At 44.3% G+C, this 112944-nt stretch carries 121 protein-coding genes and 4 tRNA genes (2 of these 125 cut by a window edge); 84 read left to right on the top strand and 41 right to left on the bottom strand.

Annotation, left to right across the window (positions count from 1 at the left end; genetic code table 11):
* The 4 genes from ICN28_RS02795 to ICN28_RS02780 all read left to right on the top strand — a co-directional run.
* A protein-coding gene (locus ICN28_RS02795) for a histone deacetylase family protein (protein ID WP_216286052.1) crosses the window boundary here: on the top strand, window positions 1-759 show its 3' portion. It extends 165 nt beyond the left edge of the window; only the last 759 of its 924 coding nucleotides appear in the window; the start codon falls outside the window, past its left edge; it ends in the stop codon at window positions 757-759.
* 179 nt (window positions 760-938) lie between these two features.
* A complete protein-coding gene (locus ICN28_RS02790) occupies window positions 939-1688 on the top strand; it encodes an electron transfer flavoprotein subunit beta/FixA family protein (RefSeq protein ID WP_216286051.1) in 750 nt (249 codons plus the stop codon).
* Complete coding sequence (locus tag ICN28_RS02785; protein WP_216286050.1) at window positions 1689-2624, top strand: electron transfer flavoprotein subunit alpha/FixB family protein; 936 nt, start codon at window positions 1689-1691, stop codon at window positions 2622-2624. It begins immediately after the preceding gene.
* Window positions 2625-2645: 21 nt separating this feature from the next.
* Window positions 2646-4427: an acyl-CoA dehydrogenase gene (locus ICN28_RS02780; RefSeq protein ID WP_216286049.1), complete on the top strand. Its 1782-nt coding sequence runs from the start codon at window positions 2646-2648 to the stop codon at window positions 4425-4427.
* A 76-nt stretch (window positions 4428-4503) separates the two neighbouring features.
* Here ICN28_RS02780 and ICN28_RS02775 read toward each other — a convergent pair whose 3' ends face one another.
* Both ICN28_RS02775 and ICN28_RS02770 read right to left on the bottom strand, forming a co-directional pair.
* The gene (locus tag ICN28_RS02775; protein ID WP_216286048.1) at window positions 4504-4944 is read right to left on the bottom strand and encodes a hypothetical protein; all 441 of its coding nucleotides are present in this window, start codon (window positions 4942-4944) and stop codon (window positions 4504-4506) included.
* Window positions 4945-4984: 40 nt separating this feature from the next.
* Entirely contained in the window at window positions 4985-5476 is a 492-nt protein-coding gene (locus tag ICN28_RS02770; protein WP_216286047.1) for an META domain-containing protein, read from the bottom strand.
* A 79-nt stretch (window positions 5477-5555) separates the two neighbouring features.
* Here ICN28_RS02770 and rpsP point away from each other — a divergent pair, with 79 nt between their 5' ends.
* The 6 genes from rpsP to ICN28_RS02740 all read left to right on the top strand — a co-directional run bounded on the left by rpsP (window position 5556) and on the right by ICN28_RS02740 (window position 9407).
* Window positions 5556-5801 (top strand): 30S ribosomal protein S16, encoded by a 246-nt coding sequence (rpsP, locus tag ICN28_RS02765; protein ID WP_216286046.1) that lies wholly within the window; start codon window positions 5556-5558, stop codon window positions 5799-5801.
* A gap of 70 nt (window positions 5802-5871) precedes the next feature.
* The gene (rimM, locus tag ICN28_RS02760; protein WP_255536091.1) at window positions 5872-6423 is read left to right on the top strand and encodes a ribosome maturation factor RimM; all 552 of its coding nucleotides are present in this window, start codon (window positions 5872-5874) and stop codon (window positions 6421-6423) included.
* A gap of 48 nt (window positions 6424-6471) precedes the next feature.
* Window positions 6472-7227, top strand: coding sequence for a tRNA (guanosine(37)-N1)-methyltransferase TrmD (gene trmD / locus ICN28_RS02755; RefSeq protein ID WP_216286045.1), 756 nt, complete (start codon window positions 6472-6474; stop codon window positions 7225-7227).
* 73 nt (window positions 7228-7300) lie between these two features.
* On the top strand, window positions 7301-7687 hold the full coding sequence (gene rplS, locus ICN28_RS02750) for a 50S ribosomal protein L19 (RefSeq protein ID WP_216286044.1): 387 nt from the start codon (window positions 7301-7303) through the stop codon (window positions 7685-7687).
* Between the two features lie 71 nt (window positions 7688-7758).
* Complete coding sequence (locus tag ICN28_RS02745) at window positions 7759-8466, top strand: CoA pyrophosphatase (protein WP_216286042.1); 708 nt, start codon at window positions 7759-7761, stop codon at window positions 8464-8466.
* The gene (locus ICN28_RS02740) at window positions 8463-9407 is read left to right on the top strand and encodes a CobD/CbiB family protein (protein WP_216286040.1); all 945 of its coding nucleotides are present in this window, start codon (window positions 8463-8465) and stop codon (window positions 9405-9407) included. Before ICN28_RS02745 ends, ICN28_RS02740 begins: the two co-directional genes overlap by 4 nt.
* Here the strand turns inward: ICN28_RS02740 and rsgA are convergent.
* Together rsgA and ICN28_RS02730 are read right to left on the bottom strand one after the other, a co-directional pair.
* Entirely contained in the window at window positions 9385-10344 is a 960-nt protein-coding gene (gene rsgA / locus ICN28_RS02735) for a ribosome small subunit-dependent GTPase A (protein WP_216286038.1), read from the bottom strand. The two genes, ICN28_RS02740 and rsgA, sit on opposite strands and share 23 nt — an antisense overlap.
* Before the next feature lie 19 nt (window positions 10345-10363).
* On the bottom strand, window positions 10364-11617 hold the full coding sequence (locus ICN28_RS02730; RefSeq protein ID WP_216286036.1) for a M48 family metallopeptidase: 1254 nt from the start codon (window positions 11615-11617) through the stop codon (window positions 10364-10366).
* A 15-nt stretch (window positions 11618-11632) separates the two neighbouring features.
* Between ICN28_RS02730 and orn the strand changes: the two genes are divergently transcribed.
* The 4 genes from orn to ICN28_RS09640 all read left to right on the top strand — a co-directional run bounded on the left by orn (window position 11633) and on the right by ICN28_RS09640 (window position 13710).
* On the top strand, window positions 11633-12217 hold the full coding sequence (gene orn, locus ICN28_RS02725) for an oligoribonuclease (RefSeq protein WP_216286034.1): 585 nt from the start codon (window positions 11633-11635) through the stop codon (window positions 12215-12217).
* Window positions 12218-13099, top strand: coding sequence for an AEC family transporter (locus tag ICN28_RS02720; RefSeq protein ID WP_216286032.1), 882 nt, complete (start codon window positions 12218-12220; stop codon window positions 13097-13099).
* Between the two features lie 66 nt (window positions 13100-13165).
* Complete coding sequence (locus ICN28_RS02715; RefSeq protein WP_216286030.1) at window positions 13166-13435, top strand: type II toxin-antitoxin system RelB/DinJ family antitoxin; 270 nt, start codon at window positions 13166-13168, stop codon at window positions 13433-13435.
* Window positions 13435-13710 carry a type II toxin-antitoxin system mRNA interferase toxin, RelE/StbE family gene (locus ICN28_RS09640; RefSeq protein ID WP_216286029.1) on the top strand — a complete coding sequence of 92 codons (276 nt, stop codon included), beginning with the start codon at window positions 13435-13437 and terminating at the stop codon, window positions 13708-13710. Before ICN28_RS02715 ends, ICN28_RS09640 begins: the two co-directional genes overlap by 1 nt.
* Here the strand turns inward: ICN28_RS09640 and mog are convergent.
* Entirely contained in the window at window positions 13707-14351 is a 645-nt protein-coding gene (gene mog / locus ICN28_RS02705; protein WP_216286028.1) for a molybdopterin adenylyltransferase, read from the bottom strand. The two genes, ICN28_RS09640 and mog, sit on opposite strands and share 4 nt — an antisense overlap.
* Before the next feature lie 26 nt (window positions 14352-14377).
* Between mog and pmbA the strand changes: the two genes are divergently transcribed.
* Entirely contained in the window at window positions 14378-15730 is a 1353-nt protein-coding gene (gene pmbA, locus ICN28_RS02700) for a metalloprotease PmbA (protein ID WP_216286027.1), read from the top strand.
* A gap of 46 nt (window positions 15731-15776) precedes the next feature.
* Here pmbA and ICN28_RS02695 read toward each other — a convergent pair whose 3' ends face one another.
* The 3 genes from ICN28_RS02695 to ICN28_RS02685 are packed head-to-tail and all read right to left on the bottom strand — an operon-like array spanning window position 15777 to window position 18165.
* Window positions 15777-16259: a dihydrofolate reductase gene (locus ICN28_RS02695; protein ID WP_216286865.1), complete on the bottom strand. Its 483-nt coding sequence runs from the start codon at window positions 16257-16259 to the stop codon at window positions 15777-15779.
* Between the two features lie 13 nt (window positions 16260-16272).
* Window positions 16273-17067: a thymidylate synthase gene (locus tag ICN28_RS02690; protein ID WP_216286026.1), complete on the bottom strand. Its 795-nt coding sequence runs from the start codon at window positions 17065-17067 to the stop codon at window positions 16273-16275.
* An 18-nt stretch (window positions 17068-17085) separates the two neighbouring features.
* Window positions 17086-18165: an ABC transporter ATP-binding protein gene (locus ICN28_RS02685; protein WP_216286025.1), complete on the bottom strand. Its 1080-nt coding sequence runs from the start codon at window positions 18163-18165 to the stop codon at window positions 17086-17088.
* A gap of 18 nt (window positions 18166-18183) precedes the next feature.
* Here ICN28_RS02685 and ICN28_RS02680 point away from each other — a divergent pair, with 18 nt between their 5' ends.
* Window positions 18184-19752, top strand: coding sequence for an iron ABC transporter permease (locus ICN28_RS02680; RefSeq protein ID WP_255536090.1), 1569 nt, complete (start codon window positions 18184-18186; stop codon window positions 19750-19752).
* Window positions 19753-19789: 37 nt separating this feature from the next.
* Here ICN28_RS02680 and fdxA read toward each other — a convergent pair whose 3' ends face one another.
* Window positions 19790-20113 carry a ferredoxin FdxA gene (gene fdxA / locus ICN28_RS02675; protein ID WP_216286023.1) on the bottom strand — a complete coding sequence of 108 codons (324 nt, stop codon included), beginning with the start codon at window positions 20111-20113 and terminating at the stop codon, window positions 19790-19792.
* 196 nt (window positions 20114-20309) lie between these two features.
* Here fdxA and ICN28_RS02670 point away from each other — a divergent pair, with 196 nt between their 5' ends.
* Window positions 20310-21287, top strand: coding sequence for a D-glycerate dehydrogenase (locus tag ICN28_RS02670; RefSeq protein WP_216286022.1), 978 nt, complete (start codon window positions 20310-20312; stop codon window positions 21285-21287).
* Between the two features lie 77 nt (window positions 21288-21364).
* Here the strand turns inward: ICN28_RS02670 and ICN28_RS02665 are convergent, their stop codons facing one another.
* The 4 genes from ICN28_RS02665 to ICN28_RS02650 all read right to left on the bottom strand — a co-directional run bounded on the left by ICN28_RS02665 (window position 21365) and on the right by ICN28_RS02650 (window position 26860).
* The gene (locus ICN28_RS02665; RefSeq protein ID WP_216286864.1) at window positions 21365-21682 is read right to left on the bottom strand and encodes a hypothetical protein; all 318 of its coding nucleotides are present in this window, start codon (window positions 21680-21682) and stop codon (window positions 21365-21367) included.
* A gap of 103 nt (window positions 21683-21785) precedes the next feature.
* Complete coding sequence (gene glp / locus ICN28_RS02660) at window positions 21786-23087, bottom strand: gephyrin-like molybdotransferase Glp (RefSeq protein ID WP_216286020.1); 1302 nt, start codon at window positions 23085-23087, stop codon at window positions 21786-21788.
* Window positions 23088-23141: 54 nt separating this feature from the next.
* The gene (gene moaA / locus ICN28_RS02655; RefSeq protein WP_216286018.1) at window positions 23142-24257 is read right to left on the bottom strand and encodes a GTP 3',8-cyclase MoaA; all 1116 of its coding nucleotides are present in this window, start codon (window positions 24255-24257) and stop codon (window positions 23142-23144) included.
* 23 nt (window positions 24258-24280) lie between these two features.
* Entirely contained in the window at window positions 24281-26860 is a 2580-nt protein-coding gene (locus ICN28_RS02650) for an Rne/Rng family ribonuclease (protein WP_216286016.1), read from the bottom strand.
* A 314-nt stretch (window positions 26861-27174) separates the two neighbouring features.
* Here ICN28_RS02650 and ICN28_RS02645 point away from each other — a divergent pair, with 314 nt between their 5' ends.
* The 4 genes from ICN28_RS02645 (at window position 27175) to ICN28_RS02630 (ending at window position 30810) form a co-directional block, all read left to right on the top strand.
* Window positions 27175-28110 (top strand): RluA family pseudouridine synthase, encoded by a 936-nt coding sequence (locus tag ICN28_RS02645; RefSeq protein ID WP_216286015.1) that lies wholly within the window; start codon window positions 27175-27177, stop codon window positions 28108-28110.
* Window positions 28111-28193: 83 nt separating this feature from the next.
* Complete coding sequence (locus tag ICN28_RS02640) at window positions 28194-29069, top strand: fumarylacetoacetate hydrolase family protein (RefSeq protein ID WP_216286014.1); 876 nt, start codon at window positions 28194-28196, stop codon at window positions 29067-29069.
* A gap of 52 nt (window positions 29070-29121) precedes the next feature.
* The gene (locus ICN28_RS02635; protein WP_255536089.1) at window positions 29122-29772 is read left to right on the top strand and encodes an HAD-IA family hydrolase; all 651 of its coding nucleotides are present in this window, start codon (window positions 29122-29124) and stop codon (window positions 29770-29772) included.
* A 90-nt stretch (window positions 29773-29862) separates the two neighbouring features.
* The gene (locus tag ICN28_RS02630; protein WP_216286013.1) at window positions 29863-30810 is read left to right on the top strand and encodes a S49 family peptidase; all 948 of its coding nucleotides are present in this window, start codon (window positions 29863-29865) and stop codon (window positions 30808-30810) included.
* A gap of 7 nt (window positions 30811-30817) precedes the next feature.
* Here ICN28_RS02630 and ICN28_RS02625 read toward each other — a convergent pair whose 3' ends face one another.
* Complete coding sequence (locus tag ICN28_RS02625) at window positions 30818-31585, bottom strand: SAM-dependent methyltransferase (protein ID WP_216286012.1); 768 nt, start codon at window positions 31583-31585, stop codon at window positions 30818-30820.
* Window positions 31582-32214 (bottom strand): Maf family nucleotide pyrophosphatase, encoded by a 633-nt coding sequence (locus ICN28_RS02620; RefSeq protein WP_216286011.1) that lies wholly within the window; start codon window positions 32212-32214, stop codon window positions 31582-31584. The genes ICN28_RS02625 and ICN28_RS02620 overlap by 4 nt, the downstream gene beginning before the upstream one ends.
* A gap of 13 nt (window positions 32215-32227) precedes the next feature.
* Here ICN28_RS02620 and ICN28_RS02615 point away from each other — a divergent pair, with 13 nt between their 5' ends.
* The 19 genes from ICN28_RS02615 (at window position 32228) to ICN28_RS02525 (ending at window position 48886) form a co-directional block, all read left to right on the top strand.
* Complete coding sequence (locus tag ICN28_RS02615) at window positions 32228-32827, top strand: DUF177 domain-containing protein (RefSeq protein ID WP_216286010.1); 600 nt, start codon at window positions 32228-32230, stop codon at window positions 32825-32827.
* Window positions 32828-32866: 39 nt separating this feature from the next.
* Window positions 32867-33046 carry a 50S ribosomal protein L32 gene (gene rpmF, locus ICN28_RS02610; RefSeq protein ID WP_216286009.1) on the top strand — a complete coding sequence of 60 codons (180 nt, stop codon included), beginning with the start codon at window positions 32867-32869 and terminating at the stop codon, window positions 33044-33046.
* Window positions 33047-33110: 64 nt separating this feature from the next.
* Window positions 33111-34181, top strand: a complete 1071-nt coding sequence (plsX, locus tag ICN28_RS02605) for a phosphate acyltransferase PlsX (RefSeq protein WP_216286007.1) — start codon at window positions 33111-33113, stop codon at window positions 34179-34181.
* The gene (locus ICN28_RS02600) at window positions 34178-35182 is read left to right on the top strand and encodes a beta-ketoacyl-ACP synthase III (protein WP_370626432.1); all 1005 of its coding nucleotides are present in this window, start codon (window positions 34178-34180) and stop codon (window positions 35180-35182) included. The genes plsX and ICN28_RS02600 overlap by 4 nt, the downstream gene beginning before the upstream one ends.
* Before the next feature lie 24 nt (window positions 35183-35206).
* Window positions 35207-36145 (top strand): ACP S-malonyltransferase, encoded by a 939-nt coding sequence (fabD, locus tag ICN28_RS02595; protein ID WP_216286005.1) that lies wholly within the window; start codon window positions 35207-35209, stop codon window positions 36143-36145.
* 70 nt (window positions 36146-36215) lie between these two features.
* Window positions 36216-36956, top strand: a complete 741-nt coding sequence (fabG, locus tag ICN28_RS02590) for a 3-oxoacyl-ACP reductase FabG (protein ID WP_216286003.1) — start codon at window positions 36216-36218, stop codon at window positions 36954-36956.
* A 63-nt stretch (window positions 36957-37019) separates the two neighbouring features.
* On the top strand, window positions 37020-37256 hold the full coding sequence (gene acpP / locus ICN28_RS02585; protein WP_089515466.1) for an acyl carrier protein: 237 nt from the start codon (window positions 37020-37022) through the stop codon (window positions 37254-37256).
* A 15-nt stretch (window positions 37257-37271) separates the two neighbouring features.
* Window positions 37272-38507, top strand: a complete 1236-nt coding sequence (gene fabF, locus ICN28_RS02580; RefSeq protein ID WP_216862376.1) for a beta-ketoacyl-ACP synthase II — start codon at window positions 37272-37274, stop codon at window positions 38505-38507.
* Between the two features lie 197 nt (window positions 38508-38704).
* Entirely contained in the window at window positions 38705-40174 is a 1470-nt protein-coding gene (locus ICN28_RS02575; protein ID WP_370626453.1) for a DegQ family serine endoprotease, read from the top strand.
* A gap of 138 nt (window positions 40175-40312) precedes the next feature.
* Window positions 40313-42121: a translation elongation factor 4 gene (gene lepA / locus ICN28_RS02570; protein ID WP_216285998.1), complete on the top strand. Its 1809-nt coding sequence runs from the start codon at window positions 40313-40315 to the stop codon at window positions 42119-42121.
* Window positions 42121-42927, top strand: a complete 807-nt coding sequence (gene lepB / locus ICN28_RS02565; protein WP_216286857.1) for a signal peptidase I — start codon at window positions 42121-42123, stop codon at window positions 42925-42927. The genes lepA and lepB overlap by 1 nt, the downstream gene beginning before the upstream one ends.
* Before the next feature lie 20 nt (window positions 42928-42947).
* On the top strand, window positions 42948-43751 hold the full coding sequence (gene rnc / locus ICN28_RS02560) for a ribonuclease III (protein WP_216285997.1): 804 nt from the start codon (window positions 42948-42950) through the stop codon (window positions 43749-43751).
* 58 nt (window positions 43752-43809) lie between these two features.
* Window positions 43810-44715, top strand: a complete 906-nt coding sequence (gene era / locus ICN28_RS02555; RefSeq protein ID WP_216285996.1) for a GTPase Era — start codon at window positions 43810-43812, stop codon at window positions 44713-44715.
* 11 nt (window positions 44716-44726) lie between these two features.
* A complete protein-coding gene (gene recO / locus ICN28_RS02550) occupies window positions 44727-45449 on the top strand; it encodes a DNA repair protein RecO (RefSeq protein WP_216285995.1) in 723 nt (240 codons plus the stop codon).
* Between the two features lie 12 nt (window positions 45450-45461).
* The gene (locus ICN28_RS02545; RefSeq protein WP_216285994.1) at window positions 45462-45653 is read left to right on the top strand and encodes a hypothetical protein; all 192 of its coding nucleotides are present in this window, start codon (window positions 45462-45464) and stop codon (window positions 45651-45653) included.
* Between the two features lie 34 nt (window positions 45654-45687).
* Window positions 45688-46458 carry a pyridoxine 5'-phosphate synthase gene (gene pdxJ / locus ICN28_RS02540; protein ID WP_216285993.1) on the top strand — a complete coding sequence of 257 codons (771 nt, stop codon included), beginning with the start codon at window positions 45688-45690 and terminating at the stop codon, window positions 46456-46458.
* A gap of 10 nt (window positions 46459-46468) precedes the next feature.
* The gene (gene acpS / locus ICN28_RS02535) at window positions 46469-46909 is read left to right on the top strand and encodes a holo-ACP synthase (RefSeq protein WP_216285992.1); all 441 of its coding nucleotides are present in this window, start codon (window positions 46469-46471) and stop codon (window positions 46907-46909) included.
* Between the two features lie 70 nt (window positions 46910-46979).
* On the top strand, window positions 46980-48059 hold the full coding sequence (gene nagZ / locus ICN28_RS02530) for a beta-N-acetylhexosaminidase (protein WP_216285991.1): 1080 nt from the start codon (window positions 46980-46982) through the stop codon (window positions 48057-48059).
* A gap of 113 nt (window positions 48060-48172) precedes the next feature.
* The gene (locus ICN28_RS02525; protein ID WP_216285989.1) at window positions 48173-48886 is read left to right on the top strand and encodes a transporter; all 714 of its coding nucleotides are present in this window, start codon (window positions 48173-48175) and stop codon (window positions 48884-48886) included.
* A 58-nt stretch (window positions 48887-48944) separates the two neighbouring features.
* Here ICN28_RS02525 and ICN28_RS02520 read toward each other — a convergent pair whose 3' ends face one another.
* Window positions 48945-49127 (bottom strand): hypothetical protein, encoded by a 183-nt coding sequence (locus ICN28_RS02520; RefSeq protein WP_216285987.1) that lies wholly within the window; start codon window positions 49125-49127, stop codon window positions 48945-48947.
* Window positions 49128-49336: 209 nt separating this feature from the next.
* Here ICN28_RS02520 and ICN28_RS02515 point away from each other — a divergent pair, with 209 nt between their 5' ends.
* Together ICN28_RS02515 and ICN28_RS02510 are read left to right on the top strand one after the other, a co-directional pair.
* Window positions 49337-49897 carry a YeeE/YedE thiosulfate transporter family protein gene (locus ICN28_RS02515; RefSeq protein ID WP_216285985.1) on the top strand — a complete coding sequence of 187 codons (561 nt, stop codon included), beginning with the start codon at window positions 49337-49339 and terminating at the stop codon, window positions 49895-49897.
* Window positions 49898-49899: 2 nt separating this feature from the next.
* Window positions 49900-50430 (top strand): YeeE/YedE thiosulfate transporter family protein, encoded by a 531-nt coding sequence (locus ICN28_RS02510; protein WP_216285984.1) that lies wholly within the window; start codon window positions 49900-49902, stop codon window positions 50428-50430.
* A 408-nt stretch (window positions 50431-50838) separates the two neighbouring features.
* On the opposite strand, the gene efp is transcribed toward ICN28_RS02510, so the two are convergent.
* Window positions 50839-51399, bottom strand: a complete 561-nt coding sequence (efp, locus tag ICN28_RS02505) for an elongation factor P (RefSeq protein WP_216285981.1) — start codon at window positions 51397-51399, stop codon at window positions 50839-50841.
* Entirely contained in the window at window positions 51396-52505 is a 1110-nt protein-coding gene (gene earP / locus ICN28_RS02500; RefSeq protein WP_216285979.1) for an elongation factor P maturation arginine rhamnosyltransferase EarP, read from the bottom strand. The genes efp and earP overlap by 4 nt, the downstream gene beginning before the upstream one ends.
* On the opposite strand from earP, the gene uvrC reads away from it, so the two are divergent.
* The 9 genes from uvrC (at window position 52504) to ICN28_RS02455 (ending at window position 60620) form a co-directional block, all read left to right on the top strand.
* Window positions 52504-54417, top strand: coding sequence for an excinuclease ABC subunit UvrC (gene uvrC / locus ICN28_RS02495; RefSeq protein WP_216285977.1), 1914 nt, complete (start codon window positions 52504-52506; stop codon window positions 54415-54417). The genes earP and uvrC overlap by 2 nt on opposite strands.
* Window positions 54418-54481: 64 nt before the next feature.
* Window positions 54482-55066, top strand: coding sequence for a CDP-diacylglycerol--glycerol-3-phosphate 3-phosphatidyltransferase (gene pgsA / locus ICN28_RS02490; RefSeq protein ID WP_216285975.1), 585 nt, complete (start codon window positions 54482-54484; stop codon window positions 55064-55066).
* Between the two features lie 139 nt (window positions 55067-55205).
* Window positions 55206-55281 (top strand) — tRNA-Gly (locus tag ICN28_RS02485).
* 55 nt (window positions 55282-55336) lie between these two features.
* Window positions 55337-55410, top strand: a tRNA-Cys gene (locus ICN28_RS02480).
* Between the two features lie 198 nt (window positions 55411-55608).
* Entirely contained in the window at window positions 55609-56838 is a 1230-nt protein-coding gene (locus ICN28_RS02475; protein WP_216285974.1) for a cytochrome P450, read from the top strand.
* 2 nt (window positions 56839-56840) lie between these two features.
* Window positions 56841-58241: a DUF1254 domain-containing protein gene (locus ICN28_RS02470; protein ID WP_216285973.1), complete on the top strand. Its 1401-nt coding sequence runs from the start codon at window positions 56841-56843 to the stop codon at window positions 58239-58241.
* 254 nt (window positions 58242-58495) lie between these two features.
* A complete protein-coding gene (locus ICN28_RS02465; RefSeq protein ID WP_216285972.1) occupies window positions 58496-59161 on the top strand; it encodes a TetR/AcrR family transcriptional regulator in 666 nt (221 codons plus the stop codon).
* Window positions 59162-59438: 277 nt separating this feature from the next.
* Window positions 59439-60287, top strand: coding sequence for a RimK family alpha-L-glutamate ligase (locus tag ICN28_RS02460; RefSeq protein WP_216285971.1), 849 nt, complete (start codon window positions 59439-59441; stop codon window positions 60285-60287).
* Between the two features lie 12 nt (window positions 60288-60299).
* Window positions 60300-60620, top strand: a complete 321-nt coding sequence (locus tag ICN28_RS02455) for a hypothetical protein (RefSeq protein WP_216285970.1) — start codon at window positions 60300-60302, stop codon at window positions 60618-60620.
* 22 nt (window positions 60621-60642) lie between these two features.
* Here the strand turns inward: ICN28_RS02455 and ICN28_RS02450 are convergent, their stop codons facing one another.
* Entirely contained in the window at window positions 60643-60957 is a 315-nt protein-coding gene (locus tag ICN28_RS02450) for a TfoX/Sxy family protein (RefSeq protein WP_216285969.1), read from the bottom strand.
* Between the two features lie 180 nt (window positions 60958-61137).
* On the opposite strand from ICN28_RS02450, the gene ICN28_RS02445 reads away from it, so the two are divergent.
* Window positions 61138-62064: a catechol 2,3-dioxygenase gene (locus ICN28_RS02445; RefSeq protein WP_216285968.1), complete on the top strand. Its 927-nt coding sequence runs from the start codon at window positions 61138-61140 to the stop codon at window positions 62062-62064.
* 116 nt (window positions 62065-62180) lie between these two features.
* On the opposite strand, the gene ICN28_RS02440 is transcribed toward ICN28_RS02445, so the two are convergent.
* Window positions 62181-62870, bottom strand: a complete 690-nt coding sequence (locus ICN28_RS02440; protein WP_216285966.1) for a TetR/AcrR family transcriptional regulator — start codon at window positions 62868-62870, stop codon at window positions 62181-62183.
* Window positions 62871-63173: 303 nt separating this feature from the next.
* Here ICN28_RS02440 and ICN28_RS02435 point away from each other — a divergent pair, with 303 nt between their 5' ends.
* A complete protein-coding gene (locus tag ICN28_RS02435) occupies window positions 63174-64013 on the top strand; it encodes a TauD/TfdA family dioxygenase (protein ID WP_216285964.1) in 840 nt (279 codons plus the stop codon).
* 41 nt (window positions 64014-64054) lie between these two features.
* The gene (locus tag ICN28_RS02430; RefSeq protein ID WP_216285962.1) at window positions 64055-64822 is read left to right on the top strand and encodes a class II aldolase/adducin family protein; all 768 of its coding nucleotides are present in this window, start codon (window positions 64055-64057) and stop codon (window positions 64820-64822) included.
* Between the two features lie 11 nt (window positions 64823-64833).
* On the opposite strand, the gene ICN28_RS02425 is transcribed toward ICN28_RS02430, so the two are convergent.
* Entirely contained in the window at window positions 64834-65487 is a 654-nt protein-coding gene (locus tag ICN28_RS02425; RefSeq protein ID WP_255536087.1) for a DsbA family oxidoreductase, read from the bottom strand.
* 135 nt (window positions 65488-65622) lie between these two features.
* Between ICN28_RS02425 and ICN28_RS02420 the strand changes: the two genes are divergently transcribed.
* From ICN28_RS02420 to ICN28_RS02410, 3 genes are all read left to right on the top strand, one after another.
* Window positions 65623-66225: a nitroreductase family protein gene (locus tag ICN28_RS02420; RefSeq protein ID WP_216285960.1), complete on the top strand. Its 603-nt coding sequence runs from the start codon at window positions 65623-65625 to the stop codon at window positions 66223-66225.
* 122 nt (window positions 66226-66347) lie between these two features.
* Window positions 66348-67499 (top strand): GNAT family N-acetyltransferase, encoded by a 1152-nt coding sequence (locus ICN28_RS02415; RefSeq protein ID WP_216285958.1) that lies wholly within the window; start codon window positions 66348-66350, stop codon window positions 67497-67499.
* A 98-nt stretch (window positions 67500-67597) separates the two neighbouring features.
* Window positions 67598-67939: a hypothetical protein gene (locus ICN28_RS02410; RefSeq protein WP_216285956.1), complete on the top strand. Its 342-nt coding sequence runs from the start codon at window positions 67598-67600 to the stop codon at window positions 67937-67939.
* A 25-nt stretch (window positions 67940-67964) separates the two neighbouring features.
* Here the strand turns inward: ICN28_RS02410 and ICN28_RS02405 are convergent, their stop codons facing one another.
* The gene (locus ICN28_RS02405) at window positions 67965-68351 is read right to left on the bottom strand and encodes a hypothetical protein (RefSeq protein WP_255536086.1); all 387 of its coding nucleotides are present in this window, start codon (window positions 68349-68351) and stop codon (window positions 67965-67967) included.
* Window positions 68352-68498: 147 nt separating this feature from the next.
* Between ICN28_RS02405 and ICN28_RS02400 the strand changes: the two genes are divergently transcribed.
* From ICN28_RS02400 to ICN28_RS02385, 4 genes are all read left to right on the top strand, one after another.
* Window positions 68499-69203 (top strand): pirin family protein, encoded by a 705-nt coding sequence (locus tag ICN28_RS02400; protein WP_216285955.1) that lies wholly within the window; start codon window positions 68499-68501, stop codon window positions 69201-69203.
* Between the two features lie 40 nt (window positions 69204-69243).
* Window positions 69244-69468: a DUF3820 family protein gene (locus ICN28_RS02395; RefSeq protein ID WP_216285954.1), complete on the top strand. Its 225-nt coding sequence runs from the start codon at window positions 69244-69246 to the stop codon at window positions 69466-69468.
* Between the two features lie 77 nt (window positions 69469-69545).
* Window positions 69546-69725, top strand: a complete 180-nt coding sequence (locus tag ICN28_RS02390; RefSeq protein ID WP_216285953.1) for a hypothetical protein — start codon at window positions 69546-69548, stop codon at window positions 69723-69725.
* Window positions 69726-69727: 2 nt separating this feature from the next.
* The gene (locus ICN28_RS02385; RefSeq protein WP_216285952.1) at window positions 69728-69943 is read left to right on the top strand and encodes a hypothetical protein; all 216 of its coding nucleotides are present in this window, start codon (window positions 69728-69730) and stop codon (window positions 69941-69943) included.
* A 25-nt stretch (window positions 69944-69968) separates the two neighbouring features.
* On the opposite strand, the gene ICN28_RS02380 is transcribed toward ICN28_RS02385, so the two are convergent.
* The 4 genes from ICN28_RS02380 to ICN28_RS02365 all read right to left on the bottom strand — a co-directional run bounded on the left by ICN28_RS02380 (window position 69969) and on the right by ICN28_RS02365 (window position 72502).
* The gene (locus ICN28_RS02380) at window positions 69969-70544 is read right to left on the bottom strand and encodes a hypothetical protein (RefSeq protein WP_216285951.1); all 576 of its coding nucleotides are present in this window, start codon (window positions 70542-70544) and stop codon (window positions 69969-69971) included.
* Window positions 70545-70749: 205 nt separating this feature from the next.
* A complete protein-coding gene (locus tag ICN28_RS02375) occupies window positions 70750-71229 on the bottom strand; it encodes a low molecular weight protein-tyrosine-phosphatase (protein WP_216285950.1) in 480 nt (159 codons plus the stop codon).
* On the bottom strand, window positions 71226-71879 hold the full coding sequence (locus ICN28_RS02370) for a trimeric intracellular cation channel family protein (protein WP_216285947.1): 654 nt from the start codon (window positions 71877-71879) through the stop codon (window positions 71226-71228). Before ICN28_RS02370 ends, ICN28_RS02375 begins: the two co-directional genes overlap by 4 nt.
* Before the next feature lie 11 nt (window positions 71880-71890).
* Window positions 71891-72502 (bottom strand): MOSC domain-containing protein, encoded by a 612-nt coding sequence (locus tag ICN28_RS02365; RefSeq protein ID WP_216285945.1) that lies wholly within the window; start codon window positions 72500-72502, stop codon window positions 71891-71893.
* A gap of 41 nt (window positions 72503-72543) precedes the next feature.
* Here ICN28_RS02365 and ICN28_RS02360 point away from each other — a divergent pair, with 41 nt between their 5' ends.
* Window positions 72544-73314: a hydroxypyruvate isomerase family protein gene (locus ICN28_RS02360; RefSeq protein WP_216285942.1), complete on the top strand. Its 771-nt coding sequence runs from the start codon at window positions 72544-72546 to the stop codon at window positions 73312-73314.
* A gap of 160 nt (window positions 73315-73474) precedes the next feature.
* Window positions 73475-74203 (top strand): 2OG-Fe dioxygenase family protein, encoded by a 729-nt coding sequence (locus ICN28_RS02355; RefSeq protein ID WP_370626430.1) that lies wholly within the window; start codon window positions 73475-73477, stop codon window positions 74201-74203.
* 9 nt (window positions 74204-74212) lie between these two features.
* Here the strand turns inward: ICN28_RS02355 and ICN28_RS02350 are convergent, their stop codons facing one another.
* Window positions 74213-74866: a histidine phosphatase family protein gene (locus ICN28_RS02350; protein WP_216285939.1), complete on the bottom strand. Its 654-nt coding sequence runs from the start codon at window positions 74864-74866 to the stop codon at window positions 74213-74215.
* Between the two features lie 61 nt (window positions 74867-74927).
* Entirely contained in the window at window positions 74928-77486 is a 2559-nt protein-coding gene (locus tag ICN28_RS02345; protein ID WP_216285937.1) for a penicillin acylase family protein, read from the bottom strand.
* A gap of 129 nt (window positions 77487-77615) precedes the next feature.
* Between ICN28_RS02345 and ICN28_RS02340 the strand changes: the two genes are divergently transcribed.
* From ICN28_RS02340 to ICN28_RS02325, 4 genes are all read left to right on the top strand, one after another.
* Window positions 77616-78749, top strand: coding sequence for a TRAP transporter substrate-binding protein (locus ICN28_RS02340; protein ID WP_216285935.1), 1134 nt, complete (start codon window positions 77616-77618; stop codon window positions 78747-78749).
* 85 nt (window positions 78750-78834) lie between these two features.
* Complete coding sequence (locus tag ICN28_RS02335) at window positions 78835-79422, top strand: TRAP transporter small permease subunit (RefSeq protein WP_216285932.1); 588 nt, start codon at window positions 78835-78837, stop codon at window positions 79420-79422.
* Window positions 79423-79424: 2 nt separating this feature from the next.
* Window positions 79425-81368 carry a TRAP transporter large permease subunit gene (locus ICN28_RS02330; protein WP_216285930.1) on the top strand — a complete coding sequence of 648 codons (1944 nt, stop codon included), beginning with the start codon at window positions 79425-79427 and terminating at the stop codon, window positions 81366-81368.
* 191 nt (window positions 81369-81559) lie between these two features.
* Window positions 81560-81647, top strand: a tRNA-Leu gene (locus tag ICN28_RS02325).
* 121 nt (window positions 81648-81768) lie between these two features.
* Here the strand turns inward: ICN28_RS02325 and ICN28_RS02320 are convergent.
* Complete coding sequence (locus tag ICN28_RS02320) at window positions 81769-81960, bottom strand: hypothetical protein (RefSeq protein ID WP_216285928.1); 192 nt, start codon at window positions 81958-81960, stop codon at window positions 81769-81771.
* Window positions 81961-82004: 44 nt separating this feature from the next.
* The gene (locus tag ICN28_RS02315) at window positions 82005-82358 is read right to left on the bottom strand and encodes a hypothetical protein (RefSeq protein WP_216285926.1); all 354 of its coding nucleotides are present in this window, start codon (window positions 82356-82358) and stop codon (window positions 82005-82007) included.
* 459 nt (window positions 82359-82817) lie between these two features.
* Here ICN28_RS02315 and ICN28_RS02310 point away from each other — a divergent pair, with 459 nt between their 5' ends.
* The 6 genes from ICN28_RS02310 (at window position 82818) to ICN28_RS02285 (ending at window position 88597) form a co-directional block, all read left to right on the top strand.
* The gene (locus tag ICN28_RS02310; protein WP_216285924.1) at window positions 82818-84485 is read left to right on the top strand and encodes an MFS transporter; all 1668 of its coding nucleotides are present in this window, start codon (window positions 82818-82820) and stop codon (window positions 84483-84485) included.
* A gap of 209 nt (window positions 84486-84694) precedes the next feature.
* Window positions 84695-85288, top strand: coding sequence for a phospholipase D family protein (locus tag ICN28_RS02305; protein ID WP_216285922.1), 594 nt, complete (start codon window positions 84695-84697; stop codon window positions 85286-85288).
* 105 nt (window positions 85289-85393) lie between these two features.
* Complete coding sequence (locus ICN28_RS02300) at window positions 85394-86656, top strand: putative Na+/H+ antiporter (protein ID WP_216285920.1); 1263 nt, start codon at window positions 85394-85396, stop codon at window positions 86654-86656.
* A gap of 15 nt (window positions 86657-86671) precedes the next feature.
* Window positions 86672-86818 carry a DUF2256 domain-containing protein gene (locus ICN28_RS02295; RefSeq protein ID WP_216285919.1) on the top strand — a complete coding sequence of 49 codons (147 nt, stop codon included), beginning with the start codon at window positions 86672-86674 and terminating at the stop codon, window positions 86816-86818.
* Window positions 86819-86827: 9 nt separating this feature from the next.
* Window positions 86828-87088, top strand: coding sequence for a TIGR03643 family protein (locus tag ICN28_RS02290; protein ID WP_216285917.1), 261 nt, complete (start codon window positions 86828-86830; stop codon window positions 87086-87088).
* A 93-nt stretch (window positions 87089-87181) separates the two neighbouring features.
* Entirely contained in the window at window positions 87182-88597 is a 1416-nt protein-coding gene (locus ICN28_RS02285; RefSeq protein WP_216285915.1) for a sodium:solute symporter family protein, read from the top strand.
* Between the two features lie 24 nt (window positions 88598-88621).
* Here ICN28_RS02285 and ICN28_RS02280 read toward each other — a convergent pair whose 3' ends face one another.
* From ICN28_RS02280 to ICN28_RS02260, 5 genes are read right to left on the bottom strand one after another with little or no spacing between them, the layout of a single operon-like run.
* Window positions 88622-89038: a biopolymer transporter ExbD gene (locus ICN28_RS02280; RefSeq protein ID WP_216285913.1), complete on the bottom strand. Its 417-nt coding sequence runs from the start codon at window positions 89036-89038 to the stop codon at window positions 88622-88624.
* 8 nt (window positions 89039-89046) lie between these two features.
* A complete protein-coding gene (locus tag ICN28_RS02275; protein ID WP_216285912.1) occupies window positions 89047-89745 on the bottom strand; it encodes a MotA/TolQ/ExbB proton channel family protein in 699 nt (232 codons plus the stop codon).
* A gap of 3 nt (window positions 89746-89748) precedes the next feature.
* Window positions 89749-90399, bottom strand: a complete 651-nt coding sequence (locus tag ICN28_RS02270; RefSeq protein WP_216285911.1) for an energy transducer TonB — start codon at window positions 90397-90399, stop codon at window positions 89749-89751.
* A gap of 9 nt (window positions 90400-90408) precedes the next feature.
* Window positions 90409-91212, bottom strand: coding sequence for a glutamate racemase (gene murI / locus ICN28_RS02265; protein WP_216285910.1), 804 nt, complete (start codon window positions 91210-91212; stop codon window positions 90409-90411).
* Between the two features lie 32 nt (window positions 91213-91244).
* The gene (locus ICN28_RS02260) at window positions 91245-92765 is read right to left on the bottom strand and encodes a fumarate hydratase (RefSeq protein ID WP_216285909.1); all 1521 of its coding nucleotides are present in this window, start codon (window positions 92763-92765) and stop codon (window positions 91245-91247) included.
* Between the two features lie 250 nt (window positions 92766-93015).
* On the opposite strand from ICN28_RS02260, the gene acs reads away from it, so the two are divergent.
* Together acs and ICN28_RS02250 are read left to right on the top strand one after the other, a co-directional pair.
* Window positions 93016-94998 (top strand): acetate--CoA ligase, encoded by a 1983-nt coding sequence (gene acs / locus ICN28_RS02255; RefSeq protein ID WP_216285908.1) that lies wholly within the window; start codon window positions 93016-93018, stop codon window positions 94996-94998.
* A gap of 89 nt (window positions 94999-95087) precedes the next feature.
* Window positions 95088-97145 carry a sodium:solute symporter family protein gene (locus ICN28_RS02250; protein WP_216285907.1) on the top strand — a complete coding sequence of 686 codons (2058 nt, stop codon included), beginning with the start codon at window positions 95088-95090 and terminating at the stop codon, window positions 97143-97145.
* Here ICN28_RS02250 and ICN28_RS02245 read toward each other — a convergent pair.
* Window positions 97138-97680, bottom strand: coding sequence for a DUF1415 domain-containing protein (locus ICN28_RS02245; RefSeq protein ID WP_216285906.1), 543 nt, complete (start codon window positions 97678-97680; stop codon window positions 97138-97140). The two genes, ICN28_RS02250 and ICN28_RS02245, sit on opposite strands and share 8 nt — an antisense overlap.
* 40 nt (window positions 97681-97720) lie before the next feature.
* Between ICN28_RS02245 and ICN28_RS02240 the strand changes: the two genes are divergently transcribed.
* Window positions 97721-99340, top strand: coding sequence for an NAD(P)/FAD-dependent oxidoreductase (locus tag ICN28_RS02240; RefSeq protein ID WP_216285904.1), 1620 nt, complete (start codon window positions 97721-97723; stop codon window positions 99338-99340).
* 7 nt (window positions 99341-99347) lie between these two features.
* Here ICN28_RS02240 and ICN28_RS02235 read toward each other — a convergent pair whose 3' ends face one another.
* Together ICN28_RS02235 and ICN28_RS02230 are read right to left on the bottom strand one after the other, a co-directional pair.
* On the bottom strand, window positions 99348-100565 hold the full coding sequence (locus ICN28_RS02235; protein WP_216285902.1) for an MFS transporter: 1218 nt from the start codon (window positions 100563-100565) through the stop codon (window positions 99348-99350).
* Window positions 100566-100665: 100 nt separating this feature from the next.
* Window positions 100666-100974, bottom strand: coding sequence for a c-type cytochrome (locus ICN28_RS02230; protein ID WP_216285900.1), 309 nt, complete (start codon window positions 100972-100974; stop codon window positions 100666-100668).
* Between the two features lie 347 nt (window positions 100975-101321).
* Between ICN28_RS02230 and ICN28_RS02225 the strand changes: the two genes are divergently transcribed.
* A complete protein-coding gene (locus ICN28_RS02225; RefSeq protein WP_216285898.1) occupies window positions 101322-102098 on the top strand; it encodes a ferredoxin--NADP reductase in 777 nt (258 codons plus the stop codon).
* 72 nt (window positions 102099-102170) lie between these two features.
* Here ICN28_RS02225 and ICN28_RS02220 read toward each other — a convergent pair.
* Window positions 102171-102261, bottom strand: a tRNA-Ser gene (locus tag ICN28_RS02220).
* A 46-nt stretch (window positions 102262-102307) separates the two neighbouring features.
* Window positions 102308-103096 (bottom strand): enoyl-ACP reductase FabI, encoded by a 789-nt coding sequence (fabI, locus tag ICN28_RS02215; RefSeq protein ID WP_216285897.1) that lies wholly within the window; start codon window positions 103094-103096, stop codon window positions 102308-102310.
* Between the two features lie 64 nt (window positions 103097-103160).
* On the opposite strand from fabI, the gene ICN28_RS02210 reads away from it, so the two are divergent.
* The 5 genes from ICN28_RS02210 to ICN28_RS02190 are packed head-to-tail and all read left to right on the top strand — an operon-like array spanning window position 103161 to window position 109534.
* Complete coding sequence (locus ICN28_RS02210; RefSeq protein WP_216285895.1) at window positions 103161-105035, top strand: extracellular solute-binding protein; 1875 nt, start codon at window positions 103161-103163, stop codon at window positions 105033-105035.
* On the top strand, window positions 105032-106117 hold the full coding sequence (locus ICN28_RS02205; protein WP_216285893.1) for a microcin C ABC transporter permease YejB: 1086 nt from the start codon (window positions 105032-105034) through the stop codon (window positions 106115-106117). The genes ICN28_RS02210 and ICN28_RS02205 overlap by 4 nt, the downstream gene beginning before the upstream one ends.
* Window positions 106117-107169 carry an ABC transporter permease gene (locus ICN28_RS02200; RefSeq protein ID WP_216285892.1) on the top strand — a complete coding sequence of 351 codons (1053 nt, stop codon included), beginning with the start codon at window positions 106117-106119 and terminating at the stop codon, window positions 107167-107169. The genes ICN28_RS02205 and ICN28_RS02200 overlap by 1 nt, the downstream gene beginning before the upstream one ends.
* Window positions 107166-108815: an ABC transporter ATP-binding protein gene (locus tag ICN28_RS02195; RefSeq protein WP_216285891.1), complete on the top strand. Its 1650-nt coding sequence runs from the start codon at window positions 107166-107168 to the stop codon at window positions 108813-108815. Before ICN28_RS02200 ends, ICN28_RS02195 begins: the two co-directional genes overlap by 4 nt.
* A gap of 56 nt (window positions 108816-108871) precedes the next feature.
* Window positions 108872-109534, top strand: a complete 663-nt coding sequence (locus ICN28_RS02190; protein ID WP_255536085.1) for a C40 family peptidase — start codon at window positions 108872-108874, stop codon at window positions 109532-109534.
* A gap of 97 nt (window positions 109535-109631) precedes the next feature.
* Here ICN28_RS02190 and ICN28_RS02185 read toward each other — a convergent pair whose 3' ends face one another.
* Window positions 109632-110465 (bottom strand): patatin-like phospholipase family protein, encoded by an 834-nt coding sequence (locus ICN28_RS02185; protein ID WP_216286848.1) that lies wholly within the window; start codon window positions 110463-110465, stop codon window positions 109632-109634.
* 124 nt (window positions 110466-110589) lie between these two features.
* On the opposite strand from ICN28_RS02185, the gene ICN28_RS02180 reads away from it, so the two are divergent.
* Together ICN28_RS02180 and ICN28_RS02175 are read left to right on the top strand one after the other, a co-directional pair.
* A complete protein-coding gene (locus tag ICN28_RS02180) occupies window positions 110590-111645 on the top strand; it encodes an extracellular solute-binding protein (RefSeq protein WP_370626429.1) in 1056 nt (351 codons plus the stop codon).
* Between the two features lie 27 nt (window positions 111646-111672).
* Window positions 111673-112944, top strand: the 5' portion of a protein-coding gene (locus ICN28_RS02175) for a heavy metal translocating P-type ATPase (protein ID WP_216285890.1). Its footprint extends 1209 nt past the window's final position; the window shows 1272 of its 2481 coding nt (coding positions 1-1272); the start codon lies at window positions 111673-111675; the stop codon falls past the right edge of the window.

Raw genomic sequence — 112944 nt, 5'->3', positions numbered from 1 at the left:
TTAGCATTGATTCACACGCAAGAGCACATCCATCGCATCAAGTCATTAGCTCCTCTTGAGGGGTATGCAAGCATTGATGGTGATACAACGATGAATCGCCATACTTGGCAAGCCGCTCTGCGTTCCGCTGGTGGTGCAATTGCTGCAGTTGATGCGGTGATGCAAGGTGAAGTTAAAAATGCATTTACCTGTTTAAGACCGCCGGGTCACCATGCTGAACCAAACCAAGCTATGGGATTTTGTTTTTTTAATAATGTGGCGATCGCTGCGAAGCATGCCTTGGAACACTATGGTTTAGAGCGTGTGGCGATCATCGATTTTGATGTCCACCACGGAAATGGGACGGAAGTAGCATTTCAGAAAGATCCTAGGGTATTGATGTGCAGCTACTTCCAGCATCCGTTTTACCCCTACACAGAAGCCAACTTAAATCTTCCTAATATGGTAAATGTGCCATTACCTGCTTACTCTGCAGGTGAGGCAGTCAGGGAGGTAGTCGAGTTGCAATGGTTACCTCGCTTGAGGGAATTTAAGCCACAGTTTATTTTCATCTCTGCTGGATTTGATGCTCATCGTGAGGATGATATGGGGCAAATGGGCTTGGTAGAGGCTGATTATGCTTGGATCACTCGTCAATTAATGACTATTGCTAATGAGACTGCTCAAGGTCGAATCGTTAGCTGTTTAGAGGGGGGGTACAACCTATCTGCCCTTGCTCGTAGTGTCATCGCTCACTTGAAAGAATTGGCAGACCTTTGATTTTATAAGGGCTCAACTAATTTTTCTAAAATATGTTATAAAACAGTGGGTTATATGTTTTATTAAATATTAAAAAAAATAATGGAGATGTAGGTCGTAATGTCACGTGAGTGATAGTTCATTGGCTTATGATCAAGTTACCATAGCCTGATAGACACCTCCAAGTAACTGGAAAACTTATGAAAATTTTAGTCGCTGTTAAGCGTGTGGTTGATTACAACGTCAAGATTCGCATCAAGTCTGATAACTCGGGTGTTGAGACTGCGAATGTGAAGATGAGCATGAATCCCTTTGATGAAATAGCGGTTGAAGAAGCTGTTCGTCTTAAAGAGGCTGGCATTGCTACTGAGGTCATTGCCATTACTTGTGGATCGACTCAAAGTCAAGAAACTCTTAGAACAGCGATGGCAATTGGTGCTGATCGAGGTATTTTGCTTGAAACAGATACTGAGCTTCAGCCACTATCCGTTGCTAAGATCTTAAAAGCAATTGTTGATAAAGAGCAGCCTCAGTTAATTTTCTTGGGCAAGCAAGCAATTGATGATGATAGCAATCAAACAGGACAAATGTTAGCTGCTTTGCTCAATCTGCCTCAGGCCACTTTCGCGTCTAAAGTGCTAGTGTCGGATGGAAAAGTTATTGTCACGCGTGAGGTGGACGGTGGTCTAGAGACTTTGTCTCTTTCTATGCCTGCAGTGATCACAACCGATCTTCGTTTGAATGAGCCGCGTTATGTCACGCTCCCGAATATTATGAAGGCGAAGAAAAAACCTATTGAAATCTTCAAGCCGGAGGATTTGAGTCTAGATGTTTCCCCTCGCATTAAAACTTTAAAGGTGAATGAGCCGCCAACTCGCAGTCCTGGGGTAATCGTGCCAGATGTTAAAACACTGATCGAAAAACTTAAAAATGAAGCGAAGGTGATCTAAATGACTTGTTTGGTAATTGCAGAGCACAATCATCAAGCTTTAAAAGCTGCCACGCTTAATACTATTAGTGCTGCATTAATGTGTGGTGGTGAGGTTCATGTACTGGTATCTGGTCACCAAGCTGGTGATGCTGCTGCAGCAGCAGCAAAAGTTTCAGGTGTGGTCAAGGTTATCCATGTAGATGCCCCTCATTTAGAGAACCATCTAGCTGAAAATTTAGCTGAACAAATTTTGATTCTGGCGCCTAACTATAGCCATATTTTGGCACCATCGACTGCTGTAGGTAAGAGTGTTTTGCCGCGCGTTGCTGCTAAATTAGATGTTGCTCAAATATCAGATGTTATAAAAGTAATTTCAGGTGATACGTTCGAGCGTCCCATATACGCTGGTAATGCTATTGCAACTGTTCAAACAATGGATTCTGTCAAAGTGATGACGGTTCGTGCAACTAGTTTTGATCCTGTATCTGATACCGGGGGTTGTGCAAGTATTGAAAATTTTGTAGCAGTTGTTAGCAATCATTCATCTGATTTTGTTGGTCGTGAGTTAAGTAAGTTAGATCGTCCTGAATTGTCAGCCGCTAAAATTGTGGTATCCGGTGGTAGGGCTTTAGGTTCAGGTGAGCAGTACGATGCGATCTTAGGCCCCTTGGCCGATAAACTTGGTGCGGCGCTGGGCGCTTCCCGTGCAGCTGTTGATGCAGGATATGCGCCTAATGATTATCAAGTCGGTCAAACTGGAAAAATTGTTGCCCCCGAGTTATATATTGCGATTGGTATTTCAGGGGCTATTCAACATTTAGCCGGTATGAAAGACTCTAAAGTGATTGTGGCTATCAACAAAGATCCTGAAGCACCTATTTTCAGTGTTGCGGATTATGGCTTGGTGGCAGATTTATTCACTGCAGTTCCTGAACTCATTTCAGAGTTAGGTTAGTAGATTTTTTAGAGGCATAAAATGACTTATAAAGCTCCAGTAAAAGACATGCTTTTTGTTCTTCAAAATATTTCTGGTGTCAATCAGATTGCCCAGTTACCAGGTTTTGAGGATTATGACTTGGACACTGCAGCTGCAGTTATTGAGGAGTCAGGTAAATTTTGTAGTGAAGTTTTGGCGCCATTAAATTGGGAGGGTGATCAAAACCCAAGCAACTTGGTTAATGGTGAAGTTATTACGACACCTGGATTTAAAGAAGCCTTTAAGCAGTTTGGTGAGGCTGGTTGGCAAGGTGTGATTCATCCTGTTGAATTTGGTGGTCAGGGTTTCCCTAAGGCTATTGCAACCCCTTGTGCAGAGATGCTGCACGCTGCCAATATGTCTTTTGCTCTTTGTCCTATGCTAACGGATGGTGCTATTGAGGCATTGTTAACTGCAGCGAGCCCTGAATTAAAAGAACGATATATACCCAAAATGGTTTCCGGAGAGTGGACTGGCACCATGAATCTAACTGAACCACAAGCTGGTTCAGATTTAGCCGCTGTTCGAACTCGTGCAGAGTTACAGGGGGATGGTTCTTATAAGATTTTTGGAACCAAAATTTATATCACCTATGGTGAGCACGATATGGCTGAGAATATCATCCATCTCGTACTAGCTCGTTGCCCAGGTGCTCCCGAAGGTGTTAAAGGGATATCTTTGTTTGTTGTGCCTAAACGGATGGTTGGCAAAGATGGATCCTTAGGCGAGCGAAACGATGTTCAGTGTGTTTCTATCGAGCATAAATTGGGTATCAAGGCGAGCCCGACTGCTGTTCTGCAGTTTGGCGATCACGGTGGGGCAGTTGGTTATCTCGTCGGTGAAGAGAATCGCGGCTTAGAGTACATGTTCATTATGATGAATGCAGCTCGTTTTGCAGTTGGTATGCAAGGCATTGCTATTGCTGATCGTGCTTACCAACAAGCTGTTTGGTACGCTAATGATCGTGCACAGTCAAAAGATTTAGCAGGCTCAGCTGAGCCTGTTGCGATCATCCATCATCCTGATGTAAAACGTATGTTGATGACGATGCGTGCCTACACCGAAGGTGCTCGAGCTATGGCCTATGTAGCAGCGGCTGCGAGCGATCAGGCTCATCATTCCACGGATGAAGCCGTGCGCCAAAAAAATGCAGCTTTTTATGAATACTTGGTGCCGATCGTCAAAGGATTTGCAACTGAAATGTCTGTGGATGTAGCTAGCTTGGGTATTCAGATACACGGTGGCATGGGGTATATCGAAGAGACTGGTGCAGCACAGTACTACCGTGATGCACGTATTCTTCCGATTTATGAAGGCACTACTGCAATTCAGGCCAATGATTTGATTGGTCGTAAAACCTATCGCGATGGTGGTCAGACAGCCCAATCAATTGCCAAATTGATTGAAGAGACGGAAGTGGCGCTTGCAGCAAGTGGTTCTGTTGAGGCTAAAGCAATGCTTAAGCATTTAACGGCGGCTAGAGCAGCATTTGAAGAAGTTGTTACTTATGTAGTTACAAACTTCAAATCTGACATTAAAGATGTTTTTGCTGGCGCAACTACTTACTTAAAATTAGCTGGAACTTTATTGTCTGGTTGGCAAATGGCGAGAGCCTTATTGGTTTCCGAGGAAAAGTTAGCAGAAGATCAAGATTTTTACTCTGCCAAAATTGGCACTGCTTATTTTTATGCGGAATATCTTTTAAGTCAGGTGCCTGGCATGGCTTCGGCTGTATTGAGTGGCGGCTCTGCTGTCAACCAACTTAGAACAGATCAGTTTTGATTGGATAGCAACTCTCATAAAAAAGGTGGCTATTGCCACCTTTTTTATTGCCAGAATGAATCAGTGAAACAATAGATTATTGAGAGATTTTCTTGGCTTCTTCAAATTGGCTAATGAAGTGCTGCTCAAATGCGATGGCTAAGCCACTCATTAATACTGCAGCACCCACCATCAAAGAAATAATGACGCACAACACCACCAGCCAGCCTGATTCACTTTTTTGAGGGCTATCGGAATTAAATTGGGCATCCCATTTTTCATCCGGTCTTAAGCCGTAAACAATCGTGGTGAGCCAACTGGCTTGTAGTGAAATAAAACCATAGGCAGCTAATATCCAGCCGAGAGCTGAAGACATGTCGCTAGCTCCTAGGAGCTTCCAACCCAAAATCCCAGAAAAAAGACCTATCAAATGAAGCCATGCCCAAATATTGAGAAGACCTTTGAGATAGAAAACGTTGAGACCCGTGCCAGGAGTCAATAAGCCAAGAGCGCAGAACAGTAATTTATTTTTATGCATGACAGCTATTGTAGGGAGTTAATCAACTAAGAGTTCAGCATTAATTTTTTTGAGCAAAACTTAATACTTCGCCATCGCGAGTCATGATGATGAGACGATCACCGTCTCGAACCATCGTGCGGTAGTTACTTAAATAACTTAAGAACTTAAATTCCAATTCAGCTAAGTTGGGGGAGCAGGCTTTTCGAGTGCTCGCGACCTTGTCCAGTACTAGACCCCAATCGCTGCTAATAATCTGACCTGTGAAGTTGTTGCAACCCGTTGATCCAGAGGCTGTTTGACCGTTGGTTGAAATATTTAGGGAAATGGGATCTCCCATTCCACTATGTGGAATGCTTCTTTGGCGAGTTTTGCCGTCATTAGGACTGGTGTAGTGCCAGCGGATTAATTCCCATTGTGTGCCGGCCATCTCTCTGACTGGCGGGCTATTGACGGCGTTACAGGTCGGCATTACCTGAGCGCAGCCTGCTAGGGCAAGGGATAAGCCCCATAAAAGCACCTTAAAAATAGAGCGAAACAGACTTTTAGACATACATAACCTTAATAATTTAGCTTTGCCGATGATTATGCGATAGAATATGTGGTTTATTTCAGCATTGTAAGGAACTCACATGGTCGTCATTCGACTCGCACGCGGCGGTTCTAAAAACCGTCCTTTCTTTAGCATCGTTGCTACTGACAAACGTAATCGTCGTGACTCAAATTTTATTGAGCGCATTGGTTATTACAATCCAAGCGCTGTGGAAACAGAGCAAGGTTTCCGTATTGCTCAAGACCGTTTGACATACTGGCAAGGTGTTGGTGCTCAATTGTCACCAACTGTTGCTCGTTTAATCAAAGGTGCTCCAAAGGCCTAAGTCTTGGATGATGGTGTTCTTAACACCATCAATGTAGTTATTTTTATTGAATCATTTTTCGGGGGTGCTCATGACGCAAACAATGAGTCCTCCGTCTGATTTAATTCTGGTCGGGCACATACTCGACGCCCAGGGGATTAGAGGTTTGGTGAAGATCAAGCCTTATTCAAAAGACCCTGCGGCACTATTTTCTGCGCCACAAGTTTGGTTGGTGAAGCCTCCTGAGATGGCGGCTTCTTCACGTCCACATTCTGTTAAAACTGCCAAAGAGCATAGTGGTCACGTTTTATTATCTTTTGAAGGGTGCTCAGACCGTGATCAAGCTTTAGCCCTTAAGGGCTCTGAGGTCTACGTTAGTCGTACTGATTTTCCGGATGAAGATCCTGATAGCTTTTATTGGGTGGATCTCATCGGCTTGCCTGTTCAGAACCTTCAAGGCCAAAGTTTAGGCGTGGTTGCTGAGCTAATGGACAATGGAGCACAATCTATTTTATGTGTCCGCTCACCGGATCAAAAAGAGGATCGATTGATTCCTTTTATTCAGTCGGTAATTCAAACGGTCAATAAAAACCCAGATGATCAAGACCGAAAAATCATCGTAGACTGGCAATTAGACTGGTAATTAGAATAACGAATCGGCCAACAAATTTCCGACGTAATAGGTTAATAAATGCGCTTTGATGTGGTGACCATCTTCCCTGAAATGTTCTCAGCTATCAGCGCTTGGGGGGTCACTGGTCGAGCTTTTGATCAAGGCTTGGCCTCGATCAAAACTTGGAATCCTAGAGATTTCACCAGCGATACACGCAGAACAGTCGATGATCGCGCCTATGGTGGGGGGCCTGGCATGGTGATGATGGCCAAACCTCTAGAAGATACCCTTGATGCAGTTGCCAAGGACCAAGGCACTCAAAAAGGTCCTGTTATCTTGTTATCCCCTCAGGGAGAGCGATTTAACCAGAAAATGGCCTCTGAGTTACTGGATTTAGAGGCTGTGACCCTTATTTGCGGTCGCTACGAGGCTATTGACCAGCGTTTGGTCGAGAGAAGGGTTGATAGAGAGATTAGTTTGGGTGATTTTGTTGTTTCTGGGGGGGAAATCCCAGCTATGGCGGTCATGGACGCGGTCATTCGAATCATCCCTGGGGCTCTTGGAGATGCTGAATCTGCGGCTCAGGATAGCTTTATGGACGGTCTTTTGGACTGTTATCACTACACGCGACCCGAAAATTATGAAAATTTATTGGTTCCAGACGTGCTTTTAGGCGGACATCACGCTAAAATAGCAGATTACCGTCGGAAACAATCTTTGGAGCTGACGTTAAAGCGGCGACCTGACTTAATTGATCGGGCTCGTGAGCAAGGCTTGTTGAGTTCTGCAGATGAAGCTTATTTAGTGACTTTGCAAAATAAAACAGGGTTTTAAACCGCATCCTCTACCAAGTCCGCTGGTGATCCAGTTCGGAATACAACGTTGGTAAGATGCTACAGGAGTTGTAATGAATATTATTGAATCAATTGAGCAAGAAGAGATTGCTCGTTTAACAGCTAATAAAACTATCCCAGCTTTTGCGCCGGGTGACACAGTGATTGTTAGCGTTAACGTTGTTGAAGGTACACGTAAACGTGTACAGGCTTACGAAGGTGTTGTCATTGCCAAGCGTAACCGTGGCTTGAATTCAAGCTTTATCGTTCGTAAGATTTCATCTGGCGAAGGTATTGAGCGTACATTCCAAACATACTCACCATTGATTGCTAGCATTGAAGTGAAGCGTCGCGGTGATGTACGTCGTGCTAAGTTGTATTACTTGCGCGATCGTTCTGGTAAATCAGCACGTATTAAGGAAAAACTACAAGCGCGTACGAAGGAAGTGGTTGCAAGCTAATCAGCTTTCTTTCCACGTTTGTATAACAAGGGCAGCTTCGGCTGCCTTTGTTTTTTCTATACACTAGCGTTATGACATCTAAGTCTAATCTTCCTCCATTTGATCCTCAGGCCGTTCCTATAGTTGCTAGGGATAGTCATCTGCCATCAGTTCCCAAAGAGCTAATGGGTATTTCAGGAATGCGAATGCGCTTTGCTGAAAATAAAGAATGGTCTGTTGAGGTCACTCATGAAAATCGAACGGCTCTATCAGCACGGGGAGCACAGATTGCCGGGCGAGGTGATGCGCCAACACCTGCCGCTGTCTTAATTCCTCTTATTGCATATGAGGGGGAATTTAAGATACTACTGACCCAAAGAACTGCTCACTTGCATGATCACCCTGGACAAATTAGCTTTCCTGGTGGCAGATCTGACCCTGATGACCTGTCCCCGGAGTTCACGGCTTTACGTGAGGCTGAGGAGGAAATAGGTTTACCAAAAAACAAAGTGGAGGTTTTAGGGTGTTTGCCCAATTACTTAACCATAACCGGTTATCAAGTAACCCCAGTGGTGGGCATCATCATGCCGGGACATACTTATCAAGCTGACAAATTTGAGGTCGCTGATATATTTGAAGTGCCTCTAAGCTTTTTAATGAACCCGCATCATCATGAGCATCGCTCATGGCAAGGCCCTGAAGGTGAGCGTCATTTTTATGCCATGCCTTATGAAAATAAGTTCATTTGGGGAGCAACTGCGGGTATGCTACGGAATCTTTATCATTTTTTACGAGCATGACTTTTTTATCAATTCTTTTCGCGCTCATTGCTGAGCAATACAAACCCGTAGAAAAAGGCCACTGGATTCGCCGTTTATCACAAGCTTGGTTGGATTTTGTGGTTCGCAATATTGATTCTGGTACGGAGCGCAGCGGTCGCCTGGCTTGTTTGACAGCATTTTTCCCGCCAGTCATTTTGGTGTTGGGAGTTCATATTTTATTGCTTTCCATGCAACCGCTCTTGGCGTTTGCATGGAATATCTTGATTGTTTATTTTTATTTGGGATTTAGACAATTTAGCCATTCTTTTACAGCAATTCATGAGGCATTACTGGAGCGTAATTTAGAGCTTGCTAGAACGATTTTGGCTGAGTGGCAAGGCGATGGTATCAATACAGATACGATGACAGAGTCTGAGGTAATTCGACTTGCCTTAGAGCGCGCGATTGTTGGCTCTCACCGCCATGTATTCGGGGTTATTTTTTGGTTTATGTTGCCATTGGGTCCTGCAGGTGTGGTGCTTTATCGATTAGCGGATCTAGCTTCAGAGTGTTGGCCATCCCATGCTAGTGCTAGCTTAGGGCAGGCTGCTAGAAAATTCTTTCATGCCATTGATTGGTTGCCAACGCGATTAACGGCCATTGGATTTGCGATTGTAGGTAATTTTGAAGATGCTATTTACGCTTGGCGCTTTCACCTCAGAAAGTGGGCCAACGAATTAGAAGCTGTTATTTTGGCAGCTGGTGCAGGCGCAATTGGTGTGCGTCTAGGTTCACCATTGCCAGAGCCTGATAGCGATGAAGCTTTGCGCATGGCTGAGGCAGGTGAGCCACCCGTGATTGATATTGGGGCTGAGGCATCCGTGCGTAGCATGCGTTCTGCAGTAGGATTGGTTTGGCGAGCGGTCATACTTTGGTTAGTTTTGATCGCTCTGATGACTATTTCAGTCTGGCTTGGATAGTATCTGCGTTATGCGATTCATGGCGCAGTTGACGGAATAAATCGACTCGCTGCGCTGAGATGGTCCCCGCATGAACCGCTGCACGAATCACGCAACCTGGCTCATCGCCATGGCTGCAATTATGAAATTTACACTGCCCCAGTAACGGCCTAAATTCAATAAATGCATGTTGAAGCTCACTTTCCGATAAGTGAGCCAAACCAAATTCCTGAAAACCTGGCGAGTCAATCATCGCACCTACAAACCCAGGCTGATCGCCGTTTTTCGCAGGTAAGTCGTAATAACGGCAGGCCGTCGTGGTGTGTTTACCGCTATCCAGTTTCTTGGAGTGCTCTTGAGTTTGAGCTACGGCATCCGGGATAAGTGCATTCAATAAAGTGGATTTACCCATCCCCGATTGACCCACAAGAACCGATACCTTGCCATAAAGATGCTGTGCTAACTCTTGAACAGAGGCAGGGTCATGTTTGACAGACATTTCATGAACGGGGTAGCCCATAGCAATATAGGGCTCTAGCATTTTTCTAGCTGCTGGAAGCTTATTAGGCAAATCACATTTGTTCAAAATAATACGAGGAATGATCTCTGCAGTTTCTGCTGCGATGACAGCTCGCCCCAACAAGTCAGGAGAGAATCCTGGTTCAGTGGCTAGAACGATCAAGATTTGATCAACGTTGCTCGCAATTGATTTGCTTTTGTATGCATCCGAGCGATACAGTAAATTTTTTCTGGGAGAGATTGCATCAATCACCGCTTGCTCAGGACCTGTTTCAGTCACTTCTAAAATATCCCCTACGGCACCCAAATGTTGTTTGCCGCGTGAGGTAACTTGATAGAGCGCTTTGCCATGATTATTTTCGTTGCCGTCACCATCACAAGCTCTTGCGAGATAGTGACGGCCATAGGAGGCAACAAGTAAGGCTTTGAATGATTTCATCTGCTGCTATCTTAAACCTTTAGTGAGCCAGCTTTTGCAAGTGCGCAATTCGTAAAGGGGCAGGGGGATGAGAGTCGTAGAACTTTGAGTACAAAGGATCTGGCGTTAAGGTTGCCGCATTATCTTGGTATAGCTTAACTAAAGCACTGATCAGATCATGAGCAGATGATTTTTCAGCGGCAAAAGTATCAGCTTCATATTCATGTTTGCGCGAACCCATGCTGTTGATCGGCATTAAGAAGAATCCAAAGACGGGCATCACCAACATAAATAAAGCTAATGCTAAGCCTGCGTTATAACCATCTAAGTCAGGCATAACACCAAGACCCAGATAAAACCATGCCTGAGTCGATACCCAACCCAATAAACCCAAAATAACAAAACTTAAAGCGAAGGACTGGATTAAGCGCTTGCGAATATGTTGGCGTTTGAAGTGTCCTAATTCATGAGCTAACACCGCCTCAATTTCTTGTGGATTAAGGCGCTCAATGAGCGTATCGAAAAACACGATGCGTTTGGCTTTACCCATACCCGTGAAATAAGCATTGCCATGAGCGCTGCGCTTACTGCCATCCATAATGAACAAGCCTTGGCTGGTGAAGTCGCAACGCTGAAGTAATTGTTCGATGCGCTCTTTTAAAGGCCCATCTTCAAGAGGTTTGAATTTATTGAATAAAGGAGCGATAAAAGTTGGGAACAGCCACAGCAAAAGGGCATTGAAACCCACCCACACGAACCAGGTCCAAATCCACCAATACTGGCCTGCTTCTGTCATAAGCGTTAAAACGACCCAAAGTAAAGGCAATCCAATTGCCAAGCCTAAAAGAATGCCCTTGATGGAATCCATCACATACAGCTTGAGATTCATGCGATTAAAGCCAAATTGTTCTTCAATCCCAAATTGGCGATAAAGTGAAAAAGGCAGATCAATGATTCCTGTGATGACGCTAATTAGAACTAATAGAGCGACTTGTTGTGGAATGCCTGGGCCTAAGATATCGAGTGTGATGTTATGAATAATCTGTATGCCACCTAAAAGAGTGAAGGCAATCAAAATCGCGGCTGAAAGGCCTATTTCAAATAATCCTAAGCGTAATTTCGCCATTGTGTAGTCGGCGGCTTTATGATGCTCAACTAATGAGACTTTGCTAGCAAAGTCGCTAGGCACTTGGTCTCGATGTTTGGCAATATGGCGAATATGGCGACCTGCTAGGTAATAGCGGGTAGCGGTGCTGAGGACTAAGCCCAGAATAAACAAAAAAGTAAATGTCATGAGAAGATTATAGGGATGAGTACAACAAGAAAGAATGACCGTTTAGTTTGGGTGGATATGGAGATGTCCGGATTAATGCCGGATACCGACCGAATATTAGAAATAGCCATGATTGTGACAGATGGCGACCTTAACATTATCGCTGAAGGACCTGTTTTGGTGGTTCATCAAGAAGATGCCGTTTTAGACCGTATGGATGCTTGGAACAAAGGCACCCATGGACGATCTGGGTTGATTGATAAGGTCAAGGCATCTCCCTTGAGCGAGTCTGAGGTGGAAGCCGAGTGCATCGCTTTCTTGAAGCAGCATGTGAAGGCTGGCGTGACCCCGATGTGCGGCAACACCATTCACCAAGATCGCCGCTTCATGAACCGTTATATGCCCAAGCTAGAAGCTTATTTTCATTACCGTAATATCGATGTCTCAACGATTAAAGAGCTTTGTAAGCGTTGGCAACCAGAAATTGCTAAGGGCTTCTCTAAAAAGCAAGCGCATACGGCGCTGGCTGATATTTTGGAGTCAGTTGAAGAGTTGCGTTACTACCGTGAAAAATTATTTATCCCTACTGTGGGAGACGCTCCCATCGCTGAAGGTAGCTAAATGTTTTTAAAAATTGCAGCCATCATTACACCGGTTGTACTAATCATCCTTGTTGGTTGGTTATATGGTCGTAAAACACATCCTGATATGTCTGGCATCAACAAAGCCACGATCGATGTGATTGCTCCTTTATTGGTGACCTCAGCTTTTATTAGTAAAGACTTTGTTTTATTGGACCACTGGAACTTATTGCTTTGTGGGGTTGCGATTGTGGTGGGTTCTGGTATTTTGGCTTGGCCAATTGCCAAAATTTCAGGCATGGATCCGAAAACCTTTGTGCCTCCGATGATGTTCAATAACTGCGGCAATATGGGTTTGCCATTGGCGGTGTTTGCTTTTGGCGCAGTGGGGTTAGCTCCAGCGGTTGCTTTGTTTGCTATTTCTAATTTGCTGCATTTCACCTTGGGTGTTAAGTTGGTGAACCCTAAAGCTTCGGTGAAGGGCGTATTTGCAAACCCAATGGTGATTGCGACTATTTTGGGTGTGGTTTTATCGAGTACTAAGCACCTATACACATTGCCCGAGCCTTTGTATCAATCGATCAAGCTATTGGGTGATGCCACTGTGCCTTTGATGTTGTTCTCGCTGGGCGTGAGGATGAAGGATGCCAACTTAAAACATTGGCGTGAAGGTTTTTTGGGCGCCATCATTTGCCCGATCACCGGCATCATCATTGCCCTCTTAATCGCACCGCTGATTGAAATGACTGAGTTGCAACGAGGTCTGTTGTTCGTGTTCGCAAGCTTACCGCCTGCAGTGCTTAACTTCCTTGTGGCAGATCGCAACAAGCAAGATCCTGAGCTTGTGGCATCGATTGTCCTGCTGGGCAACCTCTCCGCCATGTTCTTTGTGCCAATTGGTCTTTATTTGGGTTTGAGATAAAAAATAAATAGATTAGGTGTTGACCATGTAGCAATTTGTAGCTACAATTCGCTACATGGTGATTTTATGCTAACCGTCGACGTTCGCTGTCGTATTGACCCAAAAACCAAAGAGCAGGCCTCAGAGGTTATAGAGGCCATGGGTCTGAGCGTGTCCGATGCAATCAGATTATTTTTGAAAAGAGTTGCTGCGGATGGGGCAATTCCATTTGAATTAAGAGCGCCGAACAATAAAACTATTGCGGCGATTAATGAGCTTGAGAATCCTGTAACACGAGCAAAGTTAAAAAAATATAAAAACTTAGATGACATGAATAGGGATTTGATTAAACGTTAATGCTAATCCCTGTCCCTAGTACTCAGTACGGGAAAGACTTTAAGCGTATCGTTCAAAGCCCTAAGTTCAACCAAGCTGAGTATTTAATTACCCTCTCCCTACTTATTTCTCAAAAGAGATTGCCGCCCAAGTATAAAAACCACCCTTTGAAGGGTGATTATTTGGGCTACTGGGATTGTCATATCACTAACGATTGTGTATTAATTTACAAGGCAACCATGACAGATCTGCTCTTGGCGCGGATCGGTACTCACTCTGAAATTTTCAAAGATTAAATCTTTGTTTGTCTCACGGCTGATTTGGGTCTAAAAGCTTTGACAACCGCTTCATTGGTTTCAATATAAGGTCCACCGATCAAATCAATGCAATAGGGAACTGCTGCAAAGATGCCCGGCATGATGGACTTACCATCACTGTCCTTAAGTCCCTCTAAGGTCTCTTGAACGGCTTTGGGTTGTCCCGGCAAATTGATGATTAGGGCTGCATGATCCTCAATCTCTCGAAGAGCAGCAACTTGTCTCGATAAAATGGCTGTAGGAACGAATTTAAGGCTGATTTGGCGCATTTGCTCACCAAACCCTGGCATCTCACGGGTAGAGACTGCTAAAGTCGCCTCAGGCGTTAAATCGCGTCTTGAAGGCCCTGTGCCACCTGTAGTTAAAACTAGATCGCATCCAACCACATCAATCAGCTCAACAATGGTTTGAGAAATCAGGTCTTTTTCATCCGGAATCAGCCTTGATTCCATATGCCATGGGGATAGTAAGGTTTTACTAAACCAGTTTTCGAGAGCTGGAATGCCTTCATCTTGATAAACGCCACTGCTGGCGCGGTCAGATATTGAAATCAAACCAATCCAAACTTCATCGGGATGTTGGCGATTTTTATTTTTTGAATTTGTAATATTTGTACTCATGTTTCAATTCTAGCTATGATTGCGGTATGTTTTCACATACACCCCAACAATTACAAGAATTAGTTTCTTATTTATTGTCTGAAGCCAAGGCTTTGGGCGCCACAGATGCTGCTGCAGAGCTTTCTGAGGGCAATGGTTTATCGGTCTCGGTTCGTAAGGGCGATATTGAAACCATTGAGCAAAATCTTGATAAGCAAGCAGGCGTAACAGTTTTTATTGGTCAGCGCCGCGGCAATGCCGGAACTAGTGATTTTTCTAAAGAATCTCTGAAAGCCAGCGTTCAAGCAGCTTTCCATATTGCTCAGCACACTGCGGAAGATGATTGTGCTGGATTGGCGGAAGCTAATTTATTGGAAAAAAATCCCAAAGATCTTGATTTGTTTCATCCTTGGCATATCACGACAGCCGATGCTGTAGAAATTGCAAGGGAGGCAGAACATGGCGCCTTTGAGGTAAGCAAAAACATCACCAACAGTGATGGCGCTTCTGTATCGGCTCAGCAATCGCATTTCATGTTGGGAACGACCAACGGTTTTATGGGTGGCTATGCTATTTCAAGGCATTACATTTCATGCACACCGATTGCCAGTGCTTCCCATAAAAAAGGCGCTGCCATGCAGCGGGATGATTGGCATACAACGTCACGAGCGCCAAGTGAATTGGCAAGCCCTAAAACAGTCGGTGCCTATGCTGCCAAAAGAGCGTTAGCTAGACTGGGTGCCCGTTCTATTTCAACGCGCCATTGCCCCATTATTTTTGAAGCCCCATTGGCTGCTGGTTTGTTAGGCGCTTATGTGCAAGCTACTTCGGGCGGTGCGCTTTATAGAAAATCCAGTTTTTTACTGGACAGTATTGGTCAGCAAGTTTTTCCAAAGCACATTGATCTATTTGAAGAGCCTCATATTCCTCGGCTAACCGGTAGTGCGCCATTTGATGAAGAGGGTGTCCGAACACGTTCTCGCAAAGTGATTGATGCAGGTGTCGTGCAAGGTTATTTCTTATCCACTTACTCGGCCAGAAAGCTCGGTATGCAAACGACTGGTAATGCGGGTGGTTCTCATCAGTTACAACTCAAAAGTCGACTGACAAAGCCATCCGATAACTTACCGGCGCTCCTAAAAAAGATGGGCACAGGCTTATTGGTAACCGACTTAATGGGCCAGGGTGTGAATTATGTGAATGGCGATTATTCGCGTGGCGCATTTGGTTACTGGGTAGAGAATGGTGTGATCGTTCATCCTGTTGAAGAGATCACCATTGCCGGCAACTTAAAAGATATGTTCAAACAAATTGTGGCGATTGGATCCGATACGATTGTGCGAGGCACTAAAGAAACAGGATCTATCCTGATTGAGAATATTGCGGTGGGCGGGCGTTAATTCAGAAAACGTCTAAAGACGTTCCGTTTGCCCGCTCCATTTAATCTTAAAGGTTGCTCTCGTAGGTTACAAAAGCGAAACCTATTTCACCATTGTGATGCTCTTCTCTTGAAACTTCTTTCCAGAGCATGTCATCGACATTCGGGAAGTAAGCATCGCCATCCACTTCGATATCAACTTCCGTGATGATGAGCTTATCCACGTAAGCCAAGGCCTCGTCATAGATTTGGGCGCCACCAATAATGAATACTTTTTCATTACCTGAGCAAGCATCAATCGCATCTTCTAAAGATTCAAACACCTCGGCATCCGTTGCTTCGTAATCAGGGTTGCGACTCACAACGATATTTCTGCGACCTGGTAGCGCTTTACCTAAAGATTCCCAGGTGTTGCGACCCATGATGATCGGGTGCCCTAAAGTTGTGTTTTTAAAATGCTTTAGGTCTTCCGGGAGACGCCATGGTAAGGTATTGTTAACGCCAATAACTCCATTTTTAGCGCGAGCAACAATGATGGCTAATTCCACAATAATTCCTTAAAACTTAAATCGCCACGGGGGCTTTAATAGGGTCGTGATGCTTGTATCCCACCAATTCAAAATCCTCGTACTCATAATCAAAAATAGAGGCTGGTTGGCGGTGTATCGCTAATTGTGGAAGCGCCAAAGGCTCACGCGATAGTTGTAACTTCACTTGCTCCATGTGATTGGTATAGAGATGGCAGTCGCCTCCTGTCCAAACAAAATCACCCGGTGTTAAACCAGTTTGTTGGGCAATCATATGAGTGAGTAATGCATAGCTGGCGATATTAAAAGGAACGCCTAAGAAAATATCGGCACTGCGCTGATAGAGTTGGCAAGACAACTTACCATCTGCTACGTAAAACTGGAAGAAGGCATGGCAAGGTGGTAAAGCCATACGAGGAATTTCAGCAACGTTCCAAGCAGACACGATCAAGCGGCGAGAGTCAGGATTGTTCTTGATTTGGTCGATCAGTTGACTGATTTGGTCAATGTGCTCGCCATTAGGTGCTGGCCATGAGCGCCATTGGTAACCATAGATAGGACCTAATTCACCATCCTCTTTGGCCCACTCATCCCAAATGCTGACACCACGCTCTTTCAGCCAATTGTTATTGGTGCTGCCTTGTAAAAACCAAAGTAACTCAACAATGATGGACTTGAGGTGAAGTTTCTTGGTGGTGACAACCGGGAAGCCCTCTTGTAAATCAAAGCGCATTTGATGACCAAAGACTGAGACTGTGCCCGTTCCGGTGCGGTCTGATTTATGGGTGCCGTTGGCCAATACATGGCGCATGAGATCTTGATATTGCTTCATGGAAGGATTTTACTACCTCTAAGATTTGCTAAAAGTAACAACGTGATCAGCGACCAGTTTGATGCCAATTTTTTCGCCGATTGCATGGTTATGATGGCTAGGTACCATTGCCATCACTTCTTGACCGGATTCAAGGGCCAGCGTGTATAAGAAGTCGCCTCCTCTGAAAGCCTTGGAGATTACTTTGGCCTGTAAGGCACTGTGATCATCGTGAACAATGTCATCCGCTCTTAAAAGAACATCGACCTCTTCGCCAGGTAGACCGTAACTGGATTGAGGTAGAGGCAAGCGGCCAAGTTCGATTTCAACAGAGGGGCCTGCTTGAGTCTTCCCTGGAATAAATACACCATAACCCACAAAGTCCGCAACAAAGCGGGTGGCAGGGCGATGGTAAAGGTTGTAAGCGCTATCCCATTGAACTAGCTGACCATCAACCATCACGCCAATATCATCAGCAATTGCAAACGCTTCAAATTGATCGTGAGTGACAAGTAATGCAGTGGTGTTATTGGCTTTGAGGATGTCTCTCACTTCACCGGCTAAGCGTTCGCGTAAGTCGACATCCAGGTTAGAGAATGGCTCATCTAAAAGGAGGAGTTCTGGCTCTGGGGCCATGGCCCTAGCTAAGGCTACACGCTGTTGCTGACCACCTGATAATTCATGAGGGTAGCGAGAACCAATGTTCACAAGCCCCACACGTTTTAGCCACTCCTCCGCCTTTTCTAGAGCATCTTTTTTAGAGAGATGGCGAAGGCCAAATGCCACATTTTGAGCGTTGGTCAGGTGTGGAAAAAGGGCGTAATCCTGAAAAACAACCCCCACACGTCTTTTTTCAGGGGCTAAAGTAAAGTCTTTAGAGCTTACCAATTGGTTATCAATGGTGATTTCACCAGCCTGAATGGGCTCAAAACCACAAATGGCTCTGAGAACAGTTGATTTGCCACAGCCTGATGGACCCAGTAGACAGCCGATTCTGCCATGCCTTAAGCGCATGGTTAGTCCCTGAACAGCATGGTTCTGGCTACCAGACTTTTCACCTGGATAGCTGACATGAATGCCCTCTAAATTTAAATGAATTGGCGGCGTATCGATAATCATTCTTATAATTGTCGCATCTTGCGACTACGTTTAACACCCATACTTTTATCATTGATATTGGCTTTGCCAATATTGGGTATTTTTGCAGCCCTTTTAAGCCCTCAATCAACCAGTGGGGATGTGCTCTCACACCTTATAAATACAGTCTTGCCGAGTTATGCGGGGACAACTCTATTGCTAGCCATCGGTGTTGCAATTGGCGTTGCTAGTATGGGGATTATTACCGCTTGGCTGGTGGCTACCTGTGATTTCCCGGGTAAGCGTATTTATGAATGGGCCTTGATTCTTCCTTTGGCGATGCCCACTTATGTGATGGCCTATGCCTATACGGACTTTTTCCAGTTTTCAGGACCCGTACAGAGCTTCTTAAGGGACCTTTTAGGTGTTTCTAGGCTGAACTGGTTTCCTGACCCACGTTCTGTGTGGGGCGCCGTCTGTATTCTTAGTTTGGCGCTTTACCCTTATGTTTACCTTCTTTGCAGAACCGCTTTTTTGGAGCGGAGCCCCAGATTAATGGATGCGGCTAGAACTTTGGGAGCTGGTCCTTGGAGCGCTTTTTGGCAGGTAGCTTTGCCGATGGCAAGGCCAGCCACCATGGCTGGTGTAGCCTTGGCTTTAATGGAAGCGGTAGCTGATTACGGTGCGGTATCTTATTTTGGCGTACAAACCATGACCACTGGTATTTATCGTGCTTGGTTGGGCATGGGGGATCGTATTGCTGCAGTTCAATTATCAGCAGCCCTATTAGGAGTTATCTTTTTGCTTCTGATGATTGAGCATGCAAGCCGTCGTCAAATGCGTTTTGCAGCAACGGGCCAACGGTTCCGTCAAATCATGCCGTGGCGTTTAACAGGCAGAAAAGCTTTTTGGGCTAGCTTGGCTTGCGCACTTCCCATGTTCTTTGGGTTTATCTTGCCAGTGATCATCATGGCTTACTTGGCGCTCACAAGTGAGGAAGCTTTAAATGCTCGTTATTGGAGTTGGTTAGCCAATACGCTGACCCTATCCACGGTCACGGCTATTTTGGCTGTCGTGATTGCTGTTTGGTTAGCCTATAGTGCCCGGATGGCTCGTGGCGGTTTACAGTTGCTAGCCAATCGCATGGTCAGTCTTGGATACGCTGTACCTGGCGCGGTATTAGCGGTAGGTATCTTGATTCTGCTAGCGCAACTCGATATTGCTTGGCTCTTATCAGGATCTTTTTTCATTCTAATTTACGCCTACCTCACACGTTTTTTATCTTCAGGGTTGCAAACTGTTGAAGCCGGATTGAGCAAAATAACCCCGAGCATGGATGCCAGTGCGATGAGTTTAGGTTCTGGTAAGTTGGAGTTGCTGACAAAAATACATTTACCACTTTTAAGACGTAGTCTGCTAACAGCTGGTCTTTTGGTGTTTGTTGATGTGATGAAAGAGCTGCCAGCAACCTTGGTGTTAAGGCCTTTTAACTTTGACACTTTGGCGGTGATTACTTTTCAGTTGGCCTCTGATGAGCGCTTGGCTGAGGCTGCTTGGCCTGCATTGACGATTGTTTTAGCAGGCCTCATACCGGTCGTGATTCTATCGAGAGCGATGTCTAAGGACTAAGAAGAAAATTCTTAGTCCTATTGCTTGGTGCTATAGATTAGCGAACCAATTCCTTTAGTTTGCCTTTGGCATCTTTCCATTCTTCAGCATCAGGAAGTGGTGATTTTGACTTTGTAATGGAGGGCCAATTACGAGCCAACTCCACGTTGAGTTTGATGTACTCCTGTTGATCGCCCGGCACATCATCTTCTGCGTAAATCGCATTGACTGGGCATTCAGGAACACAAACGGCGCAATCGATGCACTCGTCAGGATCGATCGCTAAAAAATTAGGACCTTCGCGGAAACAGTCTACAGGGCAGACGTCAACGCAATCGGTATATTTACAACGAATACAAGCTTCTGTCACTACATAAGTCATGGCACGATTCTCAAAATGAGTCAAAGATGTATTTTATCTCAGGCGGCTCTCTTATTGCGAATATAGGATGAAGACCCTACTTTTTGCTCAGATTGCTAAAGTTTTCTTAGTTAATCTGATGGCATACAATCAAAGTGCTTTTAAATACACCCCCATCAAATACAAAAATAAGACACCCTAAAAGTTGGAGACCAGAATGTCGCAAGCAAATAAAAAACCTAAAATCTTAGTGGCAAGAGCTATCTTTCCTGATCTTTTGGCAAAGTTGGAGCAAGTAGCTGAAGTTCAATCTAATCAAGCAGACGCCATTTGGAGTTCTGCTGAGATTAAGGCGGCGATGATGGATAAAGATGGCGCTATTGTGACAGGTAGCGAAAAAGTAGATGCTGATATGTTGGATGCATCCCCAAATCTTAAAATTGTTTCAAATATCGCAGTGGGCTATAACAACTTGGATATGCCCGCTTTCAAGGCTCGCCAAGTGATGGCAACCAATACACCGGATGTGCTGACTGAAACTACAGCAGACTTCGGTTTTACGTTGTTAATGGCAACGGCACGTCGGGTAACTGAAAGCGAGCACTGGTTAAGAGCGGGGCATTGGAAAAAGTTTTCCATTTGTGACACGCCATTAGCAATGGATATTCATCACAGCACTTTGGGGATCATGGGCATGGGCCGCATCGGTCAAGCAATTGCCAGAAGAGCTTTGGGTTTTGGAATGAAGGTGCGTTATTACAATCGCTCACGCTTATCAACGGAGTTGGAAAAAGAGTGTGGTGCGACGTATGTGGATCGCGAGACTTTATTAAAAGAATCAGACCATATTATTTTAGTGATGCCTTACACACCAGAAAACCATCACCTCTTTGGTGAAAAAGAATTGGCGATGATGAAGCCAACAGCTACTCTAGTGAATATTGCTCGAGGCGGGATTGTGGATGAATTGGCGCTCGCAAAAGCATTGAAAGAAAAACGCATTTTTGCTGCCGGTATTGATGTGTTTGAAGGAGAGCCAGCTGTTCGCCCAGAATTGCTTGAGTTAAAGAATATTGTGTTGGCGCCACATATTGCCAGCGCAACAGAAAAGACCCGAAGGGCCATGATCGAGTTGGCAATAGAAAATTGCTTGGCGGGTATCGCAGGTAAAACACCACCTAACTTGTTAAGTTAAAAGCTAGATCACTAAAAGCAAAAAAGCGAATCTTTAAGATTCGCTTTTTTTGATCATCTCTGAAAACAGGCAATCAATTAGTCTTGCGCAGATGGCTTCTTTATTTCTGTCACAGTTGTTTCTTTAATGGCTACTTCGATACCACCAAATCGATCCGCTACCCAGTTATAAACTTTACACGCTAACCAAAGTAAACCAAACCCTACGAGAGCATTTAATACCAGTGCTGAAATAACCGTAAAGCCAGGAAGTTCACCGTCTCTAATAAAAGCAACAAATAATGCTAATAAAACAACAGGGACTGAGAAGCTTAAATAAACTAAAACAAGCGTTTTAGCTGTGTGAAGTGGGTCGACGTAGATAACTTCTTTTTTGGTGTACTTCGTGCTGGGCATGTTGGCTTTGGCTGGGTTAGAGCAGTTATATAAGAGTTGGATCAAGAATTGACGCAATTCTATACCAAGTTAAAAAACTTTACTGCGTTGCAACACAAATTATTTATAAAAGACCTTCAAATAAAACAACATTTACCAGATCGCCCGCTTGAATCGTGCCTTGGTCATGTTCCAGCACAATGAAACAGTTCGCCTCACTCATGGAGCGCAAGACCCCTGAACCTTGTGCGCCTGTGATGCTGACAGTATTGATACCAGAGCGATCGGTTTTAAGGATGCCTCTTTGGAACTCCGTGCGCCCTGGGCGCTTTCGGATGGTTTCAGTGGCTCTAGCTTGCATGGTTTGTGGTGCTAAATCTGTTGCGCCAGACATCGCCAACAGAGCGTGGCGTACAAACTGATAGAAGGTCACCATGACGGCAACGGGGTTGCCTGGTAAGCCAAATAAAACCGCTTGATGACCACTTGATTGGATCGAGCCAAAGGCCATGGGTCTGCCAGGGCGCATGTTTATTTTCCAGAAGGCGATATCACCTAACTCGCGCATGATTTGTTTGGTGTAGTCTGCCTCACCGACTGATACACCTCCGGAGGTAATCACGGCATCACATTGTGCGGCCGCATCAGAAAAGGCTCGACGCATGTCTTCTGGATTATCTCGAACCACACCAAAGTCGTTGATCTCAACGCCAAGACGGGTGAGCATGCCAAACAAGGTGTAGCGGTTGCTGTCATAAACACAGCCAGGTTCTAGTTCTTGACCAATCGAACGTAACTCATCTCCTGTTGAGAAAAAGCCGACGCGCAAGCGACGCTTAACGGCTACCTCACCCATTCCCAGAGATGCGATTAAACCAAGATCAGCAGGGCGAATGACTTTTCCGGCAAGGAGTGCGGGGCTTCCTACGCTAAGGTCTTCGCCTTTGAGGCGACGGTTATCACCCGCTTTAACAGCAGTTGAAGTAAATTGAATTTGATCGTTATTGATCTCCACTAATTCCTGTGGGATCACCGTATCGCAACCGTTTGGCATGATGGCACCAGTCATGATGCGAACACATTCACCCGCTTTAACATCACCATTAAACGCATGACCAGCAAAACCTTTGCCGATCATAGTTAATGATGTTGATCCATCGGATGAGATCGATGAACCAGCAAAAGCATAACCATCCATAGCCGAGTTATCGGCTGCGGGCACATTGATCGGCGAAATAATATTTTGAGCCAAGATACGACCGAGGGATTGGTAAATACCTACGGTTTCTGTTTCAAGTGCTTTGGCACTGGAAGCAACAAAATCTTGCACAATCTGAAGCGCTTGATCGACTTTCAGAGACTCAGGGTCATAATCTGATTGACAGGTAACAACAGAGTTCAACGTTGGAAGTGATGGCTTCGTCATGAGATTATTTCTAGATAAGTAAAAAATTAAAGGCTAAGACAAAATACAGGTGCTCTAGCCACCGATATAAGACATCTCAACTTTTGCTTTATTCGCTAACTCTGGAGAGCCGCGTAATTCTGAGTAACGATCGCTTCTTTGAGACCAAACTTGTGCAATGGCATTGCTGATCTCAAGATCTGTGCGACCCTCACGAAGTAGGGCTTTGAGATCATGACCTTCTGTGGCAAATAAGCACAAATACATCTTACCTTCGGTCGACAAGCGTGCTCTTGAACAGTCTTTGCAAAAAGCCTGGGTCACACTTGAGATTACACCTACTTCGCCGGAGCCATCGACATATTTCCAACGCTTAGCAACTTCGCCGGGGTAGTTAGGATCAATATTGGTTAATGGGAAAACTTCATGAATCTTCTTAATCACATCTGCCGATGGAAGCACTTCTGACATGTTCCAACCATTTGAAGCCCCAACGTCCATGAATTCAATGAATCGAAGGGTGACGCCGGTATTCTTGAAGTAGCGCGCCATTGGAATGATCTCTTGATCATTGCAGCCCTTTTTAACCACCATGTTCACTTTGATATTTTCAAAGCCTGCTTCACGAGTTGCTTCAATGCCATCAAGAACATCGGTAACGGGGAAGTCTACATCGTTCATCTTGCGGAAAATCTCATCATCTAAACCATCTAAGCTAACGGTTAAACGGGAAAGACCGGCATCTTTTAGTGCTTTGGCTTTTTTGCGTAACAGACTGCCATTGGTGGTGAGCGTTAGATCAAGGGCTTGACCGGTGCGCGTTTTCAACGATGCCAACATTTCGATGAGGCTTTCTATATGCTTGCGCAAAAGCGGTTCGCCGCCAGTTAGGCGAATCTTTTCAACACCGTGTTCAATATAAATTTTTGCTAAACGTGTGATTTCTTCAAAATTTAGTAAATCACCATGAGCTAGATAGGGGTAATCTTTATCAAAGACCTCTTTAGGCATGCAATAAGTGCACCTAAAGTTACAGCGATCTGTCACTGAGATTCTTAAATCATGGAGTGCTCGACCACGTTGATCGGCTAGAAGCCCATCAGGGCTTAGTAGTTGTGCCGGTACAACCGGCACATGGCTACCAATTTTTCTTTGGCGTTCATCAATGAGGGGAATAACTCTTTCTGACATATTCCCCTATTGTAGAACTAAGTTTACTTTTCGACGATTTGCTCTTTGCCACCTGTTTCAACTAAAACCATCGGCTCTGTTGAAAGCTCAACAGCAGGTTTAGGTTGACGTGGTGGGTGACTAATCACTGGTTCAGCAGCAATTTGTGCACGAACTTCTTCTAACTTAGTGTTGTCTGTATTCACCCAAACCATGCCGGCAGTTGCTAAGACTGAATCTAACTCAGCCGCTTGCAATGGTTTGAACTCTACTTTTGGAAGTGGAGCAGGCGCAGGCTTTTGCTCTGTTGGAGCTACTGCTTGCACAACTGGCGCCACTGGAGTTGCAGGAGCAACAGAAGCCGCAGGCGCAACAGAGGCCGCTACTACAGGTGCTGATACAGATGCCTCAGTAGGTGTCATAACAGGAGTTGAAGTGAAAGATGGAGCGGATGCTTCAGGTGTAGAAGCAGGGAGACCCATACTGCTATCTGTGGAATCAGCTACGCCGTTGTTTTCAGCGCCAGTTTCTGGACGATCCGTGCGGTCACGACGGTTGCGTCCGCGACGATTGCGGCTACGAGGACGCTCTTCACCTTCAGGAGTCGCTGGGCGCTCACCATGCGTCAACGCATCTTTAGGTTGCTCAGATTTAGTATCTTGGGCACCTTCAGGTTTGTTGTTATCGCGTGGTTGACGCGGTTGACGTGGCTGACGTTGGTTTTGATTTTGCTGTGAACGAGCTTCTTTGTTCTCAGCTTTATCTTCGCCTTCGCGCGGTGTTGTATTGCGCTCGCCGTTCTCTGATTTGTTACGGTTACGGTTGCGGTTGTTACGGCTGCGACCATTGCGATCGTTACGATCGTTGCGACCTTCACGTGTTGGGCGTTTTTCAACTGGAGCTTCTTCTTTGGCACCGAAAAGCTTCTTGATGAAGCTAATCAAACCACCAGAACTTGCTTTTTCACCAGCAGACTTGCGCTCAGGGCGAACCACACCTGTTGGAGCTGGTTGACTTGGGCGAACACCTTTTACAGCGGCTTCTTGTCGTGGCTTAGCTTCTTCCGCTTTGCGACTTAAGATTGTGTCTGATTCAAGTTCTTTGCTCGCTTCCTCGGCCATAGCGTAACTGGCTTTTGGATCATCCAAGCGAGGGTCGTCATGACGCAAACGCTCTAACTTGTAGTGAGGTGTTTCTAAATGCTTGTTGGGCAATAAAAGAACATTGACCTTGAATCGGCTCTCAATTTTGATAACTTCAGCACGTTTTTCATTTAGAAGGAATGCCGCAACATCGACTGGCACTTGGCAGTGGATAGAAGCAGTATTTTCTTTCATGGCATCTTCTTGAATGATGCGAAGTACTTGAAGAGCTGACGATTCTGTATCTCTGATATGACCTGTGCCGTTACAGCGAGGACATGTGACATTGCTACTCTCAGAAAGTGCAGGGCGTAGACGTTGACGTGATAACTCTAAAAGACCAAAGCGTGAGATCTTGCCCATTTGGACGCGAGCACGATCATGGCGCAAAGCATCTTTTAAGCGTTGTTCCACTTCTTTTTGGTTCTTGGAAGACTCCATGTCAATGAAGTCAATTACGATCAAACCACCTAAGTCACGCAAACGCATTTGACGCGCTAATTCATCAGCGGCTTCTAAGTTGGTTCTTGCTGCAGTCTCTTCAATATCTGAGCCACGAGTAGAGCGTGCAGAGTTGACGTCAACAGAAACCAAAGCTTCAGTGTGGTCAATCACAATCGCGCCGCCGGATGGCAATGAAACAGTACGTGAGTAAGCTGTCTCAATTTGGTGTTCGATTTGGAATCGTGAGAACAAAGGTACGTCGTCTTGGTAACGTTTAACGCGAGACATGTTGTCTGGCATCACCACGGACATAAACGCACTGGCTTGCTCGTAAATCTCATCGGTGTCGATCAAGATTTCACCAATATCAGGCTGGAAGTAATCGCGAATTGCGCGAATCACCAAGCTAGACTCTAAGTAAATCAATAAAGGCGCTTGATTGCCGCCAGCCGCTTCATCAATGGCTGTCCAAAGTTGCATCAAGTAGCTCAAGTCCCACTGCAATTCTTCTGCTGTTCGGCCAATACCAGCAGTTCTGGCAATAATGCTCATGCCATCTGGAACCGTTAGTTGAGCCATCGCTTCACGAAGTTCATTGCGATCTTCACCTTCGATGCGACGAGATACGCCACCACCACGAGGGTTGTTAGGCATCAAAACAAGGTAACGACCTGCTAGCGAGATGAAGCTGGTTAAAGCAGCGCCTTTATTGCCGCGCTCTTCTTTTTCCACCTGAACAATGATTTCTTGACCTTCGCGCAAAGCATCTTTGATGCCAGCGTTTCTAACATCTGTGCCATCTTTGAAATAAGCTCTAGAAACTTCTTTAAACGGTAAGAAGCCATGACGCTCTTCACCATAGTTAACAAAGCATGCTTCAAGGGAGGGTTCGATGCGTGTGATCACGCCTTTGTAGATATTGCCTTTGCGTTGTTCACGCCCAGTTGTTTCAATATCAATGTCGATTAGTTTTTGACCATCAACGATCGCTACACGCAACTCTTCTTGTTGGGTAGCATTAAATAACATTCTTTTCATAAATTACTCCGTACTGCGGCCAGGCAGCCATCGCGGGACGCGAAACGGAATTGAAGTGATTGTGCGAGACAACCTTCTGTGACAACTACTTCACTACACTCGCTGACTTATTCTTATTGGTGGGTCAGCGCGCGCTTAAATTCTTTTATCAGTTTCGCGGTTCGCGGCACTATGCCAGCCAACCTTGCGTCTCATTGCTTCAGGGGAGAGGCGAACCCTGGGAATATCATTCGGCTATTCCGGACCGAGCTTGGCGCACGTCTTTCAAATCATAAATTTGATATTGCGCAACAAGATAGGTCATTATATGACATATGAACAGTCATTCGGTAACCCAACACATTGTTTTATTTGAGGAAGCTGGCCAAAGGCTAGATAATTTCCTATTTCGCATGGCAAAAGGCGTGCCGAAAACGCATATTTATCGAATTATTCGGTCTGGAGAGGTCCGAGTTAATAAAAAAAGAGCTGATGCCAGCCAAAAAATACAAGAAGGGGATGTTTTACGTCTGCCACCGCTTCGTATTGCAGAAGTAAAGCCACCTAGCAATGAGTATCTTTCTGAGAAGATAAGCTCAGAAATAACCATTTTGCACGAAGATGATAGTATTTTAGTGGTTGATAAGCCATCTGGGATTGCAGTTCATGGGGGTTCTGGCGTCTCTTTGGGGCTCATTGAGGCCATGAGAGCCCAAAGACCGGATGCTAAGTTTCTAGAATTGGTGCATCGCTTGGATCGAGATACTTCTGGTATTTTGATGCTGGCCAAGAAGCGCAGCGCCTTGGTCCACCTTCATGAGCAAATCCGTGAAGGGAAAATGGAAAAACGTTATTTATTGATTGTTCATGGTGAGCTACCCGTATCGGGTAAGTCGATTCCATTGAAATACCCTTTGCTGAAGTATTTATTACCGAATGGCGAGAGGCGAGTGAGAGTGGCAACCGATGGTGGGCAGCTCAGTCATACCAATATCCGTGTAAAAGCCAATTATTTGGATGGTTTATGCAGTTTGGTGGAGGCCCAGTTAAAAACTGGACGGACTCATCAAATTAGGGTTCATCTCCAAGCCTATGGCCATCCGATTTTGGGGGATGACAAGTATGGCAATCAAGAGTTGGATAAGGTGGTTCGACCTAAACGCCTTTTATTGCACGCTCGACACTTGTCTTTTATCCATCCTAAAACTGAGCAGAAAATGACTTTTGAGGCTCCGATACCCGAAGCTTTTGAAAAGTTTGAAGCGAATTAACGCATTGAGGGTCGCTGCATAACGGGATATTGGATTAAAACTAAAATGGCGTCATTCAACAAAAATATTTATAAGGAGGCTTGATGAAGTTAGCTGCATTCCAGTACCAAACGCAACGTTATGTGGGGCTTGTCTCGAGTGACCTAAAAACAGTTACGCCTTTCAAGCTCTCTGATGAAGAGTCTCATCGAGGGGCTTTAACCATCATTGAAATGATGGCCGATGGAAAAACGTTGCCAGCGCAAGGGGCGCCGATTGCTCTTCAAGATGTTTGTCTTTTAGCACCCATTCCACAGCCTCGTAGGAATATCTTTTGTGTGGGTAAAAATTATTTAGACCATGTCAAAGAGATTAAAGATAGTAAGCTCGGTGAAGCGCAAGGAAGTATGGCTAATTTGCCAAAATTCCCAGTCATTTTTAGTAAAGTGCCAGAGTCTGTGATCGGGACTCATGTAGCCATTGAGAGTCACCCCACTGTGAGCCACGAGGTGGATTATGAGGCTGAGCTAGCATTGGTGATTGCTAAAAAGGGTAAAGGCATTAAAAAAGAAGACGTCAGTCAGTATGTGTGGGGTTACACCATCATCAATGATGTCAGTGCTCGTGATCTTCAGGCCAAGCATGTGCAATTTCATGTGGGTAAAAGTTTGGATACTTTCTGCCCTATGGGGCCTTGGTTGGTTTCTGCTGACGAGTTAGATGCAAGCTCTGCATCGATCCAATGTTGGGTGAATGGTGAACTTCGTCAAAGTGGTACAACCGAGCAATTGATTTTTGATATTCCAACCATTATCGAAAACCTCTCGGCAGGCATCACGCTCTACCCTGGTGATGTGATTGCTACAGGCACGCCGAGTGGCGTGGGTATGGGAATGAAGCCGCCACAATTCTTGAAGAAAGGCGACATCGTCAAAATTGAAATTGCGGGTATCGGTACTTTGGAAAATCCAGTGATCTAAACGCCACTTCACTCATACCAAAACCCTCTGATAAATACTTAGGAAGCCTACTTTGAAATACGAATTAATTGTTTGGGATTGGGATGGCACCTTGATGGATTCAACGCCAACAATTGTGCGTTGTATTCAGGATGCTTGCCGTGATTTGGATTTACCAATCCCCAACGATTCGATGGCGAGCCATGTTATTGGATTAGGCATTCAGGAAGCTTTGCGTCGAGCTGTGCCATCGGTTTCAGTTGAAGATCATCCGAAGTTAGTGGATCGTTTTAGGTTCCATTATTTATCAAAAGATCACGAGTTGAGTTTGTTTGAGGGCGCCAAAGATTTGTTGTGGGACCTCAAAGAAAAGGGGCATTTATTGGCTGTTGCAACAGGTAAGAGTCGCAAGGGTTTAAATCGGTCCTTGGACTTTCATGATTTGCACGAGGTCTTTGTTGATAGTCGAACACCTGACGAAACATTTGCTAAGCCACACCCTGGAATGTTGTTGGAGTTGTCGGAGTCTTTGATGGTGCCGATGGGAAAAGTATTGATGATTGGTGACACAACCCATGATTTATTGATGGCCAATAACGCGGGTGCTGATGCTGTGGCTGTAACGTATGGCGCTCACCCCATTAACGTACTTAAGACAGAAAATCCACTTGCCTGCGTGGCCAATATCCCGGAGTTAGCAAGCTGGCTTGCAGCTCATGCGTAATCAACTCGCTGGCGCAATACGCCTTTATAGAAAATAAAAGATAATTAACAAATTCATCCAAGCCGAATACATTACAAAGAAAGTTACTGAATGTCAGACGAAAAAGTTTGGGAGCGCCAAGCTCTAGAACATCTTCTTTTAGAAAATATGAGAGAGCAACGCCGTGGTCGACGTTGGAGAACTGCGCTTCGCCTAGTGACGCTCGTCATTTTTGTGGGTGTGGCCATTAATATTTTTGATCTTAATTTAAGTGGTCAGGCATCACTCGGTAAACATACCGCTCTTGTCAACTTGCAAGGCGAGATTGCTCCGAATACCTCTGCTAGTGCCGAGGCTATTAATTTGGCATTGAATGATGCTTTTCAAAATCCGGAGAGTGTCGGCGTGATTCTGCGTATCAATAGCCCAGGTGGTTCACCGGTGCAGTCGGGGATTATTCATGACGAAATGGTCCGCTTACGTGCTTTGTATCCACAAAAGCCATTGCATGTGGTTGTGGAAGAGGTTTGTGCGTCCGGTGGCTACTATGTGGCCGCAGCAGCAGATCGGATTTATGTTGATAAAGCCAGTTTGGTAGGCTCAATTGGTGTGATCATGGGTGGTTTTGGTGTCACAGGCTTAATGGATAAATTAGGTATTGAGCGTCGCGTGATTGCTGCTGGTAAAAACAAGGCTTTGTTAGATCCTTTTTCAAAAGAAGATCCTAAGCAAAAAGCATTTATTCAAGAGATGATCTTGGAGGTGCACGAGCAATTTATTAAAGTGGTGCGTGATGGTCGCGGTGAGCGTTTAAAAGAAACGCCAGAAATGTTTTCTGGTTTAGTTTGGAACGGCGCTCGTAGTATTGAGTTGGGTTTAACAGATGCGACAGGTACCGTCGATTCAGTGGCAAGAGATGTTCTCAAAGCCCCTGATGTTGTGGACTACACCACCAAAGAGAATTTAGCAGAGCGTGTGGCAAAGCGCTTTGGTGCTGCGATGGGCGAGGGCGCGACAAAAGTCCTTTTGCGTAATGAATTTTTACGTTATGGCAACTAAGTAGCAACTAAGCTAATAACAAAAAGACAGCAGGGCGTTGATGAAGAGCTTGGATTAATCCAGGCTCTTTTTTGATGGATGCTTGCCATGATGCAACCGTATGCGATTTGACCCACTCAGTTGGCAAACTCAAATCAGCTGCTACACAAATTTGCGTATTGGGATGAAGCGTTTGCAACATGGTTTCAATCATGGCGCTATTGCGATAGGGGGTTTCAATCCAGAGCTGGGTTTGATGTTTTCTCTTAGACTCTTGCTCTAGTTGTTTGAGGGTTGTCACTTTGTCGGCATGGTTCACGGGTAGGTAGCCATGAAACGCAAAGCTCTGACCGTTCATGCCACTGGACATCAGAGCTAACAAAAGAGAGCTGGGCCCTACAAGTGCTCGAACAGTAATACCAAGACGATGAGCGGCATTCACAATATCTGCACCAGGATCAGCAATGGCTGGCAAGCCAGCCTCCGACATCAAGCCTAAATCGTGCCCATCCAAAAGAGGTTGTAATAATTTCTTAAGGTCTACGTTTTCGCGACCCTGATGTTCTTTGCCAGGTCCGCGCCATTCTGACATCATCATTTCTTGCATGGGGCAAACGAGTGGGGTTTGAGTGGAGACTGCTTTTAAAAAGGATCGTGCTGTTTTGGCATTTTCAACAATCCAGTAACGCAGTTGTGCCGCTCGCATGATAGTGTCGATAGGTAAAATGCTCGAGAGCTGTTCTTCTCTGGCGTCATCGCCTAAGGTGTTCGGAATTAAATAGAGTGTGCCGCTCATAGAGACCCTGGTATTTTGAAGCCAGCATCACGCAGTAAGGTGCAAACGGCAATCAGAGGTAAGCCAATTAAGGCCGTTGGATCATCGCTTCGTACTTTTTCAAGCAAGCAAATGCCTAAGCCTTCTGATTTGGCACTACCGGCACAGTCATAGGGTGTTTCAGCAAGAAGATAGGCATGAAGCGTTGCATCATCTAAATCTCTAAAAGTAACTTCAGTAATGACATTCATGACTTGCGTGGCGCGACCTTTGGCTAAGCAAACTGCCGTGTGAAATCGCACAGTATTGCCGCGCAATGATTGAAGTTGTTGGAGGGCTTTGGCATGATCGCCAGGTTTACCCATGGCAAGACCATTTAAATCAACCACCTGATCCGAGCCGATCACCCATGCGTCAGTCTCCGTTTGGGAAATAGCCAAGGCTTTCGCCTCTGCCAAACGTAAAGCCATAGCCATTGGGGTTTCGCCTGTGAGTGCTTGCTCATCTACGGCAGGTGAAACGCATGAAAAAGGCAATCCTAAGCGTGTTAATAGCTCTTTTCTGTATTTTGAAGTGGATGCCAAAATCAATTTTTGGGGTGCGGATGGCAAAATAGTTGATAAATTACTTGGGCTTGGAACGGCGCTCATTTATGCTTTCGGTATGAATTCAAATAAAACAACACCCCATATTTTGCCGAATAACCCCAAAGATCTTCAATCAATTGATTTGAGGTCAGGGGCTACTTTTCTTGGTCAGGGTGCCTTGGACTTATCTTCCTTTCCTCGATTGTCACAGGAAATAGCCTCGGATAGCAATTTAAAGCCATCTCAAGTGCACTGGGAGTTGAGCACTTGGTTTGAAGAGCGTTTAGGTGGAATTCCCTTGCAATACATGCACTTACGTTTAGCGGTGGATCTGCCATTGCATTGCCAGGCCTGCTTTCAGCCTTACATGGAGTCTATCGACTCGGATCGAGATTACATCTTGTTTGACACGGAGGAAGAGGCTGAAGCGTGGGATATGGATGAGGAAAATCAAGATGCTGAAGATGCCTTGGTTAGCTCCGAAACCTTTAATTTGCTTGAAAATATGGAAGATGAGCTGCTCTTAAGTCTACCGCTTTCAGCTAGACACGCACCAGGTGAGTGCAAGGCTGAAGATCTGGCTAAAGTCACACAAAAGCTTAAAACAGGGTCGGAAGAGATCATTATTAAGAAGCCCAACCCATTTGCTATCCTAGAAAAGCTCAAGAAACAATGAGTTTGTGCTACAATCTTTGCTTCGTTTAGGAGTTAAAACATGGCTGTTCAACAGAATAAAAAATCACCATCAAAGCGTGGCATGCACCGTGCTCACGACTTTTTGACCGCACCTTCATTGGCAGTTGAGCCAACGACTGGTGAGGCGCACTTACGTCACCACATTAGCCCAAATGGCTACTACCGTGGTCGTAAAGTCATCAAAACTAAGAACGACTAATCTCCTACGAGAATAGAAGAAGCGGCACCTCGAGTGGCCGCTTTTTTCTTAATTAAGAATCTTAATGAGCGTCACGCTAGCTGTTGATGCGATGGGTGGAGACCACGGTCTAGTGGTCACGATACCCGCCAGCACAGATCTTCTGGCCGAGTTGCCAGACTTAAACATACGCCTTGTCGGAAACGCTGATTTAATTAATCAGGCGTTGGCTAAAGTGTCCCCTGAAATCAAGCAGCGGATCACGGTTGTTCATGCTTCGGAAGTGGTGACGATGGATGACTCCATTGAAGTTGCTTTGCGTAAGAAAAAAGATTCTTCGATGCGTGTTGCAGCTCAGCAAGTCAAAGACGGCTTGGCCGATGGTGCAGTTTCGGCTGGCAATACCGGTGCGCTCATGGCCATTTCACGATACGTACTCAAAACTTTAGATGGTATTGACCGTCCTGCGATTGCTGCGCCAATGCCTAACCAATCGGGTGGTGGGACTACCGTATTAGATTTAGGCGCTAACGCTGATTGTGAAGCAATGCATTTATTGCAGTTTGCTCAAATGGCTGATGTGATGGCTAGGGCTGTTGATGGCATTGCTCATCCAACGATAGGTTTGCTCAATATTGGCGAAGAAGTCATTAAGGGTAATCAGGTTGTTAAAGAAGCCGGTGAATTATTGCGACAAAGTAATCTCAACTTTTATGGCAACGTAGAAGGTAATGATATTTTTAAAGGCACAACAGATATTGTTGTTTGCGATGGTTTTGTGGGCAATGTGGCGCTAAAAACCACAGAAGGTCTGGCTCACATGATCTCTGATTTAATTAAAGAAGAATTTAGTCGTAACTGGTTAACTAAGTTGATGGCTTTGGCGGCTATGCCGGTTTTATTACGTTTTAAAAATCGTGTGGATCATCGTAACTACAACGGTGCTGTACTGTTGGGTTTGCGAGGCTTGGTATTGAAGAGTCATGGTTCCGCTGATAAAAAAGCGTACATGACGGCATTGCGAAGAGCTTATGAGGGTGCCAAAAATAATATGGTTGGTAAGGTTGCTGAAGCCTTTAAAGCATCAGAAGCCTTTAAGGCAGCTGAGGCGTTAAAGGTGACTCAGTCTGCGCAACAAAATCCGGAGGCGGTATGACACAAAATATGACTCCAAGAATTTATGCCAGAATTTTGGGGACTGGCAGCTACTTGCCTGCTAATAAAGTCACGAACGCTGACATCACAGAAAAATTAGCTAAAGATGGTATTGAGACCAGTGACGAGTGGATTTTTTCTAGAAGTGGCATCAGTGCGCGTCATTTTGCTGCAGATGGCGAGTTGACAAGTGATTTAGCTTTAAAAGCTGCTGAACGTGCTATTGAGGCCGCAGGTATTGATGCCAATGATCTTGATCTGATTATTTTAGCGACCTCTACACCGGATAATTTAGGTGGTTTTCCAAGTTCGGCTTGTGTCTTGCAAGATAAATTAAAAATTAACAATGGTTGCGCAGCATTTGATGTGCAAGCTGTGTGTTCAGGATTTGCGTATTCATTAGCGGTTGCGGATAACTTTATCCGCAGTGGCATGTACCAGAAAATATTAATTGTTGGCGCTGAAACTTTCTCACGCATTTTGAACTTCAAAGATCGTGGTACTTGCGTTCTTTTTGGAGATGGTGCCGGTGCTGTGGTGATCGGAGCAAGCGACGAGCCGGGCATTTTGGCTACAGCCATGCATGCGGATGGAAGTCATCGTGACATTCTTTGTGTTCCTGGCAGAGCTGATAATGGGGCATTAGAGGGCTCAGCATTCCTCACCATGGATGGTCAGGCGGTATTCAAGTTGGCTGTGAAAGTTCTAGAGCAAGTTGCTCAAGAGGTTTTAGAGAAAGCCAATATGAAACCGGAAAATATCGATTGGCTGATTCCGCATCAAGCGAATATCCGCATCATGGAAGGCACGGCTAAAAAACTAGGTATTGGGTTGGATCACGTGGTGGTCACAGTTCAAGATCATGGCAACACATCTGCCGCATCGATCCCGTTGGCATTGGATACAGCGATACGCTCTGGTCAAGTGAAGCGCGGTCAGCATCTTCTGATGGAAGGTGTGGGCGGAGGTTTTACTTGGGCGGCAGCTCTTGTCAGATATTAATTAATTGAAATAACAGGAAATTTAATGAAATTTGCTTTTGTATTCCCAGGTCAAGGCTCGCAAGCAGTGGGTATGTTGAATGCATGGGGTGACAACTCAGAAGTTAAAAAAACATTGGATGAAGCTTCAGAAGCTTTGGGTGAAGATGTTGCCAAGTTAATTGCTGAAGGTCCTGCTGAGGCGTTATCACTGACAACTAATACGCAGCCCGTGATGTTGACAGCCGGTGTGGCTTGTTACCGTGCTTGGTTAGCGGCGGGTGGTCCAGAAGCATCTGTGATGGCGGGCCATAGTCTAGGTGAATACGGCGCATTAGTTGCTTCAGGCGTGATTGCATTTAAGGATGCGGTTCCAATGGTTCGTTTCCGTGCGCAAGCCATGCAAGACGCAGTACCGGTTGGTACAGGCGGGATGGCTGCCATCTTGGGTATGGATGATGAGGCAGTTCGCCAAGTGTGTGCTGATGCTCAAGCTGCTACAGGTGAAGTGGTTGAGGCTGTGAACTACAACGCACCTGCTCAAGTAGTGATCGCGGGTTCAAAAGCAGCGGTTGAAAAAGCTTGTGAGTTGGCTAAAGCAGCAGGTGCTAAGCGTGCGCTACCGTTACCGGTATCAGCGCCATTCCACTCATCATTATTAAAACCAGCCTCTGAAAAATTAGAGACTTATTTAGCCGATAAAGTATTTCAAGCGCCACGCATTGATGTGATCAATAACGTGGATGTCACGATTTTGAAAGATCCTGCCGCTATTAAAAATGCCTTAGTGAGACAGGCAGCTTCACCAGTTCGTTGGGTTGAGACAGTTCAAGCGATGGCAGCTCAAGGGGTAACGCACGTGGTCGAGTGTGGTCCAGGCAAAGTATTAACTGGCATGACAAAACGCATTCATGGTGAATTAAATGGTTTGGCTGTTTATGATCCGGCAACCTTGGCTGAAACGTTGGCTGTGATTAAGGCGTAAAAGTCAGAGATCAGATTCAGAATAAAGCGACATACTTAAATTCAATAACGAACAATCGTCGGAGAAGCTTGTGACAACATTAACAGGACAAATTGCTTTAGTAACGGGTGCATCACGCGGCATTGGTCGCGCCATCGCCATGGAGTTGGCTAAGCAAGGTGCGATCGTGATCGGTACGGCAACGAGTGAGTCTGGTGCCAAAGATATTGATGCGGCATTAAAGCCAACGGGTGGTGCTGGTGCTGTATTGAATGTCAATGATGCGGCTGCTTGTGAAGCCTTGATTGATAGCGTTGTTAAAGAGCGTGGCACTTTGAGTATTTTGGTCAATAACGCAGGTATTACCCAAGATAACTTGGCGATGCGCATGAAGGATGAAGAGTGGTCATCCGTGATTGATACCAATTTAAGTGCAGTTTTCCGTTTGGCTCGTGGCGTTTTACGTCCAATGATGAAGGCTAAAGGTGGCCGAATCATCAATATCACCTCTGTAGTGGGTAGTAGCGGTAATCCGGGTCAAGCCAATTATGCAGCTGCAAAAGCAGGTGTAGCAGGTATGAGCCGTGCTTTGGCACGCGAAATTGGCAGTCGCAATATCACCGTCAACTGCGTAGCGCCTGGCTTTATTGACACAGATATGACAAAAGCACTGTCAGAAGAGCAACAAAATTCATTAAAAGTGAATATTCCGCTTCAACGCCTTGGAACACCTGAAGATATCGCCCATGCGGTGGCATTTTTAGCCTCTCCAGGGGCTGGTTACATCACTGGAACAACACTTCATGTGAATGGCGGACTATTTTTGAACTAAATTGGCATAATTAGCTGATAAAATCTTATTTCAATATTTTTACAACAACCCTTGGGGGATTAAATGGATAACATCGAACAACGCGTTAAGAAAATCGTAGCTGAGCAATTAGGCAAAGACGAAGCTGAAATCAAGAATGAATCATCTTTCGTTAATGACTTAGGTGCTGATTCTCTCGACACAGTTGAATTGGTCATGGCATTGGAAGATGAGTTCGGCATCGAGATTCCTGATGAAGAAGCTGAAAAAATCACTACTGTGCAATTGGCTATCGATTTCGCCAAGTCAAAGCAGGGCTAATTAGCTGTGAGCCAGTTGAAGGGGCAGCGCCGGGTTGTCGTTACCGGACTAGGCTTGGTTTCACCTGTAGGTAATACTGTAGGTGATGCTTGGGAAAATTTATTGGCGGGTCGCAGCGGTATTGCGACCCTCACTAAATTTGATCATTCTGGTTTGGCCGTGCATTTCGGCGGTGAGGTAAAGGGTTTCAATATCGAGGATTACATCCCCGCTAAAGAAGCTCGCCATATGGATACGTTTATTCATTATGGTATTGCCGCCGGTACTCAGGCATTCCGTGATTCTGGCTTAACGGTCACTGATGCAAATTCTGAAAGAATTGGTGTCATGGTGGGTTCAGGCATTGGTGGTTTACCAATGATTGAGGAAACCCATACTGAATACGTTAATCGTGGCGCACGTCGTATTTCGCCATTTTTTGTGCCTGGATCGATCATTAATATGATTTCTGGGCACCTCAGCATCAACTTGAACCTCAAAGGTCCTAACGTTGCTGCTGTAACTGCTTGTACAACCGGCTTACACAGTATTGGTTTGGCTGCACGCCTGATTCAGTACGGTGATGCAGATGTGATGTTGGCAGGCGGCGCTGAGTCAACGATTTCTCCATTGGGAGTGGGTGGTTTTGCTGCAGCGCGCGCACTTTCAACACGCAATGATGATCCAGCGACGGCTTCTCGCCCTTGGGATAAGGACCGTGATGGTTTTGTCCTAGGTGAGGGTTCAGGCGTGATGGTCTTAGAAGAATATGAACATGCTAAAGCTCGTGGCGCAAAAATTTACGCTGAGCTCGCTGGCTTTGGTATGAGTGGTGATGCGTATCACATGACTGCGCCGAATATGGATGGTCCGCGCCGTTGTATGGTGAATGCGCTAAAAGATGCGGGTGTTAATCCGGATCAAGTGCATTACGTCAATGCGCATGGCACATCAACACCATTGGGTGACAAGAACGAAACCGAGGCTTTGAAGGCTGCATTGGGACCTGCTATTAAGGGGGTTGTCGTGAACTCAACAAAGTCCATGACAGGTCACCTTCTCGGTGGTGCTGGCGGTTTAGAGTCTGTCTTTACAGTTTTGGCGCTTCATCACCAAAAGTCGCCTCCAACCATCAATATTTTCAATCAAGATCCTGAGTGTGATTTGGACTACTGTGCCAATACAGCTCGTGATATGAAGATTGATGTGGCGGTGAAGAATAACTTTGGTTTTGGTGGTACGAACGGAACAATCGTTTTCCGTAAAATTTAAGCTCTATCGTGCCAATCATTAGGCAAAAATAAATAAAGGTCTCTTAGGAGGCCTTTATTTATTGGCAAAAGCCCCCATTTAAGACTGGCTTAATATCTTTCAAGCAAAGTGTGACTGAATCCTCTAAAGTAATGGCTATGATGAAAAAACAACAATCCGTAATTTATTTAATTGGTGCTGCATTGGCACTAGGTTTAATGAATAGCTCTGCATGGGCCCAAGGTAATGCTAGCAAGCCGGTAGCGCCCGTGGCTGCAATTGCACAACCACCAGCCCCAGCAGTCAGAATTGGACCGGATTTTGCTGATCTAGTTGAGAAGGCCAACCCTGCAGTGGTCAATATTCGAACCACTGAAAAAGTAAATGTCAGGCAAGCCCAGCAGGGCTTTCCCGGTATACCTGGTATTCCAGGTTTGGATGATGATCAAGCGGAGTTTTTCCGTCGCTTCTTTGGTGTACCCATGCCAACTCCTAAGCAAGGCCCTAACAACAATAAGCAACCTCAGCAAGAAGAGCAAAACAGAGGTGTTGGATCAGGTTTCATTATTGAGAGCAATGGCTTTATTTTGACCAATGCCCACGTTGTAGACGGTGCAACAACGATTTATGTCACATTGCCAGATAAGCGTGAATTCAAAGCGAAATTAATTGGTGCCGATAAGCGCACAGATGTCGCTTTAGTCAAAATTGAAGCGAATGGTTTACCTCGCCTTCAGATTGGCGACTCTTCTAAAGTGCGAGTGGGTGAATGGGTGTTGGCTATTGGCTCACCATTTGGTCTCGAAAACACAGTGACTGCCGGAATCGTTTCGGCTAAGAGCCGAGACACCGGTGATTACTTGCCTTTTATTCAAACAGACGTTGCAGTTAACCCTGGCAACTCTGGTGGCCCATTATTAAATACTCGTGGAGAAGTAATCGGTATTAATTCTCAAATCTTTTCTCGATCAGGTGGCTACATGGGTATCTCCTTCGCGATTCCTATGGATGAAGCGATGCGTGTATCGAATCAGTTAAAGGTCAGCGGCAAAGTCAGCCGTGGGCGTATTGGTGTGGCCATTGCTGAAGTCAGTAAAGAGGTTGCGGAGAGTTTGGGTTTGACGAAGGCGCGCGGTGCTTTGGTGCGAAATGTTGAACCCGGTGCGCCTGCCGATAAAGCAGGGTTAGAAGCCGGGGATGTGATCCTAAGCTTCAATGATCGTTTGATTGATAAATCATCTGATTTACCAAGAATTGTGGGTGATACCAAGCCTGGTATAAAAGCAACTATGCAGGTCTGGCGTAAAGGTTCTCAAAAGGAACTTTCAGTTGTTGTGGCCGATCTTGAGCCTGCTGAAAAGGTAGCCGCTAAAAAACCAGATGCAGATACAGCCCCGAATGCGAAAAACAGCTTCAAAGTCGCTGTTACTGAACTCACAGACGCCAAGCGTCGCGAGTTAGGTATTAAGTCAGGTGTTGAGATCCAAAATCTAGCAGATGGTCCTCTTTCTAAAGCGGGTGCGCGAGTTGGTGATGTGATTGTCCGCGTTGCTGATATTGATGTCATAACGCCTAAGCAGTTTGAGACGGCATTAAAAGCCTTGCCCAAAAACAAAGCAGTCGCGGTATTTATTCGAAGAGCCAACAGTACGATTGTGATTCCTGTCAAACCTGGTTCTAACGATTAAAACTCAAATAACCCTCAGCTTGATTGGACTTTGATAGAAATTCAGGCTGAGGCTTGGTTACGACTACAATAGACAAAAGAGGCGTCTTATTGCAGTGCAATATGGTGTTGCATTGCGGCAAGCCGTTTTAAGGAATCCATGGATCACATACGTAACTTTTCTATTATTGCCCATATCGACCACGGTAAGTCGACCCTAGCAGACCGTATTATTCAGCTTTGTGGCGGTCTTTCAGACCGTGAAATGGAAGCTCAAGTCCTTGATTCAATGGACATTGAGAAAGAGCGTGGCATTACCATTAAGGCTCAAACAGCAGCACTTAGCTACAAAGCTCGTGATGGCAAAATTTATAACCTCAACTTAATTGACACTCCAGGACACGTTGACTTCTCCTATGAAGTGAGTCGCTCATTGTCAGCCTGTGAGGGTGCGCTATTGGTTGTGGATGCTAGTCAAGGCGTCGAAGCTCAAACAGTGGCTAACTGCTATACCGCTATTGAACTGGGTGTGGAAGTCGTGCCTGTTCTTAATAAGATTGATTTGCCCCAGGCAGATCCAGATCGCGCTAAACAAGAAATCGAGGATGTGATTGGTATCGATGCAACCGATGCCGTGTCTTGCTCTGCTAAGACGGGTTTAGGCGTGCAAGATGTTCTTGAGGATTTAATTAAAAAAGTACCTGCGCCTAAAGGGGATGCAACAGCACCACTTCAAGCCTTGATCGTTGATTCATGGTTTGATAACTATGTGGGTGTGGTGATGTTGGTTCGCGTGATCAATGGCACATTAAAACCCAAAGATAAAGTTTTATTGATGGCCTCTGGCACGCAGCATTTAGTGGAACATGTGGGTGTCTTTACGCCCAAGTCTGTTGATCGCGCAGAACTTTCTGCAGGTCAAGTAGGCTTCATTATTGCGGGCATTAAAGAGTTAAAGGCTGCTAAGGTGGGTGACACAGTTACTCATGCGCCTGGACAACAAAATAAAACAACATCCGTGGAACCTTTGCCCGGTTTTAAAGAAGTTCAGCCTCAGGTGTTTGCTGGTCTTTATCCAGTTGAGTCAAATCAATACGACGCGCTTCGCGAATCGTTAGAGAAGCTCAAGCTAAATGATGCGGCTTTGATGTATGAGCCTGAAGTCTCTCAAGCTTTAGGTTTTGGATTCCGCTGTGGATTCTTGGGTTTATTGCACATGGAGATCGTGCAAGAGCGCTTGGAGCGAGAGTTCAATATGGAACTCATTACAACAGCCCCAACAGTTGTCTATGAGGTAGAGTTAAAAGATGGTTCCAAAATTGTGGTGGATAACCCATCGAAGATGCCGGATCCAAGCCGAATTGAAGTCATTCTAGAACCTATCGTGGTGGTGAACTTATTTATGCCGCAAGAGTATGTAGGTTCAGTGATTACTTTATGTACTGGTAAGCGTGGTATCCAGATGGATATGCAGTACGTTGGGCGCCAAGTCAAACTCACTTATGAGATGCCGATGGGTGAGATTGTTTTGGATTTCTTTGATCGTTTGAAATCAATTTCACGCGGTTACGCCTCCATGGATTACGAATTTAAAGAGTACCGTCCTTCGGATGTGGTGAAGGTCGATATTCTGATTAATAGTGAAAAAGTAGATGCGCTTTCTATCATTGTTCACCGCAGTAACAGCCAGTATCGAGGTCGTGAAGTGGTTGCCAAAATGCGTGAGATTATTCCGCGTCAAATGTTTGATGTGGCAATTCAGGCTGCAATTGGCAGTGGCATCATTGCACGTGAGAACGTCAAGGCGTTACGTAAAAACGTATTAGCAAAATGCTATGGTGGCGACATCACGCGTAAGAAAAAGTTATTAGAGAAACAAAAAGAAGGTAAGCGCCGCATGAAGCAAGTGGGCAGCGTTGAGATTCCACAAGAAGCCTTCTTGGCCATTCTTCAAGTAGAGGATAAATGATGAACTTTGCGCTCATTCTTTTTATCTTGGTGGTGGTGACCGGTGTCGCTTGGGTTGCAGATAAGCTTGTCTTTGCGCCTAAGAGAAGGGCTGCTGGCATCGATCGCATGCCTCTTTGGTTGGAGTACACCGCTAGTTTTTTCCCAGTTATTTTTGCAGTATTCTTTTTGCGCTCATTTTTGTGTGAGCCATTTAAGATTCCCTCTGGCTCGATGATTCCTTCGTTGATGATCGGCGATTTCATTTTGGTCAACAAATACACCTATGGTGTTCGCTTGCCGGTTATCAATAAAAAAATCATTGAGATGAATTTACCTGAGCGTGGTGATGTTGCTGTATTTCGTTACCCAATGGATGAGTCTGTTGACTATATCAAGCGTGTTATTGCCTTGCCTGGCGATGTAATATCCTATAAAGACAAACGCTTAACTTTAAATGGCCAGCCTTTAACGTATGAAGCTAAGCCGGACTATCTTGATCCAGAGACGCTGTCTTATGTAAAGTTCTATCGCGAAACTTTCCCTAAAGAGTTTGGTGGTTACGCCCACAATATTCTGAATCATCCAGAGCGTGTGAGTGGTATTTTTAATCAATCACAGTTTGCTTATTCAGAAAACTGCGAGTACAACTTTTCTGGGGTCACCTGTACTGTCCCACCTGGGCATTACTTTGTGATGGGTGATAACCGTGATAATTCAGCGGATTCACGCTATTGGGGGTTTGTTCCAGAGGCTAACTTGGTTGGCAAAGCATTCTTTGTTTGGATGAATCTCGGCGATTTAAAACGCATTGGGCGTTTTGAGTGAGCAAAGTGGTTAAGACGGATATGAGCTCGCGCTTACCCCCAGATTTAAAAAATCTGCAGGAGCGTTTGGGTTATACCTTTTTAAAACCGGACTTATTGATCCAAGCCCTCACACATCGTAGTCATAGTAAAAAAAATAATGAGCGCTTAGAGTTCTTGGGTGACTCGGTACTGAACTGCACCGTTGCTGAAATACTTTATGAGCGATATACCGACTTGGATGAAGGTGATCTATCTCGTGTGCGAGCCAATTTAGTGAAGCAACAAGCGCTTTATGAAATTGCACAAGCCTTGCACCTATCAGATTGCTTGCGTTTGGGTGAGGGTGAGCTTAAGAGTGGTGGATTTAAACGCCCATCGATCTTGGCCGATACCTTTGAGGCCGTAGTAGGGGCAATCTTCCTTGATTCTGGTTTTGATGCGTCTAAAAAAGTCTTAAAGAAATGGTATTCACAAATTCTGGAGCACGTTGACCCTAGAACTTTGGGTAAGGACGATAAAACGCTTTTGCAAGAATACTTGCAAGGTCATCAACTGCCGTTACCTATCTATAACGTTATTGCCACAACCGGTGTTGCCCACAACCAGCAATTTGAAGTGGAATGCTCGATACCGAGTTTAAAGATTATTTTGAACGGTAAAGGTGCTTCTCGAAGAGCTGCGGAGCAAGTGGCGGCTAAAAATTCCTTAGAGGCCGCACAAAAAGCGGTTTCTCAAAGTGGACGGCAGCCTAAAAAAACCAAAGCGACGAAAAAGAAGGCGTCTTTAGTGACGACTCCTGATCCAACGGATGATCAGTTAAATCTGAAATTGAAGTCCGAGTAAAGAAATAGATTGATAACGCCAAATAATAAAAAAAAGAACATAAAAGGATTGAAACCACATGACATTTAGATGCGGAACGATTGCCATAGTAGGACGCCCTAACGTTGGTAAGTCAACGCTATTGAATGCGCTTGTGGGGCAGAAGGTTAGTATTACTTCTCGTAAAGCGCAAACCACACGCCATCGTATTTTAGGTTTGCAGACCACTGACACGGCCCAATTTATCTTGGTCGATACACCGGGTTTTCAAACCAAGTACAACAATGCCATGAATAAGGTGATGAACCGCACGGTTAGAACTACCATGGCTGACGTTGATCTGATTTGTTTTGTGGTGGAGTCGGGGTACTGGAGTAAAGCGGATGAGCAGGTATTAGAGTTGTTGCCAAAAGATATACCGGTGGTCTTGCTCGCTAATAAATTAGATGTCTTTGCATCAAGAGCCGATGCACCAGAGGATCGTGATCAAAAGCTATTCACTTTCATGCGTGAAATGAGTGAGAAATTTGAATTCTCTGAAATCATTCCAATGACTGCCAAGAATGCTGAAGATGTGAAACGTTTATTAAGTTTCATGGAGCCGTACTTGCCAGAGCAAGAAGCCATTTACGATCCTGAAATGTTGACGGATCGTAGTGAGAAGTTTTTAGCTGCAGAAATTCTGCGCGAAAAGGTATTCCGTTACACAGGTGATGAGTTGCCTTATGCCAGTGCTGTTGTGATTGATGAATTCAAGATGGATGGCAAGATGCGCCGTATCGCTGCCACGATTCTTGTGGATCGTGAAAGTCATAAAGCCATGGTGATTGGTGAGAAAGGCGCTAAGCTTAAGCGCATTTCAACTGAAGCCCGTATTGATATGGAGAAGTTATTTGACGGTAAAGTTTTCTTAGAAACTTGGGTCAAGGTCAAGGGTGGATGGGCGGACGATCGAGTTATTCTGCGTGAGCAGGGTATCGAGTAACAGAGTCTAGTATGGCGACCCGTGTATCCGACGAGCCAGCCTTTGTGCTTCATAGTATTCCCTATAAAGAAACCAGCTTAATTCTGGATGTTTTTACGCGCTCTTATGGTCGCATGGCTTTAATTGCTAAAGGTGCGAAAAGACCTCATTCTGTTTTGCGCCCTGTCTTGCAAAGATTCCAGCCATTGGCTGTTTCTTGGAGTGGTAAAAGTGAGCTAAGGACCATGACCAAGGCGGAGTGGCTGGGTGGTGTGCCTCCTTTGGTGGGGGATGCCTTGTTGTGTGGCTTTTACCTTAATGAGCTCTTGGTTAAGTTCACCGCGCGCGAAGACTCCCATGAGGATCTTTACGACGAGTACTCCAAAACAGTTCATTTATTGGGCCAAGATCCAACTGATCTCGAACCTATTCTCAGACCATTTGAAATAACACTGCTAAAAGAAACAGGATTTGCGGCAGCCCTTGATCGTTGCATTGATAGCTACGATGGTTTTGAAGATGACGAGCATTATGTTTACCAACCTGAGCGTGGCATCCGCAAGCTTCAGGCGGATGATCCAGGTCATTGGCCGGTCATGACGGGTAAGCACTTACGCTGTATGAATGCACAAGACTACAGCGATAGAGATACCCTGACCCAAAGTAAATCCTTAACGCGTTTCATCCTTGGTTTGCATCTTCAAGATCAAGCCATGATGACTCGTCAGATTTTGATTGATTTGAAAAAGATCTAATTGGAGGCCGAGATGAAAAAAAACTCACAAGTCGAGAAGACAAAATTAAAATTCTGGGATTTCTTGAATTCCAATTCTATTCAAGGCGCTAACATGCAGGATCAAGCATCTTTAAAGACGGTTGTATTCTCCCCAATAGGGTCTCTTGGATTAGTTGCTCCTCAAAGAGGATTATTAAAGCGCCGTTCGATTATTGAACTTTGAACAAAGTATCTGTAGTTCTTTAAAATTAAAAATTATGGCAAACCAATTGCAACCTAAAAATATCATTGATCTAGGTATCAACATCGACCACGTCGCTACGCTTAGAAATGCGCGTGGTACCGTTTACCCTGATCCATTAAAAGCTGCTCAATTAGCAGAGCAATATGGCGCTGATTTAATTACTTTGCACTTAAGAGAAGATCGCCGGCATATCAAAGATGCTGATTTAATCGCTATGCGACCTTTGATTAAAACCCGTATGAATCTAGAGTGTGCCGTTACACAAGAAATGATTGATATTGCTTGTCAAGTTAAGCCTCATGACGTTTGTTTGGTGCCAGAAAAGCGCCAAGAAGTAACCACTGAAGGTGGCTTGGATGTGATTGGGCAATTTGATTTAATTAAGAAAGCCACTCAGCAACTTCTCCAAGCAGGCATCACTGTTTCTATTTTTATTGACCCCGATGAGAAGCAAATTGCAAAAGCCAAAGAGGCTGGTGCAACAGTCATTGAGTTACACACCGGTAAATATGCTGACACGAATGGTCAAGAGCAGTTGGCAGAACTGCAGCGCATTAAAAAAGCGGCTCAATTTGGTCAGTCCATCGGATTAAAGGTCAATGCAGGTCATGGCTTGCACGAGGGTAACGTTCAGCCTGTGGCTGAAATACTAGAAATAGCAGAATTGAATATTGGGCATGCAATTGTGGCTGAAGCTGTTTTCAAAGGCTGGCAAGCCGCTATTCAAGATATGAAAGCGCTTATGTTTTCTGCCAGAGAAAAAGCCATGAAAGCGCAGAAATGAAAGTGAACTCATGATCGCTGGTGTTGGTACAGACATCTTAAAGATGGATCGCTTAATTGCGAGCTATCAGCGTACTAATGGGCGTTTGGCAGAGCGTATCTTAGGCCCCGATGAAATGATGGTTTTTAAAGCTCGCTTGGCGCGTAACGAATCAAGAGGGATGGCTTATTTGGCGACTCGGTTTGCTGCAAAAGAAGCTTTTTCAAAAGCCATTGGTTTAGGTATGCGTAGCCCGATGTCTTGGCGTGTGATGCAAACACTCAATGATCCTAGTGGTAAACCGGTGGTTAAATGTTCCGGTGCGCTAGAGCAGTTCATGCAGGATAAGTTTTTCACAGCGCAGGTTAGTATCAGCGATGAAGTGGATATGGCCATTGCTTTTGTGGTGGTAACCTATGGAACGCCTGTGGTAACTGGCGTGACAGACTATAAAGATTTAGGCGGCTCTTAGCCAAAGAGAGCCAGGGCTAATTAAAGCAAATACAGAAATTAAATACTCATTAATTAATAAAAATTCAATCATGGCTAAAAATCCAGTATTCAAAGCAGGTCCCATCGTTCTTGATGTGGTTGGTAAAACCTTAAGCAAAGAAGATATTCGTCGTATAGCGCACCCTAAAACAGGTGGTGTTATTTTGTTTGGTCGAAATTATCAAGATCGCAAACAACTGACTGCTTTAACGAAGGCTATTAAAGCTGTGAGAGCGGACGTCATGATCAGTATTGATCATGAGGGTGGTCGTGTGCAACGCTGTCGCACGGATGGCTTTACACATTTACCAGCCATGAAAAAGTTAGGTGATATCTGGAGCAATTTTGGTAAAAAAGCGAGTGCAGAGCATGCGCTCTTGGCCATGAATGCTGCGACTTCCGTTGGCTTTGTATTGGCTAGCGAGTTAAGAGCTTGTGGTGTGGACTTCAGTTTCACACCGGTATTGGATTTAGATTTTGGTAGAAGTGGCGTGATTGGTGACCGTTCCTTCCATCGTGATCCTCAGATAGCTGCCACTTTGGCGAAGAGCTTGAACCATGGTTTGCAACTAGCGGGCATGTCCAACTGTGGCAAGCACTTCCCAGGTCATGGATGGGCTGAGGCAGATTCTCATATCGCCATTCCGGTTGATGAGCGATCACTACAGCAGATCATGCAAGATGATGCGAAGCCTTATGAGTATCTTGGTTTAGGTTTAGCCTCAGTTATGCCAGCGCATGTGATCTATCCTAAAGTTGATAAAAACCCAGCTGGTTTCTCAAAAGTTTGGTTACAAGATATTCTCAGAAAGCAGTTGCAGTTCACAGGAGTCATCTTTAGCGATGATTTATCGATGGAGGGTGCATCTGTAGCAGGTAGCGTGGTTAAAGGCGCTGAGATGGCTTTAAAAGCAGGCTGTGATCAAGTTTTGATTTGTAATCGCCCTGATTTGGCAGATCAATTGTTAAATGAATTGGTCTTCAATCAAAAGGCATTTGAGGTATCAAGAGCCCGCTTGCAAAAACTCATGCCAAGCTCGGCTGCGCTCAATTGGGATGATCTGCAAAATAGCCCTGATTATCAGCGAGCCATCGCCCAGTTGAAACAACTTAAGTTAATTACTGTTTAATTGAAGTAAAGATAGAGTTGATATATCTATTACCAAAAGGACACAAGATGAATTGGTGTGGCAAACAGAGTTTTAAAAAATTATGGTTGTTGAGGACTTTTTGCGGATTGTCTTTGTTTGCTCAGTTAAGCTTTTTGAATACGGCCTATGCGGCTCATCCTTTGGTGTCTGAAGATACTGGAACGCAGGGAGTGGGCGGCTATCAGATAGAAGTTAATGCAGATTGGTTAAAAGATGAGGGAGTTAAGAGTAGGGTAGCCACCGCTACGCTTACCAAAGGTGTATTGGAAAACTTAGATACTTTTATCAATCTACCTTATACGACTTCAGAGCCCAATGGTATTAATGATGTTAGCGTGGGTTTCAAGTGGCGATTCTTTGATGCTGACGGATTCTCTGTGGGTTTAAAACCGGAGTATCGATTTGCTTCAGGTGATCAAGAAAAGAGCTTGGGTGATGGGCGTTCAGGTGAGAGTCTAACTTTGATGACTCAGTATATGTGGGGAAGATTTACATGGCTTTTTAATGCGGGATTTGAGCATCATCGTTATTCAGATCCGGCAAAGAATGATGAGTCTCGCAAATATATTCAAAAATCATCCGTAGCTATGTTGTATGCCATTAATGATCAGTGGACAGCATTAATTGATTCGGGAGTGAAATCCCATGTAAGCAAGCAAGAAAAATCTGATCCCCAGTTTGTTGTTCTGGGTTTAATTCATCAAGTTAGCGATGATCTTGACTTGGATATTGGGTATAAAAAAGCATTGAATCATACTGACATAGATAAGCAGATTGGTATGGGTATGACTTACCGATTTAAGTAATGGTAAAGGCCTGGATAATTACCCAAGTCGTCATCTTTATCCATATTGGCGGCGTGTATTAGGCTAAACGGACTTTAGCCGTTAAGAACTCCTTATCGCCATGCTGGTCTTCAGCTAAGCGCAGAGCTTCTCTTTCAAACTCAATAATCCCAGAGTTAAGTCTTTGGCGGTCGAGTGAGATCACATAGGTCCACACCAGGCTGCGATCTTTTCTTTTAAATACGTCTACGATTTTTCTCATAATTGTCTCTTTTTATAGCTCAGCTAAGTTACCACTGAGTTGTTTCAAATTTACTACAAACTACTATATTTAGTTATTGGTGTTTCCCATACCCCTAGCTGTTGTATTGCTTACAAGAAATTTGTTATTTATCACACAAACAATATATAATTAAATATATTATTAAGGAATTAATTAATAAGTGTTTGTTAAACAAGGAGAAATAAAATATGAGTGATAAAAATAGCTCTAGTCATTTGAAGGCTGATCTCAGTCCAGGATGGAGTCCTTACCTAGCAGGTGCATTGGTTGGCGTGTTAGCCATCATCTCGGTGTATCTCACAACGACCTTATTGGGTAAATCAACGTATTTAGGCGCCTCAACAACGTTTGTTAGAGCTGCTGGATTTTTATTCCAAGGCATAGATCCAGCACATGTTGCTGAGAATGCGTATTACATGAAAGAGAAGATCAAAGTAGATTGGCAGTTCATGATCCTGATTGGTATTTTCTTTGGCGCATTGATTTCTTCTCTAACAGATAAGAGTTTCAAATTTGAAGGTGTACCGCCGATTTGGGAAAAAAGATTTGGATCTTCTGTAATGAAGCGTGCTGTGTTTTCATTCTTTGGCGGCATCATCGCCATGGTTGGTGCACGATTAGCGGATGGTTGTCCAAGTGGTCATGGTCTAAGCGGCATGATGCAGTTATCAGTTAGTGCTTTTGTAGCGTTAGCATTTTTCTTTGGTATCGGCGCACTAGTTGCTAACTTTATTTATAGAAAGGTTTAATCATGTCTACAGAACAAATTTTAGGTTTGATAACCGGTTTGGTATTTGGTTTCCTTTTACAAAAAGGTCGAGTGCTTCGTTACGATAAACAAGTTTCAGCGATGCTATTTAAAGACATGGCAATTTTGAAGTTCATGTTATCTGCCATCATCGTGGGTATGTTTGGCGTATTGGCTATGCACGATCTTGAAATCATCAAGCTTAGTCATAAAGCCATGAATGTGGGTGGCATTGTGATTGGTGGTGCTTTGTTTGGTATTGGTTGGGCGGTGATGGGCTTCTGTCCTGGTACTTCAGTGGGTGCTGTGGGTGAGGGTCGCTGGCACGCTATCTTTGGCGTGATCGGTATGATCGCTGGCGCTGCTGTATATGCTGAACTTTTCCCATTCTTTAAATCAACTGTTTTATCTTGGTCGGACTTTGGTAAGCTTGGTTTGCCAGAAGCCCTAGGTGTTAACCATTGGGTGGTAGCAGTTGTTTTCACCATCATCACATTGGTTATCTTTAGATGGTTTGAGAAAAAAGGTATTTAATTAATCATTATCAAATCGATCCGACTTGAATCAAGTTGGATCTCAAATTTAGGCCACTGGCATCTAACACGTCAGTGGCTTTTTCTTTTGTAAAAGAGGGGGTGAGTCAATCATCCATGCACCAGCTTGGTTCATCCAACATAGAGTTGGCCAGAAGTTATCCACAGAAACTGTTTATAACTGAGCAAGCTTTTTAGATAAATTCTCTGAATACAAGCCACTAGGTTGTTTGCTTAAAAAAGTAGCAGCACACTGATTTATTTTTTATTTCATAAATGAAAAAGATTAAAAAATAAAAAAGTAAATAACATGGAAACTAACTAATCAGAATCTAGGAAGAACTAAGAAAACTAGGAAATAAAAAACCACCCGAAGGTGGTTCTTTATATCAGACGATGATTGTCTTAATTAGTTAGCACGGCTACGGTATTCACCCGTACGTGTATCAATTTCAATCTTGTCGCCTTCAGTACAGAACAAAGGAACTTGAAGTTCGTAGCCTGTAGCAATCTTAGCGCTCTTTAAAACACGACCTGAGCTGGTGTCACCTTTAACCGCTGGCTCTGTGTACGTGATTTCACGAACAAGAATAGTTGGCAACTCAACAGATAATGCCTTGCCTTCGTAGAAAACAACTTCAACAGGCATGCCGTCTTCTAAGTAATGCAGTGCATCACCCATGTTGTCTTTTTCAACTTCGTACTGATTGAATTCCGTATCCATGAATGCATACATTGGATCAGCGAAGTAAGAATAAGTACATTCTTTGCGCTCCAAGATCACAACTTCAAATTTGTCGTCAGCTTTGAAAATGCCTTCGTTAGGCGCTTCAGTGATGAGGTTCTTGAACTTCATCTTCACAACAGAAGAGTTACGGCCTGAACGGCTGTATTCTGCTTTTTGAACAACCAAGGGTTGGCCATTCAACATAACTACGTTACCTACGCGGATTTCTTGAGCAGTTTTCATCGCGATATTTCCTGAGATTTCACAAAGTCTAAGATTTTACCCTCTAAATGCCCTAAAGCTCTCAACTTCTCTGACCAAGATGCAGAATGTTGCGTCCATTCGGCCATCAAAGCCCACCATTGATGGGGTTCTGACCATTTCATAGCGGCTTTTCCTTGTGATATCAAGGCGCTAGACCCGCCCTTCCAGTAAAGGTCTAAAAAAGCATCCAGTTTAATTTCATGAGCTCCATCGGATTGAGGATAAATATCCCAAATAAAAGGTTGACCTGCCCACTGCGCTCTAACAAACGAATCTTCACCACGGACCAAATTCAGGTCGCAGCGTGACAAAAGCCAGTCATAGTCCTCTTGAGGAATAAAAGGCAATTGAATGAACCTTAATGGGGAACCTTTTAGTGATTGAATCAACTCAACAGAAATATTTTGATTGGCACAGACATAAATATCTATTAACTCACCAGAATTATGGGCGGCCATTGCCAAACTCTTAAGCCAGTTTTCCAATGGAGCATGGCTGTAGTTAAAAATAGAGACTCGACGCACTGTCGGATAAGAAGCCTCGAGGCGATCATCCCAGTATGGCGCTAGTGATATTGGAACGTCTCTTGCAGTCACATTGTCCCAGTCTCCCAAAGTCACGCCACCAGTTTTTTCCGTGAAGCCTGGAAAATAAAAAAACTTACTTAGATTGTTATTCTGGGGCGATGGCATCAAATGCATCTCATCTGCCCAGGGCTCGGCTGTGAGGTACTCTAAATTGATCCAAAGGGGCTTAGCTGATCCTTGGGAACCCTCAAGACACATGGCATCCAGATAGTTTTTGGGGATATGACAAGCAAAGGCTTCGATGACCACATCACCTATAAGATCGGTAGGCTTGGTATTGCCTAGATCTTCGAGGTAACTCCAAGGTAAGACCTCGATGCCTAAAGCTGCTCCAGTTTTAATGGCGTCACCGTGGGCAATTTTGTCTAAAACTTTTAAATCATCGCAAAATAATCGAATGCGGATATCATCTCTCTTAGACAAACTTCTAGCTAGACGCCAGCAAACGCCAGCATCACCATAGTTATCCACGATTTGACAAAAAATATCCCAGCGCATGTCGAATAAGACTCCCGAAGCCCTCATTGATGAAGTAAAAAAATTACCAGGTTTACCTGGTGTTTATCGCTTTTTTGATGAAGCAGGACAGATCTTATACGTTGGCAAAGCCAAAGACCTAAAAAAACGCGTCAGTAGCTATTTTCAACGAAATCTTTCATCCCCACGGATTGAAAGAATGGTAACCAGGATTGTTTCATTGCAAACAACGGTGACCCGGACAGAAACAGAAGCTCTTTTATTAGAAAACAACCTGATTAAAGAGTTGGCCCCACCATTTAATATCTTATTTAGAGATGACAAGTCGTATCCGTACTTGATGCTTTCAGGTCATGACTTCCCGCGCTTGGCTTATTACCGTGGGCGAGTGGATAAAAGGCACCAATACTTTGGACCTTTTCCTAATTCTTGGGCGGTGCGCAACAGTATTCAAATACTGCAAAAAGTATTTCAAATAAGAACGTGTGAAGATACTGTTTTTAAAAACAGAAGCAGACCTTGTTTATTGCATCAGATTCATCGTTGCAGTGCACCTTGTGTGGGTAATATCTCAGAAAAAAACTATGCTCAAGATCTGAGTAAAGCCATGAAGTTTTTGGAAGGGGATCATGCCAGCGTGATGTCCGATTTTGAAAAAGCCATGTTCACCCACAGTGAGAACATGGAGTTTGAACAAGCCGCTATGATGCGGGATCGCATTGCGGATTTATCACAAGTGCTACAGCAACAGTCGATGGATACGGTGGCTGAAGGCGAGGGGGATGTCGATATCCTAGCTATTGCCATGAAGGGTGGCTCTGCGTGCATTAACTTGGCAATGGTGAGAGGTGGTCGACATTTGGGCGATCGGGCTTACTTCCCCAAAATGGGGCGCTTTAAAGAAGACGCCATGCCTGATAGCGATGAGGTCATGAATGCTTTCATTACTCAGCATTATCTGAGCGACGATGCGGAAGCTCTGAAGCTTATCCCGAAGGTGTTGGTCATTCAAGACTTTAAAGACACACCTGAGAATCAAGAGTTGCAAAACCTACTTAATGACAGGGCGACGCAGGCACTTCAATCGAACCCCAACACCCAACACAAAACTAGAAAAGTGCAGATCCTCAAGCAACCTCAAGGGCAGAGAAAGCATTGGTTGATGATGGCTCAGAATAATGCGGAGTTGGCCTTAACGAAGCGTTTGACTGAGGCAGGTGGGCAAGAGGCTAGAACGAGATCGTTGATTGAAGTCTTGAATCTTGATATTGAAAATGCCGAAGATCTCCGAGTGGAATGTTTTGATATTAGCCATACATCGGGTGAGGCAACTCAGGCCAGTTGTGTGGTGTATCAAAAACACGATATGCAAAATTCAGAATACCGTCGATTCAATATTAATGACATTATTCCTGGTGATGACTATGCCGCCATGCGCCAAGTTTTGCATCGTCGTTACGCCAATTTTCAAGAAATCCCAACGGAAAAGCAGCCGCACATTGTGCTGGTGGATGGTGGCAAAGGCCAAGTGCAAATGGCCAAGGATGTCTTTGATGAATTGGGCTTAGATATCCATATGATTGTGGGTATCGCCAAAGGCGAAGGTCGTAAGGTGGGGTTAGAAACACTCCTGTTTGCCGATCAAAGAGAACCTCTGGTTTTGGGTCTTGAGAGTCCTGCACTTCTCCTCACTGCTCAGATCCGAGATGAGGCTCATCGATTTGCCATTACAGGCATGAGAGCCAAGCGCCAAAAAACCAGAAACGTTTCTCGTTTAGAAGAGATTGAAGGTATTGGCGCTAAGCGACGACAGAAACTATTGGCCCGATTTGGCGGTCTTAAGGGCGTGACCAGCGCTACTGTTGAGGAGCTTCAGCAAGTTGAGGGGATCTCCAAAGCTTTGGCTGAGCAGATCTATAAACAACTGCACTAAAAAATAAACGCTGAGTAAGCACCTAAGTGCTTTTATTAGTTAGAAATTCCTTTATCCTTGTCGCATGCCTTTTAATTTACCCATATTTCTCACTTGGTTAAGAGTTGCCACGATTCCTTTGGTCGTTGGTATCTTTTATTTGCCGGAGTCATGGTTAAGTATTCAAGATAAAAATCTCTGGGCAACTATCTTCTTTGTAGGCGCTGCAGTAACCGATTGGTTAGACGGTTACCTGGCACGTAAATGGGGTCAGGTTTCTGCATTTGGCGCCTTTTTAGACCCTGTGGCGGACAAGCTCATGGTGGCTGCAGCCTTATTGGTACTTCTTCATTTTGATCGGGTGGGTGTTTGGATAGCACTCATCATTATTGGTCGAGAGATCACCATTTCAGCATTAAGAGAGTGGATGGCTCAAATTGGCGCATCAAGAAGTGTGGCGGTGCATTTTGTGGGCAAGTTGAAAACTGCTGCGCAATTAATTGCGATTCCTTTCTTGCTCTTTAATGACACCTTATTTGGACTATTTCACACCAGCTTGATTGGTAAGCCATTGATTTGGGTTGCGGCTGGATTAACCGTCTGGTCGATGTTCTATTACCTCCAAAAGGCTTGGCCGATGATCAAGGCTAAGACTGAGGTGGGGCGCTAAAAAGTTAAACAAAATCAGGGCTTAAGCAAAAACAAGAACTTTGTAGTAACCTAGGCTTCTGAAAGCACTTAAGTTGTTGATTTGGTCTGATTATTTGACATAAGCTGAAAATGTGTTAAATTATTGGTCTTGTTGTTATGCGGGATTAGCTCAGTTGGTAGAGCGATACCTTGCCAAGGTATAGGTCGAGAGTTCGAGCCTCTTATCCCGCTCCAAATTACGAGGGAAGCTTAACCAGCTTCCCTTTTTAATTTCACACAACACATCCCTGGCGGGATGGCAGAGTGGTTATGCAGCGGCCTGCAAAGCCGTGTACCCCAGTTCGATTCTGGGTTCCGCCTCCAAATACTTATTCATTTCCAGTAAGGTTTTTCTCTTAATTGACGGATGGTTATACCGTCTTCCGAACCGCCAAGACTATTGGTCTATATGGCGGTAACTGTCATATCCATCATCTCTACTATCTAGTCCGCTTAGGGGATGTTGAACTCTTTATGAATTGTTAATTTAACTGATCAATTAATTAATTCTCGAGGGTAATCATGAATCATCCAGATATTGTTAGTTCTCAAATTTACACAGATCCTGATTTGTTGCATGAAAGATATACGGAGATGCGTCGAAATTCTCCGATTACCTATATCGAACATTCAACATACCGACCATTTTGGGCGCTAGTGACTCACAAAGACATCTCCGAAATTGCAAAGCAAAATGATTTATTCATAAGCTCTCCGAGGTTAACGTTGGTTCCTAAGGCGGTTGAAGATTATTTAGCAAGCACTGGACGTGGGAGAGATGGATCAGTTAGAACAATCATAGATATGGATGAGCCTGATCATAGGAATTACAGAAATATTACTCAAAGTTGGTTTTTGGGGCCAGGGGTTGCGAAGTTTGAGGCTAGAGTTCAATCTATTGCCAAGCGCTATGTGAATCGTATGGCAGAACTTGGAACAGAGTGTGATTTTGCTAGTGATATTGCAAATTGGTATCCATTGCATGTCATTATGAGTATCTTGGGTTTGCCTGAGGAAGATGCCCCTTTTATATTAAGAAGTACGCAAGCAATGCTTGCTGCAAGTGATCCAGAGTTGCAGCAAGATCAGAGTCAATATGGAACTGCTGAATTTGAGAAACTTTTTGAATATTTGGGAACTATTGTTGAAAAACGCCGCAGAGAGCCCACTGATGATTTGGGCAGCGTAATTGCTAATGGACTAGTGAATGGTCAAGCTATGGGTATGCTTGAAACTCTTTCCTATTTAATGTTGGCATCAACAGCTGGTCATGAGACAACAAGTTCATCTATTGGTGGCGGGCTATTGGCGTTAATTCAAAATCCTGATGTTGAAAAGGCTACTAGACAAAATCCAGATCTTTGGAATACTGGTGCAGATGAGGTTGTAAGATGGGTATCGCCTATAAGGCATTTCATGAGAACGGCTACTCGTGACTATGCTATTGAGGATAAAGTTATTAAAGCAGGTGATTCGGTGGCAATGTTTTATTTATCAGCGAATCGTGATGAGGCTGTATTTGATAAGCCATTTGAATTCAATCCAGCAAGAACTCCTAATAGGCACTTAGGTTTTGGTGTTGGGGCTCATTTTTGTCTCGGAAGACTTCTTGCACTTACTGAAATAAGGACGTTAATGCGAGAGTTGCAATCCCGAGTCTCTAACATCCAATTGACTGGTGACCCTAAATGGGTGCAAAGTAATTTTGTTGGGGCTCTTAAGCATCTTCCAATTCAATATAAGATGATTTGATCATGAAATTTATTTTGCTAACAATTGGGGCCTTATGGTTTGCCCCCATTTCATTAGTTTATGGCCAGCCCACACAAGATGCTCGCCAGCGTTTTGTTGAGGTTATCAACGAAAAACAGGCGCTGCACATTGGAACTTTGGCGTATGTATGGGGTTACCCTATGGTTGATATGTCTAAGCAAATGCACAATGAAACTCATAAGACATCGGCCAATCAGCCTGTTGCTGCTCCAATAAATCATTTTTTTATCAATGAAAATTTAATAACACCAACGACAGCGGGCGAGCTACGCGCACCTAACAACGACACTTTATATTTTAGTGGTTGGTTTGATTTATCTAAGGAGCCTATTGTTATAACTGCACCTGACACACGGGATCGCTACTATACCCTTGCGGTTACAGATTTTTTTAATGAGGTGACGCATTTGGGTCGGAGAACCACTGGAACTAAAGCGCAACTTTTTGCGCTCATTGGTCCGACTTGGAAAGGAACTCTTCCCAAGAATGTTAGACCTGTGAAAATGGCTACTAAAAATGTTTGGATTTTAGGGCGTTTAGCCGTTGGAGGTGAGCATGACCTTCAAGATGCTCGTGCACAACTTAGAGGCTTTAAGGCTGCACCTTTATCTCAATGGTTGGCGAAAAAAGCTGTGCAAGAGACTCTAGTTGTTCAAGAGGCTGTTAAGTCAAACCCTATGGCAAGTATAGAGTTTTTCAAGATACTCAATATTTGGTTGAAGAACAATACCCCCAGAGCAGGGGAAGAGGCTATGGTTCGCATGTTTGATCAAATTGGGTTTGGTCCTAATTCTGAGTTCGATCCTGAAAAGATTAATCCATCAGTGCGCAAAGGCTTGGAAGGTGCTTTAGCTGAGGGCCAAGCTTTACTTAGAGCTAGCTCCCAGCAACCTCTTCCTGATGTACGGAATGGTTGGATTTTCCCATTGGGCCTTGCTGATTATGGTGAGAACTACTTAATGCGCGCAGCAGTTGTGTATGGTGGATATGCCAATCGTCCAGAAGAAACGGTTTATGCGGCAAGAACAGTAGATGATTCTGGCCAGCTTATGACCGGCGCTAGTCGTTATCAAATTCGTTTTCCTAAAGGTGCTCTCCCACCAGTAGGAGCCTTCTGGTCAATTACTGCATATGATTTAAAAACGTTTACTCTGATTGAAAATTCTATTAATCGTTTTTCTATTGGTGATAGAACGCCTGAATTGGTTTATGAGGCAGATGGATCTCTACTTTTACAGTTTTCTAAAAATCCGCCTGCTAATGGAAAAAATTGGCTACCAGTTGGTGATGCCCCATTTTCATTAGTTGTAAGAATGTATGAGCCTGCTCAGCCAATCTTAAATGGCCAATATAAATTACCAAAGCTAGAAAAGATTGATTGAGCGCACTTTTTTCATTTTTCAATTAGTGGCTCTATTAATCTAATAGAGCCACGTTCTTATGTGCGCTACTCAAGGCAATATATTAGACATGTTGGCCAACTGATTGGCGGTGATCACAATTTTTTCTTGGGATCTGGGTGGATGCCAAGCAGAGCTTATTAACCAAGTGCAAATAATTATGAGAAGTTAAGTAGATATTTAGCTATTGGTTTTTATTTGTTTTATATTAGTACTTTTATATATGGCAAATAAAAGTGTCTAAGAATTCTGGAATTGCAACTGTTAAGTTAGATTTAAAGAAAAAGCGTGGCAGGCCTCTAAACACAATTTCGCATGGAGAAATGTTTCGCCTCATACTAGATGCTGCCATTGAATGCTTTGCTGCTGGTGGGTATGTAGGAACTTCTAATCGAGATATAGCCAAGCGTGCCGGTGTGACTAGTGGTTTGCTTTATCACTATTTTGATTCGAAAGCTGCGCTATTTCACGAGGCTTTAAAAGATGTTAATTCCAAGTTGCTCGAAGTATTTAAAGAGGCATCTACATTAAATTACGATGCCACTGTTCTCGAACAGCTGATTCTAGGGTCTAAGGGAGCATTGCGGCTGACTAAAAAAAATCCATCAATTGTATTGTTTGCAGGTCATGCGGATGCAGAAATTCAGCGCCACCCTGAGTTAACTTTAACCAAAAATATTGGACAGGATGAGTTTAAGAAATTCTTTTCCGAGTTATTAACTCTTGCTAAGAAAAGAGGGGAGCTGGATAAGAATATTAAAGTGGAGGCTGGCGTTCGAGTTCTTGCAGGGTTTATGACAAGATTGGCATCTATTGGAAGTGGTGGGGAATCAGGTTTTAAGGAGTTGTCTGAGAATCTTACGGTTTTTGAATCTATGCTTCGGGGAAATTTTTTGAGGTAATTTCATATTAAATAACTAAGATTTCTTAGGCCGAGTGACACCATCCATATAGATGAGTGGGTTAGGATATGTAGCATTTGATAAAGGTATATATTTGTCCAGGCTAGCCACTTCATATTTCGGACCTTTTCTTTTAATCCGGCAGAGTTAGTGGTGGGAGCTAAGCCACTAATTGGCCTAAAAAGCACACATCAGCTGGCGCTCAAACTTGTAGATGGAACTTATCTTACAATCCAAAACTACTTAGTCTCAATTCTTCTCATATCAAAGGTATTGAATGCGTGTTGCTTTAATTACTGGCGCACAAATGGCAAAGCCAGATCCAGAGTCCTATCTCCTAATAGAGGAGTTACATAAGCTAGGCATTTCATCTGAACTGGTTTCTTGGCGAGCATCTTTGGATTGGTCTTCGTTTGATTTAGTGGTCATTCGAACTCCGTGGGACTATTTTTTACATTTAGAAGAATTTCTATCTTGGGTTGAAGCTGTTGAGCAGGTTACAAGGGTTCTGAATTCAAGTCGTATTCTGAGGTGGAATAGCCATAAAAAATATCTAAAAGAATTATCTGGGTTGGGTGTTCCAACAGTACCAACGGTGTGGGTAGACAGGCATCAAGCTTGTGAGGGCTTAATGGACTCATTAGAGTGGCCTATCGTGGTTGTGAAGCCAGCCGTTTCCATCGGTGCTATTGGTGCTTTGAAAGGGCAAGCCCAAGATGCTCAAGTCCAAGAACATCTGAAGCAAGAGCTCGTAAAAGGTGATGTCATGATCCAACCTTTTTTAGAAAGCGTTGCTGATTTTGGTGAATTGTCATTAATTTATTTCAGCGGCATTTATTCACACGCTATTCTGAAAAAACCTCAAAAAGGTGATTACAGAGTTCAAGATGCTTATGGCGGAACTAATTCCTTGGTTCAAGCAGATGTGCAGGCACAACAAATTGGTAACCAAGTCTTGAGTTATCTGCCTGATTTTTCTCTTTATGCCAGAGTTGATTTGGTCAAATATCAAAACCAATGGTTATTGATGGAGCTTGAGGCAATTGAACCAGAGCTGTTCTTGCCGATTGCCCCGCAGGCTTCCATGAGATTTGCTGCAGCCATTCAATTTCATATCAATAGATGATTAAACAGCGTCATGATGCCATCTAAAAATTCTGACTTAATTGGTTTATTAACGACCCATTGGGCTTTAATTGCTAAAGCATATGATGAGTCGCTCAGTGGTTCTCAATTAGGAGAGTTTCCAGTCGAAACTCTCAAAATGCTGGCTGATATAGGTGTTTTAGATCTGATGTGGATTAATACCAGTCATGATTTCTCAGCTACGATGAGAAATCTATTAGAAGGTAAAAAAGCAATTGATTTGAATCCCGATGAAGTAGAGCAGTTAATAGACCAACTGAATAAGCAATCCAATCATTGGTTCACTCGGTCCATTCAGTGTAATTGGAAGTAAGTCACTGGTAGCATTGGAAAGCTTATTTCTTTCCTTGACGAAGTTCTTTGGCAGTTCTAATAATCAGTTCTCTGAGCCACTCGGCATCCTCCCACTGGTCTGCTGGAATCAGGAAATAAGGTTTAGCGCCTGGATAAGGGAATCCAATTAATTCTTTAATCAATAACTGCTTATTCGTTTCCGTGGGCTTGATAAATAATTGATCGCTACAAACAAATGCAATTGGTAAGCCATCAACATACAAACAGTACTCGCCAAACATTCGCTTAGTTGAGACGCCATGCAAGCTAGCAAGCTGATCTTTTAAATAATCAATCGTATTTTTTGAAGTTGACATGACTGGCAGTTGCTTTCCTAATTGATTCTTGATTGTAGGTGTGTAAATAACAAAAAATTGATTTGGCTCAAATAACAGCACTAGGGAAACTACTAGGTACCTCTAGATACGCTCCCCAACCATTTTTAAACTAACTAAGTACTTGATCAAAATGATTGAGTCATTTTTTTGGAGAGAAATATGGCGATTACAGGAGTTTTAAGACCTGGGCATGCACAGTTGCGTGTACTGGATTTGGACGAGTCAGTCCATTTTTATACGAATGTCATGGGCTTAAAAGAAACCGGAAGAGATAAAGCTGGGCGTGTTTACTTTAAGTGCTGGGATGAGCGTGACCACAATAGCTTCATCATTAAAAAATCCGATAAAGCGGGTTTGGATTGTTTTGCTTTTAAAGTCCAAAATAAAAAAATATTAGACCAGTATGCATCTGACTTAAAAAACTATGGGGTAGTTACTGAAAGAATCCCGGCGGGTGAAATGCTTGAAACGGGTGAGCGCATTCGCTTTAAGATTCCAACGGGTCATACCATTGAAATTTATGCTGAAAAGACATCAGTAGGTAATGGCTTAGGTGATTTCAATCCAGAAGCTTGGGTTCCTGACTTAAAAGGTATTGCTCCTCTTCGAATGGATCATGCGCTTCTTTATGGAGGTGATATTGATGGCTCCAGAAAGTTATTTGAAGAAATTTTTGGTTTTGTGCTGGTTGAGCGTGTGAAGATGGAAGATGGCAAAACTGATTTAGCAACTTGGTTGACATGCTCGAATAAAGCGCATGATATTGCTATGGTTCGTCATGGAGAAGATGACAAGCTTCATCATGTTTCTTTTCTGTTGGAAAGCTGGGAGCAAGTATTAAGAGCAGCTGACATTATGACGATGAATCGCGTGTCCATCGATATTGGTCCGACTAGACACGGGGTTACTCGAGGCACAACTATCTACTTCTTTGACCCATCAGGTAATCGTTTGGAAACCTTTTGTGGGGGGTACCAATGGTATCCAGATATGAATCCAATTACATGGACTTGGGATGAGGTAGGAAGAGGTATTTTCTATCACGATCGTAAATTAAATGAAGCATTCTTAAGTGTGATCACCTAAAAACAGAGTTGAGAAATAGTCGTGTATAGCGGCTATTTCTCGATCAACTCATGAGGTGCTTAAGTCAAGAAATCAGGGTTATGACGGTAATAGTGGGGCTGGAGCCGAGTCGTTTTTTATGACGATTCTGGTGAATCTTTGATTTGAAGGCAGCCAATAGCCATGGCCACTAAATTATCAAGTAATGCTTCGGTTTCAAGTTGAGAGGGGAGATCCTCTAATATTGACCGAATAACACTGCGTAAACCCTGACCGATTAAATACGCTGCTAAATCAGGGTGGGGTGTGGTGATCTCATTTTTATGCATCTCCAATAAGGGTAACCACGTGCCATCTATAAACTCTTTTGTTGTCTTATAGGGACTTCGCCACATTCCGAGATGAAGTGCAGCATGGTATTTCAAATGGAAAGCTTGATTGAGTTTGGAGAGTCGTAATTCAACTCTAATAATATTAGCAATGATTTCTCGCAGGGAGCTTTTGAGGGGTAGGCCCACCAGCTTTTCACGCATTAGTAAAAGGCGATTAGCCTCCTCATCAAGAGCACGTTCATAAAGCATGCCAATAATGGCCTCTTTATTAGGGAAATACTGATAAATCGACCCAACTGCAGCTCCTGAAACCTCAGCGATGCGTGAAACTGTTAGGGCTTCTTCTCCGCCTTCATCCAAAATACGCAGGCAGGCTTGTTCAACAGCATCCACCAGAGCTCGAGACCTGGATTGGTTTGGGCGCTTGCGAAGTGTTGGAAGTTTGCTGTGCAAATCTTCTTTTGATGCGAATGAGGAATGACGATTTTTTTGCATGAAATACGAGTGCTAATGATCCATTTCGGAATAAAAGTTAAATTTACCAATTAAATCATTGAATTAGACTGATTTTCAGCTTGTTATAAAAGCGACTATCCGATTTATTTTCACTTACATATACTTTATTTGTAACTTATTCTAAGAGCTTAGTGTGGACCTTAAGGCCATGTCAAGCTGTAAAAAATGAGTAACAAATATAAATTGATTGCGTCAATATAGTGCTACTTCAAACTAGCGCCAATGTTTTTAATGGGTCAAGTACTTTAAGACCTTAAATAATAATTATGTGAGGAAAAATTTATGACTAAGTCTTTTACAGTAAAGCCTCTTGGCCCAGCAATTGGTGCTGAAGTCCTAGATTTAAATCTTGATAGGATATTTGATCAAGAAACCCTGGCGGATCTTGACGCTACTCTTGTTAAACATGAGACCATTCTTTTGCGTGTGCCTGATTTAACGCTAGAACAACATCTTGCAATCTCTGACTATTTTGGCGAGGCTGAAGTTCATACGTTTTACCCAAATCTAGGCAAAGGTTTTGAGAAGATTACCTTGATTGACTCTAAGCTGGGCGATCGTGCTGATATGTGGCACCATGATGAGAGCTTTTTAGCAAGCCCACCGATTATTACAATGACGCAAGCTAAGATTTTGCCGCCATTTGGTGGTGATACATGTTGGATCAGTATGACTTCAGCATATGATGCATTGTCTGAACCGATGAAAAACTATCTTGAGGGACTTTCTGCTTGGCATGATATGAATGGACCTATGACTACTGCATTGCGTCAGAATGTTGTTACTCATGATCGTTATCTTGAGGTGATTAATATGTCAAAGCGCCATTTGCATAAATTAGTCAAAACTCACCCGGTTACTGGACGAAAGGCGCTTTATTTAAGTCCAACATACACAACGCATATTGATGGTTTGGCTCCTGCAGAAAGTGATGCAATTCTGTCCTATCTTCATGCACATTGCCAGCACATTAAATTTGTCTTTAGACACCGTTGGAGTGTTGGAGATATGGTGATTTGGGATAACAGAAGTGTTATTCACCATGCCATTTTAGATTACCAGCCACATCAAAGACGGATGCATCGCGCATCAGTTTTTGACCGATCTGCAATTAAAAAATAATTGATTTCAAATCTTGAATTAAGAATATCCAAAGGATAAAAATGAATAATGATCTAAATGTAGAGTTATTGAAGAAATATGCTCCAAAACCAGGTCGATCACCATTGCTTCCAACGCTTACACCGCGCCAGCAACTGGCATTGTTATGCCGTGTGCTGCACCGTGAGGGTTATAACGATCACATTGCTGGCCACATTACTGTTAAGCAACCTGATGGCACCTATTTTGCAAATCCTTGGGAGCTGACCTGGGCTGAGGTAACAGCTTCTGACATTTTGCATTTAGACGAAAATGGCAAGATCATCGAAGGTGAGTGGAATATTACTCCGGCGATTAATCTGCATATAGATGTCCATTCTGCAAGACATGATGTATCTGTTGTCATTCACAATCATCCTTCTTGGGGTTCTGTGTGGTCTGCGGTAGGAAGAGTTCCGCCAATATATGATCAAACATCAGCGATGGTTGATTCTGACCCTGTCTACTATGATGAGTATCGAGGTACTGTTGAAGATGGCGCGGCCGGGCGAGCTGCTGCTAATGCTCTTGGTCAAGAAAAATGGGCGTTGCTAGCTAATCATGGTGTCTTAATTGTGGCAAAAAATATTCGTCAAGCACATTTAAGAGCTATCACGCTGGAGTGGCGTTGCAAAATGGCTTGGCGTGTCGAATCGTTGGGTGGTGGTACGCCACTTCCAGCATCCGTTGCTACTGAGACAGGTCGACGAACTGATGAAAATGGTTTCCCATTCCTTTGGGAAGCAATGGCTCGCGATGAAATCCGTCGAGACCCTAGCGTCCTAGAGTAAAGACTTTTTCTTTAGGCGATTATTTTTTGAAATGCATTGATCAGTGCATTAGACGATTGAGCGCCTTGTAAAAGATATTCTTTATTCACAATCATGGTTGGTACTGAATGTATCCCCATGGTTGTGAATTTATTCTCTTCTTGTTTTACATCATCTGTAAACTCAACCCCAGATAAGATCTCTTGAGCTCTAATGGGGTCAAGTCCAGCTCTAACTACAGCATCAAGAATGACTTGCTCATCATCAAGACTGGCGCCTAAGCAAAAATAAGTAGTGAGTAACTCTGTTTTGAGAGCAGCTTGCTTAGAAAGATCTAGCTCATGAGCCGCCCAAAATAACAACCTATGAGCATTAAAAGTGTTGTAAACCCTTTTTCTACCATTGGGGTCGAAATTAAAACCCACTTCAGCTGCTCTAGCTCGAATTTGGATCTGATTGGCTTTAACTTGCTCGAGGCTCAAGCCATATTTTTCTGTGAGATGCTCCATGGCATCCTGACCGCCAAGCGGCATATGAGGATTCAGTTCAAATGCTCTAAAGTGAACTTCAAAGTCAGCCTTATCGGCAAACTCGACCATAGCCTTATTCAGGTTGCCTAAGCCAACTGCACACCAAGGGCAGGCCACATCCGACACAAAATCAATTTTTATCAAGGGTTTCATCATTGCATTCTAATCCCAGGGAATTCAATCACCAATCAATTAAATACCTAAATGGAGAGTAGGTCTTTCCAAGTGGTAGCCGCCCAAGTTTTCTGTAAAGCATTAGTATGTATCTACTCAGATATCTAAAGGAAAACCATGAACACATTTGAAGCCATCCGTGAACGTCGAGCTATTAAGCATTTTGATCCAGCTCATCAATTCACTAAAGAAGAATTTGATCAATTAATTGATTTGGCGATGTTGTCACCATCCTCATTTAATATCCAACACTGGCGTTTGGTCAATGTGACCGATAAAGCTTTAAGAGCACAACTTCGTGCGGCGGCTAATGATCAAGCCCAAGTTACCGATGCATCTTTGTTATTTGTAATCGCGGTAGATATTAAAGCTTGGGATAAAGATCCGGCTCGTTATTGGGTCAACGCACCCAAAGCTGCCCAAGATATTTTGGTACCTTGGATTAATCCTTTTTATTCAGGTAATGAACAACTGCAACGCGACGAGGCTATGCGATCTGCAGGCATCATTTTGCAAACCATGATGCTCTCTGCTAAAGCCATGGGTTATGACTCCTGCCCGATGGTTGGTTTTGACTTTAATAAAGTATCTGAACTTATTCAGTTGCCAAGTGGTCATGCTGTCGCAGCAATGCTAGTAGTGGGCAAAGCAACGCAAGCCGCTTGGCCGAAGCCTGGTTTTATTTCTAAATCTGAGATGGTGATTGAAAATCATTTTTAATGAATCAAGATAGAGCAAGCAAACAGCTAAGAAAAAATAAATGCGGGAGATCCAAGGATCACCGCATTTTTATTAAATGTAGTTGTTCATCCATCAATTAGAAATCACTATCAAAAACATCAATGAGCCAGCAGTCCAACCTTGAGATACGAGTTGTTAAAAGTATCACTGCTATTTCCGAGGATGATTGGAATCGTATCCTGCCGAAGGATGCTGGCCCATTTCTGCAACATGCTTTTTTAGCTTTATTAGAAGAGACGGGCTGTGTTTCTATTGATACAGGCTGGGAGCCATCTCACTTAGCGCTGTATTCAACAACGGATGACGAGCTCTTGGGTGTCATGCCTCTCTATCTCAAGACGCATTCCTATGGTGAATATGTCTTTGATTGGTCTTGGGCAGAGGCCTATGCCATGAATGGTCTGAACTATTACCCCAAGGCTTTATCGGCGATACCTTTCACGCCAGCGACAGGATCTCGCTTATTGGCCTCATCCAAAGAGCATCAAGAATACTTAATCAATGGCTTATTGCAGTTTTTGACTCAATTCAATATCTCATCTGCCCATGTGCTGTTTCCAAGTTCAATTGACACTCAATTAATGGAACAGTCAAAATTTCTGCGAAGAGAGGCGATTCAGTTTCATTGGCAGAATCAACAATTTGATAATTTTGATCAATTCTTAGCCACTCTCACCATGAAGAGGCGCAAGAACATCAAGCGAGAGCGTCAGCAGGTACGGGATGCCGGGATTACTTTTTTGCAAGTGCCTGGTGAGCAGATGACAGAAGAACTGGTGCTTTTTTTCTATCGTTGTTACGCTGCGACTTATCACGAGCGTCAATCGACGCCATATCTCAATCAACTGTTTTTCCAAAAATGGGTTCAGGCTATGCCTGAATCTTTGCACTTCATCATTGCCAAGCGTGCTGATCAACCCATTGCTGCTGCATTATTGGTGGTGGATAAAGAGCATAAAAAAGCATACGGTCGTTACTGGGGTGCGCTGGAGCATCACTCGTGCCTTCATTTTGAAACTGCTTTCTACCAATCTATTGAGTACTGCATCTCAAGCGGCATTGAAATTTTAGAGGGAGGCGCTCAAGGGGAGCATAAGATGGCCAGGGGTTTCATGCCCAAGATCGTTTGCTCGTATCACTATCTGACAAACCCATCCTTTGCAGATGCAGTAGAGCGATTCTTAGAACGGGAGCGCCTAGGTATCTCCGCCTACCGGGATGATCTGGCTGAGCGTACTCCCTTAAGGGAATAGGCGGATAAGTGAATTTATTGACATTATTTATTTGGAAATATTTTTTAGTTTAATAATCTATTATTATTAAACTAATCAATCATGACTGAAACTGGACTATGACTATCTCTACTTTGATCAAATATATATTCTTAGCATTTATGTCTGTGACTTTTGTTGGTTGCGCCACAATGTCGCCTCAAAAGGTTACTCAGCGTCTTGATGCTATGAACGACTTCGAGTTATGTCTAGCCGTTGATGCCGGCATGGATAAAACAACATCTGAGCTTGATCCATTAATTATTTCTGGGGCTAAAGAAATAATCGCTCAAAAAAAATTAGATTGCACTTTGAAGAGAGAGGAAATTATTAGATTTTTGGTGATCTCTCTTCGTGATGAAGAGAGAAGAAATGCTGATATGCGTATGCGAGTAGGTATTGGTATCAGGGGTGGTTGGTAAGAATTTGAGTCATTCTTAAATTTCCTTAAGAATGACTCGCGCCATCAATCAACTCTGGTGTCACCAGACGAATCCTCTGGTCAACGTAATAGCCACCGTACTCTGTATATCTTAGGTACATTTGTGTGCATTTCTGACACTGGTACAGATCGCATTTATTGTAGGGATGGAAGTTAGGTGCAATCGGTGCATTGGCTGACCAGATTTGAGTGCCGTGTGGATGGTACTCATCCCAAGACTCCTCATTCTCTGACTTAAGCGTACCAATCAGATTTAATTCATCTTGATTGAATGAGCTCGGCATGGTTTCCCATCCAGGGCATGCTAAATCGGCGCAATTAGGGCATTTCTCATCTTTGACGATCGATTTTGCTGCGGTAATCAAGTCTTCTGTTGTGAACGTTGTTGTCATTGGTGTTCTTATGGTTGATAGGTCTGTAGGACCTTTTCAATAGTTTAGCTTTTTTAGGAAATTTTGACTTGAGCTAAAAATTCAATTGCTTGATAAAGTAATGCAATTGATTAAAAGATAAAACAAAAGCGCAACAAGGCAAAACATATGATCAAGTTAAGAAAATCAGATGAGCGTGGCTACGCGCATCATGGGTGGTTAGAAACCTATCATTCCTTCTCGTTTGCCAGCTATTACGATCCTGAGCACATGGGGTGGGGTAACTTGCGAGTCATCAATGATGATCGCATCGCAGCTGGCTCAGGCTTTGGTAAGCATGGCCATAAAAATATGGAAATTGTGACCTATGTGCTGGCTGGTGAATTAGCCCATCAAGATAGCATGGGTAATGTGGTGGGTATTCCTCCGGGAGATGTTCAAAGAATGAGTGCCGGTACGGGAGTCATGCATAGCGAGTTCAATCACGCCAAAGATCAAGAAACACACTTGTTACAAATTTGGATTGAGCCGAATGTTCAAGAGATACCCCCAAGTTACGAGCAAAAAACAATCCCTCAAGCGGAGAAGTTACAAAAGCTACGCTTGATTGCATCGCCAACTGGTCAAGATGGGGCCGTCAAAGTTCATGCTGATGCCAACATCTATGCTGGCATCTTTGAGGGTGACGAAGTATTTCAGTTCTCTTTAGATCCTAAGCGTAAAGCGTACTTCCATCTCATTAAAGGGCAGATGCAAGTCAATGGCCATGACCTTAGTGGCGGTGATGCACTTCTAATCGATGGTGAAAGCCAGCTAACTCTGGTCAATGGCAAAGATGCTGAAGTCTTATTGTTTGAATTAGATCCTACATAGAAGGGCAGAATGCCTTCTATGTAGGAGTTATCATCTTTCTATGACCCCTGAATCCCTTGTCAAACTCGTCACAATGAAAATGCCGTTTGGTAAACATGCGGGCACACTTCTATGTGATCTGCCAGCGAATTACCTATCTTGGTTTGCTCGAGAAGGTTTCCCAAACGGTGAGATTGGCCAACTGCTTGAGCTCATGCATGAGATCGACCATAACAACTTGCGTCATCTACTCATGCCAATTGGCGCGCGCCCACTGAATCAATAATCCGAAGATTCCCACATCGTTTTCAGAGCTAATTAAGCGGCTCAAGCTTCATCATCATTCTCTTTAAGGAGAGTTTCATGATGAAGTTGAAAACAGCAGTCAGGGTTGTTAAAACAGCTAAGAGAACAGCCAAGAGAACGGCGCTGACCACTCGCAAGCGCTCAAAAAGTGTGCTCGGGCAATCGCTTAAGCTCGCAACTAAAGCAACCTTCACGTTTGGTAAGTTAATGAGCCTGGTGTTGATTGGGAGGCTCTGATCATGTCTGAAGACCAAAACACTTGTAACCAAGTGGTAACCAAACTCGCCAACTCGCAAGAGTTCACTGAAATTGCCCAAGCTCTCGATACAGGATTGCAATCCGGCATGGGGGTCCTACAGCTCTTGATGGATAACCCCATGGTCATGGGCATGCTTTTAGGTGGTGCAGGGACGAGTTATGTTCGTAGCAAGATACTTGGCCAAAGAAAAAGATAAGTCTAGAGGGTTGATCATTGCTGCATCAGCCCTCAAAGAAGATCTCACCTGGCATATATCCTTCAGTTGCTCGAAGACACACATAGATGTTGTAGCCAAACTGACAAACACCATGAAGCATCATAAAAGAGCTCACCTTCTTAAGATCCGCTTTGCATAGCGCTTGGATTTCTTTCATGGGAAGCTTTATCTTCTCGGCTAAGAGCAATGGATCCGTTAAGTGATCCATTGCCATCTTTCTGTGTAAATCATCTAACACCTCTGATTTGAACTTGAGTTCCAATTTGTTAATTGATAACTCCAGCATATCGATCGGCGGCAAGGGCTTGGTCTTGTATTGGTTACTCCCTACACCTGTTCGGCTTGAAATGTTAGTTGTGTTGAGGGTATTCGCTTTGGTAATACCAGCTTCCTTTGTTGTTTGATCACTTTGATAAATAGCGGGGCTGCAATCTCTCACAAGATTGCTGGTCTCAGGCTTCTTATGGCAAGTGATAGTAAAGACATGGTCCTCGGCTATTTCATTAAAAATAAACTGCTCTTGTTGAGGTCGATTCGGGGTATCGGGTTTGTTGGGGTTGTGGGGCTTGTCTGAGTTCAAGTGAGCGTCCTTTTAAATAAGGCTGTTAGCTTGCCTCAAAGGAAGTTCTGTGAATATCAGACATTACTTATATTTGTGTAGGAAGTCTCCTACAAATTACGAAATGAGCACCATTAACCATCGATGGTGGAGCACTTTTTGTATTGCTGAATATATTGAAATCTTAAATAGATAAAGTGATTAAAGAATTAATAACTTTTTTAAATTACTTTTTAAGCCTAGCTTGTAAATGCTCTAGCAAGCCATCGCAAGCATCTTCAACCAAATCCAAAACCTCTTCAAATCCCTCATCCCCCTTGTAGTAGGGGTCAGGCACGACTGCTGCCTGTTGTGTTTTACAAAACTCGGTGAGTCGTTTGAGTTTATGTTTTTGGTGTGCTGGAGCTAGTTGTTCTGCAATGGCGTAATTATCCCAATCCATCACCAGTACTAAATCATAACTTTCAAAATCGGCTGCGATCATTTGTCGAGCGCTAAGATCCGATAGGTCATAGCCTCTTTTCATCGCGTGAACTTGAGAGCGATGATCGGGTTCTTCTCCCACATGGTAAGCGTGCGTTCCTGCGGAGTCGACATCAATCACATGATCAAGACCTGCGTCTTTCACATACGATCGAAATACACCGTGCGCGGTAGGGCTCCTGCAAATATTTCCCATGCACACAAATAAAACAGCTAGTTTCATTTACGCATCCAACTTGGGATCACAATATTAAATTGAATGGCAAAAAGTCTCAAAATAACAATCGTCGAGAACGCGATCAAAGAAGAAAGCCATTCGTTCATGAACCAATGTTCCATGCCGATATAGACCCAGCTACCCATGAATGCAATCACGGCATAAGGGCGATGGTCAGTAAAAGCTTGGGGTATTTCATTACAAGCGATATCTCTTAAAACACCGCCGAAGATAGCGGTCATGACACCCATGAGTACTGCAATCAAGAGAGGTGAGCCGGTCACTAAAGCGATTTGCGTTCCCGAAATGGTAAACAGCGCCAAACCTAAGGCGTCGGGTACCTGAATCATCTTCTCTGTGAGTTCAATATCTTTGGAGCGGAAGAAAATCATGGCGATCACACACAAAGCCAAAATAACCCATAGCCATTGATGGTGTTCGACCCAGAAGAATGGGCGGCGGTCGAGCAGAATATCGCGCAAGGTGCCTCCGCCAAATGCTGATAGGCCGCATACCATGGAAACCCCTACGATATCTAAACGCTTGCGTGCCGCAATCACAATCCCTGTTAAGGCAAAAGCCAGTGTGCCAATGATTTCAATGGCAAGGGCTAAGCCTGTAGCGACCGTATCGTAATGAGGGTAAGAACTAAACATAAATAATCTAACTAAAGTGGTAATTCATTTTGTTGATCTTTTCTTAATAGAAAAGCATTTTGCATCTGGATGGATGTTTCTCTGCGCCCTGGGATGACGGTGATGCAGTCGCCTGCTTTGATCCAGCCACCTTGGTTCACTTGCAAATACCAACCCGACTTGCCGGATTGGATCATCGCTTTAGAGGATCCTTTGTAGGCCATTCGCGCATTAAATTTAAAGCAGGGTTCTCGAAGTTTGGTCACTTGAAGTTCTACTTCTCCAATTTGCCAAATATCCCCAACCCATACAGCGCTTTCTGAAAAACCTTCTACGCTGAGATTTTCACCGACAAAACCAAAACTAATTGGTGTGGCACGTTTGGTCTCGCGCTGGAGCAGCTCATTCCAAAATGCATAGTGTTCTGACGGGTAAGCGTAGATAGCTTTTTCTAAGCCGCCATGAACGCTGAAATCTGCTTGCTCATCGCCCTCTAGACCCACTTTGGTTACTTTGATAGGTTCAGCATCTTCCAAAGTGCTTACCGGCAACTTTTTAATCCCAGAATTAACCGTTTTGTAATCGGGATGGTCAATGCCGAATAAGGGGGAAATGGTGGCTACAGAAATTGAAACGATACGCATGACATAATTAGATCACTTTCTTAGGAGTTGAGTACAAATCCATGCCACGCTTTTCCGCCAATCTATCCCTTCTTTACGCTGATTTACCGTTTTTAGAGCGGTTTCGTGCAGCTAAGGCAGATGGCTTTCAGGCAGTGGAATGCCAATTCCCCTATGAATCCTTGTCAGGCGCTAAGCTTCATCAAATCAAAGCGGTGATGGATGAGTTGAATCTCGCGATGGATCTTCATAATCTACCGGCTGGTGACTGGGCGAGTGGTGATCGTGGTATTGCTTGTGATCCTGCTCGAGGGGAAGAATTCAAAATTGGCTTGTTGGATGCGATTCAATATGCCAAAACATTGGGAGTGCCTCATCTCAATTGTTTATCTGGAAAACTCCCCAAAGGTGTCTCTTTTGAACAGGCACAAAGTGCTTTTGTATCGAATCTCACTTTTGCAGCAGAAGCTCTAAAAAAAGAAAATATCAAATTACTGATTGAACCAATCAATACATTTGATATACCTGACTTCTTTTTATCTTCTAGTCAGCATGCGGTTGACACCATCATGGCTGTTAAATCGTCGAACCTTTATCTGCAATACGATGCCTACCATATGCACCGTATGGGGGAGAACATTCTAGAGATTGAAGATCTGATGCCCTTCATTGACCATATCCAGGTGGCAGATCACCCTGGCAGGCATGAGCCAGGTACAGGGGAGATGCCTTATGGTGATTTCTTCATGATGTTGGACGACCAGGCCTATGAGGGTTGGGTGGGCTGTGAGTACCACACACTTCATCAGGCCAATTTCTTTCAAGCTGAATAGACTGCGCTGGTCAGATGTTGATTGGCATTCATGCCGTAGCGAAAGCGTTCGGCGCATAATCTAGCTAATAGAACAATTTTTGTAAAAGTACATTTTTACTAACCTTTATTCATCCCCTTAGTTAATGACCCTTAAGCCGCCTTATTCAGAACTTTCAGCCTTGACTCAGCAAATCCAAAAAGATGGCTATTCTGTTTTGGTGCCAAGTGATCTATACCAACTCAGTCAGCATGATGCTGCTGAGTGGCAGGAGGTTGCCAAGTTTTGGAATAACTTGCCGGCTGATAGGTATTTAAAAGATGGTGGTCGCTACCGTCAACGCCGCCATTCTAGTTTTGTGATCCAGGAATCAACGGTGACCGTGGTGCCTCATCGTGCCCATTGGCAGCCCGTCTCTTATAACGCACTTCACGGGGGCATTGATCGCTGGTTTGAACCTTGTGAGGCTGGGTTTATTGACTCACCGGTGTTAAAAGATTTTTTACAAAAGTTAGCCACTCGTCTCAATCAATTGCCGGCTCAACAAAGCCAACAAGACAAGCCATGGTTTGTGGAAGTTCATCAATTTAGGATTGACACAACCGACGGTATTGGAAGACCAACTCCCGAAGGGGCGCACCGTGATGGTGTTGATTATGTGGCGGTACTGATGCTACAGCGTCAGTTGATCAAAGGTGGTGAAACACGCGTGTTTGAATCCGTGGGTCCACAAGGTCAACGTTTTACGCTCCATGAGCCTATGAGTCTTTTGGTGTTGGATGACGCACGAGTTGTTCATGAAACAACTCCGATACAACCGATCGATCCAGAAGGAAGCTCTCAAGCTTGGCGTGATACCTTGGTAGTCACCTTTCGCCGCGAAGGTTTCCAGGATAGTCCTGCTCAGTAAGTCAAAAGCTTAATCGATCTTGATCAAGCGATGCGAGACGTACTGACCTTTAGAGTTCACCTGTACTAAAACCATTTGTCCTGAACCCACACCTTCACCCGTGAACGCTTGAATATTCACTTGATGCGTCACCATGATGAGTGGCTTGTTGCTTTTGGTGATTAATTCTTTTTGGATTTTTTTCTGAAGTTCCACTGTCTGGTTTCTGGAATCACCGCGGTTTTCAAAAAAAGAACTCAATGAATTTTCTGAATGAACGGGTCCGATATGGAGTAGGGCTGCTGTATCCATACAGCGGCACCAGGGGCTACTCAGAACACGTGCCTCTTTTATTCCAAGGGCTCTGAGCCACTCACCAATCTCGCGGGCTTGTTTCTTACCAGCATCACCAAGATTACGTTGTGTGGAGCAATCTTTGACATCAAAACCTGCTGGATCGCTGTATCCCGGTGCATCAGCATGTCGCATCATCAAGACATGCTGAGAGCCTTGAAGTTGCTTATGGAGTGGATCGGGTGCGGCGAAAACAGGGGAGCTGACGCAAGTTAAAAATAGAATAAAAATAGAACAACTAAAAAGAGCGAATCTTGTTAGAGAAGAAAGCCCTCGCCAAAGTGAAGTTGAAACATGCTTTGCAGGGTTGGCATCTCTACTGAATAACATCACATTCCTTCTTTAAGAACAGCGTGTTGTTGTGTCTCTAATAGCGTCTCTGATTTTGATTCTATTTTTTTGTTTCAAGTATTTTGGCTTCTTTTAGTTTTTTTCGCTGATCCGGCTTGAGTGTTGCTGTATGGGTGATGCTATTGGGATTCATCGTCATAGGAAGGTAAGTCTGCTGAGACCAAGCGTTAGCAAAGTTGCTGTAATGGCGACTATTGATCCACCCCGATTGACCTGTTTGATAAATGAACTGAGATTTATCTAAATCAGATAAATCAAAAATAGTTCTCAAACTTGCTGCTTTAGTCACTTTGAAAGGATTGCTGGCATCGCCTAAGTCCATAAAGCCAACGTTGATGGTAAATCCATCACCGGGTGTTGGTCGGCTGATTTCAAAATGACGCTTAAGTAAACTAACCTGGCTAAAAGGACGATGCTCTGATGTGGCGATATGAACTTTCCCCCATAACCAAGACTCGGGTTGATTGCCTAGGCGCTTGGATAGTTGAGTCAGTGCCTCAGAATAGGCCAGATTGATGAGCTCTTCACACGTCTCAACGGGAGCTGTGCTGGTGATATCACACCAATAGGCTGCTTCAGGTCGGTTGGCGGCATGCAGATTTAGGATGTGGTGCAAGCCGGCGCGGAAGTCACGCTTGCCATATTCAATAGCAAAGCTGATGCCTAATTTTTCTGCAAACATCAAGCGCGTTAACTGATGTGCCCATTCGTTATAAATGGTTGCGCCGACACTGTTCAAATGCATATCACCGTTGAACTGATTCAGAATCGCTTTTGCTTTGGCATCTAGTGCGTGTGTTGATGTTGCATTTAATAAAAGTGGCAAAAGATCTTTTGCTGACAATGACACCGTATCTGTTTGAATTGTTTTCATGCTAGCCACATCATGCTTCTCTTGCGCTTCTAAAAGCGATTCAATGCGATTATGACGATAGGGCATATGCCAGTCGGCAGTGAGTGGATGGGGGTCGTTGGCGGCATGAACACGTTGATTGGCAGTTGCAATCCAGCCCTTTGCTGGATTATTTTCTTTTGGAAGTGTGTCTAAGCTGAGATACGGATTCCAATCGTATTGGCGCTCCCAGCCCAAACTGGGGGCTGAGCCAAACAAACCCTGTCCCTTGGTTCTTTTGGGAACTGCGCCAATCGCTCGATAAGCTACTTGCCCATCTTGGTCAGCCATCACAACGTTTTGCATGGGTGCGTAGTAGTGCTTGAGGGCATCTTTGAACTGATCCAAGGTTTGCGCCTGATTCATCTTAAAACCAGCAACCAAGGTTTGATTGGCAGCATCCAGTGCGGTCCATCGCATGGAAATTGCAAATCGTTTGGTATCGATGAGATTTTGAGCTCTTTCATAGGCGTCGGAGATCACAGGGCCGTGTCTGGTTTCTCGAGCAATAAAACGAACCGGTTCTTGTCCCTTCACGGCAATTGTTTCTTCACGAAGAATGAAGCTTTTAGACCCATCAGGTGTTTTGTAACTATTGGATTGCTCTGTATTCAAAGCCTCGATATAGAGGTCTTGTACATCGGGGTCGGTATTGGTAAATCCCCAGGCTATCTGTTTTGTTCGTCCAATCACCACGCCCGGTATCCCCGGCATGGTGGCCCCCATCACATTGAGTTCAGGCGATTCAATATGAGCCATGTACCAAATGGCTGGAGCCGTTAAGCCTAAATGAGGATCATTGGCCAGAAGGGGTTTGCCGCTCACAGTCTTTTCGCCAGAGACCACCCAGTTATTAGAGCCAAGACCATCGACACCACCCGGGAGCGATTGGGAAAATTGGCGAAGGGCGGTCAGGCCCATTGAATGATCTATTGCTCGAGCTGGTAAAACACTCGTGGTGCTTTTTACTGGTTCTTTATTGAACAAACCAATCTCTTGGTACATTTTTGAAAAGTTGACGGTTGTTGGTGCAGTTTCACCAGGGTAGGGTGGCAATACTTCCCATATGCGTTGCGTGTCTAGCTTTTTAGAAAGCTCTAAGCGAATAAATTCTTTATGCCAGTTACCTCCTAAATCAAGTGCCATCATTAAAGACCATGCCACTGAATCAGCAGGACTCCAAGCTGCTGGCTGAGTTCCTAAAATCATGAACTCGGCGGGTAATGCCCAGCCCAGTCGTCGATAGCCATCATTAACGCCTTCTGCATAAGCGTGAAGTTGACGTTTGTACTCAATTGGAAAGTGATCGAATTGTTTTTCTGCCGCTCTTCTGATACCTAAGGTTCGAATGAACTTATCAAGCGCCACTGTCTGAGGACCCAAAATTTCAGAAAGCTTGCCTGCAGCTAAGCGACGATTAAATTCCATTTGCCATGGACGTTCCGTGGCATGCAGAAAGCCAAGGGTGTGCCAAGCATCCTCACTATTTTTGGCATTAATATGTGGAATGGCATTTTCATCAAATTTAACGATGACAGAAGAGCTTAGCCCTTGGGCGAGCACCTCGCCATCTAATTGATTTTTAGTGGATAGGAAGTAAACACTTAAAAAAACTAATATTAATACCAAGCTAGTGCATAAGAAAATGAAGAGCCATTTACCGTAACGCATCAGTTTTTGACGATTCTTAATGATGCTGATACTCATATTAGGTAAAACCCCTAGCAAAAAACGCGTTTATATAGATGCGTATTTTTTCACAGAGTGCTAAATTAGTCTCAACTTGTGGAAATTATTTTCCAAGGTTGAAAAATGTTAATAACAGAGGAGACATCAATGTCAGAGAACAAAGTTCAATCACGTCGTAAATTTATTGCGACCACAACAGCTGCTGCAGCTGGTGCAGGTACGCTAGGTTTCCCAATGATTGCGAACGCGCAAACAGTTAATTTGCGTTTCCAAAGTACATGGCCTACAAAAGATATTTTCCACGAGTACGCACAAGATTTCTGCGACAAGGTCAACAAGATGTCTTCAGGCCGTCTTAAGATTGAATTGTTGCCAGCTGGTTCAGTTGTTCCAGCTTTCGGTTTGTTAGATGCAGTAAGTAAAGGTACATTGGACGGTGGTCACGGTGTGGTTGCTTACTGGTACGGTAAGAGCCCAGCTTTAGCGCTATGGGGATCAGGCCCAGCTTTCGGTATGGACCCTAATATGGTTCTAGCATGGCATGAGCATGGTGGTGGTAAGGCTATGTTAGAGAGCATCTACAAGTCTCTTAACTTAGACGTTACTTCATTCTTGTACGGCCCAATGCCTACACAGCCTTTAGGTTGGTTCAAGAAGCCAGTTGTTAAGACAGAAGACATGAAGGGTCTCAAGTACCGTACTGTTGGTCTTTCAATTGATATTTTCAAAGATATGGGTGTTTCAGTGAACGCATTGCCAGGTGGCGAGATCGTTCCTGCGATGGACCGTGGTCTATTGGATGCTGCTGAATTCAACAATGCTTCTTCAGATCGTTTATTGGGCTTCCCTGACGTATCTAAAGTATGTATGTTGCAATCTTTCCACCAGTGTTCAGAGCAGTTTGAGATTCTTTTCAATAAGAAGAAATTAGATTCAATGCCTCCAGAACTACGTGCAATGATCAACGTAGCAGTTCAAGCTTCTTCAGCTGAAATGAGCTGGAAAGCGATCGATCGTTATTCAAAAGATTACGTCGAAATGCAAACTAAGCAGAACGTTAAGTTCTACAAGACGCCAGATCCAATCTTGCGTGCTCAGTTGGCTGCTTGGGACAAGATCATTGCTGCGAAATCAACAGAAAATGCTGATTTCAAACGCGTTCTTGAATCTATGCGTACTTTTGCTCAGCGTGCTTGCCGCTGGCAGAACGATACAACCGTTGATTACAAGATGGCTTACAACCACTATTTCGGTCGTAAAGCTCCAGCAAATAAGTCTTAATCATCGTTTGATGTAGTATCAACACCCACCTAAGTATACTAGGTGGGTGTTTGTTGTTTATAACTATAAAAATTCTGGAAGACATATGCAAAAACTTCTTTTAACAGTCGATAAAATCTCGACATGGCTTGGACAGTTTTCAGCTTGGTCAATTGCAATTTTGACTCTCATTATTTGCTGGGAAGTTAGTTCTCGTTACTTATTTAATACACCCCATGATTGGGTATTCGACTCAACTTATATGTTGTACGGTGTTTTATTTATGATGGCAGGTGCTTATACCTTGTCCAAAAATGGTCATGTGCGTGGTGACGTGCTTTATGGTTTTTTTACTCCTCGCACCCAAGCCTCGCTTGATTTGATTTTGTACTTCATCTTTTTTATTCCAGGTATTGTGGCTTTGGTTTATGCCGGCCTTGAGTTTTCAATGATTTCTCTAGCGATTAACGAGCACACCACTCAAACTGCTAATGGGCCTCCGATTTGGCCGTTTAAATTCATTATTCCGATCGCTGGAGCTTTGCTATTGCTGCAAGGTTGTGCGGAAATCATCCGTTGTGTGATCTGTATAAAGACTGGTGATTGGCCTAAGCGCGAGCACGACGTTGAAGAAGTTGACGTTGATAAATTAAAAGCCATGGTAAGCCATGATGATGAAAAGAAGGGCGCTTAATCATGCGTAAGGAACTCTATTTCGGTTTTAGTATTATGGCGGCGATTGTTGTGGGTACTTTGGCGTATATGCCATCGTTCTCAGAGATGACCAACGGCCATTTAGGTTTGTTAATGTTGAGCTTGGTTGTTGTGACCATCATGATGGGTTTCCCAACTGCCTTCACATTAATGGGTATGGGCATGCTCTTTGCATTCTTTGCTTTCCACAATCAAGGTGAGGGTGATGCGCAAGCGATCAAGCGAACGCTTGACCTGATGGTTCAAAGAACATTCTCGGTCATGACCAATGACGTATTGGTATCAATTCCGTTGTTCGTTTTCATGGGTTACTTAGTTGAACGTGCTAACTTGATTGAGAAGCTATTCAAAAGCTTGCACCTATCATTAGCTAGGGTTCCTGGAGCGCTTGCTGTTGCTACTTTAGTTACCTGTGCCATTTTCGCTACAGCAACAGGTATTGTTGGTGCGGTTGTTACATTGATGGGTTTGTTGGCATTACCGGCTATGTTGAAGGCTGGCTACAACGTTAAGTTATCAGCTGGCGTTATCACTGCCGGCGGTTGCTTAGGTATTTTGATTCCACCATCAGTGATGTTGATTGTGTATGGCGCTACAGCGGGTGTATCAGTTGTGAAGCTTTATGCAGGCGCATTCTTCCCTGGTTTGATGCTGGCTGCCTTATACATCGGCTATGTGATCATCGTTGCAAAGTTGAAACCTGAATGGGCTCCTCCGTTATCTGAAAAAGACCGTCATGTTAATTTAACACCAGCATCTCAGAAACTGGCAACCTTTGGTAAATTGGCTTTACCAGCAGTCCTTGCTGCTGCTAAAGGTCGCGCTGCTGCAGGTATCAGCACTAAAGAATTACTCAAGCAATTAGCCATCATTGTTGGGCCTCTTTTGTTATTCGTGGTGATGATGACGGCGATTCACCGTGCAGCTACTCCTATCATCGAACAAGCTGCTGTTGTGACGATGGAGAGTGATGGCGGCATGATGAGCCTTGAAGAGGCTCCAAGTTCCTCGGATGACAATGGTTTAGCGCCTCCTCCAGGTAGTGAAGAGGCTCCAGTTGCCATGGGTGTTGCATTACCTCCAGGCGCTGAAGAAGCAAAAGCTCCAGTTGCTGCAACAGCAACTGCCACTGCTCCTGCAGCTGAGGCAGATAAAGCGCCAGCTGAGAGACAGCCAACCCCGATGTGGTTCTGGATCATGTTGGGTATTGGTTTGGCAATTGGCGCGGTCTTTTACTACACGCTCACAATGGCTCGCCTTGAGATTTTCAAGATGTTATTGGGCTCATTCTTCCCATTAGCAATTTTGATCTTGTTTGTATTGGGAACGATTGTGTTCGGCTTAGCAACGCCGACTGAAGCCGCCGCGGTAGGCTCTTTGGGTGGTTTCATACTGGCTTGGGCTTACAAACAACTCAATATGGACGTCGTGCGTGAATCAGTCTTCTTAACGGCTAAGACAAGCGCCATGGTTTGCTGGTTGTTTGTTGGTTCATCAATCTTCTCGGCAGCGTTTGCATTGTTGGGTGGTCAGCAGTTAATCGAACAGTGGGTTCTAGGTCTTGGCCTAACAACATTCCAGTTCCTAGTGCTATCTCAAGTTATTATTTTCTTATTGGGCTGGCCTCTAGAGTGGACTGAGATCATTGTGATCTTTATGCCAATCTTTATTCCTTTGTTAGCACACTACAACGTTGATCCACTATTCTTCGGTTTATTGGTCGCATTGAACTTGCAAACAGCCTTCTTATCACCGCCTGTCGCGATGGCTGCGTTCTACCTCAAAGGCGTTTCGCCGCCACACGTGACACTCAATCAGATCTTTGCCGGAATGATGCCGTTTATGGCTATTCAGGTGTTTGCCTTGGTTATCTTGTATGCGTTCCCAGCTATTGGTATGTGGTTGCCAGGGGTCCTTTACAAGTAATTTAAGTACCTCAAAAACAACAAACAAACCCCACTTTTTGTGGGGTTTGTTTTTTTATATGTAAAATGCTGACTTCGTTACAAATTAACTTAATGATTAGTCATAGTTAGTAAGTAAATTTGAAGTTATTTAGTTGTGAGTTAGAAATAAGAAATACAACTATTTGCGACTACAATGTTGAATGTTCTACTGCCCGAGTGACGAAATAGGTAGACGTAAGGGATTTAAAATCCCTCGGCTTAAACAGCCGTGCCGGTTCGATTCCGGCCTCGGGCACCACAATCTCTGCAGCAGCTTTATAACTACGGTTTTTAAAAGTTGATGCATGAGTCAGAAATTAAAAAGCCCCTAGTAGATTTAATCCACCAGGGGCTTTTCTTTATGACTGAAGCTTTAAGTCTTATTTCTTAGCTGGTTCAGCGGTTGGTGCTGCAGGTGCAGTTGTTTCTGCAGGCTTTTTCTCATCAACATGAAGCGCTTCGGCACCATGCTTCTCGCCGCCCATATCAATGTCGCCATCCCCTTTAACTAGCAAATAACCAGTGGCGATGATTAAAATTAAAACCGTGATTGCGATTGCGCGATTGCTCATTTTCCTTACTCCCTCAAGAACGTTTGTTGTAAATAAAAAGTGAATTAATTGAAATTTCTATAGTTGGCATAGATATTTGAAACTGCAGAAAAACCCAAGCATACCAAGCCGCATGCTAAAACATATTCTGGGCTAAGGTTGAGAAGGTTGTTGATAGCGGGTATAAAAAACACAAGAGCCATTGCCCCAACCAACCCTGCCAGAACGTAAATATACTGTTTAACAAAAAGCCCGAAGGTGATAGCGATGATCACCAAAATTAAATTGGTTGCCAGGTCGTCAATTAGACGAAAAATATTTTGTATGTCTTGATTGTTGGTTGCTTGGGCAAAAATAAACATCATCATGATGCTTGATAAGACCAACAAGTTAGGTAGAAGTTTTTTGATGAAAATCATGATTGGCCGCTAACAATAAATAGTATTTGGAAGCAAAAGAATAGCAAGAAGGCTGTTGTTATAGAAACTGCAGCTAATTTCTTCAAATAGATGGGGAGGTGGTCGTTGCTATTGGTGTCAGCTGTTTTGAGAAAAATCTGATCAAAGCGTTTCCAGACAAGAACACCGGCAGCAATTGGTAGAACAATTGCTAGTATTCCAAAAAAAATGATCATGTTGTAATGTCTTTCACATTAAGAGGCTTTGTATTTTAACCAGAAGAATCTATTTCAAGGCCAATTATGAGGCATTCATTATCGGTTGTTATTTTGAGAACACTTTCTGAAGTGATAAATGTAAATAATTCGCTTAATTTATAAGTATTTACCCTGAAAAAATATACTTTGTAAGAAATTTCAGAGAAATTTTGAACATAATAGGCACCGTAGTTACTTTTAATATTTTTTACAGGAGTTCATCATGGCAACAACTAAAGCCGCACCGATGACAGCTGAAGAGCGCAAGGTTATTTTTGCATCTTCACTTGGAACGGTATTTGAATGGTATGACTTTTATTTGTATGGCTCATTGGCAGCAATTATTGCTAAGCAGTTCTTCTCAGGATTAGATGCAGGCTCTGCATTTATTTTCGCGCTCTTAGCTTTTGCGGCCGGCTTTATTGTGCGTCCGTTTGGTGCCTTGGTGTTTGGTCGCTTAGGTGACTTGATTGGTCGTAAATACACCTTCCTAGTAACAATTCTTATTATGGGTGGTGCGACATTTATTGTAGGTATCTTGCCTACTTATGCAACGATTGGTGTTGCTGCTCCAGTAATCCTAATTATCTTGCGCATGTTGCAAGGTTTAGCTCTGGGTGGTGAGTACGGTGGTGCTGCAACTTATGTTGCTGAGCATGCTCCTCACGGCCGTCGTGGTGCTTACACTGCTTGGATTCAGACTACTGCAACATTGGGTCTATTCTTGTCTTTATTGGTTATTTTGTTCACACGTGAATTAACAGGACCAAATTTTGAAGTTTGGGGCTGGCGCGTTCCGTTCCTCTTATCAATTTTATTGTTGGCTGTTTCTGTCTACATTCGTTTGTCAATGAATGAGTCACCAGCTTTCAAGAAAATGAAAGAAGAGAACAAGCTTTCAAAAGCACCTTTGACAGAATCATTCGGTCAATGGAAAAACTTAAAGATTGTTATCTTGGCTCTTTTTGGTTTGGTAGCTGGTCAAGCTGTTGTTTGGTATACCGGTCAGTTCTATGCTTTGTTCTATTTGACACAAGTATTGAAAGTGGATGCTAAGACAGCTAACTTGTTAATTGCTGCTTCATTGGTAGTTGGCACACCATTCTTCATCGTGTTTGGCGCATTGTCAGACAGAATTGGTCGTAAAGTAATCATCATGGCAGGTTTGTTACTCGCCATCATTACTTATATCCCAAATACGCCTGTTTCAATTTTTAATGCTTTGACACACTTCGCTAACCCAGCGTTGGAATTGGCAATGAAAAATTCTCCAGCGACAGTTACTGTTGATGAAGCAGAATGTACATTCCAATTTAACCCAACAGGTACAGCTAAGTTCACAAGCTCATGCGATATCGCTAAGCAAGTGATGGCTTCAAACTCAGCAAGCTACTCAACAATCCCTGCTGCTGCAGGATCAGTTGCGGTTGTTAAGATTGGTGATAAAGTCATTGAAGGCTATACATCAAAAGGCTTATCTGCTGATGAGGCAAAAGCAAAAAGCGCTGCTTTCAACAAGGATGTTCGTGAGGCATTAAATGCAGCCGGTTATCCAGCAAAAGCAAACCCTGCTGAAGTTAACCTTGTAGCGGTTTTTGCGTTGTTGGTAGTGTTGGTGATTTATGTAACGATGGTTTATGGTCCTATCGCAGCAATGCTTGTTGAGATGTTCCCAACTCGTATTCGTTACACATCAATGTCTTTACCTTACCATATTGGTAACGGTTGGTTCGGTGGTTTATTGCCAACTATTTCATTCGCTTTGGTTGCGCAAAACGGTAACATCTACTACGGTTTATGGTACCCAATCGCTATCGCAGCAATGACTTTTGTGATCGGTATGTTGTTTGTCCGTGAAACTAAAGATGTTGATATCTATGCAAATGACTAATTAACTTTTAGTTATCTGTTGATGAAAACCCAGCTCATTGAGCTGGGTTTTTTTATGCCTCAATACGCCGAACGAGTATTCAAAATAAGCATGCCAATTTCAGCTTCCCATATATAAATTAAAGAAAAAGTAAAAAAGTACTATATTTATCTTTTCATCGAATTAATTTAAATTACGCTCTCAGTTTTTTGAGCAGCTAGGACTCTTTAATGACATATAAGATCAACTCTATTTCCGTTAAAACTCGTCAAAGATTAATAGCCGTTTTAAGCCTATCAGTTTTATTAAGTATTTCTTGGTGGCATAGCGTACAAGCAGAACCACAGCCAGCAGAAATTCTGGCAATTTATTTCACACCACCAGCAGGTGGTGCTGGTGGCTTAATCAAGCAGATCGATGCATCAAAAAAAACTATTAAAGTGATGGCTTATGGTTTTACAGCGATGCCTTTGAGTGATGCTCTCGTTAGAGCTCATCGCCGCGGGGTCAAAGTACAGTTACTTCAAGATGAGAAAAGTGCCAGTAATAATGGGGATGCAGTTAATCAGTTAATTGCTGCTGGTATTGAGGTGCGTGAAGATGGTAAGCATGCGATTCAACATAACAAAGTGATGCTGATCGATGATGATATTGTCATTACCGGTAGTTACAACTTCACTAAGTCAGCAGAAGTTCGTAATGCTGAAAATATCATTATTCTTAAATCTGTGTATGCATCCAAACGTTACTCTGATAACTGGGTGACTCATTGGGGTCATGGTCAAGAAGCATCTCAAAAACCCTCCAAAAAGCAACGGCACTAAGAGTTTTTAGATATTCTTCAAGTAGAATGAGTTGAGATTATGGTTGTATCGCAGCAGCCAGGTCATTCCAAAATAACGTCATTGATTACTATATAAAGACCAGGCATGAATCCAAGTACCATTCAATTAATTGCGTCGATCCTATTTGCTATTGCGGTAGTCCATACCTTCTCGACGTCCATTTTTCAAAATCTGGCACATAAGCATCCTAACCATGCTGGTCTCTTTCATTTGTTGGGTGAAGTGGAGGCGGTATTTGGATTCTGGGCGTTGATTCTGGTTTTATCGATCGCATTTATGGTGGGTGGCTCCGCTTCAGTGGAGTATTTGGAAGGTCGCAACTATACAGAGCCTTTATTCGTATTTGCCATCATGGTTGTGGCAGCTAGCAAACCAGTTTTAGTTTTTGCTGAAACATTAGTTCACTACACAACTGTGTCAGTCAGTAAATTATTTCGATTACCTCATCACATTGTTAATTACTTTATTACGCTAAGCCTTGTTCCGCTTTTGGGTTCATTTATTACTGAGCCTGCTGCAATGACCTTAGCTGCTTTGCTTTTAAAAGACAAAGTTTTTGCTACTACTAAAAACGTCAAAGTGATGTACTGGACGATTGGCATTTTATTTGTGAATATTTCTATTGGCGGTGCATTAACAAGTTTTGCTGCGCCACCCATTTTGATGGTCGCTCAAGCTTGGGGGTGGGATAGTTTGACGGTGTTTAATTTGTTGGGTTCAAAAGCGATCGTTGCTGTTTTTTCTAATGCAGCCTTAGGAACTCTATTGCTTCATAAAGATATCCCGACCTTCAGCCTTAAAAAGGCTGACAAACAAATGCCAGCTTATGTTCAGGTGATTCACTTACTATTTTTAAGTGGCGTTGTTATCTTTGCACACCACCCGGTGGTGTTCATCAGCTTGTTGTTGTTTTTTATGGGCTACACAACAGCCTATTCTAGGTATCAAAATCCATTGCTTTTAAAAGAGTCATTGATGGTGGCGTTCTTCTTGGCTGGCCTTGTGGTTTTAGGTGGATTACAACAATGGTGGTTGCAGCCTGTTCTTGAGGGGATGAGTGCAACCTGGGTGTACTTCGGAGCAACTGCTTTGACGGCAGTGACGGATAATGCTGCATTAACTTACTTGGGCTCATTGGTACAGGGTACTAGTGAGGAGTTCAAATATGCTTTGGTAGCAGGTGCTCTGACGGGTGGCGGTTTAACCGTCATTGCCAATGCACCTAATCCAGCCGGTATGGCAATTTTGAGAGAGCATTTCCCGGATGCCAGTGTTTCGGCACTCTATTTATTCTTAGCTGCATTGCCGCCGACCTTGATTGCTATTTTAGCTTTTCAATTCTTGTAATCTGAGGTCAAATCCATGGGGATGCGCAAAAAGTCAGATTTACCAACCAAAGTCTGTGACGTTTGCCAGCGACCATTTACTTGGCGAAAAAAGTGGGAGAAAGTCTGGGCAGAAGTGAAATACTGCTCCGACCGCTGCCGAAGCCAGCGATCAACTAAATAGGAATTCCGTTTGAAAAAGCCCGTATTGGATCCTGCAGACGTTTCTCGCATCATTGAGATGGCATGGGAGGATCGCACTCCATTTGATGCAATTGAGGCCAGTTATGGGCTCAATGAGTCACATGTGATTGATCTGATGCGCCATGAGATGAAGCCCAGCTCATTTAGGATGTGGCGCAAGCGGGTCACAGGTCGTGGAACCAAGCACGCATCTAGACGCCCGGATGAGGTGAAGCGTGCTTATTGCCCCACGCAATATAAGCCTAAATAAAGGTCTCCTAAAAATACCCTTCATAATTTGGTACTTTTGATAGATTTATCAGCTAGTCATATAATTTCGCAACTTTAATTAAAAGAGCTTGTGATGCTTCTCTGGTTTGTCATCATTTACTGGGTTATCTCAATAGGTATTGGCCTTTGGGCGGCCCTACGGGTTAAAAATACAGCTGACTTTGCCGCTGCTGGTCATAGTCTTCCAATGTATATCGTTACTGCCACAGTTTTTGCCACCTGGTTTGGCTCTGAGGCTGTTCTGGGCATTCCAGCGACCTTCTTAAAAGAGGGGATGGAAGGGATTGTTTCAGACCCGTTTGGTTCATCCATGTGTTTGATCTTGGTGGGCTTATTCTTTGCCCGTCATCTCTACAGTAAAAAGTACCTCACCATTGGTGACTTCTTTAAAGAGAAGTATGGGCGTACGGTTGAAGTCTTGATTACGCTTTGTATTGTGGTGTCTTACTTGGGGTGGGTCTCTGCCCAAATTAAAGCCTTGGGTTTGGTCTTTAACGTGGTCTCCAATGACGGCATTACCCAAGAGTGGGGCATGATCATCGGTGCGGCCAGCGTTTTGATTTACACCTTATTTGGTGGCATGTGGTCCGTAGCGATTACAGACTTTGTTCAGATGATCATCATCGTTCTCGGCATGCTCTACATCGGCTATGAAGTGGCAGGCATGACAGGTGGTGTGGATGTGGTGGTTGCTCATGCGGTTGCGGCTGATAAGCTCAATATCTTGCCTGATTGGAATGTAGCAGCTGTCTTAGGTTTCTTAGCGGCTTTGCTCACCATGATGCTGGGGTCGATACCTCAGCAAGATGTCTTCCAAAGAATCACATCCTCTAAAAATGCGGATATCGCTGTGAAGGCATCTGTTCTTGGCGGCTTGTTGTATTTCTTATTTGCTTTCATCCCGATCTTCTTGGCGTACTCAGCCACATTGATTGATCCAGTGCTAGTAGAGAAATATCTCAACACTGATTCTCAATTGATTTTGCCAAATCTAATTTTGAATCATGCCCCGTTATTTGCGCAGGTCTTATTCTTTGGCGCACTGCTATCAGCCATCAAGAGTTGCGCCAGTGCGACCTTATTAGCGCCTTCAGTTACCTTTGCTGAAAACATTGTGAAGGGCTTCTTTAAGCACCTAAGCGATCAGTATTTATTGAAGATCATGCGCGTGACAGTTTTGTGTTTCACGGTATTTGTAACCTTGTTTGCGCTCAACTCAGAGCTATCTATTTTCCAAATGGTAGAAAGCGCTTATAAGGTCACCTTGGTAGCCGCGTTTGTGCCGTTGGCCTTTGGAGTTTATTGGTCTAGAGCGAACACCCTAGGTGGCTTATTAGCCGTCTTGTTTGGTTTGGCGACGTGGATCACCTTTGAGCTGTTGTGGCCTAAAGCGGTGATGCCACCCCAGTTAGCCGGCTTATGCGCCAGCATTCTGGGTATGTTGATCGGTGGTTTGGTGCCAAGTAAATTGCTTAAGGCTGCCAGTTAAGTCATTCACAACAGAACCTCCAGCTTATTGAGGTTCTGTCACAAATCCAATCTTGGTTAAGCCCGCTCTTTTTGCAGTTGATAAAACTTGAGCAACGGATTCGTATCGCACATTCTTATCCGCGCGCAGTTGCACCTCCGGTTGTGGTGTTTTCTTAGCAGCTGTTTGCGCATAGATGTTAAGCGTCTCTAAATTGATGGCTGAGTTATTCCAAAAAATCTGACCGGATGCAGTAATGTTGACAGTGATGGACTCAGGCTTGACATCATTCTTTTGACTGCTGGCCTGAGGCAGTTCAACCTTGACAGCATGTTGCATCACTGGAATCGTGATCATAAAAACAATTAACAAAACTAACATCACATCCACTAAAGGTGTCATGTTGATTTCAGCCATCGGCGGGCTGTCATCATCTCCTAAGGGTTCATTACCAAATGACATAAGGAACCTTATTTAGACTGTTCTGATTGGCCAACGCGTGCGCCAGTGATAAAGAACGCATACAGGTCATTGCCAAATCGATTTAACTCAGCAATCAGTACCTTATTGGTTCGGCTAATCGCGTTGTAAGCTAAAACGGCAGGGATCGCAACCGCTAAACCAAGAGCAGTCATGATGAGCGCTTCACCAATGGGGCCTGCCACTTGATCAATGGATGCTGTGCCAGCGCTGCCAATACCAATCAAGGCATGATAGATGCCCCAAACAGTGCCAAACAAGCCTATAAAGGGTGCTGTCGCACCGGTTGAGGCTAAAAAGGTTAGACCGTGCTGAAGTTGCCCTACTGATTTATCGATGCTCACCTTAAGGCAGCGTGTTAACCAGTCTGAGGAGCTGATGGTTTGATGCAACTCGCCGCGGGCACCAGATTGTTGGTTGTGGTGTTTCATGGCTTCCTGAGCGCTTTTAGCCAGATCTCCATAAGGATTGTTGTCTGGGCTCATTTGGCTCAAGGCCACATCAAAAGCTGGGGCGTGCCAAAAACATTCGACTTCTCGGGCAATTTTTTTAGTTTTATAAAGGCTCAATGCTTTGGTCAAGATGATCACCCACGAAGTGATCGACATGATTAAAAGAATGATGGCCACAATACGAGTGACAGCATCACCTTGCGCCCACATGTTACCCAAACCAAAAGCTTGATTCATGAATTATTCCAGTCTAAAAATATAAGGTTGTATAGCAGTTACTTTAATGGCTTTTCCAAATTCTATAAAAGGTCTGCACCGAACTTTCATGGCTGCATCTAATGCCGCTTGATCCAAACGTTGAATGCCGCTACTTTGAGAGAGGGCGACTTTTTCAACGGCGCCACTTTCATTAATAAATAAACGGACCATGGCTTTACCTTCTTCGCCCATTCTTCTGGATAGGCCGGGGTAAAACGGTTCCGGTACGCTGCATTGGGCTTGACTGATCGAGACACTCTTTAATTCGCCAGAGCTACTGCCGCCGGCACTGCTTGCGGGAGCTATATTGGATGACTCTGCTGGGAGTGGGGCAGTGGTGGTCGTCATGCTTTTGGTGCTTTGAGCCACAGGCTTAGGTTCTGGTTTAGGTGGAGCTACTTTTTTCTCTGTCGCAGGCGTTGGCTTATTTTTATTTTCAAGATGCGGGTTCGGGTCTAACAAACTCGCAACCACTAGATCGCCCATGTTGTTGGCTGAGGAAGATCGGTCCGGGCTTAATTGAATGCCTACAATCAATAAGGCATGCAAAGCGATAACCAAAAGTGTGATTCGAGAAGTCACACTCATGGTGTTGACCATTGAACTCAAAGACTTGAATGGTTTTTTGATCATGGTCAACGCTTAAGAAATGAACACGGTCGATGTTTCAATCGAATGCTGCTCAAAAGCTGTTGGTATGAGTTGTTTGGCAAGACCGACTAAAGCATCCGCGTCTGATGTTGAGTAAAAACGAATCACTCTTGGTGGAGCTGACTGCAGTAGCTGAAACTCCTCAAGTTTGCGCGCGAGTTGTTTAACGACGGCTTCACTTGTATCAATGATTTGAATCTTATCGCCCAGAATCTCTCGGATCAGTGGCGTTAAAAATGGGTAGTGGGTGCAACCCAATACCAAGGTATCGACCTCTGCTGCTTGGAATGGTTTTAAGTGTTGGCGAAGTAAGGTATTCATTTCTGCGCTGTCAATTTGACCTGACTCAATCAGTGGCACCAAACCTAATCCAGCTTGAGGGATGAATTCACAATGACCTTCTAAGCTTTCGAGAAGGGCATTGAACTTATCACTCTTTAAGGTATTTTGGGTGGCCAAGACGCCGACTTTGAGATTGGTACTTTTTGTAACGGCAGGCTTTATGCCTGGTTCGACCCCAATCACGGGAATCGCTGGCATCTCGTGACGAATACGCTCAATCGCTTCAGCGGTAGCAGTATTGCAAGCTACCACCAATGCTTGGCAACCCTCGCGAACTAACCAGTGACATAAATCCAAACTTCTCTGAGCAATCCAATCACTTGATTTTTCACCATAGGGCGCATTGGCTGAGTCAGCTAAATAGGTGTAGTGATGAGCCGGCGCTTGGCGCAGCGCCTCATGGAGGACGGTTAGTCCTCCAATCCCGGAATCAAAAACACCAATAGTTGCCAAGCTCTTCCTTACGTCTTCAGGCGAATGATGGGTTAAGCTTTAACAACTGGAATTTTTCCAATTTTCGCTTGCCACTCTTGCGGACCTGTTGTGTGAACAGATGTACCTTGAGAGTCAACGGCTACCGTCACTGGCATATCTTCAATCGTGAACTCGTAAATAGCTTCCATGCCTAAGTCTGCAAAGCCAACCACTTTTGATGCTTTGATTGCTTTAGAGACCAAGTAAGCAGCTCCACCAACCGCCATCAAATAAGCCGACTTATGTTTCTTGATCGCTTCGATCGCCACTGGACCACGCTCAGACTTACCAACCATTGAGATCAGGCCAGTTTCGGCCAACATCATCTCTGTAAACTTATCCATCCGTGTTGCTGTTGTTGGACCTGCTGGGCCAACCACTTCATCACGCACAGGATCCACGGGACCCACGTAGTAAATCACTCGATTTTTAAAATCAACCGGCAACTTCTCTCCCTTGGCTAACATGTCGGCAATACGCTTGTGAGCTGCATCACGACCAGTCAACATTTTGCCGTTTAATAACAAGGTTTGACCTGGCTTCCAGCTTGCGACTTCTTCTGGTGTGAGGGTATCTAAATTAACGCGAGTTGATTTCTCCGTATCAGGTTTCCAAGCCACTTGTGGCCAATCGGATAGAGAAGGTGGTGTCAAGATTGCAGGGCCATCACCGTGCAAGTGGAAGTGAACGTGACGCGTTGCAGCGCAGTTGGGAATCATCGCAACAGGCAATGACGCTGCGTGTGTCGGGTAGTCCATGATCTTCACGTCTAAAACAGTGGTTAAACCACCTAAACCTTGAGCGCCAATGCCTAATGCATTGACCTTCTCCATGATTTCTAGACGAAGTTCTTCGACACGTGTCTTAGGGCCGCGGGCGATTAATTCATGCATATCCACCGGTGCCATTAAAGACTCTTTAGCTAGCAACATGGCTTTTTCAGGGGTACCGCCAATACCAATGCCTAAGATGCCTGGTGGGCACCAACCGGCACCCATCGTTGGAACTGTCTTAACCACCCAGTCTACGATCGAATCAGACGGGTTCAACATGGCCATCTTGCTCTTATTCTCAGAACCGCCGCCTTTGGCTGCGCAAATAACTTCCACACCATCGCCTTCAACGATTTCGTAATGCACAACAGCAGGGGTATTGTCTTTCGAGTTAGTACGCTTACCTGCTGGGTCGAGCAATACCGAAGCTCGTAACTTATTATCAGGGTTCATGTAGGCGCGACGCACGCCTTCGTTGACCATTTCTTGAACGCTCATCTTGGCGTCCCATTTCACATGCATGCCCACTTTTAAAAATACAACGGCGATGCCGGTATCTTGGCAAATAGGGCGTTTACCTTCAGCACACATGCGGCTGTTGGTAAGGATCTGAGCAATTGCATCCTTAGCTGCTGGGCTCTCTTCACGCTCATAGGCTTTGCCTAGGGCTGTGATGTAGTCCAATGGGTGGTAGTAAGAGATGTATTGAAAACCATCAGCAATACTTTGAATGAAGTCGTCTTGGCGAATTGTGCTCATAGTGGATATTTTTATAAGTGGTTAGACAGAAGTTATCCATTTTACCTAGGGAAATTAGCAATCTAGTAAATGTGCCTATGATTCATGTAAGCTTATGAAAAATTCGTAAGAGATAGGATGGTGAATAGCCTTAGGTCTTAGGGGTAACCCTTATTAAGCCTAACTATATGAAGATTGTCAGTCAAATGTCAGTCGACCCGCCTAACCTCGAAGATTGTTAAAAAAACAGCCTAGAAAGTAGGAGAAAAGTATGTCTGGTATGGAACAGTTGTTAGTTGAAAATCGTGTTTTTAACCCACCTAAAGCTTTTGCTAAACAAGCAGCTATCAGCAGCATGGATCAGTACAAAGCAATGTGCCAGTCTTTTGAAAAAGACTTTGACGGTACATGGGCCAGACTTGCAAAAGAAAATCTATATTGGAAGAAACCTTTTACCAAGGTTCTTGATGAATCTAAAGCACCTTTCTACAAATGGTTTGAAGATGGTTTAACCAATGCCTCTTACAACTGTATCGACCGCAATATCGAAAATGGTCTAGGCAAGAAAACAGCGCTCGTTTTCGAGGCTGATGGCGGCGAAGTGACTAAAGTCACCTATCAAGAATTGCATGATCGCGTAGCGGCATTTGCTAACGGTCTTAAAAAGCTCGGCATCAAAAAAGGTGACCGTGTTGTTATTTACATGTCGATGTCTGTTGAAGGTGTTGTGGCGATGCAAGCATGTGCTCGTATCGGAGCGACGCACTCTGTGGTCTTCGGTGGCTTCTCAGCTAAATCGTTACAAGAGCGTATCGTGGATATCGGCGCAGTGGCATTGATCACAGCTGACCAACAGTTACGCGGTGGTAAAGCATTGCCTCTTAAGACGATTGCCGATGAAGCTCTTAGCTTAGGCGGTTGCGAGAAGTTAAAGCACGTGATTGTTTACAAGCGCACGGGTGGTGATGTGCCTATGAAGGCAGGTCGTGATAAGTGGATGCACGACGTTTCTGCTGGTCAGTCAAAAGTTTGTGAGCCAGAGTGGGTTAGTGCAGAGCACCCATTGTTTGTTCTTTACACATCCGGTTCCACAGGTAAGCCAAAAGGTGTGCAGCACGCAACAGGTGGCTACCTTTTATGGACGATGTTGACTATGAAGTGGACATTCGACTTGCGTCACAGTGATGTGTTCTGGTGTACAGCTGACATTGGTTGGATTACCGGTCACAGCTATATTGCCTACGGTCCTTTGGCTTGTGGCGCAACGCAAATTATTTTTGAAGGTGTGCCAACATTCCCGAACGCTGGTCGTTTCTGGGACATGATTGCTCGTCACAAAGTTTCTATTTTCTATACGGCTCCAACAGCGATTCGTTCTCTCATCAAAGCTTCTGATACAGATCCATCTGTTCATCCGAAGAAGTACAACTTGAAGAGCTTGCGTTTATTAGGCTCTGTGGGTGAGCCGATCAATCCTGAAGCTTGGATGTGGTACCACAAGAACGTTGGCGGTGAGAACTGCCCAATCGTGGATACCTTCTGGCAAACAGAAACAGGTGGTCACATGATCACCCCATTGCCAGGTGCAACACCATTGGTTCCAGGTTCATGCACTTTGCCATTGCCTGGTGTAATGGCGGCGATTGTGGATGAGGCAGGTGGTGATATGCCTAACGGCCAGGGTGGTATCTTGGTGGTGAAGCGTCCATGGCCTTCGATGATTCGCACGATCTGGGGTGACCCAGAGCGCTTTAAGAAGAGCTACTTCCCAGAAGAGTTGGGTGGTACGCTTTATTTGGCAGGTGACGGCGCGATCCGTAACAAAGATACAGGTTACTTCACGATTACAGGTCGTATCGATGACGTGTTGAACGTTTCTGGTCACCGTATGGGTACGATGGAAATCGAATCTTGCTTGGTGGCTAACCCTCTTGTAGCAGAGTCTGCTGTGGTAGGACGTCCGGACGACATGACCGGTGAAGCGATTGTGGCTTTCGTGGTTCTTAAAGGTAAGCGCCCAACAGGTGATGAAGCCAAGAAGATAGCAACAGATCTACGTAATTGGGTTGGTAAAGAAATTGGCCCAATTGCTAAACCAAAGGAAATTCGTTTTGGTGATAACTTACCAAAAACACGCTCTGGAAAGATCATGCGTCGTTTGTTACGCGTTCTAGCCAAAGGTGAGGCGATTACGCAAGATACGTCAACACTTGAAAATCCAGCAATTTTGGAACAATTGAAAGACGCTATTTAATCAAGTGGTTTAATTAGCTAGTTGTCATTTAGGCCGGTCACTCGATGAGTCACCGGCCTTTTTTCTAGAAGCTGAGCAATAATCTAGTTATGCCACATCTCACGGGTACTAAAAAAATAGGTTTTTACTATTTACTGTTTACGGTAGGTTTCCTGTTTTTTGTATATTCCTTAGGCTTGGTTGAACAGAGCAGTGGCTCTGGCATCTGGCTGGGTTATGTATTCTTATTTGTCACCATTGCTATTTATGCCAGCATTGGTTTGATCTCAAGAACATCGGATATTGCTGATTACTATGTGGCGGGTCGTAAGGTACCGGCTATCTTTAATGGCATGGCCACGGCAGCCGATTGGATGAGTGCTGCGACCTTTATTGGTCTGGTGGGCATTCTCTTTAGTTCCGGCTACAAAGGTCTAGCTTTTATTGTAGGCTGGACAGGTGGTTTTTGTTTGGTGGCACTCCTCATCGCGCCCTACATCCGTAAATTCGGTTCTTATACGATTCCTGATTTCTTGGCCATTCGCTATAGCCAAGGCAAAGAAGGCGGTAGTCGAGTGGTTCGAGTGGTGGCAGTGGGCACAACCATCTTCTGTTCGTTTATTTATTTGGTTGCGCAAATTCAAGGTGTTGGGTTAATTGTTAACCGCTTTATTGGCGTCGAATTTGGTATTGGCGTGTTCTTTGGCTTGGCCGGCATTTTGGTATGTTCTTTCTTGGGCGGCATGCGAGCCGTTACTTGGACTCAGGTTGCTCAATACATCATCATTGTCATTGCAATGATCCTGCCCTTGGGCATGATTTCTTATGACAAGCATGGTTCTATTTTCCCTCAAGCTACCTATGGTCAAGTTTTGGAAGAGATCCAGTATCACGAACGTGATTTTGAGGTGACAGCTGAAGAGGTGAAGGTTCGTGATTTTTATCAGAAGAGAGTGCTCTTTTTAGAACAGCGCATTGCTGATTTACCCCGGTCTTATTTCGAAGGAAAAAAGAAAGCTGAAAAAGAATTACGTGAGGCAAGGAACTCGCAAGTCTCTCTAAAAGATGTCAAGGCATTGGAGAGAAAATTACAGCATTATCCGATTAGCCCCGCCAACGCTTATGAAGTTTGGCAAAAAGAAAAGCTCGAGGCGTATCAACGTAGTCAAACTGCCACACCCTCCATGGAGCCCATCTTTAGCAAGATGATAGGTGTGACTGGGATGGATCAGCTCAATTTCATTTTGCTCATTTTTTGCCTTATGTTTGGTACAGCGAGCTTACCTCATATTTTGACCCGTTACTACACCACGACGAGCGTGGCGGCAACCCGTTACTCCGTATTTTGGACACTGTTATTTGTGGTAATTTTCTACCTCAGCGTGCCACCGCTAGCAGCCATGGTGAAATTGGATTTATTTAAAAATCTGGTGGGTATCTCGTATGCCGATTTGCCAAATTGGGTATTGCAATGGCGCAAGTTGGATCCGCCGGTTTTATCGCTCACGGATGTAAATGGTGATGGCTTTGTGCAGTGGGCTGAGCTGGTAATTTCCCCCGACATGATTATTCTGGCTGCCCCAGAAATAGCTGGCTTACCGTATGTGATTTCTGGTTTGGTAGCGGCGGGCGCCTTGGCGGCAGCGCTATCAACTGCCGATGGCCTGCTGCTAACCATTGCTAACGCGATTTCTCATGATGTCTACTTTCACATGGTCGATAAGAAAGCCTCTCATCAGAAACGTGTGACGATTGCTAAGATTGCCTTGCTGGGTGTGGCTTTATTTGCGGCCTATGTAACGTCCCTAAGACCTGGTGATATTTTGTTCTTAGTCGGTGCGGCATTCTCACTCGCAGCGTCCAGTTTTTTTGCTGTATTGATTTTGGCTGTTTTTTCAAAACGCATTAACCAGTGGGGCGCCATTGCAGGCATGATCACCGGTCTTTTGGTGAGTGGCACCTACATCGCTTTAAATTACCCCTTTGTTTCTAGGATTACCGGTGTGTTTGGTGATCGCTGGTTTGGGATCGATCCTATTGCCTCGGGTGCTTTTGGTATTCCTGCTAGTTTTATAGCCGCTTTCTTGGTCTCTTACCTAACCAAACCTAATCCACCTGTGATTCAGCGCTTGGTCGACTACTTAAGAGAATCCAAGTCGACTATTTAAACAACTTCTTCCAGCCATCAAGGCCGAGTTTTTGCATGGTGGCGATATTGGTTTCAAAAATAGCTTCTGCTTCCGGAAAAGCTTCAACCGCTTTATCAAGGCTATCTTCACGCAACAGATGCAGAGCCGGGTAAGGTGAGCGATTGGTGAAGTTGGTGATGTCATCCACCTCCGTGCCTGCAAATTGATACTGAGGGTGGAAGCTAGCAATCTGAAGTTCCCCATCCAGATCCAACTCTTCTAATAGGCTATCTGCTAAATCTAAAAACTCGTTGTAATCCATAAAGTCTTGTAAGACGTGGGGATGGATCAATAAAGTGGTATCTGTTTTATCAGGGGATGTTTCCGCTAAATGCTCCAACTCTTTAGCAAGGTCCTCTAAAAGGGTTTCAACCGTCTTGGCTTCGCTTACGGTATAGCGAATCTGTTCTTTCACATGAACCGATTTAGCGAAAGGGCATAAATTCAGACCAATCACGGCTTTAACAAGCCATTCTTGCATTTCTTGTACATATGTAGAATCTTGATTAGTCATTTTTTCACCTTTTGCCAAAGCTTTGTGTATCGTATAGCCCATGATCCGTATTACTGAACTGCGCTTGCCTATTCATCATGCTCCAGAGGAGCTAGAAGCAGCCATCTTAAAGCGTTTGAATATCCCTGCAAAGGATTTGATTCAGTTCACCATTTTTAAGCGCAGCCATGATGCTCGTAAAAATACAGCTTTATCCCTGATTTACACCATTGATCTTTCTGCTAAAAATGAAGAGCAGTTGCTTAAAACCCATGGTCATGATCAACATGTTCGTGTGGCACCCGATACCAGTTACCACTTCTTGGCCAAAGCACCGGAGCATCTACCCAGTCGACCCGTGGTGATTGGTTTTGGACCTTGTGGAATTTTTGCTGCTTTACTCTTGGCTCAAATGGGCTTTAAGCCGATTGTTTTAGAGCGTGGCAAGCAGGTTCGCGAACGGACTCAGGATACTTGGGGCTTGTGGCGTAAAAATAAACTCAATACCGAATCCAATGTGCAGTTTGGTGAGGGTGGTGCGGGTACTTTCTCGGATGGTAAGTTATACAGTCAAATCAAAGATCCGAAGTTTTACGGTCGTAAAGTCATTCATGAATTCATCAAGGCTGGAGCTCCTGAAGAAATTGCTTATGTCGCGAAACCCCACATTGGCACCTTCAGGCTGGTAGGTGTTGTTGAAAAAATGCGCCAAGAGATCATTGAGTTGGGCGGGGAGATTCGCTTCCAGCAAAAGGTCACTGGTTTTGATATCGACAATGGCCAAATCAAATCGGTGCAACTCGAAAGCGGTGAGACCATCGTGGCTGACCAGGTGATTCTCGCTTTAGGTCACAGCTCTCGCGATACATTCCAAGCATTGCATCATGCAGGCGTCTATCTAGAGGCCAAACCTTTCTCCGTTGGTTTTAGGATCGAGCACCCACAATCACTGATTGATAAGGCGCGCTTGGGCCCTCATGCGGGTAACCCGATCATTGGCGCGGCGGATTACAAGCTGGTGCATCACGCTAAAAATGGTCGTGCGGTATACAGCTTCTGTATGTGTCCAGGTGGCACGGTTGTGGCCGCCACTTCAGAAGAAAATCGTGTGGTCACCAACGGCATGAGCCAGTATTCACGTAACGAGCGCAATGCCAATGCGGGCATTGTGGTGAACGTGGATCCAGAGGATTATGGTGGTGGCCCTGATAATCCTTTGGCTGGCATCGACTTCCAAAGAAAGTTAGAGTCCCATGCGTTTGAGTTGGGAGGCAGAAACTATGAGGCTCCTGGTCAGTTGGTGGGTGACTTTATTGCAGGTACCCCATCCACGGAGTTTGGTACGGTCATGCCGTCATATAAACCAGGTGTTCATCTCACGGATTTAGCCACTGCATTGCCGGATTATGCAATTGAAGCGATGCGCGAAGCGCTCCCTGCATTTGAAAAACAAATTCCTGGCTTCTCGATGCACGATGCTGTTTTAACAGGTGTTGAAACTAGAACTTCTTCGCCACTGCGGATCACCCGTGGCAATGATTTTCAGAGTTTGAACGTCAAAGGTTTGTACCCTGCCGGTGAGGGTGCTGGATATGCCGGTGGCATTTTGTCAGCCGGTGTGGATGGCATCAAAGTAGCTGAGGCTGTTGCTCTCGCTATCTTGCAAAAAACATCGAAATAAGACTTACTTAAGCCGTCTTTTTCTGGTGGCGGCGTAACCAAAACAATCCAGCCGCTGTGAGTAAGAGTGGGAAGATCGAGACCCAGTTTAAAAGTGCCCAGCCTTGGGTGGTGACAAGCGCCCCTGAGCTTAAGGACGTGATGGCCATTGTGCTAAAAACGCAAAAATTAATTAAACCTTGGGCTTTATCTTTTTCTGCGGGCAAGTAAGTGGAGAGTGCCAAGGTTGTGGCACCTGTAAATAAAAAGTTCCAACCGATACCTAAGGCCAGCATCGCTAAAAAGAACTGATGCAATTCAGTGCCCGATAGTGCGATAGCGACACACAGGGCATTTAAAAACAATCCCAGCCACATGATGGGTAAACTGCCCCAACGCTTGATTAAATGACCTGTAAAGAAGCCCGGTGCAAACATGCCGATCACATGCCATTGCAGGACTAAAGCCGCATCAGAAAAAGGATAACCACACACTTCCATGGCTAGAGGCGTGGCAGCCATTAATAAATTCATAATGCCGTAACTGAGTGCCGATGTCATCGCTGCTACGATAAAAATAGGCTGCTTGGCAATCACTGAGAGTGATCGACCTACCGGCGTAGGGTCAGCTCCTGCAGATTGCGGGCGATCTAGTTGAGACTCCCGAGGGAACTCAATCTTGCCCATCACATAAACGCCAATAGAGCCAGCTACTGCCAAGGATAGATAGGCTCCCAAAAATGGCACATCAAAAACATTCTTGGTCCAAGAGGCCAGGTTAGGTCCAATCACAGCTCCGAGCAAACCTCCGGCTAACACCCATGAGACTGCTTTTTCTTTCAGGCTGGCATGAGTGAGCTCAGCAGCAGCAAAGCGATAGAGTTGGCCATTGGCGCTATAGAAGCCAGCAATAAGAGTGGCACATGTTAAGAGCCAAAAGTTCTTTTGGTAGGCAGCAAAGGCACAGATAAGCGCAGAGACAACGGCGACAAGTAAACCCAATTCAAATGATTTTTGGCGACCAAAGCGTTGTTGAACTTTTGACACCAAAGAAGTTGATAGAGCGCCACCCACCACGTAGCCCATGATTGGGAGAGTTGCCATCCATGGGATGGGCGTGAGATTCATGCCCACAAGTCCGTTGATTGCGATAAAGGTCACGTTATTCGTTAAAAACAAGCCCTGACAAATAATCAGAAGAACCAAGTTCTTATTAAACAAGCGGGGAGAGGTGTGGGTGGGATTCATTGATATAACGATTGATTAATGGATATTGAACTTATCAAGTTTCAAGGCATAAAAAATGGCTGGTTTAACCAGCCATTCTTTTTTCCTGAAAAGCAGCTAATTACTTAGCGCCGTCCAAAATCCACTTAACTACAGTCTTTGCATCTGCTTCGCTAATACCGGCGTTAGCAGGCATTGGGATAGGACCCCAAACACCAGAACCACCAGCTTTAACTTTTTTAGCTAATTTGTCGACCGCGTCAGCTTGGCCTTTGTATTTAGCAGCGATATCTTTATATGCTGGACCAACTACTTTTTTGTCCACGGCGTGACAACCCATACAGGCGTTCTTGCTAGCGATCTCTTTTGAAGCAAATGCAGGTGCTGATACCATCAATGCTGATGCTACCAATGCGCTGATTAATTTCATGAATTTCTCCGGTTATTTCAATTAAAAATACAGTTACAGGCGTAAGTATATAAAAATACTGGGGAGTGTGCCTATGTCGGATTTTCACCTAGAGATAGTTAATGAAAACCATTAACTATCAATAGTTTGGGCTTGTTTCAAGAATGTAATTGCTTTGATTTGATGTAACTCAAAGTCTTGGCGCTTCAACAGGCTTTTGACTCAAGAGCTTAGCTGACTGAAGGGTTTAGAATAGCAAGCTTCAAACGCGTTGCAAGGGTGAATTGCCCTCTAAGAATGTGTCATGATTTCAATACCCCTCAACAGGGCTTTGAAGAATAAAAAGCAACTATTAAAAAGTAAAGAATATGGCAAGTTATCAAACCGAAACAGTTTTAACAGTAAAACACTGGAATGACACTCTTTTTAGTTTTACAACCACTCGTAATAAAGGTTTGCGTTTTCGCAACGGGCATTTCTTGATGATTGGTTTGGAAGTAGAAGGTAAGCCATTGGTTCGTGCGTATAGCGTTGCCAGCCCTAACTACGAAGAGCACCTCGAGTTTTTCAGTATCAAGGTAGAAAACGGTCCGTTAACTTCCAGACTTCAAAAAATCCAGGTGGGTGATCCTATCTTGGTGAGTGATAAATCGGTGGGTACTCTGGTGATTGATGACTTGAACCCGGGCAAGAACCTCTACTTATTCAGTACGGGTACAGGATTGGCGCCATTCATGAGCATCATTCGTGATCCTGAGACATACGAGCGATTTGAAAAGATTGTTTTGATTCATGGCGTGCGTTTGGTCAGCGAGTTGGCTTATGAGGATTACATCAAGAATGAACTTCCGAATGATGAGTTCTTAGGAGAGATGGTTCGTGAGAAGCTGATCTATTACCCAACGGTGACACGTGAAGCATTCAAGCACACGGGACGTTTAACCACTGCGATTGAAAACGGCCAATTATTCAAAGATATTGGTTTGCCACCTTTGGACCCAGCAACAGACCGAGGCATGATTTGCGGTAGCCCTTCGATGCTGAAAGAAATATCAGAAATGCTCGATACCAAAGGCTTCAAAGTTTCACCAAGCTTGGGTGTTCTAGGTGACTATGTATACGAGAGAGCCTTCGTCGAGAAATAAGTAAGTCAGACAGATCGGAAATCAGAAACAAAAAAGCCCTTAATTCAACATTAAGGGCTTTTTTATTGGTACTGGCGGAGAAGGCGGGATTCGAACCCGCGGTAGGCTATAAACCTACGCACGCTTTCCAGGCGTGTGACTTAAACCACTCATCCACCTCTCCGGATAAGAGAGCGATTATATACCGCGCTCTCAAATTGATTGGTGGCTTATTCAGCTTCTGACATACCGCCAACGACATGGCTGAAGCCAGCGTCAACGTAAGTGATTTCACCCGTGATACCACCGGCCAAATCGGACATCATGAAAGCTGCAGCATTGCCCACGTCATCAATGGTCACATTGCGACGCAAAGGTGCATTGGCTTCAACGAAATCTAGAATTTTGCCAAAACCTTTAATACCTGATGCTGCTAGCGTTTTGATCGGACCTGCTGAGATGCCGTTGCAACGGATACCCTTAGGACCAACTGAGTTCGCTAAGTAACGAACACTGGCTTCCAAAGACGCTTTGGCTAAGCCCATGGTGTTGTAGTTAGGCACCACCATTTGTGAGCCAAGGTAAGTCAAGGTTAATAGTGCTGCTTTGTCATTCAACATCGGTAGAGCTGCTTTGGCCATCGCTGGGAAGCTATAAGCCGAAATATCATGAGCAATCTTGAAAGACTCTCTTGAAAGACCTTCTAGGAAGTCACCAGCAATTGCTTCACGTGGCGCAAAACCAATTGAATGGATCAAACCGTCAAATTTAGGCCATGTGGCTGAAAGATCGGCAAAGAGTTTATCGATTTGAGCGTCATCACCCACATCGCAGTCAAAAATGAGTTTGCTGTTGAATTCTGCAGCAAATTCAGTGATTCGGTCTTTAAAACGATCGCCAACATATGTAAAAGCCAACTCTGCGCCTTCTCTATGGCACGCTTTGGCAATGCCGTAAGCGATAGAGCGGTTAGAAAGAAGACCTGTTAGAACGATTTTTTTACCGGCTAAGAAACCCATTTTTGCTTCCTTTATTCTTTTTGCTGCATTTGTTAATGTCTAATTACAATTGTCACACATGCGAATGAATAGACCCTTACTTTTCCCCATCATTTTAAGCTTAATGCTTGGAATAGGGCTGTCTATTGATTCTGAGGCTCATGCGGCTCACGGCTTTGCCCAATATGGCGATTTACGCTACCCCGCTGGATTCAAGCATTTTGATTATGTTAATCCTGAAGCACCTCAGGGTGGAACGCTGCAACTCCCTAATCCGGATCGAAGAACCAGTTTTGACAAATTTAACCCTTTTACGCTCAAGGGTGTCGCTGCGCCTGGGGTCTCACAACTCATGTTTGAGAGTCTTTTAATTGGTAGTGCGGATGAGGTGGCTTCTGCCTATGGACTGTTAGCGGAAGATGTCACTGTTGCCAAAGACCAGTTATCGGTCACGTTTCGTTTAAGAGAATCAGCACGCTTCAATGATGGGGCGCCAGTCCTTGCCAAAGATGTGAAGTACTCTTTTGATATCTTGATGAGCAAATTGGCTAGCCCGCAATTTAAAACCATCTATGCCGATGTCAAACAGGCTGTGGTGGTTTCTGAGCGCGTGATTCGCTTTGACTTTCATCGCAGAAACGGCGAGTTACCACTCTTAGTTGGTTCGCTACCGATCTTCTCTGAAAAATGGGGGAAGAGCAGCGATGGCACTAGCAAAGACAAATTATTCAATCAAATAACCTTTGAACAGCCCATTGCGAGTGGTCCATACGTCATTGAAAAATACGATATTGGTAAAACCATCACCTTTAAAAAGAATCCTGATTATTGGGGGGCTGATCTCAATGTGCGCATCGGGTTTTTCAATTTTGATCGAGTGTCCTATCGTTTGTACAAAGACGATACTGCGCGATTGGAAGCTCTTAAAGCAGGGGAGTTTGATACCTTGGTGGAGTATCGGGCCAAGAACTGGGCTAAGAGCTATGTGGGGCCTAAGTTCAGAGATGGCACACTAAAGAAACAGCATTTTCAGCATCGCAACGGTGCCGGCATGCAAGGTTTTATCATGAACATGCGCAAGCCTGTCTTTCAGGACCAACGGGTAAGAGAAGCTCTCACATTAGCTTTGGATTTTGAATGGATGAACCGCCAGCTTTTTTACGGTCAGTACCATCGGATTGATAGTTATTTTGCGAACAGTGATTTAGGTGCTTCATATGAAGCAGCCAGCTTGCCAAGCACTCAAGAGAAAAAACTATTAGAGCCTCTCGCAAAAACTTATCCTCAGTATTTCCCGGAAAAAGCTTTGGGCCCCATGGTATTACCCGTGACGACAGCAGATCCATCGAGCTTGCGCCAAAACTTAAGAAAAGCCAGAGAAATTTTGGCAAGAGCCGGTTGGGTCTACAAAGATGGTGCTCTGAGAAATGCCAAAGGCCAAGCCTTTGAGTTTGAAATTATGGACGATGGTGGCGCCATGGTTCGTTTGGTGGCTGCCTATGTTCGTAACCTCGAGAAGCTTGGTATTCAAGTTCAGATCAGAACGACAGACTATGCCCTGTATCAAAAACGCTTAGAAGAGTTTGATTTTGATATGACCACCATGAAGTTCCCAGATTCACAAAGCCCGGGTAATGAGCTATGGGATCGATATGGTAGCGAGTCAGCTTCTACCAAAGGTTCTGACAATATCATCGGGGTTAAATCTCCGGTGGTTGATGCCTTGGTGGGGCATATTGTGAAAGCCCAATCCAGGAAAGATCTCGTGGCCGCAACTCGTGCGCTAGATCGCGTTCTAACGCATAGTTATTACGTTGTACCGCATTGGTATAGCCCGAGTCATCGTGTGGCGTATAAGTCAAATTTGGCGTTTCCAAAACCGCCGACTTACTACCAAGCAGAATCTTGGATCTTGAGTACTTGGTGGCGCATGCCTTCGGATGAGCGAGGTCACAAATGAACAGCGCTTTAGTGAGATATATCTTTAAACGTGTGTTGTTGATGATTCCTACTTTATTAGGCGTCATCACCTTAACCTTTGCTGTGATTCAGTTTGTGCCTGGCGGCCCCGTTGAGCAAATGATGTTGGAAATCAAAGGTCGGGGTGATGCCAGTGTAGGAGCAGGGGAGTCATCGGGTGGCGGATCGAGTGCGACCTACCGCGGTCGTCAAGGAGTTGATGAAGAACGCTTAAAAGAAATCAAAGCGCTCTATGGCTTTGATAAGCCGCCGATCGAACGCTATTGGCACATGCTCAAGCGTTTTGCGATGTTTGATTTGGGCCAAAGTTATTACCAACACAAAAGTGTTTGGGAGTTGGTGGTATCCAAAATGCCTGTCTCCATTAGTTTAGGCTTATGGACCTTTTTAATTACTTATCTAATTTCTATTCCTTTAGGCATTAAAAAGGCTGTGCGAGCAGGTACCCGATTTGACACGGCGACCAGTGTTTTGATTTTGATTGGTTATGCGATCCCTGGATTTGTCCTCGGTGTATTGCTATTGGTTTTATTTGGCGGTGGTAGCTTCTTCCAGTTATTCCCCTTGCGAGGCTTAACGTCTGACAATTGGTCTGATCTCAGTTTGATCGGCAAGGTAATGGATTACCTCTGGCATTTGGTATTGCCCATTACTGCTTCTGTATTAGGTAACTTTGCAGTGATCACGATGCTGACCAAGAATTCTTTCTTGGAAGAGATTCGTAAGCAATATGTGATCACGGCGAGAGCCAAGGGTTTGAGTGAAGACAAGGTTTTATGGAAGCATGTTTTTAGAAATGCGCTGATTCCATTGGTGACCGGTTTTCCAGCAGCATTCATTGGGGCCTTCTTCACGGGTTCACTTTTGATAGAAACGTTATTTTCTTTGGATGGCCTTGGCTTGTTGTCCTATGAAGCGGTGATGAAGCGTGACTATCCTGTTGTCCTAGGAACGCTTTATTTATTCACGCTCATTGGTTTGGTGACGAAGCTCATTTCCGATATTGCTTATGTCTTAGTGGATCCTCGGATCCAATTGGATAGTTCGTCAGGAGGTCGTTAATGTACCGACGCTTGATCGCACGCATCCAAGACAGCCATCAGTGGCAACGCTTCAAAGCGAATCGCTTGGGCTATTGGAGTTTATGGATTTTTACGGCTCTATTTATCTTCAGTTTATTTGCAGAGCTGATTGCTAACGACCGTCCCATTTTGGTTCGTTATCAGGGTGAGTTTTATGTGCCGATTGTTAAAGACTACCCAGAAACAGCTTTCGGCGGTGACTTTCCTACGCCAACCGATTACCTTGATCCAGATATCAAAAAGACCTTTTCTAAACCAGGTAACTGGGCAGTCTATCCACTCATTACCTACAACTACAACACGCTGAATTATTTTGCAAAAGAGCCTAACCCTGCATCGCCATCCAGAGACAACTTATTGGGTACCGATGATCGAGGTAGGGATGTGGTGGCTCGGTTAATTTATGGGTTTAGGTTGTCTGTTCTATTCGGTCTCTGCTTAACCGCCTTGGGTGTCATTGTCGGCGTCTTAACGGGTGCACTCATGGGTTACTTTGGTGGCAAGGTGGATTTGGTCACCCAACGCTTCATCGAGATCTGGAGCTCTATGCCCGAACTCTATTTATTAATTATTTTCGCCTCCATCTTTTCTCCTAGTATTGGATTGTTAATTATTTTGTTGTCATTGTTTGGTTGGATGGGCTTGTCCGATTATGTACGTGCTGAATTTTTTAAAAATCGCTCGCTAGAATATGTGCGCGCTGCGGAAGCGTTGGGTTTGTCGAGTTCTCAAATCATGTGGCGTCACATCCTTCCTAATAGTTTGACGCCAGTGATTACATTTTTACCATTTAGGATGAGTGCATCGATTTTGGCCTTAACCAGTTTGGATTTCTTAGGCTTAGGGGTGCCACCCGATACCGCCAGTTTGGGTGAGTTGCTCGCTCAAGGTAAAGCCAATTTGGATGCCTGGTGGATTTCTTTATCAACGTTTTTAGTTTTAGCCATCACATTGATGTTATTGACGTTCATGGGTGAAGCGCTCAGAGATGCGTTTGATAATCGTCGATCTGCTGGAGAAGTGAAATCATGAGCCAGCTCAATCCTATCACTCCTTTATTGGATATTCAGCACTTAACGATCAAGTTTGGGCGCAAGACGGTTGTCAATGACTTGAGTCTGAGCATTGCTCCAGGTGAACGTTTGGCGATTGTGGGGGAGTCTGGTTCAGGTAAAACTTTAAGTGGTTTATCTTTGATTGGTTTACTCCCAGAGGCAGCTCAAGTCTCTGGAAAAATAGAACTCCATTACCAAGACCATACAAGTAAAAATTCAACCAGCAAAAATTCAACGCAAGACATCGTGAGCATGTCTGCCTCAGAGCTTCAGGCGATTCGTGGCAAAGACATTGCCATGATCTTTCAGGAGCCGATGACAGCATTGAACCCGCTCTACACCATCGGTAATCAAATCATGGAGGCTGTTCAGTGCCACCATCCTTTGATGAGCAAAGTGGAGTGCCGTGATCGTTCGATTGCCTTGTTAGAGAAAACAGGGATCCCTCACCCGGCCGAACGTTTTTCTTTTTATCCGCATCAGTTATCTGGTGGTCAGCGCCAAAGAGCCATGATTGCAATGGCTTTAGCTTGCCAGCCTAAACTTTTAATTGCGGATGAGCCAACGACGGCTTTGGACCCTAGTTTGCGCCTACAGATTCTTGATCTATTAAAAGAACTCCAAGAGGATGCCAAGTCTCATGGCGGTATGGCCGTTATTTTGATCACCCATGATCTCAACATGGTACGCCATTTTGCAGAGCGTGTGGCTGTGATGCATCAAGGGAAGTTGTTGGAATATGGTTTGACCGAACAGGTGTTTCAAAATCCCGAGCATGCCTATACCGAAACTCTCGTTCACAGTGAGCCAGTTAGAAACGTTTTACCACTGGTACCCATTGCACCGGTATTGCTTAAAGCCAAAGAACTTAGCGTGTCTTACCCAAAAGCAGGGAGCAGTCGCCTTTTCAAGGGGCTCAAAAAGTTTTTGAGAGGGTTTCATTTCTCAGACTTATGGCAGCAAGACTACGATCAAGTCGTCAAACATATCGATTTGGATTTACGTCAGGGTGAGACCCTTGGTGTGATCGGCGAGTCTGGTTCTGGTAAATCAACCCTGGCTATGGCTCTATTAGGCTTGTTGGGGCAAACCGGCGCTAAAACTTCAGGGTACGTGGAGATCTTAGGTCATGATTGGTTTGCACTGTCTCAAAAAGATCGCCGTCCATTAAGAGCTTCTTTTCAAGTTATTTTCCAGGACCCATTTGGTTCACTTTCACCCAGGATGACCGTGGGGCAGATCGTTGGGGAAGGTTTGCGTCTGCATCAAGTAGACCTATCGGCTGATGCTGTGAAAGCGAAGGTCATTGAGGTTCTCAAGGAAGTCGGTTTGGATCGAACGGCGTTCAATCGCTATCCCCATGAATTTTCAGGTGGCCAGCGCCAGCGGATTGCCATTGCTCGGGCGCTTATCTTAAAGCCTCAAATTCTTGTGTTAGATGAGCCGACATCAGCACTGGATGTCACCATTCAAAGGCAAATTTTGGAGCTTTTGTCCGATTTGCAGCACAAATACAACATGGCTTATCTCTTGATTAGTCATGACTTGAGTGTGGTGCGGGCCATGTCGCACCGCATCATTACTCTGAAAAAAGGCCTAAAAATCAAAGAGGAAGCTCTTTAGAGTCTCCTGAAAAAAGGCATTTTGTGTCAGGTTTCATTCAGGTTATAATGTCCCTCATGTTGAAAACCAAGCATTCCCTCTTTGCAGCCATTATGTTGGTCGCCTCCTTGCAGGCTACTCAGGCTATGGCGCAATCGGTGGATCGTGCTAATGAGCTAGCCGTGGAATCATCTGCCCCTCTAACAGAGCAGATTCCTAGCCGTTTCAGTACCGTTAAAGAAAAATTATCTAGTAGCGTCAGTCAAGTTGGGGCTTCTGTTGTCGGTGGCACAGAGTCTTTAATCGATAACGCCATGCAGTTAATTGGTGTTCGTTACCGCTGGGGTGGCAACACACCGACAAGCGGTTTGGATTGCAGTGGCTTTGTTCGTTATGTCTTTAATGACACATTTGGATTCTTATTGCCTCGTAAATCAGCACAGATGAGCAAAGTAGGCTTGGAAATTGGTAAAGACGAGTTGCGCCCTGGCGACCTCGTATTCTTTAACACCATGCGCCATGCTTTTTCTCACGTTGGCATTTATGTGGGTGATAATAAATTTATCCATGCACCTTCGAGAGGTAAGTCGATTCGTGTGGATGATATGACCAAGGTTTATTGGGAAAAGCGATACAACGGCGCGCGTCGTATGGATGGTTTTGATACTCTCAATGATGAGCAACGTATTCAGCTTCTTAATGATTACCAGGATCGTTTGGATAACACCGGTCGCTTGTGATAGCTAATTAAAGATTTCTCAATCTAACCAAACATAAAAAAAGACCTTCGCTGAAGGTCTTTTTTTATGGCTCATCTGTCTAGCAGACCAATCGAAACTAGCGTATTCCTAGTTTGGATTTGATTTGATCCATTTGTATTAGGGTCGCTTCTTCCCCCGCTAGAATGGCATTGCTTCTAGATTTAAAGTCAGTTCCTCGCATGCCTTTTAGTTCTGGACGAATGACTATCTGGGCACGTTCTAGCTCAAATTGATTGATACTTTGTCCCATGATTGAGGTGGTTTGCAGCAGAATGCCTACAGTCCCGCTGCTATCTTGACTACTAGGCTCGGTTGAAATATTCACGGCGATCACGAAGTCCGCACCCATTTGTGTGGCGTATCGAACCGGTACTGGAGAGACTAAACCGCCATCCACATATTCTCGACCATTGATCATGGTGGGCTGGAAAACACTGGGAATACTGCAGGACGCTCTAACGGCTTGACCAATATCGCCTCTTTGGAAGAGGACGCCTTGGCCAGTTTTTAAATCGGTTGCCACAATACCTAAAGGTATCGGCGTATTTTCAATCGATTGATGTTTGACCAAGCGATTGACCGTGCCTTGCAGGGCATCACCTTTGATCATTCCACCAAATTTACCCGAGAAAGGAAGAGCCCAGTCCGCAATAGTTGCTTCATCTAAAGTTAGAGCAATGCGATTAAGTTCATTGCCCTTATAGCCTGATGCATATAAAGCGGCTATGACGCTGCCGGCACTTGTCCCCACTACTAAATCTGGTTTGATGCCGTTAGCTTCTAGTGCTTTGATCACGCCAATATGGGCAAATCCCCTGGCTGCACCTCCGCCAAGAGCCAAACCAATCACAGGTTTTTTGTGGCTAAAGGTGCTACAACCAGCTAATCCAGCCACACTTAATGAGCCCATACTGATTAGGGTCAAGAATTTTCTTCTAGAAGTGTGGTAATCTACATGAGAATTATTCTCATTAATAACTAAGGATTCGTTGTTATTGAGATCACCGGTTTTATTTTTATGGAGATACTTCATCATGTTCTTATCTAAAAAATCCATTTGGGTCGCTGCAGCGATAACTGCATTGGGTATCACAACATCAATGCCAGCATTATCTCAGTCTTCTGGGGTTTTGAATTTATATTCTGCAAGACACTATCAGACAGATGAGGCTTTGTATGCAGACTTTACAAAGCAAACAGGTATCAAGATTAACCGGATTGAAGCGGATGACAATGCTTTGTTTGAGCGTTTGCGTAGTGAAGGTAAAGATAGTCCGGCCGATGTGATCTTGATGGTGGATGCGGCAAGATTATGGCGCGCTGAAGTAGAAGGTTTATTTCAGCCAGTGCAATCAAAAATTTTAGATTCTCGTATTCCGAAAAACTTACGATCCAATGATGAAGGCAAGGGGAGTCATTGGTTTGGCTTCTCAACTCGAGCGCGCATCATTGTTTTTAATAAGTCGACCGTACAAGCTAACGATGTTGATACCTATGAAAAGCTAGCGGATCCAATTAATAAAGGTAAGGTCTGTACCCGTTCAGGCTCTCATCCTTATATGTTGTCATTGATCGGTGCCATGTACGAACGTTCGGGTGAGGCAAAAACAGAAGCTTGGGCAAAAGCCATGGTTTCAAATATGGCTCGTACACCAAAGGGTGGCGATACCGATCAAATCAAAGGCGTTGCTTCTGGTGAGTGCGGGGTTGCATTAACTAACTCTTACTACTTAGCGCGTTTGATGCGTTCGACCAAACCGCAAGATCAAGCCATCGTTTCTAAAATTTCTTGGCTTTGGCCTAATCAAGCAAGCTCAGGAACACATATGAATGTGGCGGGTGGTGCTGTGGCAAAAAATGCGCCTAATAAGATCGCCGCTGTGAAGTTCTTGGAGTATTTGGCTAGTGATGCAGCGCAGCGCTACTTTGCGGATGGTAATAATGAATGGCCTGCTGTTAAATCAGTTAAGACCAATAACCCAGCATTGAATCAGTGGGGAAGCTTCAAAGAAGAGACTATTTCTATTAGTGCAATTGGTAAAAATCAAATTTATGCACAAAAAATATTAGATAGAGTGTCCTACAAGTAAAAAGAAAGCCTAGAATCTCAGGCTGAGATGAATTTAAAGCCTGAGATCCTTTCCAGTACCAGTGATAGTTGTTATCACTGCGGTGGCGACTTAACTCCAGACAGCTTCTATCAGGCTGAATTGAGTGGGGCGCTACGTTTTTTTTGTTGTGCAGGTTGTATGGCCATTGCGCAAACCATTCACGGGCAAGGATTAGAGTCTTTTTACGCGCGCCGCATTCCCTTAGGAAGTAAACCAGAAGACCCAACAGGTTTAGGTGGTCATGTGCCGGATCATTTATTGGCCTATGACGACCCTGTCCTATTGGATCGCTTCACGCGCACGACAAGCCATCAAAATGAACTCGAAACGACCTTACGTTTAGAGAAGATCCGTTGTGCTGCCTGCGTATGGCTCAATGAGCAGCACTTGCGCCGCCTGCGTGGTGTTAAAGATGTGCAAATTAATTATGTGACCCAGCGCGCCACCATTCTTTTCAATCCAGACATCGTCAAACTTTCTGGCTTATTGCATGCCGTTGAGCAAATTGGTTACGGTGCTTGGCCGTTTGAGCCGTCAGAGTCAGCTGATCAATCTAAAAAAGAAAGACGCCAACTATTGATGCGTCTAGGTGTCGCGATGCTAGGCATGATGCAAGTCATGATGTATGCCTGGCCTACCTATACCGGCGCAGAAGACTTATTAAGTGAGCATGCTTTATTACTGGGTTGGACCAGTTGGGCCTTAACCGTCCCCGTAGTTTTTTATTCTGCTGGTCCGATGTTTATCGCCGCCTGGCACAGTATCCGCTTATTTCCAAAAACTAAAATGTTGGGCATGGATGTACCTGTGACACTGGCAGTTGGTTTGGCTTTTGTGGCGGGGACCATCAATCTCGTGACCAACATGGGTCAAAGTTATTTTGATTCGATCACCATGTTTGTCGCTTTTCTATTGGGAGCTCGTTACGTTGAGCTTTTAGCTAGACAGGATGCGCAGGGCGGAGCCGAGGCTTTAGCCAAACAATTGCCTGCCACGTGTCAGCGCCTCGAGAACTATCCTGAATCAAACGCGGCTAAATCGGTGCCGGTTGTACGTTGTGTCGTTGGAGATATCTTGCGTATTTCACCGGGAGAAATTATTCCCGTAGACGGTATTTTATTGTCTGGCGAAAGCAGTCTTGACGAGTCATTGCTCTCTGGCGAGTCACGACCGATTGCGAAAAAAATCGGTGATCTGCTTTATGCAGGTAGCCACAACATGGCTAGCCCCATAGTGATGCGAGTGGAAGCGGTTGGTCAGAGAACGAGGATTGCAGGT

Origin of the sequence: Polynucleobacter sp. 30F-ANTBAC (genome assembly GCF_018882385.1) — a bacterium.
GTDB lineage: Bacteria > Pseudomonadota > Gammaproteobacteria > Burkholderiales > Burkholderiaceae > Polynucleobacter.
The sequence above is the reverse complement of the archived record's forward strand: the minus strand, read 5'-3'. Positions and strand labels throughout refer to the sequence as shown.

What these genes read in the sequence shown, in the direction of transcription:
- ICN28_RS02790 (WP_216286051.1), top strand. Translation starts at nt 939, where the DNA reads ATGAAAATTTTAGTCGCTGTTAAGCGTGTGGTTGATTACAACGTCAAG.
- ICN28_RS02785 (WP_216286050.1), top strand. Translation starts at nt 1,689, where the DNA reads ATGACTTGTTTGGTAATTGCAGAGCACAATCATCAAGCTTTAAAAGCT.
- ICN28_RS02780 (WP_216286049.1), top strand. Translation starts at nt 2,646, where the DNA reads ATGACTTATAAAGCTCCAGTAAAAGACATGCTTTTTGTTCTTCAAAAT.
- ICN28_RS02775 (WP_216286048.1), bottom strand. Translation starts at nt 4,944, where the DNA reads ATGCATAAAAATAAATTACTGTTCTGCGCTCTTGGCTTATTGACTCCT.
- ICN28_RS02770 (WP_216286047.1), bottom strand. Translation starts at nt 5,476, where the DNA reads ATGTCTAAAAGTCTGTTTCGCTCTATTTTTAAGGTGCTTTTATGGGGC.
- rpsP (WP_216286046.1), top strand. Translation starts at nt 5,556, where the DNA reads ATGGTCGTCATTCGACTCGCACGCGGCGGTTCTAAAAACCGTCCTTTC.
- rimM (WP_255536091.1), top strand. Translation starts at nt 5,872, where the DNA reads ATGACGCAAACAATGAGTCCTCCGTCTGATTTAATTCTGGTCGGGCAC.
- trmD (WP_216286045.1), top strand. Translation starts at nt 6,472, where the DNA reads ATGCGCTTTGATGTGGTGACCATCTTCCCTGAAATGTTCTCAGCTATC.
- rplS (WP_216286044.1), top strand. Translation starts at nt 7,301, where the DNA reads ATGAATATTATTGAATCAATTGAGCAAGAAGAGATTGCTCGTTTAACA.
- ICN28_RS02745 (WP_216286042.1), top strand. Translation starts at nt 7,759, where the DNA reads ATGACATCTAAGTCTAATCTTCCTCCATTTGATCCTCAGGCCGTTCCT.
- ICN28_RS02740 (WP_216286040.1), top strand. Translation starts at nt 8,463, where the DNA reads ATGACTTTTTTATCAATTCTTTTCGCGCTCATTGCTGAGCAATACAAA.
- rsgA (WP_216286038.1), bottom strand. Translation starts at nt 10,344, where the DNA reads ATGAAATCATTCAAAGCCTTACTTGTTGCCTCCTATGGCCGTCACTAT.
- ICN28_RS02730 (WP_216286036.1), bottom strand. Translation starts at nt 11,617, where the DNA reads ATGACATTTACTTTTTTGTTTATTCTGGGCTTAGTCCTCAGCACCGCT.
- orn (WP_216286034.1), top strand. Translation starts at nt 11,633, where the DNA reads ATGAGTACAACAAGAAAGAATGACCGTTTAGTTTGGGTGGATATGGAG.
- ICN28_RS02720 (WP_216286032.1), top strand. Translation starts at nt 12,218, where the DNA reads ATGTTTTTAAAAATTGCAGCCATCATTACACCGGTTGTACTAATCATC.
- ICN28_RS02715 (WP_216286030.1), top strand. Translation starts at nt 13,166, where the DNA reads ATGCTAACCGTCGACGTTCGCTGTCGTATTGACCCAAAAACCAAAGAG.
- ICN28_RS09640 (WP_216286029.1), top strand. Translation starts at nt 13,435, where the DNA reads ATGCTAATCCCTGTCCCTAGTACTCAGTACGGGAAAGACTTTAAGCGT.
- mog (WP_216286028.1), bottom strand. Translation starts at nt 14,351, where the DNA reads ATGAGTACAAATATTACAAATTCAAAAAATAAAAATCGCCAACATCCC.
- pmbA (WP_216286027.1), top strand. Translation starts at nt 14,378, where the DNA reads ATGTTTTCACATACACCCCAACAATTACAAGAATTAGTTTCTTATTTA.
- ICN28_RS02690 (WP_216286026.1), bottom strand. Translation starts at nt 17,067, where the DNA reads ATGAAGCAATATCAAGATCTCATGCGCCATGTATTGGCCAACGGCACC.
- ICN28_RS02685 (WP_216286025.1), bottom strand. Translation starts at nt 18,165, where the DNA reads ATGATTATCGATACGCCGCCAATTCATTTAAATTTAGAGGGCATTCAT.
- fdxA (WP_216286023.1), bottom strand. Translation starts at nt 20,113, where the DNA reads ATGACTTATGTAGTGACAGAAGCTTGTATTCGTTGTAAATATACCGAT.
- ICN28_RS02670 (WP_216286022.1), top strand. Translation starts at nt 20,310, where the DNA reads ATGTCGCAAGCAAATAAAAAACCTAAAATCTTAGTGGCAAGAGCTATC.
- ICN28_RS02665 (WP_216286864.1), bottom strand. Translation starts at nt 21,682, where the DNA reads ATGCCCAGCACGAAGTACACCAAAAAAGAAGTTATCTACGTCGACCCA.
- glp (WP_216286020.1), bottom strand. Translation starts at nt 23,087, where the DNA reads ATGACGAAGCCATCACTTCCAACGTTGAACTCTGTTGTTACCTGTCAA.
- moaA (WP_216286018.1), bottom strand. Translation starts at nt 24,257, where the DNA reads ATGTCAGAAAGAGTTATTCCCCTCATTGATGAACGCCAAAGAAAAATT.
- ICN28_RS02650 (WP_216286016.1), bottom strand. Translation starts at nt 26,860, where the DNA reads ATGAAAAGAATGTTATTTAATGCTACCCAACAAGAAGAGTTGCGTGTA.
- ICN28_RS02645 (WP_216286015.1), top strand. Translation starts at nt 27,175, where the DNA reads ATGAACAGTCATTCGGTAACCCAACACATTGTTTTATTTGAGGAAGCT.
- ICN28_RS02640 (WP_216286014.1), top strand. Translation starts at nt 28,194, where the DNA reads ATGAAGTTAGCTGCATTCCAGTACCAAACGCAACGTTATGTGGGGCTT.
- ICN28_RS02630 (WP_216286013.1), top strand. Translation starts at nt 29,863, where the DNA reads ATGTCAGACGAAAAAGTTTGGGAGCGCCAAGCTCTAGAACATCTTCTT.
- ICN28_RS02625 (WP_216286012.1), bottom strand. Translation starts at nt 31,585, where the DNA reads ATGAGCGGCACACTCTATTTAATTCCGAACACCTTAGGCGATGACGCC.
- ICN28_RS02620 (WP_216286011.1), bottom strand. Translation starts at nt 32,214, where the DNA reads ATGAGCGCCGTTCCAAGCCCAAGTAATTTATCAACTATTTTGCCATCC.
- ICN28_RS02615 (WP_216286010.1), top strand. Translation starts at nt 32,228, where the DNA reads ATGAATTCAAATAAAACAACACCCCATATTTTGCCGAATAACCCCAAA.
- rpmF (WP_216286009.1), top strand. Translation starts at nt 32,867, where the DNA reads ATGGCTGTTCAACAGAATAAAAAATCACCATCAAAGCGTGGCATGCAC.
- plsX (WP_216286007.1), top strand. Translation starts at nt 33,111, where the DNA reads ATGAGCGTCACGCTAGCTGTTGATGCGATGGGTGGAGACCACGGTCTA.
- ICN28_RS02600 (WP_370626432.1), top strand. Translation starts at nt 34,178, where the DNA reads ATGACACAAAATATGACTCCAAGAATTTATGCCAGAATTTTGGGGACT.
- fabD (WP_216286005.1), top strand. Translation starts at nt 35,207, where the DNA reads ATGAAATTTGCTTTTGTATTCCCAGGTCAAGGCTCGCAAGCAGTGGGT.
- acpP (WP_089515466.1), top strand. Translation starts at nt 37,020, where the DNA reads ATGGATAACATCGAACAACGCGTTAAGAAAATCGTAGCTGAGCAATTA.
- ICN28_RS02575 (WP_370626453.1), top strand. Translation starts at nt 38,705, where the DNA reads ATGAATAGCTCTGCATGGGCCCAAGGTAATGCTAGCAAGCCGGTAGCG.
- lepA (WP_216285998.1), top strand. Translation starts at nt 40,313, where the DNA reads ATGGATCACATACGTAACTTTTCTATTATTGCCCATATCGACCACGGT.
- lepB (WP_216286857.1), top strand. Translation starts at nt 42,121, where the DNA reads ATGAACTTTGCGCTCATTCTTTTTATCTTGGTGGTGGTGACCGGTGTC.
- rnc (WP_216285997.1), top strand. Translation starts at nt 42,948, where the DNA reads ATGAGCTCGCGCTTACCCCCAGATTTAAAAAATCTGCAGGAGCGTTTG.
- era (WP_216285996.1), top strand. Translation starts at nt 43,810, where the DNA reads ATGACATTTAGATGCGGAACGATTGCCATAGTAGGACGCCCTAACGTT.
- recO (WP_216285995.1), top strand. Translation starts at nt 44,727, where the DNA reads ATGGCGACCCGTGTATCCGACGAGCCAGCCTTTGTGCTTCATAGTATT.
- ICN28_RS02545 (WP_216285994.1), top strand. Translation starts at nt 45,462, where the DNA reads ATGAAAAAAAACTCACAAGTCGAGAAGACAAAATTAAAATTCTGGGAT.
- pdxJ (WP_216285993.1), top strand. Translation starts at nt 45,688, where the DNA reads ATGGCAAACCAATTGCAACCTAAAAATATCATTGATCTAGGTATCAAC.
- acpS (WP_216285992.1), top strand. Translation starts at nt 46,469, where the DNA reads ATGATCGCTGGTGTTGGTACAGACATCTTAAAGATGGATCGCTTAATT.
- nagZ (WP_216285991.1), top strand. Translation starts at nt 46,980, where the DNA reads ATGGCTAAAAATCCAGTATTCAAAGCAGGTCCCATCGTTCTTGATGTG.
- ICN28_RS02520 (WP_216285987.1), bottom strand. Translation starts at nt 49,127, where the DNA reads ATGAGAAAAATCGTAGACGTATTTAAAAGAAAAGATCGCAGCCTGGTG.
- ICN28_RS02515 (WP_216285985.1), top strand. Translation starts at nt 49,337, where the DNA reads ATGAGTGATAAAAATAGCTCTAGTCATTTGAAGGCTGATCTCAGTCCA.
- ICN28_RS02510 (WP_216285984.1), top strand. Translation starts at nt 49,900, where the DNA reads ATGTCTACAGAACAAATTTTAGGTTTGATAACCGGTTTGGTATTTGGT.
- efp (WP_216285981.1), bottom strand. Translation starts at nt 51,399, where the DNA reads ATGAAAACTGCTCAAGAAATCCGCGTAGGTAACGTAGTTATGTTGAAT.
- uvrC (WP_216285977.1), top strand. Translation starts at nt 52,504, where the DNA reads ATGTCGAATAAGACTCCCGAAGCCCTCATTGATGAAGTAAAAAAATTA.
- earP (WP_216285979.1), bottom strand. Translation starts at nt 52,505, where the DNA reads ATGCGCTGGGATATTTTTTGTCAAATCGTGGATAACTATGGTGATGCT.
- pgsA (WP_216285975.1), top strand. Translation starts at nt 54,482, where the DNA reads ATGCCTTTTAATTTACCCATATTTCTCACTTGGTTAAGAGTTGCCACG.
- ICN28_RS02475 (WP_216285974.1), top strand. Translation starts at nt 55,609, where the DNA reads ATGAATCATCCAGATATTGTTAGTTCTCAAATTTACACAGATCCTGAT.
- ICN28_RS02470 (WP_216285973.1), top strand. Translation starts at nt 56,841, where the DNA reads ATGAAATTTATTTTGCTAACAATTGGGGCCTTATGGTTTGCCCCCATT.
- ICN28_RS02460 (WP_216285971.1), top strand. Translation starts at nt 59,439, where the DNA reads ATGCGTGTTGCTTTAATTACTGGCGCACAAATGGCAAAGCCAGATCCA.
- ICN28_RS02455 (WP_216285970.1), top strand. Translation starts at nt 60,300, where the DNA reads ATGATGCCATCTAAAAATTCTGACTTAATTGGTTTATTAACGACCCAT.
- ICN28_RS02450 (WP_216285969.1), bottom strand. Translation starts at nt 60,957, where the DNA reads ATGTCAACTTCAAAAAATACGATTGATTATTTAAAAGATCAGCTTGCT.
- ICN28_RS02445 (WP_216285968.1), top strand. Translation starts at nt 61,138, where the DNA reads ATGGCGATTACAGGAGTTTTAAGACCTGGGCATGCACAGTTGCGTGTA.
- ICN28_RS02440 (WP_216285966.1), bottom strand. Translation starts at nt 62,870, where the DNA reads ATGCAAAAAAATCGTCATTCCTCATTCGCATCAAAAGAAGATTTGCAC.
- ICN28_RS02435 (WP_216285964.1), top strand. Translation starts at nt 63,174, where the DNA reads ATGACTAAGTCTTTTACAGTAAAGCCTCTTGGCCCAGCAATTGGTGCT.
- ICN28_RS02430 (WP_216285962.1), top strand. Translation starts at nt 64,055, where the DNA reads ATGAATAATGATCTAAATGTAGAGTTATTGAAGAAATATGCTCCAAAA.
- ICN28_RS02425 (WP_255536087.1), bottom strand. Translation starts at nt 65,487, where the DNA reads ATGATGAAACCCTTGATAAAAATTGATTTTGTGTCGGATGTGGCCTGC.
- ICN28_RS02420 (WP_216285960.1), top strand. Translation starts at nt 65,623, where the DNA reads ATGAACACATTTGAAGCCATCCGTGAACGTCGAGCTATTAAGCATTTT.
- ICN28_RS02415 (WP_216285958.1), top strand. Translation starts at nt 66,348, where the DNA reads ATGAGCCAGCAGTCCAACCTTGAGATACGAGTTGTTAAAAGTATCACT.
- ICN28_RS02410 (WP_216285956.1), top strand. Translation starts at nt 67,598, where the DNA reads ATGACTATCTCTACTTTGATCAAATATATATTCTTAGCATTTATGTCT.
- ICN28_RS02405 (WP_255536086.1), bottom strand. Translation starts at nt 68,351, where the DNA reads ATGACAACAACGTTCACAACAGAAGACTTGATTACCGCAGCAAAATCG.
- ICN28_RS02400 (WP_216285955.1), top strand. Translation starts at nt 68,499, where the DNA reads ATGATCAAGTTAAGAAAATCAGATGAGCGTGGCTACGCGCATCATGGG.
- ICN28_RS02395 (WP_216285954.1), top strand. Translation starts at nt 69,244, where the DNA reads ATGACCCCTGAATCCCTTGTCAAACTCGTCACAATGAAAATGCCGTTT.
- ICN28_RS02390 (WP_216285953.1), top strand. Translation starts at nt 69,546, where the DNA reads ATGATGAAGTTGAAAACAGCAGTCAGGGTTGTTAAAACAGCTAAGAGA.
- ICN28_RS02385 (WP_216285952.1), top strand. Translation starts at nt 69,728, where the DNA reads ATGTCTGAAGACCAAAACACTTGTAACCAAGTGGTAACCAAACTCGCC.
- ICN28_RS02375 (WP_216285950.1), bottom strand. Translation starts at nt 71,229, where the DNA reads ATGAAACTAGCTGTTTTATTTGTGTGCATGGGAAATATTTGCAGGAGC.
- ICN28_RS02370 (WP_216285947.1), bottom strand. Translation starts at nt 71,879, where the DNA reads ATGTTTAGTTCTTACCCTCATTACGATACGGTCGCTACAGGCTTAGCC.
- ICN28_RS02365 (WP_216285945.1), bottom strand. Translation starts at nt 72,502, where the DNA reads ATGCGTATCGTTTCAATTTCTGTAGCCACCATTTCCCCCTTATTCGGC.
- ICN28_RS02360 (WP_216285942.1), top strand. Translation starts at nt 72,544, where the DNA reads ATGCCACGCTTTTCCGCCAATCTATCCCTTCTTTACGCTGATTTACCG.
- ICN28_RS02350 (WP_216285939.1), bottom strand. Translation starts at nt 74,866, where the DNA reads ATGTTATTCAGTAGAGATGCCAACCCTGCAAAGCATGTTTCAACTTCA.
- ICN28_RS02345 (WP_216285937.1), bottom strand. Translation starts at nt 77,486, where the DNA reads ATGAGTATCAGCATCATTAAGAATCGTCAAAAACTGATGCGTTACGGT.
- ICN28_RS02340 (WP_216285935.1), top strand. Translation starts at nt 77,616, where the DNA reads ATGTCAGAGAACAAAGTTCAATCACGTCGTAAATTTATTGCGACCACA.
- ICN28_RS02335 (WP_216285932.1), top strand. Translation starts at nt 78,835, where the DNA reads ATGCAAAAACTTCTTTTAACAGTCGATAAAATCTCGACATGGCTTGGA.
- ICN28_RS02330 (WP_216285930.1), top strand. Translation starts at nt 79,425, where the DNA reads ATGCGTAAGGAACTCTATTTCGGTTTTAGTATTATGGCGGCGATTGTT.
- ICN28_RS02320 (WP_216285928.1), bottom strand. Translation starts at nt 81,960, where the DNA reads ATGAGCAATCGCGCAATCGCAATCACGGTTTTAATTTTAATCATCGCC.
- ICN28_RS02315 (WP_216285926.1), bottom strand. Translation starts at nt 82,358, where the DNA reads ATGATTTTCATCAAAAAACTTCTACCTAACTTGTTGGTCTTATCAAGC.
- ICN28_RS02310 (WP_216285924.1), top strand. Translation starts at nt 82,818, where the DNA reads ATGGCAACAACTAAAGCCGCACCGATGACAGCTGAAGAGCGCAAGGTT.
- ICN28_RS02305 (WP_216285922.1), top strand. Translation starts at nt 84,695, where the DNA reads ATGACATATAAGATCAACTCTATTTCCGTTAAAACTCGTCAAAGATTA.
- ICN28_RS02300 (WP_216285920.1), top strand. Translation starts at nt 85,394, where the DNA reads ATGAATCCAAGTACCATTCAATTAATTGCGTCGATCCTATTTGCTATT.
- ICN28_RS02295 (WP_216285919.1), top strand. Translation starts at nt 86,672, where the DNA reads ATGGGGATGCGCAAAAAGTCAGATTTACCAACCAAAGTCTGTGACGTT.
- ICN28_RS02285 (WP_216285915.1), top strand. Translation starts at nt 87,182, where the DNA reads ATGCTTCTCTGGTTTGTCATCATTTACTGGGTTATCTCAATAGGTATT.
- ICN28_RS02280 (WP_216285913.1), bottom strand. Translation starts at nt 89,038, where the DNA reads ATGTCATTTGGTAATGAACCCTTAGGAGATGATGACAGCCCGCCGATG.
- ICN28_RS02275 (WP_216285912.1), bottom strand. Translation starts at nt 89,745, where the DNA reads ATGAATCAAGCTTTTGGTTTGGGTAACATGTGGGCGCAAGGTGATGCT.
- ICN28_RS02270 (WP_216285911.1), bottom strand. Translation starts at nt 90,399, where the DNA reads ATGATCAAAAAACCATTCAAGTCTTTGAGTTCAATGGTCAACACCATG.
- ICN28_RS02260 (WP_216285909.1), bottom strand. Translation starts at nt 92,765, where the DNA reads ATGAGCACAATTCGCCAAGACGACTTCATTCAAAGTATTGCTGATGGT.
- acs (WP_216285908.1), top strand. Translation starts at nt 93,016, where the DNA reads ATGTCTGGTATGGAACAGTTGTTAGTTGAAAATCGTGTTTTTAACCCA.
- ICN28_RS02250 (WP_216285907.1), top strand. Translation starts at nt 95,088, where the DNA reads ATGCCACATCTCACGGGTACTAAAAAAATAGGTTTTTACTATTTACTG.
- ICN28_RS02245 (WP_216285906.1), bottom strand. Translation starts at nt 97,680, where the DNA reads ATGACTAATCAAGATTCTACATATGTACAAGAAATGCAAGAATGGCTT.
- ICN28_RS02240 (WP_216285904.1), top strand. Translation starts at nt 97,721, where the DNA reads ATGATCCGTATTACTGAACTGCGCTTGCCTATTCATCATGCTCCAGAG.
- ICN28_RS02235 (WP_216285902.1), bottom strand. Translation starts at nt 100,565, where the DNA reads ATGAATCCCACCCACACCTCTCCCCGCTTGTTTAATAAGAACTTGGTT.
- ICN28_RS02230 (WP_216285900.1), bottom strand. Translation starts at nt 100,974, where the DNA reads ATGAAATTAATCAGCGCATTGGTAGCATCAGCATTGATGGTATCAGCA.
- ICN28_RS02225 (WP_216285898.1), top strand. Translation starts at nt 101,322, where the DNA reads ATGGCAAGTTATCAAACCGAAACAGTTTTAACAGTAAAACACTGGAAT.
- fabI (WP_216285897.1), bottom strand. Translation starts at nt 103,096, where the DNA reads ATGGGTTTCTTAGCCGGTAAAAAAATCGTTCTAACAGGTCTTCTTTCT.
- ICN28_RS02210 (WP_216285895.1), top strand. Translation starts at nt 103,161, where the DNA reads ATGAATAGACCCTTACTTTTCCCCATCATTTTAAGCTTAATGCTTGGA.
- ICN28_RS02205 (WP_216285893.1), top strand. Translation starts at nt 105,032, where the DNA reads ATGAACAGCGCTTTAGTGAGATATATCTTTAAACGTGTGTTGTTGATG.
- ICN28_RS02200 (WP_216285892.1), top strand. Translation starts at nt 106,117, where the DNA reads ATGTACCGACGCTTGATCGCACGCATCCAAGACAGCCATCAGTGGCAA.
- ICN28_RS02195 (WP_216285891.1), top strand. Translation starts at nt 107,166, where the DNA reads ATGAGCCAGCTCAATCCTATCACTCCTTTATTGGATATTCAGCACTTA.
- ICN28_RS02190 (WP_255536085.1), top strand. Translation starts at nt 108,872, where the DNA reads ATGTTGAAAACCAAGCATTCCCTCTTTGCAGCCATTATGTTGGTCGCC.
- ICN28_RS02185 (WP_216286848.1), bottom strand. Translation starts at nt 110,465, where the DNA reads ATGGGCTCATTAAGTGTGGCTGGATTAGCTGGTTGTAGCACCTTTAGC.
- ICN28_RS02180 (WP_370626429.1), top strand. Translation starts at nt 110,590, where the DNA reads ATGTTCTTATCTAAAAAATCCATTTGGGTCGCTGCAGCGATAACTGCA.